This is a genomic window from Rhizobium sp. CF142 (genome assembly GCF_000281145.1).
Taxonomy (GTDB): Bacteria; Pseudomonadota; Alphaproteobacteria; order Rhizobiales; family Rhizobiaceae; genus Rhizobium.
Genome location: NZ_AJWE01000011.1, coordinates 1 through 111,500 on the forward strand (window position 1 = coordinate 1; position 111,500 = coordinate 111,500).

A 111,500-nucleotide genomic window follows, 5' to 3' on the forward strand; every position below is an offset into this window, starting at 1 on the left:
CAGCGGCTGCCGCCGAGGCGCCAGCGCTCGAACCGCCGGGGTTTTGCGTAATGTCCCAAGGATTGCGGCTCAGATGATGGAAGCTGGAAAGGCCCGACGAGAGCATGCCGTAGTCGGGGCAGGTCGTCTTGGCGAAGATGATTGCGCCGTCCTCCCGCAGACGAGCCGCCGCCGGGGCATCCGCTTCCGCGGGCTTCAGTTCGATCGCTTTCGTGCCGAGCGGCACCGGCTGGCCCTTGGTCGCGATCAGTTCTTTCAGCGTGACCGGGATGCCGTCCAGAGGACCGAGTGTTCCGCCCTTCATCCAGCGTTCGCTCGATGCCTTCGCCTGCTCGCGCGCCGCCTGCGGATCGTAGAGATAAAGCGCTGCGATCGAAGGTTCCCAGGCGTCGATATGCCTTTCGAGGGCAAGCCAGTATTCGAGCGGCGAGAGGCTTTTGTCAGTGAAGTGCTGCCGGAGCTCGCGAATGGTGAAATCGGTATCTAGCATGGTCTGGTCTTTCGGGCGTTTTGTCTTGGGAGGACATCAGCGGCTCGCTTCGCGCGGGTCGAAAAGGTCGCGCAGCCCGTCACCCAGCACATTGAAGCCGAAGACGGTGAGCGCGATCGCAAGGCCGGGCAGGATCGCCAGCCAGGGGGCCAGCGAAAGGAAGGTCTGGGCATCCGCCAGCATTCGCCCCCAGGTCGGTGCCGGCGGCGCCATGCCGAGACCGAGGAAGGAAAGGCCGGCCTCGGTAAGAATCGCCAAGCCGAGCTGGATCGCCGCATGCACGATGATCTGGCTGATGATGTTCGGCAGCACATGTCTGACCGAGATGGTGAAGCGGCTGTTGCCGATCGCCTGCGCCGCCAGCACATAATCGCGGCTCCAGGCTTGCAGGGAGGTGGCGAGCGTCACGCGGGCAAAGACGGGGACCATGAAGACCGCGATTGCCGTGATGGCGGTAAAGCGCCCTGGTCCCAGAAAGGCGCCGAGGATCATGGCCGAAAGGATCGGCGGCAGCGCAAAGACAACATCGCAGGCGCGCATCGTCAGCGTCTCGTAAGGGCCGCGGATCGCAGCCGCGGAAATGCCGGCGATCGAGCCGAGTGTGCCGCCGATGGCAACCGCACTGACGGCGATGGAGAGCGAATTCCAGCATCCGACCATCAGCATGGAGAGCACGTCGCGGCCGAACTGGTCCGTGCCGAGCAGACCGAAGGCCAGCGGCGGCTGCAGCTTGTGAATGATCTGCATCTTTGCTGGCGGCAGCGGCGTCCAGAAGAGCGATAGCAGAGCGATTGCGACCAGAAAGCCAACGATCACGGCTCCGGCGACCAGATTCTTTCGCCGGCTAAGCCTGAAGCTTCTGCGGCGCGGAATGATGGCGGAAGAGACGATGGGGGCCATCATGCCGCCTTTCGCATGCGCGGGTCGATCACGAGATAGGAGAGGTCGACGATGAAATTCATGACGATGACGAGACCGGCGAAGAATAGGACCACATCCTGCATCACGATGATATCGCGCTGTGACAGCGCCTGAAAGGCAAGCCGGCCAAGCCCCGGCAGGTTGAAGACGTTTTCGACCAGCACCGCGCCGGCGACGAGAAAGGTGAATTGCAGTCCGAGGATGGTCATGATCGGCACCAGCGCATTCGGCACGATATGCCGCCAGAGCACGGTGCTGCGCGACAATCCTTTGGCGACAGCCGTGCGGGCAAAATCCTCATGCATTGTGTCGAGCACGGCAGATCGTGTCACGCGCGTCAGCACTCCGGCCTGCGGCAGAGCCAGCGCTACGGCTGGCATCAGCAGCGCCTGCAATGCAGGCAGAAGCCCGGCGCCCCATCCCGGAAAACCGCCTGCCGGCATCAGCCCGAGCGTGGTGGAAAACAGGATGATGAGCAGCAGTGCCACCCAGAAGGCCGGCACCGCAATACTGACCTGCGAGAACACCGTGGCAACTGCATCGACGATGCCGCCGCGCCGCGCCGCAGCCAGCACGCCGAGTGGCAATGCGATCAGCACCGAGAGCACGATGGCGATCAGCGCGAGCGGCAGCGTCACGGCCAGCCGCTCGACGATCAGACCGGCGACCGGAACGCCATAGGTATAGGATTGGCCGAGATTGCCGGAGAAGACACCGGCAAGCCATTGGCCGTAACGAAACAGAAGCGGCTGGTCGAGGCCGAGCTCGTGGCGCAACGCCGCCAGTGTCTCCGGGCTCGCCGAGGTGCCGAGCATGATCGAGGCGGGATCGCCCGGCAGCAGATCCATGACGGCGAAGATCACCAGCGATACGACGAGAAGAGTGATGACGAGGCCGGTGAGGCGGCGGGAAAGCAGTGCGATCATAATGTCTTCATCACCCCGTCAGTCGCTGCCCGCACTCGGTTGTTCAATCTTCCCAGGAAACGTTGCGGAGAACGTTGGACGGGATCGGCTCGTTCTCCCACAGGCCCTTCAGCTTCTTGTCCCAGACGCCGAGCTTGGGCATGACGAAGAGGTAGAGCGCCGGCACGTCCTCGGCGAGAATCTTCTGCGCGTCGCCGTAGATCTTGGCCTGTGCGGCCGGATCGGTGGTCTCCTGCACCTTCTTCATGAGATCGTTGAAGGCCGGGTTCTTGTAGTTGAAGTAATAGGGATCGCGCGAATAGATATCGATGTCCATCGGCTCGGCATGAGCGACGATGGTCATGTCGTAGTCGCGGCTGGTCATCACATCCTTCACCCATTTCGCCGGGAATTCCGTGGGCTCGATATTCATCGTCACGCCGATCTCGGCAAACATCGCCTGCATCACCTGCGCGCTGCGTGGAGCATAGGCCATCTGCGGCGATTTGATCGTGAAGGTGAAACCGTTGGGATAACCGGCCTCCGCAAGCAGTGCCTTCGCCTTTTCGACATTGTAGGGCAATACGCCTGTCGCGTCCTGATAGCCCGGATCATTCGGCGTATAGTGGCTGCCGATCGCCGTGCCGAGGCCGGACCATGCACCGTCGATGACGGTCTGGCGGTCGATCGCCATCATCAGGGCCTGACGCACGCGTTTGTCGTCGAAAGGCTTGCGGGCATTGTTCATGCCGGCGACGACCTTGAGCTCTGTATTGCCGACCTTGGTCGTCAGACGCGCGTCGCCATCGAAGGCGCTCATCAGCTCCGGTGCAGCAAATTCCGGAAAGGCGTCGAGATCGCCGGATTTCAGGGCGGCCGCCTGCGCCTGCGGATCGTTGATGAAACGGAAGGTCACCTTGTCGAGCTTGGCGCTACCCTCCTTGTTCCAGTAGTCGGCATTCTTGACCATTTCCACGTGGTCGCCCTTGGTCCAGGTGGAGAATTTGAACGGGCCGGTACCGACAGGCGTCGTCTTGTCGTCCGCTGCAGACTTCGGTCCGACCATGACGGAGGCCGGCCAGCCGAGCCAGTAGATCAGGCTGCCGGTCGGGCTGGAAAGATGCAGCACCAGCGTTTCGGTGTCAGGCGTATCGATCGAGGCAATCGAGGCGAAGAAGCGCTTCTGCGGATTGACGGAATCCTTGCCGCGGGCGCGGTCGAGGGCAAACTTGGCAGCAGCCGAATCGAAGGCCTCGCCGTCGTGGAATTTGACGCCGCTCTGCAGCTTGAACGTATAGGTCAAGCCATCAGGGGAAATTTCCCAGCTCTTGGCGAGCTGCGGCTGCACCTTGCCGGTCTCGTCGATGCTAACCAGCCCTTCGAAGATGTTCTGCCAGGTCACCTGACCGATGGCGACAGGTGCGGCGATCGTCGGGTCGAGTCCAGCAGGCTCGACGCTCATGCCGAGATTGAGTGTAGTCTTGGCGGCTTCAGCGGGCGTCAGCGCCATCATCACGATGCCGGCGGAAAGCGCCACACCCATGGAAAGACGCCGCATGAGACGCGCCGACGGCGCGAGCGAAACCTTGATCATCCTGTTCCCCTGTTTGGTTCCGCTGCTTGGCGGATCCCTTTTGCGAGTAGAGTGACACTACGGCAGTGCACACACAATGACGATTTTGTGTGCTCAGCGTAGCCGAAAAAGCTACACCGCACTTCTTGCCTTGATGCAAGTCCGCGAGTTCTACTCTTTGCTGTCGGTTTTGCTGGTAGTTTGGCGGTTCGCTCGCTCACGCATGAAGCGTTCGATGAAATCGAGAAGCTTCGTTGCGGCAAAGGAAAGCTGTCGATCGGGCGCCACGCAGAGATCGACATGCGTGCGGATGCTGGTCTTGCCGGCAAGGGGAATGGCGCAGAGCTGCTCGGCCTCGATCTCGCGGCGAACGGTCAGCGCCGGCAGCAGCGTCACCGCCGCATTGCTCAACACCAGTTCCTTGAGCATCTCCAGCGAACTTGTCACGAAAACCGGATCGAGGCTGAGCCCTTCCTTCTCGAAGAGCGCGTCGAAGGCTTGGCGAAAACCAAAGGATTGATCGGGCAGAGCCAGCGCGTAATCGGCCAATTCCTTCAGGGGAATATCCGGACGCGCCGCTGCTGGATGGCTCGGCGAGGTGATGAGGTCGTATGCAATTTCCGAACGCAGCCGCACCTTGGTACCGGACATCGGCGGCGCAAACAGGGTCACCGCAATATCGGCTTCCGCGCTGTTGACGGCTTCGATTGCCGCCCGTGCGCTGGTGATCGTCACCGCAAAGCGCAGCTTGGGATATTTCAGGCTGAATTCGGCCAGCGCAGGCGCAAGCAGATTGGCGACGGTCGCCCCGTTCGCGTAAATGTTGACACGGCCGCGCTGCAGGCCCTTCAGGTCTTCGATCAGCTGCTGCACATGGTCGAGCTCGCGCAGCGTGCGGCCTGCGCGGGCTGCCAAGAGCTCGCCGGCAGCCGTCAGCTTCACACCGCGGGCACTGCGTTCGACCAGGGGCGCGCCGAAATGGTATTCGAGGTTCTCGATCTGCCGGCTGATCGCCGTCGGGGCGACATTCAGGTTTTCGGCCGCCTGGCGCATGGAGTTGGTTCGCACCAGCTCGTCGAAATACATCAGCGCCCGAATCTGCATTTACCCGTTCTCCGCCATCAGGCTCTTTCATCTAATCTAGGCAATCAGCGCCCGGCCGCATAGCGGTCGCGCCATGCCGGCAGCGCGTCCGGCACCGGAAGAGTCGTGGCCTCGTAGACGCCGCGGGCGATCGCCCGCGCCATGACGATCCCGGCGAGATGGCACAATTCCATCAGGCTTGCCATGTCGTTGCGCTTGTGTTTGCCGGTCGAAGCCGCAAAAATCGTATCGCCATCGAGCGGCAGGTGGGCGGGCAGCACCGCACGCGCCAGCCCGTCATGGGCGGCGATGGAAAGCCGGTGCGCTTCCGCCTTGATCAGCGATGCATCGGTGACGATGGCGCCGATCGTCGTGGCCGTTGTCTTCACGCCCTTCAGCCGCAGGCTGTGGTCCATCAGGCTGGGCAAGCCGAGCCCGCCGAATTCTGCATTCTGTTCGAAAGGGGCGGCCCAGAAATGCGGGCCTTCGCCAATTGTCGCCGTACCGACGGCATTGACGGCGACGATGGCCGCGATGCGATGCCCGGCGCTGCTGACCGCACTTGCCGAGCCGAGCCCGCCCTTGAAGGTCGCGGTCGTTGCCCCCGTGCCGGCACCAACAGTGCCGAGATCGAACGCCCCTTTGCGGGCGGCTTTCACGGCCTCATAGCCCATCTCGCGATAGGGCGAATGCACGCCCCAGTCCTTGTCGCCGCCATTCAGCAGATCCATCAGGATCGCCTGCGGCACGATCGGAATGCGAACCGGGCCGACCTGGAATCCACGTCCCATCTCCCGCAATCCCGCTTGCACGCCGCCCGCCGCGTCGAGACCGAAGGCCGATCCGCCCGACAGCACGAAGGCGTCGACGGCATCGACGACCATGGAAGGGTCGAGCAGCGCTGTGTCGCGTCCGCCCGGCGCACCGCCGAGCACGCTGCCGGAAGCGACTGCCGCTTCATCGAAGACAATGGCCGTGACGCCGGAACCAAGCGAGAGGTCGGTTGCGTGGCCGACGGAGACGCCTTCGATATCGGTGAGGAGGTTGAGAAGATCGGACAAGCGCTGGCTCCTGTCTTGAAGGGAAGCGCGCCGATAGGAAGTCAAATGCGTTTAAAAGACAAGACTGGCAAAAAACAAGACCGGCCCGTTTTGCCAGGCCGGTCGGAAATCCTCTGAGTATTAAAGCCGCGTTCTGCGTCAGGCATGAAGGGGCTTCGGGTGGCGGCGGGTCATCAGATCGTGAATGGCCAGCTTCACCTCGGCGGGCGAGCTGAAATGCTGCTCGTCGAGGTCATGGACATGGAATTTGACGGCGATGAATTTCAGCCGGTCTTCATCCGGAATGACGATCCCGACCGGGATGCCTGCATATTCGATAACTTCTTTTTTCATTACATAGAACTCCTGCCGCGCGGATGCGCTGGCTATGGCGAATTGACTTGTCTGTTACCGTTGAAAGGGGACGAACGTCACATTCGACAGTTCGGGCGGGAGAGGGCGCCCGGACGGTCATTGCCAAGCACAGATCGCCCAAGGACTCTGGCGAGAATTGCGAAATCGATCATGTCTCGTTCCTTGTTTTGGCGTTGCACTTGCGTGGTCCCGGTAGAGCCCGGGGCCGGTGAAAGACCATCTCTTTAGTCTACTAACTTAGTAGAGAATAGCCGATGGCCTATAAGAAACATATTCCGAAACGTGTCAAAATATCGGCGATCCGAAAAATTTAATTCCATCACATTTCGATTTGCAGGAAGAATTCTATCACGCCTTCGTGCAATCAATGTGACGGTTCGAGACGCCTCGAAATCGCCGAGGCAGACATAGGGAGCCGATCTGATTCCGGCAATGGGATGTTCCGTTAAAAATCGGCAAGCCGCGAAAAGACCGAATTCGTTAATGGCCGAAATCCCCGCCTACCAGCCTTCCCGAAGCAGCTTTTCCAGCATGTCGACGAAGAAATCGGCGCTTTGTTCGGTCAGGCAGAGCGGCGGCTTGATCTTCAACACGTTCAGGTGATCACCCGTCGGCTGCATGATGACGCCGAGTTCCAGCAGCCGGTCGCAGATCGCCGCCGTCTCCTCGGTCGCCGGCTCCAGCGTCACTCTGTCGCGCACGAATTCGAGGCCGAGATAGAGGCCCATGCCGTGCACGGCGCCCACAATCGGATAGCTGTCGATGAGTGCCGCCAGCCGCGCCTTCAGATGGTCGCCCACCTCCCGGGCGTTGTCCTGCAGGCGCTCCTCGGCCATGACATCGAGAACCGTCATGCCGGCAACGCAGCTGACCGGGCTGCCGCCGGCCGAGGAGAAGAAATAACCTTCCTTCTCCAGCGAAGCGGCGATCTCCTTCGTCGTGATGACGGCGCCGAGCGGATGGCCGTCACCCATGCCCTTGGCGATGGTGATGATATCGGGCACGACGCCTTGCTGCTCGAAACCCCAGAAATAATGGCCGAGCCGCCCGTAGCCCACCTGCACTTCGTCGGCGATGCAGAGGCCGCCGCGCTCCCGCACCTGCCGGTAGACCTCCGTCAGATAGCCGTCGGGCAGTGGAATGCCGCCGGCATTGCCATAGACCGATTCGGCAATGAAGCCGGCAAGCCCTTCGCCCTTGGCATCGATGGCCTCGAGCACCGGTGTGACGGTGCCGAGATATTCCGCCGTCGACTCAGGCCCGCGGAACTGGCCGCGATAGGTATTAGGCGAGACGACGGCGTGAACCCAGTCCGGCCTTGTCGTCAACGCCTGCGGATTGTCGGCGATAGAAGTGGAGACCGCGTCGCTTGCCACCGACCAGCCGTGATAGCCCTCCAGCAGGCAGACCATGTTGCGTCGGCCGCTATGCGCCCAGGCAAGCCGCAGCGCCAGATCGTTGGCTTCGGAGCCGCTGTTGACCAGGAATACGGCATCCATGCCGTCGGGCGCCAGCGATGTAAGGCTCTCGGAGAATTCTGCGACGGCGGCATAGTGGAAGCGCGAATTGGTGTTCAGCATCAGCCATTGCTGGCCGATCGCTTCCGCCATGCGCGGATGACCATGGCCTAGGATCGTGACATTGTTGACCATGTCGAGATAGGCGCGACCCTCGATATCGAAGAGATGCTCCTTCCAGCCGCGCTCGATCTGCGGCGGGTGCGCGTAATAATTCTTCTGCGGACTGGCGAAATGTGCCTGCCGCAGCTCGAGAAGCGCTGCCGTTTCGGGTTTTGGCGCATCGGCACCCGGCCCGAGCAGCACCGAAGGCGAGGGGCAGAGCGCGGACCACGCCTCGGTTTGTTGCGGTGTCGAAAAGAGTGGCGGCTCGAAGCCGGCGATGCCGCAAAGCTGCAGGCGCAATCCGCCGAGTGAGGACGTCTCGCCGGAGACCGTGCCGAGCCCCTGACCGGCGGCGACCTCACTGCCGTCCTCGACTGAAAGTTCGATGCCGTCGATATGCAGCTTCATATCGGCGCCTGTGAGGACCAGATGCTGGTCGTACCAGGTGATCCGACCGGCAAAGGGCGCGGCAACGACGCTGCCCGCCGCAAGGCAGATATCCGTATGCAGGGCATAGGTCGCCTGGGCTTTTGCATGGTGCAGGCCGGCGCGGGACAGGCGATATTCGCCGTAACGCGTCGCGGCAGCGCCCATTTCCGCTGCCGCGCGGGCAAGAAGCCGCCAGTCCATGTCGGTCGCCAGCCAGTTGCCATCAGAAAAAAGCGAGCTCTGCACCCCGAGATCGACATAGGCGATGGATGCGGGATCGATCTCCGGCAGGAGCCGCTGCCAGTCTGCCGTATTGACACCGGCAATATCGAGACCGGCCGCTTTCAGGATAGCCGCTTCCATCAGTTCGAACGGTACGGACATCGCCGTATCGAAGATGCGCCGTTCGCCCTCCAGATTTCCTCTGACATAGTCATTATCGGGATCGATCGCGATCTGCTGCTCGCTGCTAGCGACGAGGATGACGGCGCGCGTCACGATGAGCGGCCAGAGCGCCTTCAGCTCGTCATCCATCAACGGGTAAATCTCGTGATAGGCTTTCACCGCCGGCAGGATGTAAAAGGGATCGCCATCTGCCTGGTGCAGCAGCGAGGCGCAGGTCACGGCTAGGTCGCCGACCAGCCAGCCGCGGATGATGTCGCCGAAATCGATCACGCCGTCGGGAACGGGCCGCCCATGCACATCAGGGCGGCTGACGACATTATCACCGGTCACGTCGTGATGAACCGCCTGAAGCCGCAGCGACGGCGCAAGCGGCTGGATGCGGCGCACAGCCATGACCATCGTCTTGGCGATCCTGTCGCGCGCGGCGCTGTCGGTAATGGAGGAAAGCAGTTGCACGGCCACGGGTCCGGCGCGGCGCAGGTCCCATTGCAGGCTGCGGTCGAGCCCGGGATGGCTAAAATCGGCAAGCGCCTCAGCCAGTCGCGCGCAGAGCGCACCGAGCGCCGCGACCGAGGCGGGCGCCAGATAGGCGCGGTGGGTCAGGCCTTCGCCTTCGAGATATTCCAGCAAACGGACCTGGTAATCCTGCTCCCGCACGTTGACGGAAACGATCTCCTGCCCCTCGGTGGACGCCATCACGTTTGGAACACGCGGCGCATCCGCCTTGGCGCGTAAATGATGGATCGCCGCATTCTGCGCCTCGAGTTCCTCGGTCGCATAGGCGGCATGGCAGATCTTCAGCACATAGCGGCCGTCTTCCGTGTCGAGCCGGTAGTTGCGGTCCTGCTGGCTGCCGAGTTCGGACAGCGTGCCGGAAAGCCCGTAATGGGAAAGGAGGATATCCGCGGCTTCGGAATCAGTAACATCCGGGCGCGGCAGCGCCATGCGGTCCACAAGCGCTTCCTCGGTCATGGCACCCCTCCGCGGCATGATTCGACTGTCTATTAAAACAGATAATCAGGCACTTGCCGACAAGCAACGGAAGATTGCGCCAGCCGCGGATAGCGGGTTGTTTACCTCAACCCATGCGTTCGGAAGCGTAGCTTCCGGGGCTTGCAGGGAAGACGATGGTGCGGTTGCCGTTCAGGAAAACCCGGCGGTGGATGTGCGCATGGATGGCGCGCGCCAGCACCTGGCTTTCGACATCGCGACCGATCGAGACATAATCGTCAGCGCTCTGCGCATGGGTGATGCGCGCCGTGTCCTGCTCGATGATCGGGCCTTCGTCGAGATCGGCCGTCACGTAATGGGCCGTCGCACCGATCAGCTTCACGCCGCGCTCGTAAGCCTGCTTGTAAGGGTTGGCGCCTTTGAAGCTCGGCAGGAAGGAGTGGTGGATATTGATGATGCGCCCGGACATCTTCTTGCACATGGCATCGGAGAGAACCTGCATGTAGCGGGCAAGCACGATGAGTTCGGTGCCGGTCTGCTCGACGATATCGAGGATCTGCGCTTCAGCCTGCGGCTTGTTTTCCTTCGTTACCTTGATGTGGTGGAAGGGAATGTCGTGGTTGACCACGACCTTCTGGTATTCGAAATGGTTGGAGACGACGCCGACGATATCGATCGGCAAAGCGCCGATCTTCCAGCGGTAGAGCAGGTCGTTGAGACAGTGGCCGAAGCGCGAGACCATCAGAAGCACCTTCAGGCGCTCGCTGCCGTCGTGCACTTCGGCATCCATGCCAAACCGCTCGTAGATCGGCTTGAAGCCTTCCTTGATCTCGGCAAGGGATACACCCTCCTCGGAGATAAAGCTGACGCGCATGAAGAACTTGCCGGTATCGAGGTCGTCGAACTGCGAACTATCGATGATGTTGCAACCCTTTTCGGCGAGATAGGTGGAAATCGCCGCCACGACGCCGCGCGTCGACTTGCAGGTTACCGTCAATACGTAGTCCGTCATGTCCTCTTCCCTCTCTTAAGCCGCCGGGCCGTCCTTAGATCAAACCCCCGGCCGCGAACAGGCCGGCAAGCTTTCATTTCTGCAATAAATTGCAAGCCGAACCTTCATGCCTGCGGCATTTGCTTTCATGGTCGCAAGCTTATGACAGGCCGCGCGGGATTCCGTTCTGCCTGCGCCGTTCGAAATCCCGTCCTCGCCTTCTGATAGTTTGAGGTCAGATGGCCGGCCGGCTGGCGATCCGGACTTTTTTGCGCGGCGTGATGATTTCGTGAATGAGCGCTCCCACGATGGAAGAGAGCAGGAGGCAGAGGATCACGAAGATAACGGGTTGCTGAAGCGCGCCGATCGGAAAACGGTTGGCGATGATTCTGAGGAAAGCCAGCGTGAAGGCATGCGTGATGTAGATCTCGTAGGAGGCGTCGCCGAGATAGTTGAGCCAGCGGACAAAGGGAAGTTTCGAAAAGTCGATGGAAATGGCGCTATAGACGATGAAGATTGCCGGTATGCCCCAGCCATAATAACGGTCCTCGGGCCGCACCAGATCCTCGTTGATGAAGAGGAAGGCGATGCCGACAGCAAGCAAAACCCAGGCCCAGCGCTGTGGCAGCAGAAGCTTCTGGAGATAGAGCCAGCCGAGCGCCGCGCCGGCCAGGAATTCCAGGATGATGGGTTGGCCGTAGAATTTGGTGGCTGTCGTTTCCGGCAGCAGGTGGCAGACGATCAAAATGGCTGCAAAGGCGCCGAACAGGGCCGGCAGCCGATAGTCCTCGCGGATCGGCAATAGCAGCGCGAAGACGAAATAGAAGAACATCTCATAATTCAGCGTCCAGCCGGGCACGATGACGGGCGCGATCATCGTCGGGTCGACCGGATTGATCCACGGCAGGAACAGCATCGAAGCCATGAGATGCGGGAGATCGAAAGCGGTAGACTTGAGAAGCGACGGTGCGATAAGCGCGACAGCCGCCGAAAATAGCGTCGCCAGCCAGTAGAGCGGCACGATCCTCTTGACGCGCTTGCGGGCGAAATCGACCGGCGTCATGTTTCGTCCGCTTGTCGTCAGCCACATCACGAAGCCGCTGAGCACGAAGAAGATATCGACACCCGTTTCGCCATAGATGAACGAGGTCGCGTCGATGGCGGGATTGACCTTGGCAAGCTGTAGGATCGCGTGGAAATAGACGACCATCAGCGCTGCGATGGCACGCAGATATTGCAGCTGGACAAGCATCTGATGTCTTGCTCCCACAGGCTCTGCGGATCGCCCTTCAGGCAAGCCGCTTCGTCAACTCAGTACATTTGCCGGACGACCCTGCCGGATGCGTGGCGTGTCGCGGAAACGCATGAACCCGATGACAAGCCAGACGAGGCCGGCGATCTTCATCGAGAAGATTGCCGTTCCCCCGATCATCATATTCAGAAAAATGAAAAGAGAAAGTGAATGGGCGCAGCGCCTTTGTGCCGGGCTCGTGCCCGCGGGAAACAGGCAGACGAAGAGCCAGAAGGCGATGACGCCGAAGATCGTTGCGCCGTAGACGAGATAGACATAGCCGCTATCGGCGAATTCGGCGACTTTATCGACAGAAAGCCCGAGGATTGCCAGCGGATCGAGATCCATCAGTTTTTTCATCGTCAGATTGATGCGCCCGGTGAAATTGTCGCCGATCGCGGTGGGGTCCTTGATGTAGACAAGGAAGCCGGCGCAAACGATGAGCGGCATCAGCGCCAAATTGAAAGCCTTGGGGATTCTCGGAAAGACGAAATAGCCGCCGATACAGCAGATGCAGAAGATGAGCATCGTCCGGGTATCGTTGGTCGTGAGGATCAGCAGCGCTGTCGCAATGGCCAGCGACCGGTCGATCCGTGTCAGCCGATCCCACATCGAAATAAGGTAGATCGCGATGACGCCGCAGAAATTGGCAAGCGACACCTGCTCCAGGAAGATCGAGGACGAACGGTGATCGATGATGCCGAAGGAGAAGCGGCCGGGAAAGCCGAGTGCATTCTGGAACAGGCCGGTCGTGTTGAAGCTGAGAGGCTTCAGCCCGCGCGTATTGGCGAAATAGTCCGAGGGATGCACGATACTGACATAGAAGGGCACGCTGATGATCTCGAAGATCAGGAAAAGCAGCACCATGAAACAGGCCACGCGGAAGATCAGCTTCAGCGTCCGCTCGTTGCACCAGCCTCCAAGCCCCGTGAAGCAGAAGATGATCAGTACGTTGCGAAAATGGTCGATGAAGGCCATGCGGTTGATCGCGCTGACATAGACCGTCACGATCAGCGTGAAGAGCATGAACAGGAAGGCCGGAAGGTCTTCCTCATAGATCCCTTTGTGTAGGATATAGATGATTGCGCTGGCCATGATCAGGCCTTCGCTGGCCGCCACATGCGTCATCGAAAGCGGCATGACGTTGTGGTTTATGAAGGCCAGGATGCCATTGTAGAGAACCGAAAGCAGCCCGAGGATCAGGACAGGGTAATCGAGACGCGAAGCCGGGCTGGCCGCATCGGCAATCGTTTCGAATCTTGTGCTTGTCTCTCCGATTGCTGCCATCTCACTTCCTCGCGGACTTTACCGCTGCGCAGACGGGCGCATGTTTGGGAACCATTTGCTCAAGCAGACGCATTTGCGGGCGCTCGGGCGTGTCACGCGGCTGCACGTTGAAAGGTTCGTTGGCCGGCCACCATTCGCCAGCCGCCCAGTAAGAGAAGCCGATCCACGCATTGCTATTGTCGGACATGGTGGTGAGCATGGTCTTCAGGCCATCGAGGCAATCCGCATTTGCAGACGCGCCAAATTCACCGAGGAAGCCGCGTTTGCCGTTCTTCTTCAGCCAGGTGGTCACATTGATGATGGCATCGGTCGCAGCCTTTGCGCCCTCGCAAGTCTCGTGCGTGCCGGAGGAATCCGCGTCGAGATACTGATGGAATTCATAGGCGTAGAAGTCGAGCGGATCACGCACGCCGAGCATGACAGTTCCGTTCGCGCCGCCGATCACATCGGTTTCCCAGCTTGCAGCTCCGCTCCAGGCCGTACCGGGAACGAGGATGAGATTGCGCGCGCCGACCGCTCGAATGCCGCGGATCGCGGCGTTGGCGGCTTTCAGCCAGTCGGTCGCGGGAATGTCATGCGGCTCGTTCATCAGCCCGAAGAGCACGCCGTCCTGATTGGCAAATTCGACGGAAAGCCGAGCCCAGAAATCGGCAAAGGCTGCATTCGTTGCGGGCTGCTTGCCGACCTGATCCTTGTCGTAATAGCCGAAATTATGCGGATCGAGCAGCACGCTCATCTTGTGTTTGCGAACCAGCGCTACCGTATCCTTCAAGCGCTGTAATTCATCATCCTCGAGCCGCGTGCCGAGCGTCGGCTGCAGCCGTTCCCAGCGGAAGGGCAGGCGGATGATCGTCATGCCTTTCTTGGCGAAATAGCTGATCGTTTCTTCGGTCGGGTAGGTGTAGTTCGTGCCGTAGACGCCGCCGCGCTCGCCGTATTCGCCGCCGGAGAGATTGACGCCGTAATAGCAAAGTGGCGCGTCAGCGGCATGGGCGGTGGACGAAATGGCCATGACGGCGGCAACCAGCAGCCTGTGCAGCAGTCTTTTCCGTTTCATGGCTATCCTCGCGGGTCGCGGCAGGTCGCCACGTCGGCTTCAATGCCGGCATCTTAACGGTCCGTTAGCTAAGAATTTCTAAAGTCGCTCTGTCTCGGCCATCCTTTCCTGCCGGGCGGATGCGGTGTCTATGAATCAGTATGACGGGAACAGGGTGAGCCGCCTGCCTGCCTGGCGCAGTTATGAGTCGTCTCAGCCTGCGCCTGAAGGCACCCGTGCGCGCAGCCCGATCATCCGGCCGACCGATTTCGTTCCGCCTCCACCGGCTCCCGAGCCCGGCCCTCTTCCGGTTCGCCCGGAAGTGTCGGAAAGCCGGCCCGCCGCGCCGCCGCGCCACGATATTCCTGCCGTCCCCGAACCCCCGTCAGCGCCTGAACCCGTGGTCGAGCAGGCACCTGGTGTCGCCGGACCATTGCTGGATATCAGATCCGCAGTGGCTGCTGTCTGGAGCAGGCGCCTGATTATTGCCGGTCTTTGCCTCGTCGGTGCCGCTGCCGGCGCAGTGATCGCGCCTCGCATTCAGCAGAAATTCACCGCCGTTGCCGCCCTCTATTTCGATCCGCGTCAGATCGGTCTTGCTGACAGCGGCTCGCAGAACGCGGCCCCGTCACCGGAAATGATTTCGACGCTGATCGACAGCCAGGTTCAGCTGCTGACCTCGGGCAACGTATTGCGTCGCGTAGCCGACGCCATGAAGCTCGATCAGGATCCGGAATTTACCGGCGGCAGGACGGATGGCGCCGCTATCATCGGCGCTCTTCAGAAGGCCCTGCTGATCACGCGTGAGAATAATACCTATGTGGTCTCGCTTGCCGCGACGACGCACGATCCGGAAAAATCCGCAAAGCTCGCAAACCAGGTCGTCACCTCCTTCATGCAGGAGGAAAGCAGCGCATCGACCGGCCTTTATGAGACCACCTCCTCAGCACTCGGCGGTCGCCTCGACGATCTGCGCCAGAAGGTGCAGGAAGCAGAGCAGGCAGTCGAAACCTTCCGCGCCGACAACGACATGGCGGCGACCGAGGGCAATCTGATCTCCGATCAGCGCCTTTCGTCCCTGAATACGCTGCTCGTAACCGCCCAGGAAAAGACTATCCAGGCCAAGGCCCGCGCCGATGCCGCCGCAGATCTGCGGGTCGAAGATATCGTCGCCGGCAGCCAGACGGATGGCGCGACAGGCACATCGCCGCTCGTCAGCCTGCGGCAGCAATATTCCGCCCAGGCCGCTGTCGTCGGCAGCCTGCAGAGCCAGATGGGCTCGCGTCATCCGCGCCTTCAGGCCGCGCGCTCTTCGCTCGACAGCATCGGGACGGAAATCAGGGGCGAGTTGCAGCGGGTCGCGACCTCGGCAAGAGCCGAATATGAACAGGCCAAGAAGGCCGAAGACGATATCGCCAAGGAACTTGCGGTGCAGAAAGCCCTGCAGGCCACGACATCGGACAAGCAGGTGCAGCTGAACGAACTGCAGCGCAAGGCGACTGCCGCCCGTGAACTCTACGAATCAGTCCTGAAGCGTTCCGGCGAAACCAGCGAAGAGCAGAACCTGAGCCAAAGCAATATCCGCGTCGTTTCGCCCGCTGAAGTTCCTGTCAAGGCGGATGGGCCAAGCAAGAAAGTCATCTTGGTCGCAGGCATGATCGGTGGCTTGCTTGCCGGCTTTGCTGTCGGCGCCGGTTTTGCAATCCTCGCCGGCCTCTTCTCTCATCCCGTCATAAGGAGCTATTTCCGCAAGCCTGCTCGCGCTTCCGCTTGATGGCGACTTCCAATCTTCCTACATCCTGAACATGGGCACTGAACGAAAGACGCCCGTGAAAGAGGTTGTGATGCGGTTCGCTGCGGTTCTCCTGCTATCGCTTGTTGCCGGCGCTTCGGCTGCGCCCGCCTTTGCCATCGATTGGCAGAATTCCGGCAAGCAGGCCGTGCAACCGCTCTATCCCTACAAGGATCTTCCGGGCGTGAAGGCGCAGCCGGACAAGAAGGTGGAGGAGTCGTATGACTGCCACACCGAGACGGTGCAGATCCGCCGCCGCCACGACGAGATCTTCCGCTCCGGCGGCATGCCGACCCTGATGTATGTCTGCGAACGCGACGGTGTGATTTCCATGGACAGCCGCGTGCCGCTGCGCGGCCATTACCAGCCGGTACGGTGAAGGCCGGGGCAGGCTGACGCGATCATATTCGCGTCGCCTGAAGGCGGCAAACGCATGATCATCGCTCAATGACTTGACGGCAATTGCAGACGATCTTTCTGCCGCCTACGATTGTTACCTGGCAGCCTGAAATGCCAGTTGCGGTACTTCGCCACCAAGGATGCGGTCGGCAAAGGACAGATTGGAAAGGCCGTAGCGCTGATACAGCTCGTTATCCTGGTTGGCCCGAAACTCCGCCTGATCAGACGGCGAAGAGAAATATTTCCCTATCAGGAGCGGCAGGCGAACGGTTTTCAGATTTTTTTGCTGGAATACATGCCAGAACAGCGCATCGCCGACCGATCTGATCAGGGATCCGTCGCCAAAGTAGCTCGGATAGTATTTGCCGACCATTTTCGGGCTCCAGAGTGTGGCCGGACCGAAAGTACCGCGCTCACCGGTACCTGATCCAAGTCTCAGGCGTTCGCGTGGTTTCGGAGGCCAGTCCGGCGCAAATTCGGATGCGGTCAGTATCGGCGCTTTGAAAGGTTCATCCAGGTGGGAATTGTCAAAGCAGACCAGCCATTCACCTCCAACCATTCCGGCGGAAGAAGCGCAGGCCGCTCCCACCAGGAGTTCGACGGCATTTGTGGCCAGGCGGTCGTCCATATTGAGGTTCATCACGAACAGTGAATTACTCAACGCCACCGCGGCAGACCAGGCCTCATAGATCGAGAGCGGTTGAGAAAAGACGTAGCAGTCCGCGTCCAGCCATTCGGGCGGCATATCGCCATTGTCGAAAATATAGACGATGCGCACGCCGACACTTTGCTGGCGAAGGTTGATGTAGTGCGACTTCAGCAGTTCCAGCTTGTTGTTTTGACGGTGCCATACCGCACAGAACACGGTGACCAGCGCCGTCTCATTATCACTCTGCGTCCTTGCTTTAATAAAGTGCATGTCGGGCAATTCCTTTCGCGCAAGGTTCGCGCATGGCAGAGGCGGCATTGGTGTTAACCACGAAGGAGATGGCATGAGCCGGGCATTCGCGTCAATTGCCGTGGTTAGAAATCCTGGGGGCCGCCATCCGGTCATCTGAAATCGGCATTTTAACGTGTTCGTTGTGTCGCGAAGAACGCGCGGCGACGGGAAATAAGGAAATTGGATGCAGCAGAAGCGCGATCTGACCTCTGCCAGCCGAAGGGTCTCGGCAGGGTGCTGCGCGGTCCATCGAGAGGGGCGTCCATGCGTGTCCTGATAACCGGGGCGGGCGGCATCCTGGGTAGGCATGTTATCAGGCATTTCGCTCAGTTTGCGCCAAGCGCAGATGTGATCGCCAACAAGGCGGACCTGACGAATCTGGATGCGACCCGAGCGGCAATCGCTGCCCTGCAGCCGATCGATAAGGTCGTTCATCTGGCGGCCCTGGTGCCGGTGGCATCAGTTAAGGCAGACCCGGCCCGCGCCTATGCCGTGAATGTCGGCGGCACGATCAATCTTCTCTCGGCGCTCGAGGGACACCCGGCCACGTTCCTCTACTGCTCATCGAGCCATATCTACGCGCCGTCCCATCTGCCGATAACCGAGGACGCCGAAAAGGCGCCACCCTCTTTCTACGGACGGACAAAATGGATGGCCGAGAGCGTTGCGTCCGACATTTGCGAGGCATCCGACCGCACCTTTTGTGCGGCGCGTGTTTTCTCGATTCATGACCCAGCGCAAACCGGTTCGTTCCTTCGACCATCCATTGAGCGCCGGCTGGCAGAAGAGGACCTGAGCCAACCCTTCACGCTTCCGGGCGGTGACAGTGTCAGGGATTTTCTGCCGGCGGAAGATGCGGCAGAACTTGTCGTACGCCTTGCCCTTTCTTCCGCAACGGGGCCGGTCAATGTCGGCTCCGGGCGTGGCACAACCATTCGCGATTTCGTGCAGAGTTTCAGCCCCCGACCCCTCGATATCAGGGCGACCGGCGGCTCCGACACCCTCGTCGCCGATATCTCAAGGCTTAGACAATTACTAGGAGACTCTGATGTCTGAGACTGTTTCCATTGTCATTCCGACCTTTAACCGAGCCGGAATGTTGCCTGTCGCTATCGACAGCGCCTTGAACCAAACGAAAGCGTGCGAGGTTATCGTCGTCGACCACGGCTCCACCGACGATACGCCGAAAGTTGCCGAGGCTTATGGTGATCGCATCCTCTACATCCGCCGCGAGCGCGATTTCGGGCCGCATTTCTGCTGGCTGGAAGGCGCGCTGCACGCAAGCGGTGAATTCGTTCACCTGCAATATGACGACGACTGGATCGCGCCAACCTTCATCGAGGCGTGCCTTGCAGTCATCACGCCAGAAACCGGCTTCGCCTTCAGCGGCGCTGACGTGACGGATGGTCCTGGCCTGCCCACCAAGCTTCGCCAGTTCATGGACTGGCTGCCCGCAACCGGCACCTATCCGGTCGATGCCATCGAAAGACAGATTCTCGGCTCGCTGATCTCGCCCGGCGCGGCGCTCTACCGCAGACAGATCCTCATCGATGCACTTTATCCGGGTCGGTTGCCGCTTCAGATAAACGAATATCGCGGCGTCGGCCCGGATGCCTTCGTCTCGCTGCTTTCAATGCTGCGCTATCCAGCGGTCGGCTACGTCCGTGAACCGCTTGCCTTCTTCCGCTTTCATGAGGGGTCGATCACCATCGACGCCTTCGCATCCGGCGAGAAGACCGCGCGGCTGCGCGCCGCTTATGCAGAAGTAACCCGCCACTATCTCGAAATGAAAGTGATGCGCGCTGTGCGTATCAGGGAGGCATCGTAATGACTGTAGGGCGTCCAATCCGTTTAGTTACTCAAGATCGTCCAATCCGTCTTGCGGAGGAGACCATCGAGCAGAGCGAACTCGAGGCGCTCTCCGAGTGGATGCTCGCAGGCAACCGCCTGACCAAGGCCGAGCAGACGCTCGCCTTCGAGCAGGAATTCGCTCTCTGGATGAACTGCCGCCACGCGGTTTATGTCAACTCCGGATCGTCGGCGAACCTGTTGATGATCGCCGCGCTCAAGGAGGCAGGCCGCCTGCGCAATAATAAGGCGATCGCTGCCGGCGTCAGCTGGGTCACCACGGTTTCACCGCTGCTTCAGCTCGGCTTCGATGTGCGCCTCTGCGATTGCGATTCGAAGTCGCTGGGCATCGACCTCAACCATCTGGAAGACCTTTGCCGCACGGATCCGCCGGCACTGCTGATCATCGTCCACGTTCTCGGCCACGCCGGCGACATGGACGCCATCAGGGACATCTGCCAGCGCTACGACGTCATCCTGCTGGAGGATTCCTGCGAGGCGCTCGGCTCGACCTACAAGGGTCGCAAGCTCGGCACGATCGGCGCAGCCGGTAGTTTCTCGTTCTACTACGGCCACCATATCTCGACGATCGAAGGCGGCATGGTCGTCACCGACGATGCCGACCTGCATCAGCTGATGCTGTCCCTGCGTTCGCACGGCTGGAGCCGCGATCTCAAGCCGGAACTGCGCCAGTCGCTGGCTGAAGAGAACGGTGTCGACGAGTTCAAGAACCTCTACACCTTCTACCATGCCGGCTATAACCTGCGTTCGACGGACCTTCAGGCATTCCTCGGCCGGTCGCAGCTCAAGAAGCTCGATCAGATCGTCGAACGCCGCCGCATCAATTTCGACCTCTACCGCAAGGCATTGCCGGACTTCTTCTCGCAGTCGGGTGATACGGAGGTTCTGTCATCCTTCGCTTACGGCACCTTCATCGAAAACCGGCTGGAAACCTACAAGCACATCAATGCGCTCGACATCGAATGCCGGCCGTTGATCTGCGGCAATATCGCGCGCCATCCCTTCTGGCTTCGCGACCATCCGCGGCTTGCCCTTCCGAACGCCGACAAGGTGCATGACTACGGCATCTATCTGCCGAACCACCACAATCTGAATGAAGCCGACATTGCGCGCGTGGCCGACGCCTTCGCCTCTGTTGCCCGCCCCTGCTAAGAGCGAAGACATATGACGAATACGGCTCCAAAGCGCGCTCTGATCACAGGCGTAACCGGACAGGACGGCTCCTATCTCGTGGAACTCCTGTTGTCCAAGGGTTACCAGGTCCACGGCATCAAGCGCAGGTCGTCGAGTTTCAACTCGGCGCGCATCGACCACCTCTACGAAGACGTGCATGAGGTCAATCGCCGCTTCACGCTACACTATGGCGACATGACCGATTCCACCAACCTGATTCGCCTGATTCAGGAGGTGCAGCCGGACGAAATCTATAACCTGGCCGCCCAGTCTCACGTCCACGTGAGTTTCGAGACGCCGGAATATACGGCTAACGCCGATGGCATGGGCACGCTGCGCATCCTCGAAGCGCTGCGCATCCTGCGCATGGACAAGACGCGTTTCTATCAGGCCTCGACCTCCGAGCTCTACGGCAAGGTGGTGGAGACGCCCCAGAAGGAAACGACCCCCTTCTATCCGCGTTCACCCTATGGTGTCGCCAAGCTCTATGCCTACTGGATCACGGTCAACTACCGTGAATCCTATGGCATGCACGCCTCGAACGGCATTCTCTTCAACCACGAAAGCCCGCGTCGCGGCGAAACCTTCGTCACGCGCAAGATCACCCGCGCCGCGGCGGCCATTGCCGCCGGCGACCAGGATCGCCTCTATCTCGGCAACCTGGATTCAATGCGCGACTGGGGCCATGCCCGTGACTATGTCGAAGGCATGTGGCGCATGCTGCAGCAGGATAAGCCGGGCGATTACGTGCTGGCGACGGGCCGTACCGTCAGCGTGCGCGAGTTCGTGGACACGGCTTTCCGGGTCGCTGGCATCGATATAGAATGGCGTGGCCAGGGCGTGGACGAGCGTGGCTACATCAGTGGCACCGATCGCTGCCTGATCGAAGTCGATCCGCGCTATTTCCGTCCGACGGAGGTCGATCTTCTGCTGGGCGATCCGACCAAGGCCGAGAAGGAGCTTGGGTGGCGCGCCACGACGACGCTTGAGGAAATGATCGTCGAAATGGTCAACTCCGATATCAAGGAACATGCTGCAAACTCGGTTCATCAGCGAGACAAGGACTGACGGATGAACCCTGTTTTTCAGATTGAGGGAAAACGGATCTGGGTCGCCGGCCATCGCGGCATGGTCGGCTCGGCTTTGGTCCGAAATCTCTCGGGGCTGGATTGCGAAGTGCTGACCACACCTCGCAGTGAGGTCGATCTCACCGATCAGGCCGCGACGCGACGTTGGATGATGGACAACAAGCCGGATGCCGTCATCGTGGCTGCAGCACGGGTGGGCGGCATTGCCGCCAACAGCGCCTCGCCGGTTGCCTTTCTCTATGACAACCTCATGATCGAGGCGAATATCATCGAAGCTGCCGCTCGCGCAGACGTGAGCAAGCTTCTTCTCCTCGGTTCCACCTGCATCTACCCGCGCGACGCCGAACAGCCGATCCGCGAGGAATCTCTGCTCACCGGTCCGCTTGAAAAGACCAATGAGTGGTACGCCATCGCCAAGATTGCCGGCATCAAGCTTTGCCAGGCCTATCGCCAGGAGCAGGGTCGCGATTTCATATCGGCCCAGCCGACCAATCTTTACGGTCCCGGCGATAACTACGACCTGGAAACGAGCCACGTCCTGCCGGCCCTGATCCGCAAGGCCCATGAGGCCAAGGTGAACGGTGCGGAATCACTGACGATCTGGGGCAGCGGTACCCCATTGCGGGAATTCCTGCATGTGGATGACCTTGCCGACGCCGTCATCTTCCTGCTGCGCAATTACTCCGGTCCGGTGCCGATCAATATCGGTTCTGGTGAGGAATTGTCGATTGCCGAGCTTGCCCGTCTCGTGAGCAAGACGATCGGTTTCGATGGTTCGCTCACCTTCGACACCACGCGGCCGGATGGGACGCCGCGCAAGCTTGCCGATCTTCGCCGTCTGCGTGAGCTCGGCTGGAACAACGCCCGTCCACTGACGACCGGTCTCAAGCAAACCTATCAAAGTTTCCTGAATACGCGCGACAATTGAGTGGTGCGGAAACAGCGAACTGACGCAGGCCTGGACCAAAAGAACCAGTCGAGTTGACTAGGACAACACCCGGGAAAGCTTAACACCATGAAAATATGCCTCCTGATAACAACGTATAGGCGCGATATCCAGCTGGTGCGTCTGCTTTCCCAAATCATGGATCTGCGGAGCAAATATACCGGCCCCGTCATCTTCGAGACAGCGGTGACGGACTCCGAACTCGATAACGCCGCCAGATACATTCTCGAGCCGCTTTGTGATCTCTATGTAACCAACAAGGGGTCCGGCTTCGACGACAACCTGTTTCACTTTTACGCCGACCATGCTCGGAACTACGACTTCATCTTCAGCATAGGCGATGGCGACGTTTTCAGCTGCGGTCAAGTGAATCCGCTCGATCTGCTGGAACTCGCTGCCAGGCAGGAGCACGATGCCGTCCTGTTCAATCATTGCGAATACAGATCGGCGGACATACTCGCGACCGAGCTGACATATACGCTGTCGCCGCCATTCTATACCAATCCCAAGCTGATGGACGAGCCGGAAGTGTTTCGCCGGCACTTCCTCGGCCACGTTCCCCGGCATGTCGGCCTTCTGTACCGGAGCAGCGTCATCATCGAAAATCTCGGGAAGCTTGCTGCTTTCCGAAACACGCTGCATCTCTATGCCGTGCCTTTCCTGCTGGCGCTCGAGAAGAACAGGGCGATGTTCTTCGACTATCCCTTGAATTACTTCGCCGCGGACATGACCCACGACGGCGCCCGGGAGGATTGGACGAACGTATTCATGGGCCTGTATCGCTTCCTTCTTGCCGCGAAAGCGATCCTGTCGCCGGCAAGTTTCGCAATCACGAAGCAGGGTTTCATGGCCAACTATCTCAATGACCGTTCCTGGCTGCGCGGATCTCTGTCCCGCAGTGTTCCGAGCGAGGCGCAAATATTGCGAGAGTTGGATGGGGCGCTCGAAAGCTTCCCACAAGCTTAAATCTCTAGAAACATTTTGCTGTCCTACGCCTCAAAGCTGAAGACTTTGGCGTGGTTTAGCAAAGCCAATGATCAAGGATTCCCAATGTTGAAATGTTGTTCTCTGTGTCATGGGCAGATTTTGAACAAATTTCTGGATTTGGGGCGCCAGCCCCTCGCGAACAAATATCCAAAGCCGAGTGGTTTTCAGGAGGAGAAATTCTTCCCGCTCGAGGTGTTCTTTTGCGAGACCTGCAAGAATGTTCAGCTCGGCGAGATGGTCCCCCGATCCCTCATGTTCGAGGATTACTATTACCTGAGTTCGGTCAATGGCGGCCTGGTCCGCCATTTCGAAGCCCTCGCCGAGGAGCTGAAGGATGCGAAATTCGTCGTCGATGTGGGCTCCAACGATGGCGTGTTGCTGCGTCCACTCAAAGGTCTCGGAGTTAGGGCACTGGGGGTCGAGCCTTCGGTCAATGTCTCCAAGCTCGCCAATGACGAGGGGCTGGAAACGCTCTGCGCCTTCTTCGAGGAAACCTCGGCGCGACAGGTGCTGGACAGCCACGGCCCGGCGGATGTGATCGTCGCCAGCAGCGTCTTCACGCATCTCGACGCACCGGACCAGTTCATCCGCGCAGCCGACATCCTGCTGGCCGAAGACGGCAAGCTGGTCATCGAAGTCGAGTATATCCTCAACATGATCAGTCAGGTGCAGTTCGAGCGATTCTACCTCGACCGCATCTTCTACTACTCGATCTCGTCGATGAAGGAGCTGTTCGCCAAGCACGGCATGGTCATCACCGGGGTTGAGCCTGTTGCCCAGCACGGCGGCTCCCTTCGGTTCACATTGATGCGCGACGCGGCCGGCACCGAGGCCCCGGAGTTGGCGGAGATGATTGCGACCGAGCTGAAGGTGCTGAACACCACGGCACTGACAGATTTTGGCCAGCGCTGCCGCGATCTGACCGACAAGCTGGTCGCTGGCCTGAAGCGCTGGCGGGAAGAGGGCATCAAGGTGGCAGGCTACGGCGCGCCTGCCCGGCTTTCGACCATCACCAACTTTGGTGGCATCGACAGCGAACTGCTGCCGTTCACGATTGATGACAGCCCGCTGAAACAGGGGCGCACCTCGCCCGGCGCGCATATTCCGGTTGTGGCTGCTTCTGAACTTGAGACCTATCAGCCCGAAGTGCTGGTGGTCTTCGCCTACGAATACATCGACGACATTCGGAAAAAGACCGGCAATTCGTACAACTACTACATGCCAATTCCGCTTGTTGAACTCAAAGCTTCCTGATCACTGGAATGGGGAAAGAAGTGTCGAAAGAAATTCAACGTATTGTCGAGCGCCTTGGTACCAATGCCCATCGGTTTTCCGGAAAGACTGTCCTGCTGGCAGGGGGTGCGGGTTTCCTTGGGAAGCACTTCCTCAAGGTGTTTCAGAAGCTGAATAGCGATGTGCTGGACAAGCCTTGTTCGGTTATCTCGGTGGACAATTACATCACCGGCTCCAAGAACCTCGATGAAAGCATCGTGCGCGATCCCAACATCATGCAGGTCTGGGCCGATGTGACCCATCCGCTGCCCGTGCGCGAAGATATCGACTTCATCATCCAGGCTGCGGGCATCGCCTCACCTGTTTACTACATGCGTTATCCGCTCGAGACGATCGAGAGCGCGGTGCATGGCACCCGTAACCTCCTGGATCTGGCTTCACGCAACAAGGGCCTCGAGGGCTTCCTGTTCTTCAGCTCTTCCGAGATCTATGGCGATCCCGACCCGCGTGCGGTGCCGATCAAGGAAGACTATCACGGCAACGTTTCGACCGTTGGGCCGCGCGCCTGCTACGACGAATCCAAACGCCTGGGCGAGACGCTCTGCGCGATCTTTAACGAGCACCACGGCGTGCCGACAAAGATCGTGCGCCCGTTCAACGTCTTTGGTCCTGGCATGGGCCACAACGACCGCCGCGTGATCCCGATGTTCACCTATCAGGCGCTTAATGGCCGTACGATCCCGGTCCATGGCACCGGCCTGCAAACGCGCACCTTCTGCTACATCACCGACGCCATCTACGGCTTCCTGATGACGCTGCTCGCGGGCAAGCCCGGCGAGGCCTACAACATCGGCAACCCGGACAACGAAATCTCGATGATCAAGCTGGCGGAGATGTATCCCAAGCTGCTGCCGGGCGCCTCCTTCACCCGCATCGACTATCCGGACACCTATCCGGCGGGAGAACCCAACCGTCGTTGCCCGGATATCACCAAGGCGCGGGAAACCTTTGGTTATACCTCCGAGGTGGATGTCGAAGACGGTCTGGCGCGCTTCATCGAATGGGCTCGCCATCAGCAGAGCTATATCGACTTCGAGCCCGAAGCGGTGCTCAAAAAGGTCGGATAACGATAAGTGGTGACACTGGGTCTCATCGGGCGGGGTGCCTGGGCGCGTATCATTGGCGCTACCCTGGACAGCCTGCCCGAAGTGCGCTGGGTGCCGCTGACCGGCCCGGGCTCTTCCGTTGATGGTGTCATCATCGCCAACAGGAGCAAGGATCACGTGTCCTCGGCCATCCCCTTCGTAGAGGCGGGGGTGCCGTGCTTTATTGAAAAACCTCTGGCCACATGCCTCAAGGACTTCTTGCGCCTCAAGGCGGCGGCTGGTGCAGCGGGTGGCCACGTCTTTGCGGGCCACCTGCACCGGTTCAATCCGGCCGCGGAGGCCTTTTGTGCGGCCTTGCCAGAGATCGGTCCGATCCAATCGGCAACTGCGCTCTGCGCCAATGGCAAACCGCGCGACGATACGTCCGTGATCTGGGATTGGTTGCCACATCCGCTCTCGCTGGCAGCACGGATCTTCGGCACTCCGGCAGCGCGCGCGACGGCCCGGTCGCTTGAAGGCGGAGCGCGCTCGCTTCACGTGGCTGCTCAGCTGTCTTACCAAGGGCGACCTTTCGACCTTGAAGCCAGCTGGCTATCGCCTGATCCAGCTTTTCGGATTACGGCCACGGGCACCAAGGGACGCCTCACCTTCGATGACAAAGCCGCGCAGAAAGTCACGTTCATCCGTGACGGAAACAGTGTCGCCCTTACCTATGATCCAGAGCTGCCTCTAACCCGCGAACTGCACGCCTTTGTCGAGTTGATCCGTGGCGTGCGCGACAACCCATCCCCGCTTGACGGGGCAGAGGAAGTGCTGCGCAGCCTGGATGCCATCGAACGCTCCGCAGCAGCAGAGGGCGCCCCGGTCGCGATCAATTGGCCGGATTGAGGTGTCCGTAGATCTGCGCGAGGATTTCCTGAACGCGCGCGTCCAAATGGCCGGCTACCATGGCCGCCTCGTGACGCGCGAGCACACCGGCTTCGCCCTGCATGCGGAAATGTGCATTCGCTGCCTCTACAATGGCCTGCGGGGCTTCCACATCCCTCGGCTCGAAGTAGAACAGATGCTCCTGCAAAGGGGCCAGGGCTGGAAGGTCTCTCAGGCTGGCCGGCAGGATCGGCACCCCCCCGGTGATCAGCGCATCAAAAACGCGGATCGGCAGATCGTCGCGGGTCGGGATGATCCAATGGCTCATGTGGGCCGCCCATTCGTCCAACCGGTCTAACTCTGTACGGTCATGATACGTCCGCCCCACCGGACCGACGTGCTTGAAATGCAAGTTCAGCGTCTGCAGCAGCGCATTGCGCTCGGGGAATTGCGGATAGAGGATATGCCGTCCAAGGGGCTCCGGATCGCGTGTCGCGGCGAGGAGGCGATCGCGATGTTCGCTCAGATAGGCGCGCGACCACTGGATGACCGCTGCACTGACGGGGCGTCCCATTGCCTTGGTCACCTGCGCGTAAGTTTCATTGTGGTGTGGATGGCACGGCACGTAAAAGTCGGACAGAGCCGCAAAATTCAGGGACGCCGCGACGTCATGATGATTGTCGAAATCCCAGATACAGACATGGGCACGCGGCTCGTTGACAAACATGCCCACATACTTCTGCCCAGCCTGAACGATATCATTGTTGTTCAATATGTAGATAGTGTCGGGCTCGAACCGTTCGATGGCCTTCAGGTTCACCAACGAGATCTGGTCGGTCTTCTCGGCCTTGCTGAAGATCCCCTCGCTCAACCGAACCCGCGTTTGCGGGCGCAGTTTCATGCCCTCAGAAAAGGCCTTTCGGCGGACTTCCTTCTGCACGTTCAACTGTTCAATCTGCTCGCTTACGGATGTCATGTCAGGTTGGTTTCGCTCTAGCTTATCTGGAAATTTTTTTAACACTTTATGGTTAAATGTTCCTAAATTGTCGGTGAATTCGGCCGGCCAGCGGGACGCTTTTCTCTCCGAGGGGGTGGGCTTTTACCCGCTCCCCTGAAAAGTCCGCGGTTGACGTTAGCCTGTTCCTCGAACGAGGAGACAGACAATACGGAAGAGCCGATTCAGCGAAGAGCAAATCATAGTTATCCAGAAAGAACACCAGGCCGGGATGGGAGCCAAGGATCTGTGTCGCAAGCATGGCATCAGCGACCGTACGTTCATCATGTCATTGGTCAAGGGGAGATCATGGACCCCTTACACGGATGGTCCGGTTCTTCCCGGCTGGTCGCCCAAGGTGACTTTGGAAGAAGGCGTTCGCGATCTGCTTCAGCGCTCTGGTCGGTGAGTTGGAAGCAAATGATGACGATTCCGAGCGACAGTGACGTTCACCAGGATTGAAGCGCTCAAAGAATCCGGTCGATCTTATGCTGGATATGCAGATTCGGCATCAAACCAGCCGTATGCGCGGCGCGATAAGCATTGCGCGCAGCATCGAACGTCACGCCCCACATGATGGCGCTAAGAAGAAACGCGATGATGTAAACTTGAATGCGCATGAGCCTATCAGAGTGCGGCATATCGGCATTTATGTGGCAGTGCCAAGCATAATTATTGTCAGTGAATAAAGACCCAGAAAACGAACACCACAACGGTCGGCACAGATAACAGGAAGAACCTGTATCTGCTTGATCTCATTAAGGATCAATGGGAATGGTGCCCAGAAGAGGACTCGAACCTCCACACCCTTTCGGGTACCAGCACCTGAAGCTGGCGCGTCTACCAATTCCGCCATCTGGGCGACGGAGAGCCATGTACGGGGGTCGCTCTTTGCTGTCAACAGGGTTTTTGAAGTTTTCCTGACAGTCTGTGAAAAAGCTTCACGAAGTCGTGGTCGCACCCCACGGCCCTGTGGATGGCACGGCCTGTTTCTCCACCCTATATAAGGGGATATTGGAAAGGAACGCGCCATGTTCGACCTTCGCCCCGCTCTTCTTGCCGGTTTGCTTGCCGCAGTGCCGTTGGCCGGGGCCAATGCCGCCTCGCCGTCGCTTGGGCCTATCAACACGCAGTCGACGATCTGCGATTATCGTGGCTGCTTCGGCTTCGGTCCGCAGCAGTGGCATCGCCCGGCCTACGTACAGCCGAACTATCGCCCGCCGAATGCCGCCGGTCCGAAATATTATCAGCCGCCAGGCACTTTGCCGCCGCGGCTGACCTACGATCCGCCGCAGCCACCACGCGTGCAGCCTTCGGCAGACAATCAGGCCCGCCATCAGCAATGGTGCAGGAACGAATACCGGTCCTACAATCCGCGCACCGATCGCTTCCTGACCTATGAAGGCATCTACAAGACCTGCAACTCGCCCTATAATTGAGCCTCAGCTCTCCAGCGAAGCGCGGTCGGTATGGCCGAGGTCGCGGTCGGGCTCGATGATATCGCGCACGCGCTGCTTGAGTTCCTTCGGCCCCGGAAAACCGCCGTCGCGTTTGCGCTCCCAGATCAGATCGCCATTGACGCGGATTTCGAAATTGCCGCCGGTGCCGGGAATGAGAGCCACCTCGCCAAGGCTGTCCGTAAACGTCTGTAGCAGTTCCTGGGCCATCCAGGCGGCGCGCAGCAGCCAATTACACTGGGTGCAGTAGAGGATAGTGACGCGGGCTTTTTCGGTCATGGGAGGCTCCTTTTTTCAAGGGATCTAGAGACTCGCGAGAGGCCTCGCAATCCGCTGACGCCGAATCAGCGAAGAGAAAGTTCGGATTCAGTCTTTTTTGATAATTTTCCGTTAGCTATTCCGGATTGGTGTCTTCGCAGAATGGCTGAAGCGCCCTGGTTCTTGTTTTGCGTAACGGTGCTCATGCGTTCCACGGCTATCCCAACGATCCTTCTTGCCTGCCTCGCTCTGGCGGGCTGCTCGTCGGCTTCCGGTCCGGAAAGTCTTTCAGCCGGCGTTACTTCGAAGCCTTCGAAGGAAATCACGGCTTCCGTTACCCCGCCGCCGGCATCTGTGCCGCAGGCCACAGTCGCTGCAGCTGAAACGGACGACGCAATGCCGCAGGCAAGCCTTGCCTGGGAAGCGCCTGTGCCGGAGTCCCGCGCCTTCTCGGCGGTGACGCCTTCAGCCGTCTCGCAGCCCGGAATGCCGGTTCCGAGCGAACGCCCTGTCGAATTCGCCATGGCGGCAGCACCTGCCATCGAACCGCCGACGCGTGGCCGCTCGCGCGTCTATGGCTACGGTTTCCGCGATGCCAAGCCGATCAACTTCGGCAAGATCTCGCCACGCAAGCTCGCCGTCCACGGCGTCGACGTCTCCCGCTGGCAAGGGGACATCGATTGGGAGACGCTGAGGACCCGCGGCGCGAACTTCGCCTTCATCAAGGCGACGGATGGCGGCGACCATCTCGATCCGATGTTCAAGACCAATTGGCGGCGTGCCAAGGAAGCCGGCATCAAGCGCGGCGCCTATCATTTCTTCTACTGGTGCCGCACGGCCGGCGAGCAGGCCGACTGGTTCATCCGCAACGTCCCGCGTGATCCCGATGCACTGCCGCCGGTCATCGATGTGGAATGGAACGGCGAATCGAGCTGCAAGGTGAAGCTCTCCCGCGCCCGTGTGCTGGAAAAAATGCAGGTCTTCATGGAGAAGATCGAGCGGCACTACGGCAAGCGCCCAATCATCTACACGGCCCCGGATTTCTACGCCGACAATCTCGAAGGCGCATTCCAGAACTATCACTTCTGGCTGCGCGCGGTCGCGGAACATCCTTCGAAGGTCTATCCGGACCGCAAGTGGCTCTTCTGGCAATATTCCGGCTCCGGCCTCTCGCACGGCGTCGAAGGCCGCATCGACCTCAACGTCTTCAGGGGCAGCGAGGACGAATGGCACCGCTGGGTGGCCGGGCTTTAAAAGCAAAAGGCTGGCGCAATGGCCAGCCTCTCGTTCATATTTTGGGCTGAATCCGGATAGTCAGCTTACTCGTCGCCCATCTTGAGCGCGGCAATAAACGCTTCCTGCGGGATTTCCACCTTGCCGAACTGGCGCATGCGCTTCTTGCCGGCCTTCTGCTTGTCGAGCAGCTTGCGCTTGCGGGTGGCGTCGCCGCCGTAGCATTTCGCGGTCACGTCCTTGCGCAGTGCCGAGATCGTCTCGCGGGCAATCACGTTGCCGCCGATCGCCGCCTGGATCGGGATCTTGAACATGTGCTTCGGGATCAGCTCCTTGAGCTTCTCGCACATGTCGCGGCCGCGCTTTTCGGCGGCCGTCCGGTGCACCATCATCGACAGCGCGTCGACCGGCTCGCCGTTGACGAGGATCGACATCTTCACGAGGTTGCCCTCGCGGTGGTCGGTGAGCGTGTAGTCGAAGGAGGCATAGCCTTTCGAGATCGACTTCAGCCGGTCGTAGAAATCGAAAACGACTTCGTTGAGCGGCAGGTCGTAGGTCAGCATCGCTCGTGTGCCGACATAGGTGAGTTCGATCTGGATGCCGCGTCGGTCCTGGCAGAGCTTCAGGATGCCGCCGAGATAATCGTCCGGCGTCAGGATTGTCGCGCGGATCCACGGCTCGTGGATTTCCGAGATCTTGACGACGTCGGGCATGTCGGCCGGGTTGTGCAGCTCGCGCTCCGTGCCGTCGGTCATGTACATCTTGTAGACAACGGACGGTGCGGTGGCGATGAGGTCGAGGTCGAACTCGCGCTCCAGCCGTTCCTGGATGATTTCGAGATGCAGCAGGCCAAGGAAGCCGCAACGGAAACCGAAGCCGAGGGCGGCCGACGATTCCATTTCGAAGGAGAAGGAAGCGTCGTTGAGGCGAAGCTTGCCCATCGCGGCGCGCAGATCCTCGAAATCGGCCGCGTCGACCGGGAAGAGACCGCAGAACACCACCGGCTGCGCCGGCTTGAAGCCCGGCAGCGCTTCAGCCGTCGGCCGCTTGTCCTCGGTGATCGTATCGCCGACGCGCGTATCGGCCACTTCCTTGATCGAAGCGGTAATGAAGCCGATCTCACCTGGGCCAAGGCTTTCGACATTGACCATCTTCGGTGTCAGCACACCGACGCGCTCCACCTGGTATTTCGCATCCGTGCCCATCATCCGCACCGTCTGGCCCTTGGTCAGCACGCCGTCGATGACGCGCACCAGAACCATGACGCCGAGGTAGGTGTCGTACCAGCTGTCGACGAGCAGCGCCTTCAGCGGCGCCTTCTCGCCGCCGGCGCTCTTCGGCGCGGGCAGCTTATGAACGATTGCTTCGAGCACGTCGGGAATGCCAAGACCGGTCTTTGCCGAAATCAGCACGGCCTCGGAAGCATCAATGCCGATCACTTCTTCGATCTGTTCCTTGATGCGATCCGGTTCAGCGGCCGGCAGGTCGATCTTGTTAAGGACAGTGACGATCTCATGGTTGTTGTCGATCGCCTGGTAAACGTTGGCGAGCGTCTGCGCCTCGACGCCCTGCGAGGCGTCGACGACAAGCAGCGAACCTTCGCAGGCCGAAAGCGAACGGGAGACTTCATAGGCGAAGTCGACGTGGCCGGGTGTGTCGATGAGGTTGAGAATGTATTTCTCGCCGTTATTCGCCTGGTAGTGCAGGCGCACGGTCTGTGCCTTGATGGTGATGCCGCGCTCGCGCTCGATATCCATGTTGTCGAGCACCTGCTCGGACATTTCGCGCTCGGCAAGGCCGCCCGTCGTCTGGATCAGGCGGTCGGCCAGCGTCGATTTGCCGTGGTCGATGTGGGCCACGATCGAGAAGTTGCGGATATGGGATAGCGGAGTCGTCGGATTAGTGCTCATGCGCGCCATATAGCAGCGCACACATCGCCCGCAAAGCGGTAATTATACCGGGGTTTACCCTATTTTGCAGAGTGTCGAGCCGGGGTTCAGACCGGCCACGTCTCCAGCCGCCAAGCTGAATCCCAGAACATCCATTCATACTGGGAGGCGCGCACGAATGCGTCCATCATCTGCTGGCGCTCCACAGCAGACGCGGAACGCGCGGCAATATCCGTCAGCGCGATCACTTCGCGGGCGCCAGCGGCGAACTGCGGGTCGCCATAGGTATTGATCCAGGCCTGGAACACATTGCCCTCGATCGCCGGCCTGCTCTTGATGCCTTCGCCGACATGCCAGTAGATCCAGAAGCAGGGCAGGATGGCGGAGAGAGCGACGGCATAGGAACTGTGATAGGCCGTCGCCAGCAGGAAATTCGTATAGGCAAAGCAGGATGGTGAGGGTTCGGCGGCCGTCACATCCCCGCTCGAAATCCCGAACTGCGTCAGGAAACCGGCATGCAGGCCTTGCTCGACGGTGATCGCTTTCTGAGCCGACCCGAGAAAGCGCAGCACCTGTGCATTATCGGGCGCCTTGGCCGCGACGATGGCAAGGCAGCGGGCATAATGTTTCAGGTAGATTGCATCCTGCAGGATGTAGTGGCGGAAAACCTCCGGCGGCAGCGTTCCATCAGAGAGACGTTCCAGCAGTGGCAATCGCTCGATCTCGGCCATGATTGGCTTGATCTGGTCCCACGCGGCGGCTGTAAAGCTTTCCGCCGTCTCAGTGCCTTGCGCAATACCGTCCATCTTGCTCTCCGCTCTTGAATGTCGCTGCCATATATCGACGCCGCCATGGTGAAAGCAAGGCTGCTCGCGAGGACTTGATTCCATCATTAGATCATGTATTTCTCTTATAGTGGAATCGTGGATTAAAAAATGGAACACGAATTCGAGCAAGCAATCGGCATCCGTATTCGCAGGCTGCGGGTGGAAAAGGGGCTGACACTGGATGATCTCGCCACTGCTTCCGGCGTGAGCCGCGCGATGATCTCCCGCATCGAGCGCGCGGAAGCGAGCCCGACAGCCTCGCTGTTGGCGAGGGTCTGCGCCGCGCTCGGCCTGTCGCTTTCAGAGTTTTTTGCCGATGAAGGGCAGGAAGCATCGCCGCTCTTGCGTCGTCAGGACCAGCAGATCTGGCGCGATCCGGAAACCGGCTATATGCGCCGCGCCGTCTCGCCGCCGGGCACAGCCTCGGATGTCGATATCGTCGATGTCGAATTTCCGGCTGGCGCGCGGGTCAGCTTCCCGCCGCACGCCGCCAGCCGCGGCATGACACAGCATGTCTGGCTCTTCGACGGCGAGCTGGAAATGACCGTCGGCGAGACCGTCCATCGCCTCAAACCCGGCGACTGTCTCTTCATGCCGGTCGGCGACGGCCATGTCTTTCACAATCCGGGTCACGCGCCGGCACGCTATTGCGTCGTGCTGAACCGCGGCGACTACTAAATCACATGCTCATTTACCAGGGGACCATCATGCCGACCATTCGCCTTCTCTCCGCCGCCGAGGCACACGCGGCGATTCCCGACCTCTGCGAGGTGCTTGCCGATTGCGTCAATGGCGGTGCCTCGGTTGGCTTCATGCAGCCCTATACATCCGCAGATGCCGAACCCTACTGGCGTGGTGTCGCCGAAGCCGCGGCCGATGGCGCCACCCTGCTCTTTGGCGCTGAAGTGGATGGCAAAATTGTCGGCACCGTGCAGGTCGGCGCTGCGCAGATGCCGAACCAGCCGCACCGCGGCGATCTGAAGAAGCTGCTTGTTCACCGCTCCGCTCGCGGCCATGGCCTGGCGCGTCTGCTGATGGACATGGCCGAACGCGAAGCGGCCCGTCGCGGCAAAACGATTCTCGTCCTCGATACGGCAACCGGCAGCGATGCTGAAGCCATCTACCCGCGTCTCGGCTGGGAGCGCGTCGGCGTCATTCCTGATTATGCTCTCTGGCCTGAAGGCGGCCTGTGCGCCACCACCTTCTTTTACAAGCGCGTGGCCTGATCGCGGTGCGTAAAGGCGTCTATCGCGTCGGCCAGTCTTGAAGCCGGCGTCCAATGCAGGGCCTTCCAGCCGAAATCCTTGGCCGCCAGGATATTCTCCTCGACATCATCGATGAAGCCGATGTCATCAGGGGCTGCGCCGACTTCTTGCGTCGCAAGCCGGAAGAAATCGCTCAAAGGCTTTCGCGTGCCAAGTGCGGCCGAGTAGAACATGCCGTCGAAAAGCGCGCCGAGCCCCAGCACGTCACGCAGGTAAGCAGCGCGCTGGTGCTCCTGGTTAGTGGCGAGGTAAAGAAGTGTGCCTTTGTCCTTCAGGCGGGCGAGATCGTCGAGCAACTGCCGGTCGAGGCGAGAGTCGTTTTCGAACCAGTAGTCGAGCAGGGTCTGGGCGTTAAGATGCGGTGCGATCCGGCCGAGAACCTCCGTCAGGCGGGGCTCTATCGGCTCCTGGCCGGTGACGATACCGACCCAGTAAGGCTTGAAGAATTCCTGTTGAAGCAACGGCGCAGACAGGCCGAGGTCGCGCTCGAGATAAGTGAAGAGCGGCAGACCGTCCGCTGGCCGTCCGTGAACCAGCACGCCATCGACATCGACCATCAGGATTTTCATTGGGCTTAATCTCTTGAGGAAAAGGGACGCATTCTGAAATCGGCTTGAACGTGGCGTCATCTGCAGCGGTGATCAAGGCGTGTTCAGCGCTTTTTTCTTTAGACGGGCCTGTGTAAGGCTTGAGTCTGACAGACTGATTTGCGGAGGACACTCGTGCGCGTCATCTATTCCGAAGACCACAAGCTGCGTGATGCGAAGACGGAGCTGCACGACGGCCAGCTCGTGACGCCCTTCGAGGCACCGTTCCGGGCGGAATGGATTCTCGCCGCAGTGAGGGAGGCTGGTTTTACGGATGTTGCTGCTCCAGGGGCGCATGACCTTGAAACGGCGCGCAAGGTGCATGACCCGGCCTATTTGGAATTCCTGGCGACGGTCTGGGATCGCTGGGTGGCGGCGGGATATAAGGGCGAGGCAATCGCCAATTCCTTCCCCATCCGCCGCAGCAGCCAGCGCATACCGGAAAACATCGTCGGCGCGATCGGCCATTACGCCAATGCCGCCGACACGTCCATCACCAAGGGCTCCTATGAAGCAGCCGTTGCCTCCATGCGCTGTGCGATGACAGGCGCGGACTGGCTGAATACCGGCAACCGTTTCGCCTTCGCGCTCTGCCGCCCGCCGGGCCACCATGCCGGCATCGATCTCTTCGGCGGCTATTGCTTCATCAACAATTCCGGCGTCGCGGCCCAGCGTCTGCTGGATCATGGCGCCAAGAAGGTCGCCGTACTTGATGTCGATTTCCATCACGGCAATGGCACGCAGGATCTCTTCTATCGTCGCAGTGATGTCTTCACCGCCTCGCTGCATGGCGATCCCATCCACGCCTTTCCCTATTTCCTCGGTCATGCCGATGAAGTGGGCGAAGGGCAGGGCGAGGGTGCCAACCGCAATTACCCGATGGCGCCCGGCACCAGTTTCGATGTCTGGTCGGCAGCCCTTGCCGATGCGCTTTCCCGCATCAAGGCCTTTGGTGCGGAAGCCATCGTCGTGGCGCTCGGCGTCGATACGTTTGAGCGCGATCCGATCTCTTTCTTCAGGCTGAAATCGGAGGACTTCATTCGCATGGGCGAAATGATCTCAGCCGCCGGCCTGCCGGTCGTCACCTGCATGGAGGGCGGCTACGGTGTGCCGGAGATCGGCCTCAATGTCGCCAATGTGCTCAAGGGTCTGGAAGCCTGATCTCCTCCTGATGATTGACGAGACCGTTCCATCCGATATTCCGACGCCCCGCATGCTGAGTTGGGCACGCAACTCGACCATCTATCGCCTCGAGCGGCGCATGATGACGGAAAAGCAGCTCTTTGACGCCATCACCCGCAAGGCGAAGGAGAAATTCGAGGACATCAGCGCGGCACAGCTCAAGGCCGTCGCCGATTTCGCCGTCAAGTTTGCCTATGACAACAAGGCGATCGACGATACCGCCTATGCTGAAATCAGCACGCGTTCCGCCGTGCGCAGCGGCAAGTCGAAACGCGCCATCGCTCAGAAGCTTGCAGTCAAGGGCGTCTCCAGCGACAAGGTGGAGGTTGCACTGCAAGAGGCTGACGATCTCTATGCCGCAGCGATATTCGCCCGCAAACGCGCCTTCGGCCCGTTCCGCCGCGTCGAGCTTGATGAAAAACGAAAGGCAAAGGAGCTCTCTGCCTTCGCCCGCAACGGCTTCAGCTTCGAGATCGGCAGGAAGGTCTTCGGCATGAGTTTCGAAGACGCCGAAGAGGTGATCCTCTCAGGCCGCCTCTGATATCGCATCAAGCCTTTTGCTGCCCCGATCAGAAGTTTGAATTTGTCGCTCATGCGCTGCTCTCATATGAAGAGCGCGCAATCGGAGATATCAATGGAAGAAAGAACGAGCGCCGGAACGGGCACGCTGACGGCGAAGACGCCTGCTGCATTTGGCGGCGTGGCCGCCGGCGGGCTGATGTGTCTGATGTCCATGTCCTCGATCCAGTTCGGTGCGGCACTGTCTTCCTCCGCCATCGCCACCTATGGGCCGGTCGGCGCCACTTGGCTGCGCCTCGCCTTCGCTGCCATCTTTCTGGCAATCGCCGTGCGCCCGCGCATGTCAAGCTACAGCCGCGCACAATGGACAAGTGCCCTGGTCCTCGGCACGACCACGGCGCTGATGACGATGAGTTTTTTCTCGTCGATCGAGCGTATTCCGCTCGGTCTCGCCGTCGCGATCGATTTTCTCGGACCGCTTTCCGTCGCGACCATCGGCTACGGATTGAGCCGGCGCCTTATCTGGCCGCTCATTGCCGCGTTCGGCGTTCTGGCTCTTGCTCACGACGGTGAAGGCTGGGTTGGAGATCCCCTCGGTGTTCTCTTTGCATTTGGTGCGGGAACCGGCTGGGCGATCTATATCGTGCTCACGAAGAAGATCGGCGCAAGCTTCAAGGGTCTTGAAGGACTTTCCATGTCGCTCATGGTTGCCGCGGTGGTCGCAACGCCCTTCGGTTTTGCCGGCGCCGTGCCGAAGCTCGATGCCGACGGCCTGATTGAAATGGCGGGCCTCGCCGTTCTGGTGCCGCTGCTGCCCTACACACTGGAGCTGATCGCGCTGCGGCGGATGCCGACGGCCTCCTTCGGCATCCTCATGAGCCTGGAACCCGCCATTGCAGCCCTCGCAGGCTTCGTCATTCTGGCACAGCCCATGACGCTTCTGCAGATGGCCGGAACGGCCTTGGTCGTCGCCGCAAGCGCTGGCGCGACCTTTTCGGCAAGGCAGTAAAGCGTCAGCCCATCTTCTTTGCGGGATCGTCAAGCCCCGGATTGTAGAAGAGCGAAAGCGTCAGGCTCTTTGCGATTCGTTCCGCCGTCGCCATGAACCAGTCCTTGGCTTCCGGGGTCGGCGCCACATCGTCGAGCGTTTGCGAAAACAGCGAAAGCCATTTCGGGAAAAGCTCCGGCGTCATGTTTGCGACACCGAGATGCGCCTGCACCGGTTTGCCGCCATAGGCGCCGCTGCGGAAGGCGACGGACGACCAGAAGCTCTTCATCTTCTGCATATGTTCGGGCCAGCGGCCGGAAAGCCGTGCATCAAAGACTGGTCCGAGCTCGGGATGCCTGAGCACCCGCCCATAGAAAGACTCCACCAGCTTCGAAATGAAGGCCTCGTCCACGCCGATCTCCTTCATCTCGGCCTCTGCCTTTTCACGGATCGCGGCGACATGCGCGGCCCGTCCCTGTATCTCACTATTCATCTTTAACCCCGGTGCCGCTTGCAGCTAACAGCCTCCATATAGGTTGACGCGCTGCCTCAGCAAAGCGCGATTGGCTAATCGCGGCATTCTATCAATCCTGCCGGGCTTTGATCTTGACCCACGCGGCTTGCCTCTTTAAATTTAGAATAATTCTAAATTATTGGAGACTACCTATGTTGGCCCGTTTTTTCAGATCACCGAAACGTTCCTTCCGCTCCCTCTCTGAGCAGGAAATCCTGGCGCTCGCTATTGCCTCGGAAGAAGATGATGCACGCATCTATCTCGCTTACGCCGAGCATTTGCGACAGGAGTTCCCGGCCTCTGCCAAGGTGTTCGAAGACATGGCCGAGGTGGAGGACACGCACCGCAAGTCGCTGATCGAGATTCACCGCCAGCGCTTTGGTGAACGCATCCCGCTGATCCGCCGCGAGCATGTCGAGGGCTTTTACGAGCGCAAACCGGACTGGCTGCGCGCCAACCTCTCTCTCGATGCGATCAGGCAGGAAGCCGAGGCGATGGAGGAGCAGGCCTACCGCTTCTATGTCGAGGCGATCAAACAGACCTCCGATGCCTCCACCCGTCAGTTGCTTGGCGATCTCGCGCTTGCCGAACAGGGCCATGAAGACATCGCCCGCATGCTGGGCGACAAGCACACGCCTGACGATGTGAAGAAAGAAGAGGATGAGACGGCGCGCCGTCAGTTCGTCCTGACCTATGTGCAGCCGGGCCTTGCCGGTCTCATGGATGGTTCGGTCTCGACGCTGGCGCCGATATTCGCTGCCGCCTTTGCCACGCAGGATACCTGGCAGACCTTCCTCGTTGGCCTGTCGGCCTCGGTCGGCGCCGGCATTTCGATGGGCTTCACGGAAGCCGCCCATGACGACGGCAAGATCTCCGGCCGCGGCTCGCCGATCAAGCGCGGACTTGCCTGCGGTATCATGACGGCGCTCGGCGGTCTCGGCCACGCACTGCCCTACCTCATTCCGCAATTCTGGACTGCGACCATCACCGCTGCCGTCATCGTCTTCTTCGAGCTCTGGGCGATCGCCTTCATCCAGAACAAGTATATGGAGACCCCATTCCTGCGCGCAGCCTTCCAGGTCGTCGTCGGCGGCAGCCTCGTCCTCGCCGCCGGCATTCTGATTGGGAATGGGTGAGCTGCGGTCGGGCGCAGCCCGAGCAATCGATCCAGTGGATCGATTGCAGCGACGAACGCCCTGAGCCACGCGAAGGGCCGGGCGCCGGCAGCGTAACACTCGACATGAAGAATCGGTCGGGCGCAGCCCGAGCAATCGATCCGGTGGATCGATTGCAGCGACGAACGCCCGAAGCCATGCGAAGGGCCGGACACCGGCAGCGCCACCCTCGACATGAAAAATCGGTCGACGCAGCCGAGCATTCGATCCGGCGAATCGATTGCAGCGACGAACGCCCTGAGCCAAAGCGAAGGGCAGGGGCACCGGTGCAGCAAATTCCGAATGCTGAAAATGAAAAAGCCGGCTTGCGCCGGCTCTTTCACAGTCCCCCCTTTGAAACTTTTTATTTGAGAGCGCCGACCAGAACGTCGCGGCCATTCTCAATGGTAACCCAGCGGCCGGCATTGAAGCTCGACTGGCGCTTGATGAAGCTATAGGGCGTCGCAAACCAGGGCTTGACGTCGGAAGCCAGGTTGTCGAGCACGAAATCGCCTTCGGCAGTGCGCAGCGTCAGCACGGCATGACCTTCACCATCAGGCTTGCGTACGACTGTCATCAGCAGATCGGCAGGCGAGAAGCCGCGCTGGATCAGGATACGGCGCTTCAGAAGCGCGAAGTCCTCGCAGTCGCCAGCCGTGGTCGGATAGGCCCAGACCTCGTCCTTGCCGTAGATTTCCTTGTCGGTCATCGGCGTGATGGTGCGGTTGACGGTCGCGTTGATTGAACGGACCGTCGCCCACTTTCCACCGGTCATGGCGACCGGGCCGGTATTGCGGTTGGCACCGCATTCGCTGCGGTGTGTCTGACAGAAGTCGTAGTGACCGACCGGCTGCGATGTCGCATTGCCGGTCACCATGGAGGCATTTTTGCTAGGAGCCGGAATAGCGGCCGGCGCCATTGCAAACACGGCCATCATGGCCACGAGGAAACCCTTGATCCGCACGCCCTACTTCCCTGCATCGCCCTTCATTTATTAACAAACAGTTAACGGAGAGGGCCGAAAGGAGTCAATCGTTACTTCTTGGGAGGGCCTTGCAACTCGTAGACATGGTTAAAATGCGACATAACCTTAGGGATAGCTGAGCATGACTTGCTCAACCAAAGTCCTCTATTCGGGCAGTTGCATATTCTTTGGTGGACGACTGGCTTCAGTCTATCGGATGAGGCCTTTGACGGCGCTGCGCAGCCGCTCGATGTCCTGGGGGCGCGACAGCCTGTGGTCGCCGTCGCGGATGAAGGTCAGCACCACGTCGTCGGCAGGAAGATGTTCCACGAGTTTCATCGCATGCAGATAGGGCACGTCAGCGTCTTTCATGCCCTGCAGGATATGGATCGGGCAGCCTGTTTCGATAATGCCGGTCAGCACCCGGTTCTGGCGGCCGTCCTCGATGAGGGCGCGCGTATAGATGTTGGGCTCCGGACTATACTGCGAGCGTTCCTCGAAATAGCCGTGCTCCTCCAGCGAGGCGCGTTCCTTCTTCTTGAGGTTCGGCTCGATCAGATCGGAGGTGAAATCCGGCGCCGGAGCGATCAAAACCATGCCTTCGAGCTTCGGACCGACGCCTTTTGCAAGCTGCTGCGCCACTCTGAGTGCGATCCAGCCGCCCATCGAAGAGCCGATGAGGATCATCCGTTCGGGGGCGGTATCTCCGATCACCGCGAGCGCCTCTTCCAGCCAGCGCGAGATCGTGCCGTCGGTGAAGGTGCCGCCGGAAAGCCCGTGGCCGGAATAGTCGAGGCGGATGCAGGCGGCACCCAGCTCCTCCGCCAGCCGGTCGATTTCGACGGCCTTGCTGCCGCTCATGTCGGATCGGTAGCCGGATAGCCAAACGAGGGCGGGAAGGTCGGCGCCGACCCGCGCCGGCCGCAGCAGCATGGCGATCTGCCGCGCGTCCTCGCCTTCACCGACTGTCAGGAACTTCGGCTGAAGAATGAGCATCTCATCGGACATCGGGCAGAACTCCTATTATTTTGGCCTATAAAACAGATTCTTGACAGGCTGACAGCAGGTGATTTTTCCGCTATAGGGTGTTATTGAATCCGTTGCAGTGATGGCGTGACCCGTTTGTGCCCCCTTTCGAACTGGGACACGAAGCTGCAACGTTCCGAACAACGCGAGGAGAATACGACCATTCGCAGACCCTTTAAAACCGACGCGCCCGTAAAGGATGGACCGCGTTCGAACCGTGAAATCCGCATTCCCAAAGTTCAGCTGATTGGGGCGAACGGTGAGAATCTGGGCGTCGTGCCTACCGACCAGGCCTTGAGAATGGCGGAAGAAGCCGGCCTCGACCTTGTCGAAATTTCTCCCAATGTCGAGCCGCCGGTGTGCAAGATCCTTGATCTGGGCAAGCTGAAATATGCCAACCAGAAGAAGGCCGCCGAGGCGCGCAAGAAGCAGAAGATTGTTGAAGTCAAAGAAATCAAGATGCGCCCGAACATCGACACCCATGATTATGAGGTGAAGATGAAGGCGATGGGTCGCTTCTTCGACGAAGGTGACAAGGTGAAGGTAACGCTGAAGTTCCGCGGCCGCGAAATGGCCCACCAGGAACTCGGCATGAAGCTTCTCCAGCAGGTCAAGGCCGACACGCTCGAGATTGCCAAGGTGGAAGCCGAGCCGAAGCTCGAAGGCCGCCAGATGATGATGGTGCTGGCGCCGAAGTAATCGGTGCCGCATCCCTTTCGCTCAAAGCCGTCCGACAGGGCGGCTTTTGTGTTTTCCGGGGCGGCAAAAATCATCATCCGCCCCGTTGCACTTTCATGACGCTGCGGTTATAAGCGCGCGTCCGAACTGACCGGCAGGGCATGCCGTGGCAGTTTCGAATGCTTGCGGGCAGGTTTCGTCACTGGCCCCGCAGATCAACAACAAACGCTCCCACGCCTTTGGCGAAGACCGTAACAGGACTTTCGCAGAAGGGCTTCTTTTATGAAGCGGGTGAGGAGCTCTCAGAACGGAGTAGCAAAATGCCCAAGATGAAGACGAAGTCCTCTGCCAAGAAGCGGTTCAAGATCACCGCCACCGGCAAGGTCAAGGCGGCTGCCGCTGGTAAGCGCCATGGCATGATCAAGCGCTCGAACAAGTTCATTCGCGACGCACGTGGCACGATGGTTCTGGCAGAACCCGATGGCCGCAAGGTTGTGAAGAACTATCTGCCGAACGGTCTCTGAGACTATTCCGGTAACGCGTTAGATTAAGGAGATCATGAAATGGCACGTGTAAAAAGAGGCGTCACCGCCCACGCCAAGCACAAGAAGGTTCTGAAGCAGGCCAAGGGTTTCTACGGCCGCCGCAAGAACACCATCCGTACCGCCAAGGCTGCCGTCGATCGCGCCAAGCAGTACGCATACCGCGACCGCAAGGTTAACAAGCGCAACTTCCGCGCCCTCTGGATCCAGCGTATCAACGCTGCCGTCCGCGAATTCGGCCTGACCTACGGCCGCTTCATCGACGGTCTGAACAAGGCTGGCATCGAAGTCGACCGTAAGGTCCTCTCCGACATGGCAATCCACGAGCCGGAAGCATTCGGCGCCCTGGTTGCTGCCGCCAAGAAGGCCCTTGAGTATCTCAAGGAAACCGGCACGGCCAACGAGTTTGAAGGCGCGGTTCGTTAACCAGCGCTTCCCAAGCTTGACGCTATTTTGAATTTTGGGAAACCCGCGCTGGTTTGGGCTAGCGCGGGTTTTTCTTTCTCTATAGTGCTGGCGCCGGCCGCCCGGCCCGCCATTTCGAACGCCGCCTGATCTGGACGGAAAGAAGACAATGTCAGATATCGACCAGCTTAAATCCTCTCTGCTTGCCGAAATTGCCGCCGCCAATGATGAGACTGCGCTCGAAACCGTTCGTGTTTCCGCGCTCGGCAAGAAGGGCTCGATTTCTGAGCTCCTGAAGACGCTCGGCGCCATGACGCCGGAAGAGCGACAGACCCGCGGCGCAGCAATTAATGCACTGAAGAACGAAGTAACCGACGCCCTTGCCGACCGCAAATCGGTGCTGAAGGAGGCTGCGATCAACGCCCGCCTGAAGGCTGAAACGGTTGATGTCAGCCTGCCGGTCCGTTCGTCCCCCGCCGAGCGCGGCCGCATCCATCCGATCAGCCAGATCGTCGACGAGATCACCGCAATCTTCGGCGACATGGGATTCTCGATTGCTGAAGGCCCCGATATCGAGACCGACTACTACAATTTCACGGCTCTGAATTTCCCCGAGGGTCATCCGGCCCGCGAGATGCACGACACCTTCTTCTTCAATCCGGACGAGAAGGGCGAGCGCAAGGTTCTGCGCACGCATACCTCTCCGGTGCAGATTCGCACCATGGAATCGCAGAAGCCGCCGATCCGTATCATCATTCCCGGCAAGACCTACCGCCAGGATTCCGATGCCACGCATTCACCGATGTTCCATCAGGTCGAAGGTCTCGTCATCGACAAGAAGGCCAATGTCGCCAATATCCGCTGGGTGCTCGAGGAATTCTGCAAGACCTTCTTCGAGGTGGACAGCGTGACGATGCGTTTCCGTCCGTCCTTCTTCCCCTTCACCGAGCCCTCCTTCGAGGTCGATATCCAGTGCGACCGCTCCGGCCCGATCGTCAAGTTCGGCGAGGGCACGGACTGGATGGAAATCCTCGGCTGCGGCATGGTCCACCCGAACGTGCTGCGCTATGGAGGCCTCGATCCGGATGAATATCAGGGCTTTGCCTGGGGCATGGGCCTCGACCGCATCGCCATGTTGAAATACGGCATGCCGGACCTGCGAGACTTCTTCAATGCCGACGTTCGCTGGATGAACCATTACGGCTTCCGCCCGCTCGACATGCCGACGCTGTTCGGCGGCCTGAGCGTTTAAGGGAGGATTGGACCTATGAAATTCACGCTTTCCTGGCTGAAGGATCATCTGGAAACGGATGCCACGCTCGATGAAATCTGCACCTGCCTGACTGAGATCGGGCTGGAAGTGGAAGATGTAGACGACAAGGCGGCCTTCAAGCCTTTCGTCATCGCCAAGGTTCTCTCGGCTGAAAAGCATCCGCAGGCAGACCGCCTGAAGGTGCTGATGGTCGATATCGGTGAGGGCGCTCCGGTACAGGTCGTCTGTGGCGCGCCGAATGCGCGTGCGGGCCTCGTCGGCGCCTTTGCCGCTCCCGGCACCTATGTTCCCGGCATCGACGTGACACTGTCGGTCGGCAATATCCGCGGTGTCGAAAGTCGCGGCATGATGTGCTCGGAAAAGGAACTGCAGATCTCCGACAATCACGACGGCATCATCGACCTTCCGGAAGATGCGCCCGTGGGCACGAGCTACGCCGCATATTCGCATCTCGACGATCCGGTCATCGAGATCAACCTGACGCCGAACCGTCCGGACTGCACCTCGATCTATGGCATCGCCCGCGATCTTGCAGCCTCCGGCCTCGGCACGCTGAAGACGCGACCTGCGCCGTCCTTCGCCGTCGAAGGCGAAACGCCGGTCAAACTGGCGCTCGATCTCGATGATGCGAAGCTCTGCCCGGGCTTCGGCCTACGGCTCGTGCGCGGTGTGAAGAATGGTCCGAGCCCGCGCTGGCTGCAGCAGCGGCTGCTCGCCATCGGCCTGCGCCCGATCAATGCGCTCGTCGATATCACCAACTACATGACCTTCGACCAGGGCCGGCCGATGCACGTCTTCGACGCTGCCAAGGTCAAGGGCAACCTGACTGTGCGTCGCGCCAGGGAAGGCGAAACCGTGCTGGCGCTCGACCAGCGCGAATATAAGCTCGGCCCGAACAATGTCGTCATCGCCGACGAGAACGGTATTGAATCGATCGGCGGCATCATGGGCGGCGAACATTCCGGCTGTGATGAAAACACCGTTGACGTGCTGATCGAATCCGCTCTCTGGGATCCGATGAACATCGCCAAGTCTGGCCGCGCGCTCGGCATTATCACCGATGCGCGCTACCGTTTCGAACGCGGCGTCGATCCGGAATACATGGTTCCCGGCCTTGAGCGCACGACGGAACTGGTGCTGGAACTTTGCGGCGGCGCCCCGGCAAAGGCCGAGATTGTCGGCTACACGGGTTACGCGCCCAAGATCGTCGACTTCCCCTACTCGGAGGTCAAGCGGTTGACCGGCCTCGAAGTCTCGACGGACGAAAGCAACACAATCCTGACCCGTCTCGGCTTCAAGGTCTCCGGTTCCGGTGAACGCGTCTCCGTGGCCGTTCCCTCCTGGCGTCCTGACGTGGACGGCAAGGCCGATCTCGTCGAAGAGGTCATGCGAATCCACGGCGTCGACAACATCAAGCCGGCGCCGCTCGAAAGTCATGCTGCGGTCAACGGTCGCATCCTGACGACGCTGCAGATCCGCACCCGCTCCGCCAAGCGCGCGCTCGCCTCGCGCGGCATGCTGGAAGCTGTCACCTGGTCCTTCATCCCGGAAGATCAGGCAAAGCTTTTCGGCGGCGGTTCTCCGGCCCTCAAGCTCGCCAACCCCATTGCCGCCGAAATGTCGGACATGCGCCCCTCGCTGCTGCCGGGCCTGCTGACCGCTGCCCAGCGCAATGCCGACAAGGGCTATGGCGATGTGGCGATCTTCGAAGTGTCGGGCACCTACGAAAACGACACGCCGGAAGGCCAGCGGCGCGTCGCCGGCGGCATCCGCCGCGGCACGGCCTCGCTTTCCGGCGCCGGCCGCATGTGGTCGAACGCGGCAAAAGGCGGCGGCAAGCCGGTTGATGTCTTCGATGCCAAGGCCGATGCGCTTGCCGTTATCGAAGCCTGCGGCCTGCCGACAGGCAATATCCAGATCGAGCAGGGCGGTCCCGAATGGTATCACCCCGGCCGTTCCGGCACGATCAAGATGGGTCCGAAGGTGATCCTCGGCTATTTCGGCGAGTTCCATCCGACCACGCTTGAAAAGCTTGACATTTCCGGCGCTCTCTGCGGCTTCGAAGTCTATCTCGATGCCATGGCCGAGCCGAAGAAGAAGGCGACCCGCACCAAGCCGGCGCTCGAACTTTCGCCCTTCCAGGCCGTCAAGCGCGACTTCGCTTTCGTCGTCGACAAGACGGTGGAAGCCGGCGCCATCATCAAGGCGGCCACCGGCGTCGATCGCAAGCTGATCACCGGCGTCAACGTCTTCGATATTTTCGAAGGTGCCTCGGTCGGCGAGGGCAAGAAGTCTGTTGCGATCGAGGTCCAGATCCAGCCGGCTGAGCGCACGCTGACGGATGAGGATTTTGAAGCGCTGACGCAGAAGATCGTCGCCAGCGTCGCCAAATTCACCGGCGGCGTCCTGAGAAGCTGATCCGGCTAACAGACAGTTTGAGAAGACCGGCGGCGCAAGCTGCCGGTCTTTCTATAGGTGAAGATGATAGAGCTTGCTGACGATCGTCCAGCGGCCGTCGACCTTCAGCAGCGAGAGATAATCGGTGAAGCGCATGCCGGCAAAATCATCGGTCACCTTCACGGTTGCAGCGTCGCCGGAAATATCGATGCTGCCGATATCCATATAAGGCTGGGTGCCGGGCGGCGCGCCCCCTTCCTCAAGGATCGCGGCGATGAATTCGTCGCGCGAGAGCCATTCCACCGCATTCTGATAGTGCCCGATGATCGAGCTTTTCGGGTGAAAGGCTTTCTTCAGGGCTGCTTCATTGGCGAAGGCCATGCCCTCGACATAGAGATGAACCGTTGCTTCGATTGCCTGCCTGTCGGCCATATCGACACCTCGCCTCACATTCTGAAGGAAATGATAGCGGGGTCGTCGCCGAAGGCAAGGCTGGAAGAAGGAGAGTAGCCGACGCCGGCCGCTCTCCTTGCCGGTATGAGGACAAGTATCAGGCTGCGCGAGACGCTTTCTGGTTTGCGGCAGTCGTTGCAAGCTTCCTCAGAAGCTGGTCGGTCTTGCCTTCTTCCTGCAGCGTCTGATCGAGAAGCGTGACAGCTTCCTTGAAGCCCAGAGTCTGCGCCCAGGTCTTCAGTGTCCCGTAGCGGGCGATTTCGTAGTGTTCGACGGCCTGGGCCGAGGAGATCAGGCCTGCATCGATCGCGGCAGTGCCTTTGAACTCTTCGATGATTTCCTCGCCTTCGGCAATGATGCCCTGGATCGCCTCACAAGTCTTGCCCTGGGCGCGCTTGCCGATGATTTCGAAGACCTGCTGCAGCCGCTCGACATGACCTTCGGTTTCCTCGCGATGCTTCTCGAAACCCACCTTCAGTTCCTGCGACTGGGCAGCACGCGCCATCTTCGGCAGGGCGCGCAATATCTGCCGTTCGGCGAAATAGATATCCTTGAGCGTATCGTAAAACAGATCTTCCAGCGTCTTTTCCTTGGCCATTGTTCCGTTCCTTCGTTGGGGGATTTACGCCCTTTCGGCGACATCAATAGAAGCGAATACCGCGCTAATTGTTCCCGGCGCATTTCGGGTGGAACGGCTCCATTTTCCGGGCAATGATGTCGGGAGCAATCGGGAGGGACTGCGCATGAAGAAACCGGGATCGATGAACGGACTGGAGGATCTCGGCCGGGTGCGGCTGTCTCGGAACTTCTTCTTCCGCGATTTCCTCCACTCAGAGATCGCCGACTTCTATCGTATCCCGAACATCCCCGACGATCCCGATCTTGCCGTGGAGACGGGCCGGCGTCTCTGCGAGGAATTGCTGGAGCCTCTGGAAGCGACGTTCGGGCGCCTTCACATCCGCTCCGGCTACCGCTCGCCCGCGGTCAACCGCTTCGGCAATGAGAACAAGCTGAACTGCTCGACCAATGCCGCCACCGCCGCCCATCACATCTGGGACATGCGCGACTTCGACGGCTGCATGGGAGCGGCCGTCTGCATCGCCGTTCCCTGGGTGGTCGATCGTTATAGTGACGAAAGCGATTGGCAGAGGCTCGCCTGGTGGATCCATGACCACCTGCCCTATGCCTCGCTCTGCTTCTTCCCGAAACTATGGGCCTTCAATATCCAGTGGCATGAGCGGCCGAAGCGGGTGATCCAGAGCTATGTGCGCCCACGCGGCATCCTGACCAAGCCGGGCATGGCCAATTGGGAAGGTGATCATTCCGAATGGTATGAGGGCTTTCCGCAACTCAAAAATTGATGCGGTAGCGGATGTGGCCGTCACTCCTCACGTATGTATCGTAGAGCGCGCGTGCCGTCTTGTTCTGCTCGCTCGTATGCCAGTAGAGCCGCGACCATCCGTTCTTCTTGCAGAGGGCCACGAGGTCGTCCATCAGCGCCCGGCCGACACCCTTGCCGCGCACATTTTCTGATACGAACAGGTCTTCGAGATAGCAGTCCCTACCGCGGATCCATGTGCCTTCATGTGTCAGGCAGAGTGTAAAGCCCACGACTTCGCCGTCGAGTTCCGCCACCCGCATGAAGATTGCCGACGCCGGATCGAAGACCCGGCGCCAGGTGGAATCGGTAATATCGGCATCGACGGTGACCTCGTAGAAATCGAGATAGTCCGCCCAGAGCGCACGCCAGCTTGCTTCGTCCTCAGGCCTTGCATCGCGGATCGTCACGGTCATGCCATCACCTCGTTTCAGGCACCGGCCTCGTCGAGCAGCGCCATTGCCTCGTCGGAGAGCTTGAGCGTTGCCGATTTCACCAGGCTTTCAAGCTGCGAAAGGCTGGTAGCACTGGCGATCGGCGCCGTCACGCCCTTCTTGCGCAACAGCCAGGCGAGAGAGATTTCTGCCGGCTTGGCGCCCGTCTCAGCCGAAACCTTGTCGAGTGCCGCGAGGATGCGCATACCCTTGTCGTTGAGATACTGGGCAACGCGGCCTTCGCGGGCGCGGCCCTCCGTATCCGCCTTGCTGCGGTACTTGCCCGACAGGAAGCCGGCTGCGAGGCTGAAATAGGTGATGACGCCGATATCTTCCTTCACGCAGAGATCGGCAAGCGGGCCTTCAAAGCTCGAACGCTCATAGAGGTTATATTCCGGCTGCAGCGCCTGATAGCGTGGCAGGCCTGCCTTGTCGGCGGCGTCGAATGAAGCCTGCAGCAGGCTCGCATCATAGTTCGAGCAGCCGAAGGAGCGGATCTTGCCCTGTTCGAGAAGCTTGGCATAGGCGCCAAGCGATTCCTCATGCGGCGTGTCGGCATCCGGCCAATGCGAGAGATAAAGGTCGATATAGTCGGTCTGCAGTCGGCGCAGCGAGTCTTCGACTGCCTTCAAGATGTAGGCGGCTTTCAGAGTCTTGCCCTGGCCCATGTCCGAGCCGACCTTTGTGATGATCACGGCCTTGTCGCGGGAAACCTTTCCCTTCTTCAGCCACTTGCCGATGATCTCTTCAGAGTCGCCGCCCTTATTGCCTGGCACCCAGGCGGAATAGACGTCTGCCGTGTCGATCGTGTTGAGACCCGCATCGAAGAAGCCGTCCAGAATATCGAAGGACGTTTTCTCGTCGGCCGTCCAGCCGAAGACATTGCCGCCGAAGACGATCGGCGAGATCGAAAGACCTGTTTTTCCAAGCCGGCGCATTTCCATGGCGCTCTCCCAAAATATTGAAGTGATTGAAATCGGAGGAAACGGCAGAACGCCGTTCCCAACTAACCTAGCGCGGAGTGCCCTCGAAGGAAACCAAACTTCTGTGATCGGCCGTCGCGCCATTGCGCCGCGCGGGAGGGCTGAATAAGGTGCGCCCGATCGATTTCAGGAGGACAACCCATGCTGCGTTTCGGTATAATTTCAACGGCCAAGATCGGCCGCGACAATGTCGTTCCCGCCATTCAGGACGCCGAAAACTGCGTCATCACCGCTGTCGCCAGCCGCGATCTTGCCCGCGCCCGTGAGATGGCCGACCGCTTCTCCGTGCCACATGCCTTTGGCTCCTACGAGGAAATGCTGGCCTCCGACGTGATCGATGCCGTCTATATTCCGCTGCCGACCTCCCAGCATGTCGAATGGTCGATCAAGGCTGCCGATGCCGGCAAGCACGTGCTCTGCGAAAAGCCGATTGCGCTCAAGGCCTCCGAGATCGACGATCTCATCGCCGCCCGCAACCGCAACAAGGTCATCATTAGCGAAGCCTTCATGGTCACCTATTCGCCGGTCTGGCGGAAGGTTCGCTCGCTTCTCCAGGATGGCGCGATCGGCGACCTTCGCCACGTGCAGGGTGCCTTCACCTATTACAACCGCGACCCCGGCAACATGCGCAATATTCCCGAACTCGGTGGCGGCGGCCTGCCTGACATCGGCGTCTATCCCGTCATCAGCACCCGCTTCTCCACCGGCAAAGAGCCGTCCTGGGTCCAGGCGATCACCGAGCGTGATGCCGAGTTCGGCACCGATATCTATTCCAGCGTGAAGGCCGATTTCGGTGACTTCGAGCTGAGCTTCTATATTTCCACCCAGATGGCCGGCCGCCAGATCATGGTCTTCCACGGCACCGACGGCTATATCGAGGTGAAGTCGCCCTTCAACGCCAATCGCTGGGGCCCTGAGGAGATCGAAGTGACCAATCGTGGTCATAACGAATCCCAGATCATCCGCTTCCAGGACAGCCGCCAGTACAGGTGCCAGGCGGAAGCTTTTGCCCGCGCTGCTGCAGGCGAAAAGGAAGAGATCGTCACGCTGGAAGATTCCAAGCTCAATCAGAAGGTCGTCGACGCCATCTACCGCGCCAGTGAGCAGGATGGTTGGGAAGCTGTTTAATCCTACTCGGCTTTGCCGCGGAAGACGAAGCGGGAATAGCCGAAGAAGCTCAAGAACATCGACGCTGCAGTCGCGAGCACCATCGCGACAAGCGGCTGCAGCGCCGGTAATGACAGAAGCAGCGCCGAATAGAGCCCATAATTGACGAGGGCGGCCGTCACGCCGACCGAGCCATAGCGGAAGCCTTCTGCCGCCAGCGACCGGCCTGACCGGTCGAACGTGAAAGTCCGGTTGAAGGCCCATGTCGTCGCCATCGCGAGCGCAATGGCAAACAGCCGGGCAATGAAGGGACCGAGTGGCGTCAGGTGCAGAAGCAGCGCAAGCACGCCCGCATCGACGATAAAGCCCAGCCCACCGGCAATCGCGAAACGAAGAAGCTTCTTCATGCGGCATCCGCTTTCTTGCCATCGAGCGTTATGGCTGATGTTTTATCCTTTACCGAAACCGGTGCTGCAAGGCTCATATAATGGATGCGCAACTGCTCAGCCCGCGCCCGCGCAACGGAATCGAGGATCACGCCAGCAGTAAACAGCATGATGGAGATCATCGCCAGTGCCGTCGAAAGCACCCAGGTCGGCATGCGGCTGACGAGACCGGTCGCAAAATATTCCGCCAGCACCGGCCCCATGAAGCCAAGACTTGCCAGCATGAAGAAGGCGCTGATCGTGCCAAAGAAAGCGAAGGGCCGCGTTTCCTTCATCAGCATGGCAAACATCCAGAGGATCTTGCCGCCGTCGCGGAAGGTCGAGAGTTTCGAATGCGAGCCTTCCGGGCGCCTGCCGTAATGCAGTTCCAGTTCACTGACAGGCAATTTCAGCCGCGATGCATGTACCGACATTTCCGTCTCGATCTCGAAGCCGCCGGAAACCGCGGGGAAACTCTTGACGAAACGGCGTGAGAAGGCCCGGTAGCCGGAGAAGATATCGGTGAAGTCAGGCCCGAAGATCGCGCGATAGAGGATGTTGAACAGTCGGTTGCCGAGGGCATGTCCGTGCCGGCCGGCATCGTCGTGCACGCCGCGCCGTGTGCCGACCACCATATCGGCCCGTTCCGTCAGCAACGTCCGCACCAGCTCTTCGGCATCCTCGGGCGCATAGGTCCCGTCACCGTCGGCGATGATGTAGATGTCGGCATCGATATCGGCGAACATCCGCCGCACCACATGGCCCTTGCCTTGGCGCCGCTCGCGCACGACATGCGCGCCGGCGAGCATGGCATGCAGCGCCGTGCCATCGGTGGAATTATTGTCGTAGACATGGATATGCGCATCGGGCAGTGCCGCCCGGAACCCCCTGACGACAGCCCCGATCGTCGCCGCTTCGTTGTAGCAGGGAAGCAGAACGGCAATATCAGGACTTTCGCTGAGCGATCGCGCCATTGGGTTACACTCGTTACAAAGAAACCGCGGCGAATTTACGCCATGCAGCGTTAACAAGCCCCTATAAGAAACGAAAGCTGTCACGTCCTGTGGTTTACACTTTCTTGACAAGCCAAGGCTAAGGTTTGCCCATCCCGCAACGACCTGGCTATCATGATGAACGCAGTGCAGCCGATCGCCAAGGCGCAATCCGCATCAGCCAGGACTGGATTCGTCGGCAGTATCCGGCAGATGCTGACGCGTCTCCTGCCATCCGCCCTCATCTACACCGTTATCCTGATCGGCATTGTCACCGTCATCAAATATGCCGGGGGGCCGGTCGATTATGTCGGCCCTGATAATGACGACGGCATGCGCCTCGTAGAGGTCAGAGATTTCCTGAACGGGCAGGGCTGGTTCGATCTGATGCAGTATCGGCTCGGCCTCGGCGAAGGCACGCTCATGCACTGGTCGCGGCTGATCGACCTGCCGATCGCTGCGCTCATCCGCTTCTTCGGCCTCTTCCTCGGCCATGATGCTACGGAAGCTGCCGCACTCGTGGTCTGGCCCCTGTCGCTCGTTTTTCCTGCCATGCTTGCCATGGGCCTTGCCGGCCGTCGTGTCGGCGGCCTTGCCGGCATGCACCTGTCTTTCTGCTTTGCCGGCATGGCGATCTATACCGGCAATCGCTTCGCGCCAGGCGCCATCGATCATCACAATGCCCAGCTCGCGCTTGTCGCAACCATGGTGGCGATGCTCTTCGATGAAAAACAGCGCGCCTGGAACTACGTCATTGCTGGCGCGTCAGCCGCCCTGGCGATCGCGATCGGCGCGGAAACCACGCCCTTCGTTGCCATCTATTGCCTGGTGGTGGCGCTTCTCTGGGTCTGGGAAGGTGAGCCGTTTGCCGCGGCCATTAAGGCTTTCGGCCTCAGCCTCGCTGTTGCGATCAGCATCCTCTTCTTTGCGACGGTGCCGCCGCAGCACTATTCGGCGGTAACGTGCGACAATCTCTCGCTCGGTTTCTACAGCTTGGCGACCATCGGCGGCGGGCTGCTGCTCGCTTCCGCGGTCTTTGCCAGCCGTCTCGCCCGCGGCTTGCGTTTCGCCGTGATTGCGGCGGTCGGCACCGCCGTCTTCGGTTCGGCTATGGTCATTGCGCCTGAGTGCCTGCGCAATCCGCTTGCCGATCTCGATCCCATGCTGGTCGAGCTCTGGCTGCGCAATGTCTCGGAAGCGCAATCCATTCTCGCGCTCAGCCGGACAGATCCCTTTTCCATCGGCGCATTCTATGCGCCTGGCCTGCTCGCGATCGCCGTCTGCATTTTCCGCTCCGTGCAGGGCGATCGCGCGCAGGTCCATCTCGTCTTTCTGGCGCTTTTGAGCGTTAGCTGGGCCGTCGCACTGGTCCAGGTCCGGGGAGCCGTCTTCTCAAACCTCTTGTCCATCCTGCCGCTTGCCTTGCTGATCATCGACGTGCGCCGCATGTCGAACGGCGACAGCGAAAATGCCGCAGCTGCCCTTGTCTATATCGTGACGGTTCTCGCAAGCGTGCCGGCGGTATGGGCCGTCGGCGGCGCGCTCGTCGAGATGCAGGTCAACAAGACGAAGAATACGGAGGAGGCAGAGAGCCCTTCATGTTCCTCCAGGCAGGCGCTGGCGCCGCTTCGCGGCCTGGCTGCCGGTCTCGTCTCGGCGCCGTCGGAAATGGGTGTGCCGATCCTGCGCTACACCGCCAACCGTGTTTTATCGGCGCCCTATCATCGCAACCAGGGCGGCATGCTGACCGAGATGCATATCGGTTTGGCCGAGCCACAGGAGGCGGAGGCATTTCTGAAGGGAGCGGGCGTCACTGTGCTTGCCTTCTGCCCGGATGATCTGCAGACAAGTGAAATCGCCAGATTGAAGCCCGACGGGCTTTATGCGCAGCTGGGCAAGGGCAATATTCCTGCGTATTTCGACCCGCTGCCGAAAGCTGCCGATAGCGGCGTCCAGTTCTTCCGTTACCGGCCAGCGTCAGACTGATGTCCTGTCTTTCAGGAGTGGACGAGCACAGCCCGCAGGCGATCGGTGGTAAAGAGGCCGCCGAGATAAAGCAGCAGGCCGGCATTGTAACCGATGATCGTGTAGAAAAGCGCCAGGAATGAAACCGCACCGCCCGAGACAATCGCGGCGATGGCAAAGGTTGCGGCGATCAGCATGGCGACGATTGCAATGACGCCGGCTGAGCGCATAAGGCCAGCGGTGAGGCCCAGGGTGGTTGCTGTCAGGATGATCATGTCGTCACCTCTTCTTCAGGTCGTTTGCGAGGAGCCTAGGGGCCCTCCGCTAACAAAAGTTTATTGGCCACCCTTAATGAAAGCTGCAATTGCAGCCATGGTTACGGATGCGTTCACCTGACGGCATTTCCTCCGGCTTGCGCCGGGTATGCGTTTCGATATAAGTCAACTCTGTTACAGGCTGAAAAGTTCCGTTACTTTCTCATTTACGTAAACGGAACTCCCCCGCAACAGCAACGACGTAGAACGAAGCAGCATCACGCTGACGATTCGATCGGCGCCTGATCGACTGGTTGTTCGGAAAGAGGGCGAGCCGATACCTATAATGGTTGAGCATAGCGACGATGAAAGAAGCGATCGCTCCCGCGCCTTCCATCGGCGGGGAATACTCACTGTCACCAGCATGCTCATTTTTCGGGTCGGTGTTCGCCACTCCCTACGAACGTGAATGATACTAAGATTTTTTTTGGAGTAGCGATATCCCTATTTCTTGGGTCTCCCACCGATTTTTGAATAAAAATTCGCCCTTCTCCTACCCCGACCTTTCCGTTTAGGGGCGATCAAAATAGAAAGGGGGGATGAGCAATGTCTTTGACGGCGATTCGCCTACCAACCTTGCGGAATATTCGGTCTCGGAGCTCTCCGGTTCCATCAAGCGGACCGTCGAGACAGCCTTCGATCAGGTGCGTGTGCGCGGCGAGATTTCGGGTTACCGCGGCCCGCATTCCTCGGGCCACGCTTACTTCTCGCTGAAGGACGACCGCGCTCGTATCGATGCAGTCATCTGGAAAGGCACTTTTTCCCGCCTGAAGTTCCGCCCGGAAGAGGGCATGGAAGTGATTGCGACCGGCAAGGTCACGACCTTCCCCGGCTCATCCAAATACCAGATCGTCATCGAGACGCTGGAGCCTGCCGGCGCCGGCGCATTGATGGCGCTGATCGAGGAGCGTAAGCGTAGGTTGGGCGCCGAGGGCCTTTTCGATCCCTCACGCAAGAAGCGCCTGCCTTTCATGCCTGAGGTAATCGGCGTCGTGACCTCGCCGACGGGTGCCGTCATCCGCGATATCCTGCATCGCATCTCCGATCGTTTCCCCGTCCATGTCATCGTCTGGCCGGTCAAGGTGCAGGGCGAAGGCTCCGGCGAGGAGGTGGCAAACGCTATCAACGGCTTCAACGCGCTGGAGCCTGGCGGCGATATTCGGCGCCCAGATGTGCTGATCGTCGCCCGCGGCGGCGGCAGTCTCGAAGATCTCTGGAGCTTCAACGACGAAATCGTCGTGCGGGCCGCAGCCGATAGCCGGATTCCGTTGATCTCCGCTGTCGGCCACGAGACCGATTGGACACTGATCGATTACGCTGCCGATGTCCGTGCCCCGACACCGACCGGTGCTGCTGAAATGGCCGTGCCCGTCAAGGCCGAGCTTGAGGCCCAGGTCGCTGGTCTCACTGCCCGCCTGCAGGGCTGCATGAGCCGCCAGATGGATCAGCGCCGCCAGTCCGTCCGTGCTCTGATGCGCGCCCTGCCGTCGCTTGATCAGCTTCTGGCGCTGCCCCGCCGCCGCTTCGATGAGGCGGCCACTGGCCTTGGCCGCGGGCTGGAGCTCAACACCATCAACAAGCGCCGCGGCTTCGAGCGTGTCGCCTCGCATCTGCGGCCGGACGTGCTGTCCAACCGCATCACAGAGCGTCGGCAGCTTCTGAACGAACGCATGGCCCGGGCCGAACGCACCGTCGAGCGCCTGCTCGACCGCTCGAAGTCCCGCATCGAACGTGCGGAGGCGATCCTCGCCTCGCTTCCGGCCCGGCTGAAGACACAGACCGACCGCGGGCGTGAGCGCCTCGGCAATCTCTCGCGTCATGCCGATACTGCAATCCGTCATCAGCTGACGCGCGCCCGCGCCGAGCTTTCCGCGCAGGACCGCGTTCTTCAGTCTCTCTCCTACAAGAATGTGCTGAAACGAGGTTATGCCGTCATCCGCGATGAGGACAACAGGCCGGTCTCGCAGGCGTCAGCACTCTCCGCCGGCATGGGCATAGCCATTGAGTTCGCCGACGGCCGCGTCGGCGCCATGACGACGGAAGGCGGCGCCGCGCCATCAGGGGCCAGAAAGCGCACGGTCAAGGCCGGCGAGCCACCGAAACAGGGAAGCCTGTTCTAGCAATGCACATTCTGCTGGTTCTCGCCCATCCGCTGCCGGAGAGCTTTGCCGCTTCTGTGGCGCGGACCGCGCGCGAGGCCCTCGAAGCCTCCGGCCATACTGTCGATCTTCTGGATCTCTATGCGGAGGATTTTGACCCGCGGCTGTCCAAGGCAGAGCGGGGCGGCTATTTTGATGTGCCCTACGATACGTCCGCCGTCGCCGGTATCGTTGCGCGACTGAAAGCGGCTGATGGTCTCATTCTGGTTTTTCCGCAGTGGTGGTTCAACTTCCCGGCCATATTGAAGGGCTTCATCGATCGCGTCTTTGCGCCGGGCGTCGCCTTCACCCATGATGCTGCCGGCGGCCGTATCGTGCCGCAGCTGACCAATATCAAGCTGCTCTACGCGCTGACGACAACTGGTTCGCCCTGGTGGCTGGTGCATCTCTACATGGGCAATCCTGTCCGCCGCCTGCTGAAGCGCGGCATCGCCAATTTCTGCGCCAAGCGGTTGAAGTTCCGGATGTTCAGCCTGCACGACATGGACCGCGCGACAGATGCCAAGCGCAAGGCGTATCTGGAGCGCGTCTGCAAGGCGCTCGCCGCCGTCTGACTATTCGAAATCCGACAGGAACTTTTTGAGCAACCGGTCAAGCTCGGCTTTGTCGTCGGCCGTCAGGTTGCGCGTCAGCCTTTGCTGGTTGGCGACATGTGCGCCAACGGCTTCTTCCACTGTTGCCAAACCCTTCTCGGTCAGCGCAATCAGCACGCTGCGGCGGTCTTCGGGGTTAAACAGGCGCTCCACGAAGCCGGCCTTTTCCAGCTGATCGATCCGGTTCGTCATCGTGCCGGAGCTGACCATCGTCATGCCGAGCAGCTCTCCGGGCGAAAGCCGGTAGGGCGCACCGGAGCGGCGAAGCGTGGCCAGCACATCGAAGGCGGAGGAGGAGAGGCCGTGCTTGAGCAGAACCGCTTCCACTTCGCGGCCGATATGCGTCGTCAGCCGCTTCAGCCGGCCGAAGATGCCCATGGGTTCGACATCCAGCTCCGGCCGCTCGCGCCGCCACTGAGCCAGGATTCTGTCGACGTGATCTGATTTCTCCTTGTCCATACAGCATCGATATCAGCAGGTATCTTGACGTCAAGATAAAACGCGCTATCCTGAATTTATCTTGAAGTAGAGATTCTTGAAATGAAGACAAATTCACGTTATGCCGCCGATGTGTTGATGACTGCGATTGCGCCCGCCATCTGGGGCAGCACCTATTTCGTCACGACATCATTCCTGCCGCAGGGCTACCCGCTGACATCAGCGATGCTACGGGCGCTGCCGGCAGGGCTGCTTCTGCTGCTGATTGTCCGGAAACTGCCGACGGGCATCTGGTGGGGCCGCGCCTTCATTCTCGGCGCACTGAACTTCTCGTTCTTTTGGGCGATGCTCTTCGTTTCGGCCTATCGCCTGCCGGGCGGCGTGGCCGCAACGGTCGGCGCCGTGCAGCCGCTGATCGTCATTGCCCTCTCGCGTCTCTTTCTCGGCAAGCCGATCTGCTTCATCGCCGTTATTGCCGGCCTGATCGGAATGGTAGGTGTGGCACTTCTGGTGCTGACACCGAAGGCGGCGCTTGATCCCGTTGGTGTTACCGCAGGTCTCGCCGGCGCGGTCTCCATGGCCTTCGGCACGGTGCTGAGCCGGCATTGGCAGCCGCCAGTTTCCAGCCTCACCTTTACGTCCTGGCAATTGACCGCAGGCGGCATTCTGCTCGCGCCCGTGGCCTCTTTCCTGGAACCAGCGCTTCCTGTGCCGACGACAGCCAATATCCTCGGCATTGCCTATCTTGGCCTCATCGGTGCTGCCTTCACCTATCTGCTGTGGTTCCGCGGCCTCTCGCGCATAGAGCCATCGGCCGCAGCGTCGCTCGGCTTCCTGAGCCCCGTTGTCGCCACCCTGCTCGGTTGGCTGGCTCTCGGCCAGAGCCTGACGCCGACGCAGCTTTCGGGCTTTGCCATGGTGCTGGTCAGCGTCTGGCTCAGCCAGCGCAGCCTGATGCCGAAGGCGGGCGCTGTTACGCCCACTCGCCCTGTCGCATCACCGGCACCCGCGAGCCATCAGGCTTGATGCCGTCAATATCGACCTTGTCGGAGCCGATCATCCAGTCGATATGGATCAGGCTGGAATTGCCACCCTGCGCCTTGATCTGCTCCTGGCTCAGCGAAGCGCCGTCGAGGAAGCATTTCGAATAGCACTGGCCGAGTGCGATATGGCAGGAGGCATTCTCGTCGAACAGCGTGTTGTAGAAGAGGATGCCGCTTGCCGAGATCGGCGAGGAATGCGGCACCAGCGCTACTTCACCCAGCCGGCGCGCGCCTTCATCCGTATCGAGTACCTTGTTCAACACTTCCTCGCCGCGCGAGGCTTTGGCCTCGATGATACGGCCGCCTTCGAAGCGAACCCGGATATTGTCGATCAGCGTGCCCTGATGTGAGAGCGGCTTGGTGCTGGACACATGGCCTTCCACGCGCAGCGCATGCGGCGTGGTGAAGACTTCTTCGGTCGGGATATTCGGATTGCAGGTAATGCCGTTCTTCGCCGTCGAGGCGCCGCCATGCCATTCATGGCCGTCTGCGAGGCCGACGGTCAGATCCGTGCCCGGCCCGGTGAAATGCAGCGAGGCGAAACGTTCGCCGTTCAGCCAGGACGAGCGCTTGCGCAGATTGGCATTGTGCTCGGACCAGGCGGCAATCGGATCAGGCACATCGACACGCGACGCCGCAAAGATCGCCCTGGCGAGTTTGGCAACCGCGATCGCTTCCGGATCGTCGGGGAAGACGACCTTCGCCCAGGAAGGGTTGGGGTAGGAGACGATGTTCCAGTTGATGTCGAAGTTGGAGATCTTCTCCAGTGCTGGCTTGTAGGCCGTGGAATTGGCACGATTGGCGCGGCCGACCTTGCGGGGATCCTGCTCCGAGAGCAACATCGGATTGTCGCCGGCGATAGCCAGGCGCGCTGCACCCTTTTCGTAGGCTTTCGCCATGCCGTCATAAAGCCAGCCGGAAGCCCGGTCGAAGCTTTCGTCGCTGCCATACTGGTAGCGGGCAAGCGTCGTCTCCTCGTCGGAATAGAAGGTCGAAACCAGGCCTGCGCCCGAGAGATAGGCGTGTTTGGTGATCAGTCGCACCAGCGGCAGCGCCACGACGGGTGCGGTAATGACGAGATCCTGCCCTTGCTGAAGCTGCAGGCCCACTTTGATGGCGACTTCCGCAAGTTTCTCGAGTTTGCCGGGATCGACGGAGCTGTGGCTCTGGGGCATGAACGTCATGGGTCAACCTGCCTTCTGATATCTGCGACGGGAGGTGAAAGACTTAGACCCCTTTACGGCGAAAATGAAGCCGCCGCATCCGATTTGAAGGCGGCCGGAAGCATGTCCGGCCGCTTGCGCTTGCGCCTCAAGCGGCGGCGGGCAGCCTGAGCAGGATCGAGTTATGCTTCTCGAGGAATTCCATCAGGCGCTGCGGATAGTCTTCGCCAACGGCGCGCCGGACGCTTGCCCGCTCGGACAGCGCCTTGCGCCAGCGCTTGACCCGCTCGAGCCCTTCGAAGATGGGGCTGTCGCCGAGCGTATCGAACAGATCGAAGTACCGAAAGATCGGCCCAAAGACCGCGTCGACGAGGCTGAAGCTGGCCCCGGCGAAATAGGGGCCGTCCGCCAGGACATCTTCGATCGTCGCGAATTTGGCGACAATCGCCTTTTGCTTGGCCTCCAGCGGCGCTGTATCCTGGGCAGTCTCATAGCCCCAGAGATCGGAAAGCACGGAGGAACCGAATTCCATCCATCCGCGATGGCGGGCGCGGGTCAGCGCGTCGGTGGGATGGAGGGCCGCACCGGCCTGCGTTTCCTCCAGGTATTCGCAGATGACGCTGCTTTCGAATAACACCTCTTCTCGGCCATCGTCCTCTTGTATCCGGAGCAGCGGCACCTTGCCGAGGGGTGAGATTTTCAGGAACCAATCCGGCTTGTCGGCAAGATCGATGTTGATCCGCTCGAATGGCACGCCCTTTTCGAGGAGCGCGATCGCAGCGCGTTGCACGTAGGGGCAGAGATGATGGCTGATGAGGGTAAGCTTGCTCATGAAAGTCTCCGGGGGTTTGCAAGGGATCGTTGGCTTCATATGTATGCAAATGCATCTAATATCGCTTGTGTCGAGTTTCAAGATAAATGTATTTGCATTTATGTCTGAGAATATGCCAAAGCCGCATGAAGCCGTCGTCTCTGCCTGGACGCGCCTCATGCGCGCCCGCGAGCGGCTGCTGGGCTTGATCGAAGCCGATTTGAAGACTGCCGGCATGCCACCGCTTGCCTGGTATGACGTGCTCTGGGAATTGGCGCGCTCGCAATCAGGCAGGCTGCGTCCCTATGAGCTCGAGGAGCGGACACTGCTGGCGCAGTACAATCTTTCCCGTTTGATCGATCGGCTGGAAAAAGAGGGCCTGGTCGGTCGCGAGGTCTTCGCACAGGATGGTCGCGGCCGCTGGGTGGTGATCACCGATGCCGGCCGGCAGCTTCGGGAGCGCATGTGGACCGTCTACGGCAAAGCGATCGAAACTCATATCGGCTGCAAGCTTGCCGAAGGCGAGGCGAAGACGATTGCCGGCCTGCTGGACCGCTTCCTCTGATCAGGCGATGAGCGGCGCGGCTGCGGCCTTCAGTGCCTTCAACGCTTCCTTCGGATCGAGCCGCACCTGCAGCCCGCGCTGCCCGCCATTGATATAGACGAGCGGTTCGGCAAGGGCGGCTTCCTCGATCGCCGTCGGCACGATCTTTTTCTGCCCGAACGGGCTAATGCCGCCGACATGGTACCCCGTCAGCCGCTCGGCGTCGGCCGGCTTCATCATATTGGCCGATTTGCCATGAAAGGCGCTCGCGAGCTTCTTCATGCTGACCTCGCGGTCAGAGGGCACGACCACACAGACCGGCTTTCCGTCCACCTCAGCCATCAGGGTCTTCAACACGCGATGCGGCTCCTCGCCCAGCGCTTCGGCCGCCTGCAGCCCGACGCGCTCGGCGTTTGGATCATAGTCATAGGTATGAACCGTAAAGGTGACGCCGGCCTGCGTGAGAACCTGGGTGGCGCGGGTGGTCTTGGACATGGCTCAGCCCTCGAATGTCCGCGCGTAAATCTCCGGCTTGAAGCCGATCAGCAGTCTGCCGCCGCTTTCCAGGACCGGCCGCTTGATCATCGATGGTTGGTCGAGCATCAGGGCGATCGCCTTTTCGCGGTCGAGATTTTCGCGCGCGGCGTCAGGCAGGTTGCGGAAGGTCGTGCCGGCGCGGTTCAGCACCGTCTCCCAGCCTGCCTCGTCGATCCAGCGTTCCAGGTGCGCCCGGTCGATGCCGACGGCCTTGTAATCGTGAAAGTCGTAGGCAACGCCGTGTTCGTCCAGCCAGCTACGGGCCTTCTTCATCGTGTCGCAGTTCTTGATACCGTAGATGGTGATGGCCATGCCGGTTCGATCTCCCTGTTTCCCAGGGGAGATATCACGCTGGATGAAAGCTGCAAACGCCGTCTGGCCTTTATCCCTCGAGCTCTTCGATGAGTGCTGGCAGGTCGGCCACGGTCTCGATGACGTAGTCGGCGCCGGCAGCAATCAGCTTCTCGCCGATCCGCTTGTGCAACTCGGCTCGCGCCTCCGGCGAAAGTGCATCCACCTCTTCAGGCGTCAGACCCGCCTCGTTGCCGGAGAGCGTCACGCCAACGGTAACGCAGCCTGCGGCGGCACCCTCGGCAATGCCGGGTTCGGTATCATCGACCTTCAGGACTGCAGAGGCCGGATAGACCATCAGGTCGAGGAAGCATTTGTAGATGCCGATCGGCGTCGGCCGGCCAAGCGGCAGATCATCGGCACAGATCAGATTGTCGGGCGCATAACCCTGTTCGGCGGCAAGCGGCAGCACGCGCTCCATGATCGAGCGCGTATAGCCTGTGGTGGAGCCGATCTTCATCTGCCGCTCGCGCAGATATTCGATCGTCTTGATCGCGCCGGGCACCAGCGCGCAATAATCGGTCACGACAGCTTCGTTCAGCGGCACGAAGAGTTCGTAGACGCGGTCGATGGCCGTCTCGTCCGGAAGTGTGCCTTGTGCCGCCTGCCAGCGGGCGGCGATATGCGGTTCGGCCAGCATCGCTGCGATATGTGCGCGCTTCGGAAGCCCCATCGGCTTGCGCGCGTCGGCGATCGTCACCTCCACGCCGAATTTGCCGAAGGTTTCCACGAAGGCGCCCATCGGTGCGAAGGATCCAAAATCGACGACCGTGCCGGCCCAGTCGAAGACCACTGCCTTGAATTGCGTCATGCTGCGCTCCCGTAGAGATCCTCGATGGTTTCCTCGCCGATGCCAAAGGCGGTCGAAGCACCGCAGCCTGCAGTTACCACGACAATGCGCAGCGCATCAGAAGGCTTGTCGGTGAACCGCCAGCGGTCTGGAGCGGAGGCATAGGTGCCGATCCAGCGCTCGGTAATGAAGCGGCCCGGCAGGTTGAGCACGGCATCCATTTCGTCGAGGGTCAGCCGGTCGACCCGCTCCAGTCCAAAGGGATCGGGCGTTTCGGAGTAGTGGTGGCTGTCGCCGACGATCAGCGATCCGTCTTCCGACTGCGTCACGATCAGGTGGATGCCGTTTTCCCGCTCCGGCTTGAATTCGCGGTCAAGCCGCGCCTTCAGGGCAGTCGCCTCAGGCAATTCGGCATAACCGAGATAACGTCCGAGCCCGAGATCAGACATGACGGCAGTCCCGAGCGAAACCCGCTGGGCCGGCACGACACGCATCATCTGCAGCTTGCAGCGTGTGACGTTATAGGCTGCAATGCGATCCGCAAACAGGCTCTTGAAATCGTCGCCGGAGCAAACAACCACGGTCTCCGCCTCGATCAGACCGGTTGACGTCTCTAGCCGCGGCGGTTCGACGGCATTCACTGCTGTGGAGCGGCGGAACTCGATGCCATATTTGACTTCGAGATAGCGGGCGAGCAGCGGAATGGCCGTGCGGGATTCGACCCGCAGTTCGTGGGGGCTGTAGAGTGTGAAGCGCCCCGCTTCCGGTCGCAGTGCCGGCACAAGCCGCCGCGCCTCCTCGATCGTCAGTCTTTCGCAGCCATCGCCCATCTCTGTGCGCAGGAAGGCGTCGATCACGGCTTCGGATTCGTCGAGCCTTGCGGCAAGGAGCAGCCCGCGCTGCAGGACGTCGATGCCGGCGTCGTCAACGATCTCGGCCCAGATATCGCGGGCCTGGCGTGCCTTATTCCAGCAATCGCCGGCCTGTTGGCCGGTCACCGTCACAAAGCCGAAATTGCGCACCGAGGCACCATTTGCCTGTGCATCGCGGTCGATAACGACGACCCGTTTGCCGCGCTTTGCCGCCGCCAGCGCATGCGCCAGCCCGACAATTCCCGCGCCGACGATCGCAATGTCGTAATGCGGCATGAAAGCTCCTTCGCAACATGTCTGCAACGGCTTGGCGGATTTTCTTGAAGCCTGTGTGACAGTTGCGCGGAGCCTTACATCCGCGTGTGGAAAAGAACGCCGGTTCAGTCTTCCAGCGTGCCGGCCTTTCGCGTTGCCTTGCTCGGCTTGTCGGCGGCAATCTTCATCAGGTCGCCGCGCCGGCGCACCAGCCGGTCGGAAGTGCGGGTCAGCAGCAGTCCGTCCTGCGGCGCCCGGATGTCGATATCGCCCTCGGCAAAACCGGGCCGGGTGACGATAGTCGCCAGAAGCTCTCCTTCCGAAACACGCTCGCCGATATTGCGGTGGAAGAGCACGGTACCGCCCTGCGGCGCACGCAGGATCTCGACATTGTCGAGCGGTACGGCTGGTCCGGAGAAGGTCTTGTCTCCGGCTGTCCCGCCGTTGACGACACCGCGCCCGATCAGGAATTGCAGCAGGCCTTCGGCGTCTTTCACGGCCATATCGGGATAGACGTCACGGCGGCCGCGCAGTTCCACGGTCACGGAAAGCTTGCCCGGAAGCTTGGCCTTGCGCTCGCCGGGCACCTCATATTTCCAGGCAAAACCGACTGCTTCTTCGAAGGCGGAGCTTTCGCCATCGGAAAGCAGCACCGCCTCCATGTCGAGCGCGTTGGCGAGGTCCGCTGCCTCCGGCCAGAAGGCCTCGTCTATATAGGCATATTGCAGCGATTCATCATCGCAATGCAGATCGAGCACCAGATCGGCTCCGAGCGCCATATGAATCAGCCCTCGCTTCAATCGATCCGTAGCCGGATAACCATCAAGACCATCAATCAACTCCTCCCGGTCGCGAACCGAGATCAGCGGGAAGTCCCGATTGAAATTGGTCCGCGATCCCAGATCGAACCGGCCCTGCAGCTCGCCGAAATGCGATTGCGCCGCCCCGATCGGATTTGCCTGCGGCACGAGCGTGATATCGCCGGCGATCCGTCCTTCGCTTTCCGCTTGCCTGAGTTGAAGGCAGAGAAAATGCGCCAGCGCCGTTCCCGGCAGTTCATTGGAATGCAATGCGGCCTGGATATAGACCTTGGGCGCCGCCGGATCGCTTCCCTTGAAACGCATGACCGGCAACCGCCATTCGATGCCGGGCGTATCGCCGGGGATGATGATCTCTGAAACGTCCACTGTCTTGCTCCGCATGTGCATATTGAGTGGGGAGTTTTATGCGAATCCCCACCCGCGGTGCAAGCGCAGCTCAGCCGAGCAGAGGCCATCGGTTGACGACGCGATGCTCACTCTTCCCGTAGATGCTGTGGATTAGCAAGAACTCCTGGACGGTCCACCGCACGGGCTGGCCAAGTTTTTCAGGCAGAACGGTCTTGCGATCGTAAAGGAGGGTCATATGCGGCGTCAGATGTCCACCGGCGTTATAAGGGAGTCCAGCCTCGTAGAGACCTTCCTGGATTTGGTTGCGAAGATCTAGCAGCGTTTCGTTTTCTCGCCTGCCGCAGATGACGAAGGCTTGTGGTTGGCCAGGATGCTTGAAGCTCATGACCTCGTCGAGCACAATTTCAAACGGCTGCGCACGCACTGTCGCGGCGATCTGTTCAGCGCCAAACACGATATCATCCGGTAGCCGACGATAGGCGCCGATGCCGTTCAGCGTGACATGAAGCACCGCGTTGGGCCGTGAAGGCCCCGTCAGAGAATGTCTATTGCGATAGACCTGCGCGATGTCCAGCGCCTCGGATGCTGCCTCGATGGTTGGGCGAAGTGCAAAGAAGATCCTGTGGTGGAATCCGCCGACGAGATGGGATTTCTTGTGCGGATCTGCGTTATTCGGATCGAGTGGAAAATGAGGCATTTGAACTACGGACTACATCGCCCGCCTCCTTGTTACTCAAGGAGGAGCCTATCAGAGTTGTCTCAACAGTCAAGAACATAACAAGAACAAATGGCTTCTTAGTCGAATTCAAACAGAAACGGCTGCCCGAAGGCAGCCGTTTGCCGATATCAGAATAAGCGCAGAACGCGTTCTTTACGCGGCGTTCTTCATGGCCTCTGCCGCCTTCTTGGAAGACTTGGCGCGGGCTGCCTTCGGGGGCGCAAGGCGAAGAACATCGTCTGCCAGCAAGCGGGCATTGTCCTGCGCCTTGTCGAGATTGCTGACACGGGCGGGGTCCATCGTATAGAGGCTGCCGCCGGAAACGAACATGTCGCGATAGGCGGCGCGCTCGATCAGCGCCGTATCGATGACATTGACCTGCTGCTTGGCGAGCAGACCCTTGACGGCGAGTAGTGCCCGAGTGGTGATGATCGAACTGATGCGCGTCAGCACGACCGAATGCGGGATGCGGATATCATGCTGGGCAGCAAGCTGCTTCATGATTTCAAGCACCTGCGCGCCGCCGACAGCATCCATGGCGCAGCCCTGCACCGGAACCATCACATGATCGGAAAAGCCGATGGCCTTCGCCATCAGCGGGCTCAGACCGGCCGGCAAGTCGATGATGATATAACCGCCGCGCTTCTTGAGGTCCTTGATCTGTTGTTCGATCGTATCTTCGCTGACACCGGAGATGAGGGCGAATTCGGCTGCATCACCCGTCAGACGGTGCCAGCGGCTGGCCCACTGCTGGGGATCGGCATCCAGAACGGAAACGCGATGGCCACGGCGAGCCAGTTCTGTGGCAAGAACGAGAGCGACCGTCGTCTTGCCGGCCCCTCCTTTCGTATTCGCAAATGTAATGATTGGCATCGATTACCTCGGGTTGATGAGTTGGCGGCAGTCATCCCTGGGAGAGACGCGTCTCGGGCTTTAAGGAACAGCGGCTTTCACAGTGATGAGATGAAAAGGTCAAACAGCAACCTTGCGTGGCGCTGTTTAGCCATGCTGTCCGAGGTTGATTTTCTGGGTACAAGAAGTCGGCAGTGGCCAAATTGGCCGATGTACTGAATAATCACCGTCAGCGATGGTGAAGTCCGTCGTCCGTCAGTAGTGTGGCCCTCGCGCCGGTTGCAATGCGGCGCGACATTCGCGGATTGAACGACGCCGCTTCAAGCGATCGCAGCTCGGCTTCCGAACGGATTACGGCAAGCGTCGCCGGCGACCTGCCGGGCGTCAGTCGCGCGATATGGACAGCCCCGCGAGAAGCGGAGCGTATGCGGCGAGCCTGCGGGATACGAACTCCGTGAAGAGCTGCACGCGCTTCGTCTTGCGTGTCTCCCCCTGTGTGAGAAGCCAGAGCGTTCCATGCATGTGCAGGTTGGTGCCCGGCACCCTCACCAGTAGGGGGTCGGCATCTCCTACGAAGCACGGCAGCGTCGTCATCCCGAGCCCTTGCCGTACTGCAACGATCTGCGCCTCGCCGTCCGTGGTCCTGAACGGAACCCCCGTGGTACGAACCTCACCCTCGCTGGCCCAATCCGGGATGCCATGATTGCTTATGACGATCCACCGGATGGGATCAGGCGCACCCGCACGCCACGCGGCAAGTCGATCGCGAGACATGTAGACGCCGCTGAACAGCTCCGGTCCCTTCAGACCGTGAAGATTGAGCGGCAGGGTTTTGCGGTCGTAAACGACACGGATCGCGACATCGGCCTCTCGGTTGGTCAGATTTGCCAGCTCGCCGGACGACACGATCTCCATCTCGATGTCCGGATGCAGAAGCGCGAAATCGGCGAGGTCCGGCATGAGCAGATGTGTCGCAAGGGTCGGAGCCAACGTCACCCGCAGAAGCCCGCGCACGCTCTGGTCGCGACCGGAGACGCGCGTTTCCAGCTGGTGCGACGACGCTTCCATCTGGTTCGCGAGCTCGAGGACCTCCTCGCCCGCAGCCGTCAGGCGGTAGCCCGAAGGCAGCTTTTCGAACATCTGCGCCCCGAGGCGTTCCTCGAGCTGTGCGATGCGTCGCAGCACGGTCGAGTGGTACACCCCGAGGCCTTCGGCGGCAGCCCGCACTGAGCCTCCGCGCGCCACGGCAAGAAAGTAGCGAATGTCATCCCAGTCGATCATGGTGCAATCCAGCACCGCCTGGGTGCGCCTTCCAAAGCCCGTATCCAACGCATCGTACAGCAGTACGGGCAGCCATCATAGCTTATGTCGACGAGTACAGCCCAATTCCGAACGGCAGACACCGATCGCCGCAGCTGGCGTCAGTGGTCCAGCCGGATCGATTTTGCACCACCGATGTGCGCGCTTCCGCACTCAACGCCTGACTCCGGCGGACCTATGTTGAGGTCCTCGGGGGCGTCCCCGAACGACTAAAGGCGGAGCCTGTAAGGAGAAATCATGGGAAAGCTAGACGGTAAAGTTGCAGTCATCACGGGTGGATCGAGCGGTATGGCGCTGGCGAGCGCCAAGCGGTTCGCTGAGGAAGGCGCATATGTTTTCATCACGGGCCGGAGACAGGAGGCGCTGGACGAGGCCGTCAAGCTGATTGGCCGGAACGTGACCGGCATACGCGGCGACGCGTCCAATCTCGACGACCTCGACCGCCTGTTCGATACAGTCAAGCGGGAAAAGGGCAGGATCGACGTCCTGTATGCTAGCGCCGGCACGGGCGAAGCCGTCCCACTGGGCGAGATTACCGAGCAGCATTTCGATGCGACCTTCGGCCTGAATACGCGCGGCACGCTGTTCACGGTGCAAAAGGCGTTGCCGCTGTTCAACGATGGCGGATCGATCTTCATGACCGGATCAGTTGCTTCGGTGAAAGGTTTTCCTGGTTACAGCGTGTATGCGGCGAGCAAGGCGGCGTTGCACGCATTCGCACGCGGGTGGCTCAACGAGCTGAAGGGTAGGAATATCCGGGTGAACGTGCTGCATCCGGGGCCGATCGCCACACCGATGCAGGACCAAGTCCTCACCGAGGAGGCGAAGCAGATGTTCGAATCGCTGATCCCGCGGGGAAAAATGGGTCGTCCTGAGGAAATTGCGGCGGTCGCGCTGTTTCTTGCTTCAGACGATTCGAGCTTCGTGAATGGGTTGGAGTTATCTGTCGACGGCGGCTTCTCGGCCATCTGAATTCGCGCCGGATCGCCGGAAGTGGCTGATCCACAGGAACTGGCGTGTCCATGGTGGAACGACTTCCGCGCTGAACGGTCGGCCCGGCCGCGCGGAAGTCGTTCACGACGGAACCTCTACGCAAAGGTCGCCACACAGCGGAACGGATAACCCAGCGCCGTTGAAGGCCGGGGAACCAATACCAACACGGATCGGAAAAGCATTATGAGCTACGCAATTGTAGGATTCGGCAAGATAGGCCAGGCCCTCGCCCGGGCCTTCGCCCGTAAAAACATCGAGGTGGCCGTCACGAGCCGCCGGCCATCCGAGGCGTTGGCGCCGCAGGCTCGAGCGATTGGACCCACGGTCGTCGCCAAGTTGCTTCGGGATGCACTCGAGGCCGACACGATCATCTTGGCGGTCCCGTTCGGGGAACATCGCGAGGTTGCCAAGGCCCTGCCGAGCTGGAAAGGCAAGACAGTTATCGACGCGACGAACGCGTTCCCAGTCCCTGAAGAGCTGGACGGCCTCCCGTCCTCCGCCTTCGTAGCGAAGTCGTTCACCGGCGCCAAGCTCGTCAAAGGGTTCAATCACCTGATTGCGGCCACCCTGGCTGCCGATCCGATCGTCGAGGGCGGCCACCGGGTGGTCTTTCTGTCGAGCGACGACGAGGACGCAATCGCTCCCGTGGCGACCCTGGCCAAACAACTCGGGTTCGCACCCATCACGCTGGGAAAGCTCAACGAGGGTGGCGCGCTGGTGCACGCACGCGGCCGCACTTGGGGCCAGCTCATCTTCCAGGATTTGTTCAAGAAGGAGCAGTAATCGATCTACGACCGTGTGATCGACGCCGAGAACTGGTCGTGCGCGCTTACTTCTTCGAGCAGCGCGCGACCGAATATTTGAAGGCCACAAACTCGCGAAGGTTGGGGCGGGCCTAACGGCGTATGAGCGCCGCTCGAAGAGCTGGGAGACGCCTGACAGAGCTGCAGGTCGCCTAGAATCTATCGACTGCTATCGATGGTCCAGGATTCGCTCGAGTGTCCTCTGCTATCCGATACTAATCCACGGTACTTCCCGTCACTCCCACCCGATTGTTCTAAATCAAGGTAAGTCATTGATATATCTATGTTTTTTTATTCGTTGTCGCGCAAGAAGCCGACCCGTGGGCCGGCAAAAGGTTACGGTCTTGATTTCAAACGGAAAAATAGCACGAAATTTTTGTGCGGTTTCGGCATCTATCGAAGTCGATCGCCTTTCCGGACCCACTTTGGGCAACTCAGGTGGTTTCACAGCGAACGAAGAAAGTACCGTCACCCCTTTGCGGAACGGCCTGTGCCTAGGCATCGTTTTGCTCGACTGCCCCTTCGAGACGGCTGACCGGCCAAAGACGCCCCATCCACCGAGCGGGCGTCTCCGCTGCTAATACATGTCAGCTTGCCGGATTGCGCGCGGTGACGATCCACGCCGCACCGTCGATCATCACCGACCGCTCGCCGGGGAGGTCCGCGAAGGCGGCACGAACCGCGGCCGAGGCGCGGGCGCGGATGTCGTCGGGCTGATCAGCGAGCGCGCGCGACAGCGGGCCGACCTCGACCGCCATCTGCACCGCGTCGTCGATCGCCGCGTCCCGCGTCGCCCCCTCGCCGAACGGGACGGAAGCATCGAAGGGCGCGATAACGATATCGGTGAAGCCGGCCGCCGTCAGGATGCGCGCCACCCGCCCCCGGTCGCTGAACGAGAACGGGCCGGGCGCTTCGGGATCGGGCGGCGCGGTCGGCGGGACGATGCCCTTGATTGCGCCCATCGGCAGGCGCATCCAATCGTTCTCGGCCACGCCGCGCCAGCAGACGAAAGCGACCCGCCCACCCGGCTGAAGCGCGCGGCGCATATGCGCGAACGCCCCTATCGGATCGTCGAAGAACATCACCCCGAAACGCGAGAACAGAATGTCGAACGCGCCCTCGGGCAGCTCGGCGCTGCTGGCGTCGGCCACTCGGAACAGGGCCGTCGTATCCAGTGGCGCAAGCGCGCGCGCCCGGCCGATCAGCGGTTCGGATATATCCACGCCCAGCACTTGGCCCCCTGGGCCGACGGGGGCGGCCAGTGCCAGACTGGACGCCCCCGCGCCGCAGCCGACGTCCAGCACGCGTTCGTCCGCGGCGGGCGCGGCGGCTTCGATTGCGGCCTGGCCGAACACCGCCATCATGGCGTCGAGCCGGGCCTGGTGGGCGACCCAGCGCTCCCCGCTTTGGTCATTCCAGTCGGCGACGTGATCGCCAGTTTGCTCTGCCATGATACATCCTTATTGTTTTGTGCCTAGCTAAGCGTCCACGACTCTTTTCATTGTGGCCCTTTGCATTGCTCGCGGCGTCAGACGATTTGAAAAAGCTATCATCTTGTTCGACAGGCCTGCGATCACCATGGCCTTTCCTTGCAACAACGCCCGAATACCGCTCGCGGCGACCGGACGAGGCTTCATGGTGAGGAGGCGCAGCAAGGCCGATGTGGTTGCGCCGGCCGCCTCATCGAAGCCCGTCGCGGTGTGCCCTGGGCAAAGAGTGGTAACAACCACACCATACGGGCGGAGTTCGTTGTGCAGGGCCTCGCCAAGGGCGAGTACATATGCCTTGGTCGCCGCATAGGCCGCGTAGCTGGGAACGGCTTGGAAGGCCATGAGGCTGGCGACGAGAAGTATATGTCCAGATCGCCGCTTGGCCATATCGTGGCCGAAGAGATAGGTCAGCTCCGTGAGCGTCGTGATGTTGAGCTGGATCATGTTCGCAGTGCGCTCGATCGGCGTGTCCAGTAAAGCGCCGTGCAAGCCGTATCCGGCGTTGTTCAGTAAGATGTCGACCGTCACCGACTTCGCATCGAGATTACTTTTCAAGCGGCCGGCCGCGCCAGGTGAGGCAAGATCGCTCACCTCGACCAGCACATCCACCCCGTATTTGCGGCGGAGATCAGAGGCAAGCCTCTCCATCGACTCCTGCCGTCGAGCCGACAACACGAGATTGACTTTCTGCGCGGCCAGTATTTCTGCAAATTCAAGGCCGAGTCCACTCGACGCCCCGGTGATCAGAGCCCATTTTCCGGCGAAGCTGTTCGTTGTTTTTTTCGACATTGTTCTCTTCCTCAACTCTTTGATCAGCGAATTGGGCTCGGCAACATTTTCAATCGGAACACCCGCCTATCCCTTCAAGCGGCGGCGACTTCGCGAACCTGTTCGGCCGCAGCATCCAGAAGGGCCTGTGCCAGGCCGACCCGCGTAGCGGGTGTAATGTCGTGAGCATCGGCGAAGAGCGTCAGCGTGTCGGCCCAAAAGTCGCCATTTCCCAAGTCAGGCCGTGCAAAAGCCGGGGACGGCGACCTTCTGGAACAGGTGCGGGGTGGCTACGACGGATGGCGGATAGGCCGAAACCTTCGCGACGAATTCGGGACGTGCAAAGGCATCGCGGAGCGTCTCAGTGGATTCCCAAACCACATAGTTCAGGAAGATCGGGCTATCGCCGATCGCTCGGTGCAGTTGGGTGGAGATGAAGCCCGGCTGCTTCTTCAGGGTTTCGCCAGCCGCCATAAAGGCGTCCAAGAAGCCCGCTTCGTCGCCGGAACCGACCGTGAATATGTTGATGAGCACGATTGGTGCGGCCGAGATGCCAAGTTGGCGCTCAAGCGGGAACTTATCGTCTAGCGGCTTGAATTTCTTTAGGACTTCCATGGTAGTACTCCCGTCTATTTTGAGATCGAAACTGGCGTAATCGATGCTGCTTGCTGTCAAGCCAGCATCGACTGTTGGGCGGATATGCCCGCAGTCGCGCCTTGCCATATTGCCGTGGTGACGGAGGGCATACCGGGATTGGCGAGGTCGCCGGCGGCGTAGATGCCGGGCATACTGGTTTCGCGGCGCTCGTCGACTTTGAGGGCGATGCCTGTTGGCGTATTAACCGTCGCGAGGCCCAATGATTCATGCAGGCTTGCGGACGGCTTGGTGCGCGGATGCGCGAACAGGATATCGACCGCAACATCGGGAGCAGCATCGAGCTTGACGGTGGCATTATGGTCGCCGTGACGAGCGATCCCGGTGATCCGGCCATCGGCGACCGGTACGTGGCGGCCCGCCAGATCAGCCCGGATATCGGGTGCAATGTCGTGACCATCGGCGAAGACCGTCAACCTGTCGGTCCAATCGTGGAACAGTCTGACCTGATTCATTGACTGCGGGCCGGACCAAACGAGGCCCCAATGCTGGCCAGCGACTTCAAAGCCATCGCAATAGGGGCAGGGCACGATGGATGTGCCCCAGCTTTCGGCAAAGCCCGGAACATCAGGCATCTGGTCGACAACGCCATAGCTCAGGATCAGGCGGCGCGCGCCAAAGGTTTCGCCATCGCCGGTGAGGACGGAGAAGTTGTCGATGGCGCCGGAGATGCTGTCGGCTCGGGCATTGATCAACCTGATCGTGGGATAACGCGCCAGTTGCTGACGGGCCTCGGTCAGGATGTCTAGCGGTGGTTTGTGATCGTGGCCGAGCACACCATGCGAGTGGCCGGCGAAGCGATTGCGCCGCAGGTCAGTATCCAGAACGGTGACCTTGCGGCGGGCACGGCCGAGCTGCAGGGCGGCGGCGAGGCCGGCAAAGCTACCGCCGACAATAATCACGTCATTCATGGTGATGGGCTCCGTGTTGCGGATAGAGGGGGTTAAGCTGGGTTGGGCCGTAGCTTGGGGGTGCGGAAGGCAATGGCGGAAAGCGCGGCCAGCTTCAGCAGCGCTCGTCGTTGCATGGCACCCCCGTTCTTTTGAATTCATTCTTTGGCTTGCATATTTCCGATACTGAATGGTATCGTAACGCAGGAATTACGATACTGTCAAGGATCACAACTGTCGTGAGCGAAACTAGCCAGACCCGACCCGGCCGGCCCGCCAACGCGGCGCTTGGCCAAACGATCATCGACGCCGCGGGCGAACTCTTTGCGGAATTAGGTTTTCAAGCGACGACATTGGACAAGGTTGCCCAGCGAGCAAAGATATCCAAGCTCAGCATCTATCGACACTTCGAGAACAAGGAGGCGCTGTTTGGCGCAGCGTTTGCGGCCCGCTGCCATCAGTTGATACCACAGGCCCTTTTTGAAGGCGTCGAGGGTTCGGCCGAAGATCAGCTCATGGCGGTGGGATCATCGCTGCTTCGCACGCTATTGCGCCCGGACGTCCGCAATGTCGAAGCCATGGTCATGGCCGACAAGACGGATCAAAAGTCGTTGAGCAAGCTCCATTACGAAGCCGGCTCCGCCCACATCATCGCCCAAATCGAGGCCCTGTTGCGTCGTTTGCACGCGAAGGCGGTTCTGAACGTGCCCGATCCTCTCCGGTCCGCCCGCTTGTTTGCCGCGCTTTTCAAAGGATCCGATCTCCTGATTATCGCACGCTTCGATGAGGCGAGAGCAGCGGACGACAATGAAATCGAATCCTATTGCCGGTCGGCCGTCGCCATGTTCACCGCCGCGCACGGCGGCAACGACCATGCGGGCGGATAATGTCGCACTGTGGCCTCGCAGCTCGCAGAGGGTAAAAGGTCCGCTTGCGACGTGACAATCAGTGGACTGCCGGACTCTCGATCGCCTGCCTGAGCTGGCGTACGTCGCGCACCGGTGGTGCGCCAAACTGCCGAAGATATTCTCGACTGAATTGCGAGGCGCTTTCATAACCTACTGCGAAGGCTACATCTGAAGCGGTTCGCTCACCGGAGAGCATCAGTTGTCGCGCCTCCTGCAAGCGGATTTGCTTCTGATACTGGATCGGGCTGAGCCCGGTCAGCGCCACGAAGTGGCGATGCAGGCTGGCGCGGCTCATGCCGCTTGCTTCGCACAAAGCCTCGATCCGCAACCGGCTGTTGTGGTTGTCGCGGATCCATTCGACCGCACGCCGGATCCGGCCAAGCGCTCCCTCGGGCCGGGCGATATGGCGCAATAGGCGCCCCTGCGGTCCCTGCAAGAGACGATAGAGCAACTCGCGTTCAGCCATTGGGGCCAGGACTGGCATGTCGCTCGGCGTGTCGAGCAGCGCAAGAAGGCGCAGCAACGTGTCGCGAAGCGGGGGCGTCATTGGGTTGATCGCGATACCGCTGCCCGGCGCATCGGCGTCGCGTATCGGCGGCATGGTGGACGCAATCTGCGCAAGCAGTGCCGGATCGAGGACAAGTGAGACTGCGACATACGGCCGGCCGTGACCTGCATCATGGATTTGGCCGCTCAGCGGCAAGTCCAGAGCGCTGACGAGATATTGCTCAGCATCGTAGCGGATCAGATTGTCGTGAATCGCCACGTCCTTCGAGCCTTGCAGGATGAAGCAGATCATCGAGCGGTAGAGGCAGGGCGACGTGCCGGAGGTCGTTTGACCGACGCCGATCTCGAGGCGGGGGATCGGCGTCACGGTCATCCCAGATCGCGCATGACGCAGGGCGAGGTCGAGATGTGGCTGAAGATGGTCGGTCATGTCCCCTATATTGCATCGTTTGTCCTCCAAGGCAAAGCTCCTGAGACAATTAGGCAATAAGTTGAGAGTATCGGGCGAGCGTACGACGCATGCGGGAACTATCTGGCTGGTATCGGACCGGCACCGCAGCGGCGGCGCCTCCGGCTGGATCATCTCGACGAAGGGCCGCCCATGACCGACACTAGCCTCACCCTCATCAGCCACCAGCTCTGCCCGTTCGTCCAGCGCGCCGCGATCACCCTTCTGGAAAAAGGGGTCCCGTTCGAACGGATCAACGTCGATCTGTCTGACAGGCCTGACTGGTTCCTGGCGCTGTCGCCGACCGGCAAGGTGCCGGTGCTCAATGTGCGCCAGCCCGACGGAGAGGATGCGGTCCTCTTCGAGAGCATGGTGATCTGCGAATATCTGAACGAAACGCAGGACGGTGCCTCGATGTACCCGCAGGATCCGCTCGCCCGCGCCCGGCACCGCGCATGGATCGAGTTCGCGACCCAGACCCTGACCGACGGCTGGCAGTTCCTCCACGCCGTCGACGCTCCGACCGCCGACGCCCGGCGCACCGCGTTCCGCGACAAGCTGCACAAGCTGGAGGCGGAGCTGGGCGCAGGGCCGTATTTCGCCGGTACCGATTTCGGCATGGTCGACGCGGTCTATGCCCCGCTCTTCCGCTATTTCGGGATCATCAATCCGGCGGTGTCGCAGGCGGTCTTCGAGGGCCTGCCACGCGTCTCAGCGTGGCGCGCAGCGCTGGCGGCGCGGCCGAGCGTCCAGAACGCCGTGGTGCCCGATTATGCCGACCGCTTCCGCAACCACCTGCGCCAGAACGGGGCACTTGCCGCTGCCTGACGCCAAGCGCGGGACCGTGCCCGGTAATTATTCTCCAACACAGGACAAAACGCACTGTGCGAGCAGCCACGGCTGGAACGGCGGGAGCATTCAGACCGCCCATGCGTCCCTCCGGAGCGCGCGGCCGGTCAACTGCCCGGAGGCCACCGACTTCATCGAGGTGACCCTGCGCGGCTCGATGATCCAGGCGTCCGAAGGGTCGCTGGCGATGCCGGCATTCGGCGCGTCCCTAACCGATACCGAGGTGGCGCGATCACCAACTACGTGCTCGTGCACATCGGCAACAAGCGGCCCGAGCGTCACGCCGGCCAAGATCGCGAAAGCGCACACGCCAGTCAGTGACATCACCGTCCGTGTCGCTGTCACTTCTCTGAAGCTGCATTGATGGCCTCACTTTGGCGCCCGCCGTTGACCCCGACATCAATAAACAAATCGACATGACGTAGCGTGGACCAACGCGCGTCTTGGCCATTCACGAACAGCGCCTGCGCCGGTGTTGATCGGAAAATTGTTGAGATAATCGGGTAAGAAGTTGAGCGTATCCGGCGTGCTCGCAGACTGAAGGGTGCCTATTTGCCAGATACCCGACGGGACTTGGCCGCGACCATGGCCGGCCCTGTGGGTCGTAGCAAGAACTTCAAGCACAAGGACACACACATGACGCGACTCAGTGGAAAGCGCACCCTCATCACCGGCGGTACTACGGGGATCGGCCTCGGAGCCGCCAAACAGTTCCTGAACGAGGGTGCGCGCGTCGTCGTAACGGGCAACAATCCTGATACAATCGCGCAGGCCAAGTCGGTCCTCGGCTCCGAGGTTGCCGTCATCAAGGCCGACAGCGCGAGCGTCGAAGAGCAGCGGGCACTCGCCGCCGCAGTGAAAGAGCATTACGGCCAGCTGGACGTCGCCTTCCTCAACGCCGGCATCTCGATCTGGCAACCAATCGAATCGTGGACCACGGAGGTGTTCGACCGCATCTTCGCGATCAATGTGAAGGGGCCGTACTTCCTGATTCAGGCGCTGTTGCCCGTCTTCGCCAATCCGGCGTCGGTCGTACTCAACACCTCGATCAACGCGCATGTCGGCGCCGCCACCTCGTCGGTCTATGGGGCGACCAAGGCGGCCTTCCTCAACCTGTCGAAGACGCTGTCCGCCGAACTCCTACAGCGCGGCATCCGGTTCAACGCGGTCAGCCCCGGCCCGATCGACACGCCGCTCTACGACAAGCTCGGCGTTCCCGATGCTTATCGCGAGCAGATCAACAAGGACATCATCGCAGGGATCCCGGCCGGCCGCTTCGGCAACGCTGCGGAAGTCGCCAAGGCGGTTGTTTATCTCGCATCCGACGAATCGGCGTGGACTGTCGGTAGCGAGATCGTGGTCGACGGCGGCCGCATGCTGAACATGTGAACGAGCCGGTTGCAACTGCAACCGCCAAGGCCGGCACCGGCGGAAAGCAGCGATCCTGCCAACCGCGGTGCCGGTGCTTTCCCAACGTCCGATCCCAGGTTTTTGAACATACGGAGTGGCCGTCATGGCGACGATGGTCGCGACGCGAGAGTATATTGCAACCCTGCCGAGACTCACCGTCGTACCGGAATGCCGGGGCTGATATGACGATTTCATGACTTTGACTCCGGCGGCGGACGGCGTCCGGTTCGAACCGGGCACGATCGCCGGGGCGGCGGGAGGTGGTACATTCCTGCCGACGCCCCCGCCAACGCGGCGCTGCTCCACCTCTATGGCGGCCGCTACGTCCTTGGCTCGGCGTCGGCACATCGCAACTTCGTCAGCCATCTGGCGCACCAAACGCGCGTGTCGGCCTTCATCCCCGACTATGCGCTTGCGCCCGAGGCGCCGTTTCCCGCCGGCTTCGATCAGGCCGTCGCCATCATCGAGGCACTTTAAAAATCACTCCCACTCGATCGTGCCGGGCGGCTTGCTCGTCACATCATAAACGACACGGTTGATGCCGCGCACTTCATTGATGATGCGGGTCGCGGCGCGGCCGAGGAATTCCATGTCGTAATGGTAGAAATCCGCGGTCATGCCGTCGACCGAGGTGACGGCGCGCAGCGCACAGACGAATTCATAGGTGCGGCCGTCGCCCATGACGCCGACGGTCTGGACGGGCAGCAGCACGGCAAAAGCCTGCCAGATCGCATCATAGAGGCCAGCCTTGCGGATCTCGTCGAGATAGATCGCATCGGCTTCGCGCAAAATCTCGAGCTTCTCACGCGTGATGCCGCCGGGGCAGCGGATGGCAAGGCCCGGACCCGGGAACGGGTGGCGGCCGATGAAGCTGTCGGGCAGGCCGAGTTCCTTGCCGAGCGCGCGGACTTCATCCTTGAAGAGTTCGCGCAGCGGCTCGACGAGCTGCATCTTCATGCGCTCCGGCAGGCCGCCGACATTGTGGTGCGACTTGATGGTGACCGAGGGGCCGCCGGTGAAGGAAACGGACTCGATGACGTCAGGATAGAGTGTGCCCTGGCCTAGGAAATCGGCGCCGCCGAGCTTCTTCGCCTCGTCCTCGAATGTCTCGATGAACAGGCGTCCGATGATTTTGCGCTTGGTTTCCGGGTCGGAAACGCCTTCGAGCTCGCCGATGAAGTGGTCGGAGGCATCGACGTGGATCAGGTGCAGGTTGTAATGCTCGCGGAACATGGCGACGACGCCTGCTGCCTCGTCCTTGCGCATCAGGCCATGGTCGACGAGGATACAGGTCAGCTGGTCACCAACAGCCTCGTGAATGAGCAGAGCCGCAACTGAGGAGTCGACACCGCCCGAAAGGGCGCAGATGACGCGCTTGTCGCCAACCTGCTTGCGAATGTCCTCGACCGCCTTCTGACGGTACGCCGACATGGTCCAGTCGCCCTGGATGCCGGCGATGTTGTGGATGAAGTTCGCGATCAGCTTGGCGCCATCGGGCGTATGCACGACCTCAGGATGGAACTGCACGCCGTAATACTTGCGCTTCTCGTCGGCGATGAAGGCGTAAGGAGCGTTGGACGATGTCGCCACGACTTTGAAACCGTCGGGCAGCTTCGTCACGCGGTCGCCATGGCTCATCCAGACCTGATGGCGCGAGCCCTTGGACCAGAGGTCTTCGAAGAGGACGCAGTCCTCGTCGACCTCCAGGAAGGCGCGGCCGAATTCGCGGTGATGGCCGCTTTCCACCAAGCCGCCGAGCTGCATGCACATCGTCTGCTGGCCGTAGCAGATGCCGAACACCGGAAGGCCGCTGTCGAAGATGATCTGCGGTGCCCTCGGCGATCCTTCATCGACCGTCGAAGCCGGGCTGCCGGACAGGATCACGGCTTTCGGCTGGAGGCGCTTGAAGCCTTCTTCGGCGGACTGGAAGGGAACGATCTCGCAATAGACGCCGGCTTCACGCACGCGTCGTGCGATGAGCTGGGTCACCTGGCTGCCGAAATCGACGATGAGAACGCTGTCGGGATGTGCTGTCTGGGTCATGGCGAGCCTTTAATGAAAAGCGCCTCTTCTTGCAATGCGGGAATTCGGCCGCAGCCGGGTTTTATTGTCCCGATTGTCCCTGTTTTCAGCTCCTGAAGCGTGTCGCGATCTTTCAGATTCGCTGTCATGCTTCAGGCTTTTGTTTTCGCATGTCGTTGTCGCAAAACCGTTACACACTTTTGCGCGACATGCTTTAGAACCAGAAAACGCCGTCCTCCAGGGCGGTGAAAAGGCTGTCCACGGCATAGGAAAGCTTGCGGTCGACGATATGCAGATATTCGGTCCAGCCGGAAATATGCTGCAGCTCGACGGCACCGTCGGAAATGCCGCGAAGGCCGATCAGCGGCAGTTTGTAGCCCTGGCAGGCGCGCAGCACCGCATAGGTTTCCATGTCGACCATGTCGGCTGCGATATTGGCATAGGCGGCACCGGAAACGACATTGCCGCCGGTCGAAAGGGTGGCTTCGGGGATGCCGGGAATGCGCAGCGGCAGGTCGAGGTCCGCCGGCAGGTCGAGGAAGGGAGTCTTGCCCTTTTCGAAGCCGAGCGGCGAGGCATCCATGTCACGGTAGGAAACGGAGGTGACCTGATAGACTTCGGTCTGCTGCAGGCGTGCCGAACCGGCCGAGCCGAGCGAAACCACGAGATCGGGCAGGTCGTCGGATGCGTCGAGACGGGAGAGCGACTTGGTGATCGCGATTGCTGCCTCGACCGGGCCGACGCCGGTCATCAGCGGTTCGATGCGCGAGCGCAGGAACGGGCCGTATTCGGCCTCCGCGGCCATGACGAACAGGATGGACTTGCCTGCGACCGACTTCAGTTCGAATTTCATCCCGTAATTCCCTCTCTTCCGCGAATGACCATCATCGTACCGGTCATGGACGCGATGAGCTTGGCAGGCCCGTCGCTGATCGCATAACCTCGCCCATCGGCGACGATGATGTTGGAGCCGGGCTTGGTGATCTCGCCCCTGAAGAGGAAGCGTTCGCCACGCCCCGGCGACATGAGGTTGACCTTGAACTCGATTGTGAGGATCGAGGCTTCGGCATCGATAACACTGTAGGCCGCAAAACCGCAGGCCGAATCGAGAGCTGCGGAAATGATGCCCGCGTGCAAAATGCCGTGCTGCTGTGTCAGTTTGACGTCGAAGGGAAGCTCGATCTCCACCATGCCGTGCTCGACACGCGTCAACTCCGCGCCAATGGTGTTCATGGCCGCCTGGCGGGAAAAACTCTGGCGGATCCGCTCGCGGAAATCGCCCCTGTCGGTGTCGTTCATCATGGTTCCTCTTGCGATCGCGAAAGTGGCATGGCCGGCCGGATTCGACAAGGTTTCAATCCGGCTCACGACGGTTTTGTCTTTCGATACAAGTTTTCGATCACCCGGCGCCGAGCCGTGTTGCTTGCGGGAACGAGGAATTATTCGCCTCGCAAAGCAACCAGCTACTTCGCGTCCGGGGCTTCTTTGACGATGTCGCTGATCAATGTCCGTAACCAGCGATGTGCGGGATCGTTGCGGTAGCGGACATGCCAGGCCATCTCGACCGGGAATGTGCCGAGATCGACAGGCGTCGGCAGGACTTTCAGACGAGGGTCTGCGGCGAGGCGCTGGCAGATCCTGTTCGGCAGCGTCGCGCAATAGTCCGTCACTGCAATCATTTCCGGCACCGCCAGAAAATGGGTAACGGAGACTGCAACCTCGCGCTTGATCCCTTGTTGTTCCAGTGCTGTAAACAGGCCGAGGCGCAGCCGTCCGGGCGGAAGTACGTTGACGTGCCGCATATGCTCATACTGCTCGCGGGAAATGCTGTCTCCGATCTCAGGGTGATCGGCGCGTACCACGCAGGCAAGGCCTTCGTCCATCAGATGCTGCACGACCAGATTGTCAGGCGGATCGATGATGCGGCCGAACACCATTGCCGTGGTGCCGGACATCACACCTGTCTCGCCGAGATCGGTGCCGAAGGGCGTGAGGCGAAGCCGGATGCCCGGCGCCACCTCGCGAAGCCGCGCGACGATCGCCGGCACCAGCACGAACTCCACATAGCTGTTCGGCGCAATCGTCATCAGCCGCTCGGCCTGCGTCGGATCGAAATCCTGCTGGCCGAGGATGGCCTGATCGATCTTTGCCAATGCCGCAGCAATGACCGGCGCCAGCTCTAGCGCCATCGGCGTCGGCTGGATGCCGTAGCGCTCACGGATGAAGAGCTGGTCCTGCATCATCTCGCGCAGACGGGCCAATGTATTGGAGAGCGCCGGCTGCGTAATGCCCAGCCGATCGGCGGCGCGGGTGACGCTGCGCTCCTCCATTAGCGTGATGAAGACCGGTAGCAGATTGAGGTCATATCGCATGGCTTATAATGTCACATGAATATCTGAAATCATAGAAATAAACTTCTGGAATATATCGCCCCGGAGCATGATTAGGCCATCCAAAAGGACGCCAACCACGGCAAACGGAGATGACAATGAGCAAGGCAAAAGTACTTCTGATCGGCTCCAACGCTACCCGCATCGAAATCCAGGGCGGCCGCACGGGAGCCACCGGCCAGTATCTCAACGAGACTGTCGTGCCGGCACTGGCAATCGTCGAGGCTGGCTACGAAATCGTTCTGGCAACGCCTGACGGCACCAAGCCCCATATCGACGAGGCCTCGGACACGCCGGATCATTTTGGCGGCGACAAGGCTGCCTACGAACGCGCCAAGACCTTCTATGCAAATGACCCTGCAATGAATGAGGTTCGCACCCTGCGTTCCATCGTTGAGGAGGGTCTCGACAATTACGCCGGTGTCTTCGTGCCGGGCGGTCAGGCGCCGGTAGTCGATCTGATGCAGGATCCGGATATGGGTGAAATCCTGCGTCATTTCCACGAGCGCTCCAAGCCGACCGCACTTCTCTGCCACGGCCCGATAGCTGTCGCAGCCGCTATGCCGCATGCCCGCGAGTTCCGTGCCGCCCTGATTGCCGGAGTGCCTGCCAAGGCCGCGGAATGGGCCAAAGACTGGCAGTACGCCGGATACAAGATGACTGTCTTTTCCAACAGCGAAGAAAAGGTCGTCGAGGACTACATCCTGCACGCCAAGCTCTATTTCAACGTGGTCGACGCGCTGCAGACCGCCGGCGGCCAGGTCATCACGACAGCGACCGACTTCGAGCCGCATGTGGTTGAAGACCGTGAACTCATAACCGGCCAGAATCCGCGCTCGGACCGTGCGCTCGCAGGAAAATTCGTGGCAGCGCTCGATCGTTCGCTGGCCATGGCATGATTTGAAGAGATCCGTGGGGTGCGACCATTCCGTATCCCGCGGGAACCCAATCTGAAGAAGGAAAGCAATCATGTCCAATCCCGTAAAGATCATGGCGATCCTGACCGCCCGACCGGGCAAGGCCGATGAGTTGAAGGCGCTTCTCGCCGGCATGATCGGCCCCAGCAGGGCAGAACCCGGTAATATGCGCTGGGATATCTGGCAGGATCAGGCCAATGCTGACATCTTCATCTTGGATGAGCTCTACGCGGACAACGCCGCCGTGGCCGCCCATCGCGAGACGCCGCATTTCCGGGATTATTTCGCTGTCATCAACGACCTCGCCGAACGCCGGGCCTTGGTGCTCGATCCCGTACAGATTGCCTGACAGGTCGATGAACGTTCACAACTATCTCGAGGACTAAACAATGGCACTCAAAGACATTCTCCCGGGCAAGCTCGGCTTCGGCGCCGCTCCGCTCGGCAACATGTTCCGTGATATTCCGGAGCACGAAGCATTGGCAACCGTGGAAGCCGCCTGGAACGATGGTATCCGCTATTTCGACAACGCGCCCTTCTATGGCGCAGGACTTGCCGAGCTCCGCATGGGCGAGGCGCTCGTCGGTAAACCCAGAGATCAATATGCGATCAGCACCAAGGTTGGGCGTGTGATCCTCGATGAGATCGAAGACGTCAGCACCCGCGATCTCGGCGAGAAGGGCGAAGTCTTCAAATACGGCCGCCCCAACAAGATCGTCAACGACTACTCGGAAGATGCGACCCTGCGCTCGATCGAGGACAGCCTGAAACGCTTGAAGACCGACCGTATCGAAATCGCCTGGGTCCACGATGTGGCGCAGGATTTTTACGGTGACGAATGGCTGGCTATCTTCGAAAGCGCGCGCAAGGGGGCCTTCAAGGCCCTGGATCGACTGCGCGACGAAGAGGTCATCAAGGCCTGGGGTCTTGGCGTCAATCGCGTGGAACCGATCGAACTGCTGCTGGCTCTGCAAGAGCCGCGGCCGGATGGTTTTCTGCTGGCCGGCCGCTACACGCTGCTCGATCATGATCGGGCGCTGCAGCGCGTGATGCCGATGGTTGCCGAACGTGGTCTCGGCATCGTCGTCGGCGGCCCATACAGTTCGGGCGCTTTGGTCGGCGGTCCGAACTTCGAATATGCGCCCGCCACGCCCGCGATCCTCGATAAGGTCGCGCGTATCAAGTCAATCGCCGATCGTTATGGCATCAGCATGAAGGCGGCGGGGCTGCAATTCTCGCTCGCTAATCCCGCAGTCGCCGCCGTCATCCCCGGCGCAAGCAGGCCGGACCGCATAGCCGAAGATCGGGCCGCACTCGACGAGGTGGTTCCAGGTGATTTCTGGCGGGAACTGCGCAAGGCGGATCTCGTAAACGCCGAAGCTCCGCTTCCCGTATGATCACATTGGTCGGCGCGGCTCATCTCAGCATGGTGAGCCGCGTCGCGTCCGTCTTGGGATCATCCTAAAACCTCTTCTGAATAAGGCTCCGCAGGATTATGATCAATCAAACCTGAGGGCGAGCCGATGAAGAGATTTTCTCAATCTATGAGTGATTACGAGGCGTGGCTGGCGCACGAGCTGCAGGACGAGCTCGTACAGGAGGGTATCGACGAGAAACATCGTAAGATGGGCGAGGAAGCATTCTCCTTCTTGCGCGCTACCTACTGGCGCTGGGCGGAGATCATCTACGCCGTCAGGCCGGAGCTTGCCGACATGCCGCAAGTTCTGTCGATCGGCGATACGCATCTGGAGAATTTCGGGACCTGGCGGGATATGGAGGGGCGGCTCGTCTGGGGCGCCAATGATTTCGACGACGCGGCGATCATGCCCTACGCGCTGGATCTCGTGCGGCTGGTGGCAAGCGCCATTCTGGCTCAGCCGGACGCCGGGATTTCCGGCAAGGCGATCGCCGAGCTCATTCTCGCCGGATATGTGCGCGGCCTTGAGCATGCGAACCCCATCGTGCTGGAGCGCGATCATCCATGGCTGCGCGACAAGCTGCTGCTCTCGGAGGATGAGCGAAAGGATTTCTGGAAGAAATGGGACAAGCATAAACCCGGCGAAAAGACGGCTCCCGGCCGTTTTGTTGATGCGCTGCGGAATGCCCTGCCGAGGGGCGCAGGAAGCTTTACGCCCTTACCCGTGAAGAAGAAAGGAACGGGCAGCCTCGGGCGGCCACGTTTCGTCGCCTATGTTGGGGAATGGCACGGTGGCCCTGTCTTGCGTGAAGCCAAGGCGCTTGTGCCTTCTGCATGGTCGCTGGCAAGATCGGGAGATCACGTCATCAGAACCGGTGTCATCGCCGCCGGGCGGATGCGCAGCCCAGATCCTCATTTCGCAGTGTCGGGCCGCATTCTTGTTCGCCGGCTTTCTCCGAACAGCCGCAAGATCGAGATCGAGACCGATGCGAAGACGCTCCTGGACGGCGCCATGCTGGAACTGATGGGATTCGAGATCGCCAACTGCCATTCAGATGACGCGGCAAGTGCTGCGGCAATTCGCAATGACCTGCACTCCCGCGGCGAGGACTGGCTCTATGAGGCGGCGCGGGCAGCCGCCGAAGTCACTGAAAAGGAATGGAAAGACTACCGCACGAGCGCCGGCTGAGCGATCCGCACGATATGCTGGTCCCAGGCGACATCGCTGTGAGCGGACAGGAAATCGCCGTCATAGGAGGAAACGGCAAAGCCGCCGGGAGCAGGCGCAATGCCTGCGGCATCGCGAACGCTGTCCTCACGCAGCACCTTGCCCGTTTTCGCATCGATGGTGACGGACGCGCCGCCGATCGGTGAGGTGACACCGACCAGACCTTCCTTTTGGTTGACTGCGATCGCCCCGACATAATTGGCAAGTCGTCGGGTCGTCTCCTCGGGCAAATCGATGAAAACAAGATCCTCGCCCTTGGCGAAATGGCCGACGAGCGGCGGCAGGTCCTTCCGATGGCCTTCATATTGGCAGGCGAACCAGATGCGGCCGCTGGCATCGACATCGACATGGCGCGTGGAGACCGATGACCATTGCGGCGGCAGGGTATGTTTTTCGATCAGCGCGCCGCTTGCCGCATCGATGAGCGCCAGCGACGGCTGCATATTGCCGAGATTGAGCTTGGTGCGGCCGAAATCCGGATGTGTCTCGATGCCGCCATTGGCAACAACAAGCATGCGGCCGTCATCGGAAACCGTCATGTCATGCGGGCCGACGCCATAGGTCTCATATTCGCCGATACGGACAAAGCGGTTCGTCGCATCATAGAGGCCGATCATGCCCCTACCATTGTCGAAGTCGTTCTCGCTGGCATAGAGCAGCCGGCCGTCCGGGGAAAAAGCGCCGTGGCCGTAGAAATGCCGGCCCTCCGGCGAGGTGATGACGACGGGTTCGCCCTTGTTCCAGGGGTCGAAGATCATGGCGAAGGTGCCAGGCCGGCGGGCGAAGGCGACGGTGCGCCCGGTTGCGCCGCTATGGGCCATGCCATGGGCGCGGGCGGGCAGCGCCACCTGATCGACGATCTCCCCGCGCTCGGTGACCGTCGCCACGGCAAAGGAGCCGTTGGCGGCGCGGATACCGGAGGCGTACACAGCATCGGCGCGGGTGAGCGCCAGCAGCGCTTCAGGTTTCAGCGCGGCCAGAAAGCCGATACCGGCGGCCTTGATGAAGCCGCGTCGGTCGATGGCGGCGCTGCGCCACATCGGCTCAGTCTCCGTCCGAGAAGGAGAAGCCGGCCGAAAGGCCGATTGCCGCTCCATACTGATCGCTGATCGTGGTGATGAGGTCGCGGCTTTCGGTCAGCAGCGTATCGAGCTTGGCCTTCTCCGCATCGCTGACCGCGACTTCGATATCAGGGCTCAGCTTCGAGACGCCGTCGATGATCGTCTTCAGCTTGGTGTCGATTGAATCGGCAACCGCCTTCTTCTCCGGCGGCAGCAGTTCGGCCATGCCGGCCTTCTGCCAGAGCGTACGGATACCCTCGAGATTGGCGGCCATCGATTTCCAGGTGTTCTTCGAACGCCAGTAGATCGCCATGCGCGGGCGGGCGGGCGTATCCTTGCCCTTGTAGAACTGCTCCAGCCGCTGGTCGCGGACACTCTCAGCGCCGTGGACGAGAATGCCGAGAAGGGCAGTGACGGCTTCCTTGTTGTCCATGAAATCGTCGCTCTGCGGGCCGGGATGTTTCCAGCTCGCCTGCACACCGTCAGGCTTCTCCCAGGCGGCGACCACCTCACCGGCTTCACGCTGGATATTGCCGGCGACCGCCTGACCGTAGAGGCAGCGGAAGCCGCCCTTCTGATTGATCAGGTCGTCGGAGCCGGTGCCGTAGAGTACGTATTCGAGTGCTGTCAGGCCCTGGAGCGCGACACTCTTGCCGGCAATGGCATCGACAGTCGCGTCCTTCGGATCGGCCTTGGCGATCAGCGCCTGCACCTGCTTGAGGCCGACACCCTTTCGGTCCGGGTAGAAGAGGATGTGTTCGAAGAGATTGTCCTGGATGACCGGGCCGGTCTGCACGATTTCGATCGTCGACCAGTAGCGGATCACATCGTCGAATGCTGACTTGGCGCGATCGAGCGTCTGCTGCGTACCGGAGGCACAGAGATCGTTCATGGCTGTCGTCAGGCGCGCGGATGATTGCTGCATATTGCGATAGCCGGGGCGGATGACCTCGTCGACAGCGCGCTGCATGACGGAAGGCACTACATCCTCGTTGAGGCCCGAAGCGGGCGGTGCGGCGCTCTGGGCGGCAGCCGATGTGGCAAGGCCGGTCAAAGCGAGGCAAAGCAGGGTGTGCCAGGGGCGCATTAGAGTGACTCCAGGAATGTAATCAGGGCCTCTCTATCGTCTTTTGACAGCGAGGAGAATGCGTTACGGGCTTTTTCAGCTTCGCCGCCATGCCAGAGAATTGCCTCGGTGAGATTTCTGGCGCGGCCGTCATGCAGGAAGAAGCTGTGTCCGCTCACAGTCCGGGTCAGTCCTATACCCCATAGCGGCGGCGTACGCCATTCACGTCCGCTGGCCAGTCCTACTTGCTGTCCGTCGGCAAGGCCGTCGCCCATATCGTGCAGCAGGAAATCGGAATAGGGCCAGATAAGCTGGAAGGATTGGGCCGTCTCAGTGCTATCCCGACGCGTGACGAACTTCGGGATATGGCAGGAAATGCAGCCCGATTCGTAGAAAAGCTGCTTTCCGCGCAGCGTCTCAGTAAAACTCGCCTTGCGGCGCGCCGGCGCTGCGAGATTTTCCGAATAGAAGGTGACGAGGTCGAGTACCGGGCCAGGCGCCTCCTCATTCCCGAGCCGCTTCTGTACCCCGGTTGGCATGGCGAGGCACTTTGTCTCAGCCTTGGTGCAGTCGCCATGGGCATCAGGCGCATCCGGCGTCGAGATGCCGATATCGGTGGAGAAGGCATCCGCACTCTGGTCGCGCACTGTGGCATTTTGCGCTTTCCAGCCGAAACGGCCGAGTGCGATCTGGCCGGTGCGATGATCGCGCGCGATCGCCGCCTTGCCGGAGATGCCGTCATGGTCGAGATCATCAGGATCGGCATGAGCCAGAATATCGGCCTCGGGAATCGCCTGGATCAGCCCAAGCCCGATCATTGCAGGTGCAACGCGCGCCGAGATGGTCGTGCGCGGATCGAGCGGGCCGTAGGCGAGGTCTTTGACGGAATAGCTGGGCCTGCGCAGGCTCACCGTTTCACCGCCGGCAAGCGTGATCGTCTCTTCGGTGTAGGTGACCGCGACCTTGCCCTCGGCGGCAAGTCCGGGCACTGCGAGATCCTGAAGCTGGTGGCCGTAAACCGGATCGGGGAAATTGACGACATCGGCGGCGGCGATCGCCTTTTCCTCCTCCGGCGTCTTCGCCGCGCGCGAGACCCGCAGGACCATCGAAGTCGCACTCGGGCCGCCCTCCGGCGGCTTGCCGCGCCCGTCATTGGCGTGGCAGCTCATGCAGGAGCGGGCGTTGAAGAGAGGGCCAAGGCCATCGGAGGCCTGCGTCGAGGATGGCGCGGAAACCCAGAGCTTGCGGAAGAGCGCGTTTCCGAGCCGGAAATTCTGCTCGTCCTCGAAGGGGATATTGGCCGAGATATGCGAGAAACTGTCTTCGGTAACCGGATCGATGGAGGTCGCTGCACCGGCCTGCATGGCCTCGTAAGCCTCGGCCTTGCTGAAGTCGCTGGTCGGCCTGGTAATATCGGCGACGCGCTTCAGGTCCGCATCGGAAAGATCGGATCGTCTGGTCGGAAGATCGAAAGCGCCGGCCATGGCGACGGGAAGCCCGGCAAGCAAAGCGCAGAAAGCTGCGCTGACAAGAAGACGGCGGGCCTGACTATGCGACATTTCAAGGGTTCGGGCCGCTCCGCTATCCGAGCGGCCCGCCTTTTTGCTTATTTGAAGACAGCGTTAGGATTATCCAGGCTGTCAGAACCTTCAAGCTCGACGGTGCCGAGGTCAAGTGCGGCAATAACGCGCTGGACCGACTTCGTCTGATCGATGAGACCGTCTATCGCGGCCTGAACGACGGCGTTGCCTTCCTTGTTGCCCTCGCCGATCATCTGGTCGTACTTCTCGACCGTCTCGCCGCGCTTGGCCATGGCGTGCATGGCATCCAGCGTCGTGTTGAGCTTGCCGGTCATCTCGGCATCCAGAGCCTTGTCCTTGGCGGCAACGAGGTCGTGCAGCGACGGGCCGGTCATCTTGGTGCCGTCGACGCGGGTATATTCGCCCGAATAGGCAGCAGCGATGCCGATCGCGTCATTCAGATGCGAGTTGTAGGTGTTGTCTGAGAAGCAATCGTGCTCTTCTTCCGGATCGTGCAGCAGCAGGCCGAGCTTCATGCGCTCGCCGGCGAGCTCGCCGTAGGAGAGCGAACCCATGCCCGTCAGGATGGCGACGAGGCCGGCCTTCGGATCGGCTTCGACATGCTTCGTGGCTTCGCCGCCAGGTGCCCAGTCGTCGGTCATTTCCTGCAGGTCGGAAACGAGCAGCGTGGAAGCCGACTTCAGATATTCGGCGCGGCGGTCGCAATTGCCGTGCGTGCAGTTCTTCAGATCGTAATCGGTGGCGGGACGTTCGCCGGCGCCCGGTCCCGTGCCATGCAGATCCTGGCCCCAGAGCAGGAATTCGATGGCGTGGTAGCCGGTCGCGACATTGGCTTCGATACCGCCGGCTTCGGCCAGCGTGCCGGAGAGGAATTCCGGCGTCAGCTTGGAAGCGTCGACATCCTTGCCGTCGATCTTGATCGTCTTGTTGGCGATGACGTTTGCGACATAGAGGGAGTTCTCGTCACTTTCCGTGCCATAGGAGGGATCGACATAGTCGATCAGGCCTTCATCGAGCGGCCAAGCGTTGACCTTGCCTTCCCAGTCGTCGACAACAGGGTTGCCGAAACGGTAGACCTCGGTCTGCTGATAGGGAACGCGCGCCTTGATCCAGGCATCCCTGGCGGCCTTCAGCGTCGCATCATCAGGCGACTTCAGAAACGCGTCGATGGCTGCGTCGAGCGCCTTGGCTGTTGTCAGCGAGTCTTCATACTTGGCATGCGCGACCTCGGCGTAATGTTTCACGACAGCGGCTGCGTCGGTTGCCGCATGCGCGGGAAGGGCGAGCAGGGCGGCGGGGGCAATCGCCAGCGCAGCTGCTCGGAATGTGCGGTTGAGCTTCATAATCCTCTCCTGTGACGGATTTCCGTCTGAATCCGGCATTCGTCTCTTCGCCCAAAAGCAAACTGGTGTCAAACACTCTAGTTTGGAATGGTTTTAAGGATGGATTTCCGTAAGCGGCCTGTCTATTTGAAAAGCATTTGCTTGAAAATTCAGCACGACGCGCGCTATTAATCGCGCACTCTGCTTAATCCTTCATCTGACCCGCCTCAACACCTCATCCGACCGGCCTTCATGCGTCATCACATCAGGCATTTCATTCATCGCCACGAGCCGAAGGGCGCGTTCCATGCACATCTGAAGTCCGGAATTGGTGCCGTCATCGGCATGGTTTCGGTCGGCACCCTTGCTGTTACGACGGGCATTCCGCTGCTGATTGCGCCCTTTGGCGCAACGGCGGTGCTGATCTTTGGGCAGCCCAAGAGCCCGCTCGCCCAGCCGGCAAATGTCATTGGCGGTTACGTTCTTGCTGCGGCGGTCGGCGCCGCAGCCGCTTTCTTCTTTCCGGGCCTCTGGTGGGTCGCGGCAATCGCCGTCGGTATCGCAATCGCCGGCATGCTGGCGCTGAGGGTCACGCATCCGCCGGCAGGCGCCGTGCCGCTTGTTGCTCTCGGATCGCATCTCAGCGGATTGACGCTTTTTGCAGTCGTCTTGTTCGGCGGCGTCCTGCTGGTCGCGATCGCCGTCGTGCACCACTTCATCCCACCGCGGCATCAATATCCGCTGCGGGCGCCGTCGCCGTAAGGCTCAGCCTTTTCTTTTGAGGCGGCAGAAGAAGAAGCCGTCCGTATCCGTCGAGGCCGGCGTCAGCGTGATCGTCTTGCCGTCGGAAGAGCGTGGGCGCGTTCCATCCTTGCCGAACAGGCTGGCCCAGGCGGGCAGGGCGCTGACGATCTCGAAGTCGCTGTTGTCGGTGGCAAAGCGCCGCACCTGTTCTTCGTTCTCCTGCGGCAGCACCGAGCAAGTAACGTAGATCAGTTCGCCGCCGGGGCGCACGAAGCTGCTCGCCTGCGTCAGCGCGTCCTGCTGCTGGGCGGTGCGCTCGTCGAGGTTCTTGGCCGTCAGCCGCCATTTCGTATCCGGGCGCCGGCGCCACGTGCCCGTGCCGGTGCAGGGCGCATCGACCAGCACCTTGTCGCAGCGGTCGCGCAGGCTGGACAGGCCTCTGACATCGTCATGGACCTGGACATTGCGTGTGCCGGCGCGCTTCAGCCGCTCGATAATCGGCGCAAGCCGCTTGCGGTCGGCATCATAGGCGTGGACCTGGCCCTTGTTGTGCATGGCGGCCGCCATGGCGAGCGTCTTGCCGCCGCCGCCGGCGCAATAATCCAGCACCTGCTCGCCGTCCTTCGGTAACACGAGGTCGGCAACGATCTGCGATCCCTCGTCCTGAACTTCGAACCAGCCTTTCTGGAACGAAAGCTCGGCCGTCACATTGGGCAAACGTGAGGCACCTTCGCCGGCGGCAATCCGGATGCCGTAGCGTGCGATCTTCGCCTCATTCGCGCCCGCGCGTTCCAGCGCCTTGACGGCCCTTTCGCGGGTGGCCTTCAGGATATTGGCGCGCAGATCAAGCGTCGGGCGTCCGGCAAGCGCCTGCGCCTCGGAAAGCCAGTCGCCGCCGAAAGCCTGTTCGAAGGAGGATTGCACCCATTCTGGAATATCGCCCTGAACATGCGGGGCAGCGTCGGAAAGAGAGCGGCTCGTAAAGGCCGCGAGTGCGTCGGCCGAAAGCGGCGTCGGCGCGAACTTGTCGTCGGCAAGTTCGGCGGCCAGCGTTTCCGGCGTAAAACCCCATTGGCGGAACATGACGGCATGGGCAATGGCAACGGCACTGTCGTCGTCCATCAGATAGGCATGGGACAGTCGCATGCGCAACGCATCGTAGACGATGTTGCCGATCGCCGCCCTGTCGCCGGAACCGGCGAAACGGTGAGCGAGGCCCCAGTCCTTCAGCGCATCGGCGACAGGCCTTTTACGGGCATCGATATCAGCCAGAACCGAAATCGCCCCTTCGAGGCGGCCGCCCAAACGCATTCAAACTTCTCCTGTTGCCTTGGCTAGTGAACGATCCGCGCGGAAAGAGCCTCAGCAAGCCTGATGGCGGGGGCAGATTGTTTACAAGTCTCAACCGCGTGGTTACCCGCGATTGACGGCAAGAGCAAGCGCCGCATCCGGCGCAGGGATTTTGCGGAGGACGTAGCCTCAGCTCATGACTTCGTAGCAAACCTTCGCAGTACCTGTAGAGACCATGCCGATATTCTGGGCAGCAGCGCGTGACAGGTCGAGTACGCGACCGCGGATGAACGGACCACGATCATTGATGCGAACGACGACGCTGCGGCCGTTGTTGCGGTTGGTGACCTTCACCTTGGTGCCGAATGCCAGAGAGCGATGTGCGGCAGTATAGATGGCCGGGTTCATGCGTTCCCCGGAAGCAGTTTTGGAGCGAAGTGCGTACCACGAAGCACCGCCACATCCGTTAGCAGCAAATCCTTCGGCCGGGAGGATGAAAGAGCAGGCTGCAATGGCTGCGGTAGTGATTAGAGAACGGCAGATTTTCTTCAAAACGGATTGTCCCTCAACTGTTGAACTTGCGCCTTTACAGGCGGTGGGGCTTCAATCCGGGGAAAAGTGGCGAAAAAGTGCCGACCGCGATCACGGAACGTTACAGTCTGTAACATTTGTGATTCCGGTAACATTGCGGTAGCAGGACACCGCTTTGACGAATTGTGGAAAAAACCTAATGAAATCAGCTAAAATCCGAACGATTTTTTCGGGAAAGCGGTAAACATTTGATGGCCGTTAGAAATCACAAAAAATTTTTGCTCACATCGCCATATTTGCTGCCACATTTGCGCAAATTTAGAGGCCGTTAACCATAATACGGAGCGAAATTCAGTTCGATAAAATAAGAAAGTAGGAAATTTCTACTCTTTACGGGTTATAGCCCTCTCACCCGAATGGGAGGGTGCCGTCAGCCCCGCCATCCGTCATTTTGCCAGAGCTGGGCAAGCGACATCGGATAGTTCGGGAAGGCGAAACGGAAGCCCGTAGCCTTCAGTTTGGCATTGGAAACCCGCTTGTTCTCTCCATAAAAGGAGCGAGCCATGGGTGTCATCTCGGCCGTCTCGAAAGGTTGCTCTGGTGGCGGTGCGACGCCCATCAGGCGGGCGGCTTCGACGATGACATCCTGCGGCGGGCCGGGCTGGTCGTCGGTGACATTATAGATGCCACCGAGCGCATGCTCCGACAAAAAGCGGGTGGAAGCGCCGATGTCCTCCACGCGGATGCGGTTGAAGACCTGGTCCTTCTTGATGATCCGGCGCGCCGTGCCACGATCCAGATTGACGAAGGCGTTGCGTCCCGGTCCGTAAATGCCGGAAAGACGCAATATCGCGGCCGGTAAGTCGCGGGCACGGCCGAGCGCAAGCCAGGCGTCCTCAGCGTCCAGCCGTTCCTTGGAGCGGCCGGAGACCGGCACACAAGGGGTCTCCTCGGTCACCCAGGAGCCTTTGTGATCGCCATAGACGCCGACCGTGGAGAGATAGCCGATCCATTGCAGGTCAGGCAGAAGCACCGTGCTGTCCTTGCCGAGCAATGCAAGCAGCGGATCGGCATCGCGCGGAGCGATCGACTGCACGAGATGCGTGACGCCGGCCATTGCCGCACGCAGATCGTCGCTCAAGCTCTCGCCGTCGAAGATGAAGGCTTCGATCCCGGTTCTCCGTAGCTCTTCGGCTTTCTCTTCTGAACGGGTCGTGCCGGAGATGCGCATGCCGCTGTCGCCAAAAGCTCTGGCGATCGCCGTACCGGAATAACCGCAGCCAAAGATCATCACATGCATCAGCTTACCCCCGCCAGTCGCCATTCGTTGAGGACCTCTTCGTCCGACTCATTTTCCCTTTGTGCGGCAAAGGCTTCGAATTCACCAGCCTCCATGAGCCGCGACAGTGCCCAAACCGCCATGCCGCGCACGACAGGCGAGGCATCCGCGGCGAGCGCACGACATCGCTCGATCAGGCTACGCTCGCCGGAATTACCGGCAGCGATCAGCACGTTACGAATGAAGCGGTCACGCCCGATGCGCTTGACCGGCGAACCGCTGAAGAACGTGCGGAAGGTCGGGTCGTCGAGCGTCAAAAGGAAGACGATCGAAGGTTCCTTCAGATCCTCACGCGCTTTCAGCTTCATTTCCGACGCTTCGTTTGCGAACTTGTTCCAGGGGCATGCGGCGAGACAATCGTCGCAGCCGTAAATGCGGTTGCCCATCAGCGGCCTGAACTCGGGATCGATCGGCCCCTTGTGCTCGATCGTCAGATACGAGATGCAGCGGCGCGCATCGATCTGGTAGGGCGCAGGAAAGGCAGCTGTCGGGCAGGCATCGTGGCAGGCGCGGCAGGAGCCGCAATGATCGGTCTCCGAGGCATCTATATTGAGATCGGCAGTCGTGAACATAGAGCCGAGGAAAAGCCAGGAGCCGTGCTCGCGGCTGACGAGATTGGTGTGTTTGCCCTGCCAGCCGAGACCGGCCGCCGCGGCCAGCGGCTTTTCCATGACGGGTGCGGTATCGACGAAGACCTTTACGTCCGCGCCGGCCTTGGCTGCGAAGCGCGTGGCGATCTCCTTCAGTCGGCCCTTCATGACGTCATGATAGTCGCGGTTGCGGGCGTAGACGGAGATTGCCGCCTTATCTTTCTTGCCGAGAATGCCACGCGGATCCTCGTCCGGCCCATAATTGAGGCCGAAGACGGCAACAGAGCGCACATCGCTCCAGAGCGTGCGCGGATCGCCGCGGCGCTCGCGCGTCTCCGCCATCCACTCCATCGTCCCGTGCCGGCCCTCATCGATGAATTGGCCGAGCCGCTCCTTTGCCTCGGGAATGGCGTCAGGACGGGTGATGCGACAGAGATCGAAGCCGAGAGCGCCCGCTTCCCCCTTCAGGAAGGCGGTCAAATTGTCGCGGCGATTCCGCTCCTTGATATCCTCGATTTTCGCTTCGGGCATCGAAAGCCCTCGTCAGAAATCCAGATCGGCGTAATGGGAAACCGGCGTCAGTCCGCGCACACGCTCGGTGAGCATCGGGCGGAAGGAGGGGCGCGATTTCAGCCGCTGGTACCAGTCCTTGGCGAGCGGCGATTCCGACCAGTCGATCTCGCCGAGATAATCGAGGATGGAAATGGAGGCTGCGGCGGCAAGGTCGGCATAGCTCATCCGGTCGCCGGCAAGCCATTGGCGCGAGCCGGCTAGCCAGGTGAGATAACGCATGTGCTGGCGGATATTGGCGCGTGCCGTGCGCAACATCTTGGAATCCGGGGCGCCGCCGCCCTGGTCGGCCGTCATTTGCAGCTTGTAGACGCGCTCGCGCGCCAGCGGCTTGGTGACGTCGTTTTCCATCTTTTGCATGAACCATTCCGTCAGACGGCGGATTTCCGCGCGCTGGAACGGATCTTCGGCGAGCAGCCGGCGGTCGCGTTTCAGCACGCCATGCGTCTCGTCGAGATATTCCGAAATGACCGTCGCGCCGCAGAGCGCGCGCATGCTGTCGTCCACATAGACGGGCAGCGTGCCAGCCGGGTTGAGCGCCAGGAAGTCGCGGCGTTTCTCCCAGGTCTGTTCTTCGATCAGCTCTGCCTGATAGCCGTATTCCGCCAGAATGAGCCTGACGAAGCGAGACGCGGACGACATGGGATGATGGTAAAGCGTGGGCATCGATACTCGAACTTTTGATTGTGGTGCATGGACTCAAGGGCGCGCCACTTATACCGCCCTAGTCATGACTCATTAGTTGAAGCTATAGGAGTTTGGCCCCGCCAATACAAGCGAATCGGGCCGCACCCGCCTGACAACGGACAAAACATGGCTGTCTGAATGATCGCAATTCCTCGCTCGCCTTTTCTTTTCCCCGCTCTGGCGCATGGCGATTGTGCAGTGCAATATAAAGCCATCTACTATTCCAGTCTGACCGAACCCCAAACCGGAGACATTTTATGGACTACATAAGCTCTATAATCCTGGGCATTATAGAAGGGATCACGGAATTCCTGCCGATTTCGAGTACCGGCCACCTCATCATTGCGGAGCAGTGGCTCGGGGCGCGCTCGGACACATTCAATATCGTCATTCAGGCAGGTGCCATCCTCGCCGTCACGATCATCTACTGGCGCCGCCTGCTTGATCTTCTGCTCGGCTGGCGCGATCCGCAGAACCGGGATTATGCCCTCAAGCTGATCGTTGCCTTTCTGATCACGGCAGTGCTCGGCCTTCTCGTCAAGAGAATGGGCTACGAGCTGCCTGAGACCGCCACGCCGGTTGCCTGGGCGCTGATCATCGGCGGTATCTGGATGATCTTTGCCGAATGGGCTGCCGCCCGCCGCCCGCCGAGCACTCACATCACCTGGCTCGTTGCCATCCTTGTCGGTATCGCCCAGGTTGTTGCCGGCGTCTTCCCCGGAACGTCCCGCTCTGGCGCGACGATCTTCGTCGCAATGCTGGCCGGCACGGCTAACCGCGCCGCGGCAACTGAATTCGCCTTCCTCGTCGGCATTCCGACCATGTATGCGGCAAGCGCCTTTTCACTGCTGAAAACCTTCAAGGATGGCGGTGCGGCAAACGAGGACTGGACCGCGCTCGGCATTGCCTTCGTCGTTTCCACGATTGTCGCCTTCATCGCCGTCAAGTGGCTGCTGGCCTATATCAGGAGTAACCGTTTCACGGTGTTTGCGATCTATCGCATCATTCTGGGTGTTGTGCTGCTCGGCATGGCGATGGCCGGCATGATCAGCTGAGTCACCGGACACGCGAGTGAGCGATATGTATCGCTCGCGCCGAGAGAAAAAATGAAGCCGGTTCGAAAGGACCGGCTTTTCTGTTAGTGGGTGATGGAGGCCGTTGAGCAGGGATCGACGCCGTAAGCCGGCGAGCAGCTGCCCTTCACCGCTGCGACGGAGCCCGGCGCAATGAAGGAGCCTGCGAGGATTACCAGTGCCGCACACGCAAAAAGAAGCGCGATTGACTTACCCATCAGAAATAGCCTTTCACAGTGATTACCGCACGCCTGCGAGGCGCCCTGAGTCTGTCTGGAGACGCGCGGGGGTGTTTAGTCAGTGGAGTAGCAAATAGCAATAAATGTTCCTGCTAAATTTGGTGTTAATTCCACTAAATTTCCTATGCGTCTTTTATGCAACGTCACACAATATGAGATGCAGTGTAACACGCCAGGCTTGCGCCGGATTGGCGCCCCGCGAAAATGAAAAACGCCGCCCGCGAAAGCTCGCGAACGGCGTTTGAATTGTCTTCTATCGATTGATCAGGCAGCCTTGCCGGAGCCGGTATACTGGCCGTGCGGACGATACTGCACGAGGTAGGAGTCGAGCACCGAAGTCGCCATCGTCGGCGTGATGCCGAGGCCCTTCAGTGTGCGGCCCTCGGCTTCGGCTGCCTTCGAAACGACGTTGTCGTGCTTCAGAAGCTTGACTTGGTCCGGCGTGATCGGCGGCGCGATGAACGGCATGAGCGAGGCGATGCTGCCGATCAGCGATGCGATGCTGAAAGGCAGGGAAACGAGCCGATTCTTGCGTACCGTCACCTTGAGTATGGTTTCGAGACATTCGCGGAAGGTCAGGACCTCAGGACCGCCGAGCTCATAGATCTTGCCGCCTTCGACCTTGCCGTCGACGGCACGGGCAACGGCCTCGGCGACATCCTCGACATACACGGGCTGGAACTTCGTCTTGCCGCCGCCGACGAGCGGAAGGACCGGGAAAGTACGCGCCATATCGGCGAACTTGTTGAAGAAGCTATCCTCCGGGCCGAAGACGATCGACGGACGAAAGATGATCGCATCCGGCTTGATCGACAGGATGGCAGCTTCCGCGCGGCCTTTGGTACGGCCGTAGTTGGAGTTCGAACCGGCGTTCGCGCCGATGGCGGAAATGTGTGTCAGCGTAGCACCGACGCTGCGGGCCGCCTCGGCCACTGCGCGGCCGCCAAATTCCTGCACAGCGTCGAAGGTGTTGCGGCCGCTCTCGAAGAGGATGCCGACACAATTGATGACGTGATCGGCGCCTTCGACGGCGCGGTCGATCGAGTTGCGGTAGCGCAGGTTGGCCTGGACCAAAGAGATCTGGCCGACATTGCCGAGCGGCTGCAGGAAGCCGGCAAGGTCGGGGCGGCGCACGGCAACGCGGATGCGATAGCCGCGCTTGGCCAGCACACGCACGACATGTCTGCCGATGAAGCCGGACCCTCCGAACACGGTAACGAGCGGCGGCAGGTTGGCAAGGGTCATGGCAGGCTCCTCGAAAGGCTTTGGAATGCTGTGATTGTTTTCGTCTTAGCCGAATACCGACGCGACGAAAAGGGCCATCGCGCCGCAGTTCTTACCCGTTCGAAACTGGCTCAGACGCCTTCGACCACGACCATTTCCGCATCAGCCACTTCATGGCGGATTTTTGCGGCAGCCTGGTATTCCGGCGAATTATAGCAGTCGACGGCATGCTGCATCGAGGGAAATTCGATAACGACATTGCGGGCGCGTGCTTTGCCTTCGAGTTCGGTGATCGCGCCGCCACGGGCGAGGAAGTTCGCACCATACTTCTCGAAGGCGGGCTTTGCGGTTGCGACGTAATCCTTGTAGCGCTCGAGGTCGCGCACATCGACGCGAGCAATCCAGTATCCCTTGGGCATTTTTATCTCCCCTTCAGCGGATGTGTCAGCGGTTCGCCGGCCAGAGCGCGGCAACCATTTCATTGAGGATTGCGCGGGCCGCTTCCCGCGGCTCCGGCGCCTTGACGATCGGCCGGGCGACGACGAGATGGGTGGAGCCGGCCTTCAACGCATCCGAAGGCGTCATAACCCGCTTCTGATCGCCCTTCTCGGAGCCTGTCGGGCGGATGCCCGGGGTGACGATCGCCATGTCAGGTCCGACAATCTCGCGGACGCTGCCTGACTCCTCGGCAGAGCAGACGATACCGCCCATCCCGGCAATGCGCGCCTGTTCAGCACGCCGCGCGACCAGTGTTTTCGGATCGTACTGATAGCCGGCCTCGACGAGGTCCTCGGCATCCATGGAGGTCAGCACCGTAACGCCTAGCAGGCAGAGGCCGGAGCCCTTGGCCGCCTCGACAGCGGCCTTCATTGCTTTCGGATAGGCGTGCAGCGTCAGCATCGACATGCCCATCTTGGCGATGTTCTCGACACCTGACGCGACCGTATTGTCGATGTCGAGCAGTTTCATGTCGAGGAAGATCTTCTTGCCGCTGGCGGCGAGATCGCGGGCAAATTCCAGCCCGCCGGCAAAGACGAGCTGGTAGCCGATCTTGTAGAAGAGAATGTCGTCGCCGAGCGTGGAAACCAATCTTTCCGCTTCGCCAATCGTTGGAACATCAAGTCCGACGATCAACCGCTCGCGTGCGTCCATCTCAATTCATCCCCGCCAGTCTTCAATGGGTGTCCAGTCGCATGATAAGCGCCGATCCGCAAGGCCGAAAGCATAGAGATTGCCACCACCGCCTGGCTGGTCGCGATCACGCGCAATCGGCGCGCCCATCAGATGGCACTTGAGCAGCGTTCCGACGCCGCCGTGGCCGACAAAGGCGATCGGCGCATTCGCCTCATGCGAGGATAGGATGGTCTCGACGGCGGAGACGATGCGGGCCTGCGCATCGGCGGCCCGCTCCCAGCCCCTGAAGCTCTCCTGTGGATGGGCAAAGAACCAGTTGGCTGCCTCCTCGAACTTGTCGGGCGGCAGGAAGCCGGTGGCCGAGCGGTCGTTCTCGTGCGTGCCATGCACGATTTCGATTTTCACGCCTGAGGCCGCAGCAAGGATTTCCGCCGTCTCGATCGCCTTTGTCTCGTCGCTGGAGACGATGCGGGCCAGCCGCTTCGCCCAGTCGCTCGAAGCAGCCTTGCGGGCGCGCTCGGCGCCGATCTCTGAAAGACCCCACTTGGGAACGGGAACCTGCGGGTCGATCTTGACCTGAGGGTGAGTGATATAAAGTCCAAACATTTATCCGCGCCGATAGATCCAGAGTTGAGCTGGAGGAATATTGCGCACGATGAAATCAAAATGATGAATGCTGTAACGATCGGCATTGGCGACGATCGGCGAAACTGCGCCATAAGAAATCTGCACCATCGGCCGACCAGCCGGCATGCGGTCGAGCAGGCTTTCCAAGAGCGCGATGCGCGCTTGCATGGGGAAGTTCAGGAGCGGTATGCCCGAAATAACGGAATCGAATTTCTGATCCTTGAGCGAGCCGAGCGTTTTGTCGAGATCGAAGGCATCGCCGTTGATGAAGCTCACGCCGGGGTAAAGCCGCATGAGGTGTTCGTAGAAGTCCGTCGAATATTCGATGGCGACGAGCTTTTCCGGCTTCACGCCATGCGCAAGGATCGCCTTGGTGATAGCGCCGGTGCCGGGACCGAGTTCGAGCACGGGCAGGTCCGAATGCGGATTTGCGACGCTTGCCATCTTGCGGGCAGTGATCGAGGAAGTCGGAACGATGGAGCCTACGGTCTTCGGCCCCTGCATCATGCCCTTGAAGAAGCGGATCTCCTCGTCAAACTTCCTGCCGAGCCGTTCCTTGAGCCGCAATGCCATGCCGTCCTCCCATGCCTGCCGGTCAACTTTCCCTTAATTGCAGGAGGGTGAAGCAAAAACAAGAGGCGATGTCGCGATCAGGAAAGTTTCAACCGCAAAAGCGACGCGCGTTTAAACGCGCATCGGCATCAGCACGTAGAGCGCGTCATCGCCGGCAGTGTCACGCACGAGTGTCGGCGAACCCGCATCGGCCAAAAGGAAGATCGCCTCGTCGCCGGAAAGCTGCGCGGTGATGTCGAGCAGGTACTTGGCATTAAAGCCGATTTCCATTGGGTCCGTGTCGTAGCCGACGGCAACTTCTTCTGTCGCGCTGCCGGAATCCGGATTGTTGACAGTGAGCAGAAGCTGACCATCGGAGAGCGCGAGCTTCACAGCGCGGCCGCGCTCGGATGAAATGGTCGAGACGCGATCGACGGCCTGGGCAAAGCTCGTGCAGTCGACGCGCATTTCCTTGTCGTTATTGGTCGGGATGACGCGCTGGTAGTCCGGGAAGGTGCCGTCGATCAGCTTCGAGGTCATGACGATGGAACTGAGGGTGACCCGGATCTTGGCATCGGAAACTTCAACGGTGACGATCGCGTCAGGCGTATCGACCAGCTTCTGCAGCTCACCTACCGTCTTGCGCGGAATGATGATGCCAGGCATGCCTTCCGAGCCGGAGGGGGCATCGACATCGGCGCGGGCCAGACGGTGGCCATCGGTCGCAACGGCGCGCAGCTTCAGGTCGCCGCCGCTCTCGATGGTGTGGAAGAAGATGCCGTTCAGATAGTAGCGGGTTTCCTCGGTCGAAATCGCAAACTGTGTGCGGTCGATCAGCATCTTCAGATCGCTTGCCTTCAGCTTGAAGGAATGCGTGAACGTGCCGGCGGTCAGATCCGGGAAGTCGGATTCCGGCAGGCACTGCAGCGAGAACTTCGAACGGCCGGACTGAACGGTCATCGAGCCGCCATCCTGAGAGCTGGCAAGCAGCACTTCCGCGCCATCGGGAAGCTTGCGGACGATATCGTAAAGAAGATGGGCGGGAACGGTGGTGGCGCCGGCCTGCTCGACATTGGCAGGCGTCGCTTCGGTGATTTCCAGATCGAGGTCGGTCGCCTTCATGTCGAGGCTCTGCCCATCGGCCTTCAACAGCACGTTTGACAGGATCGGGATCGTGTTGCGGCGTTCGACCACGCGGTGCACGTGGTTCAGCGACTTCAAAAGGTTTGACCGCTCAATAGTAATACGCATGGGATGCTACCGCTTTCGACCTTTATTGTCCGGGCGCCCGGAAGCGCCGCGTCACTGCTTTCCCCTTTGGGAGAGGGGAGTGGACGGGCAAAATGGCAGAACTTTGCCGACGATTGCAAGAGGCATGGCTGCCCGCAAGCCTGCAAATGCCGTTTTGCAGTGCAATGCTCACAGAAATTGCGGCCCTTGTCGAAGCCACACCGCTCGCCCATAAAGGCAAGAGGCCGGCGGAATGAAAGCGAATGACATGACGGAAGAGACAACAGCGGAAACCGGCGCCCGGCGCGGCTTTCGCCTGCACAATATCGCGGTGCCTGCGCGACCGCTCGAACCGGCTCTCTATCTCGTCGCAACGCCGATCGGCAATCTCGGCGATATCACGCTGCGGGCGCTGGAAACGCTTGCCGGTGCGGATGTCCTGGCCTGCGAGGATACACGCGTTACCCGCGTCCTGCTCGATCGCTACGGCATTCAGAACCGCCCCTTTGCCTATCATGAACATAACGCCGATGAAGCCGGGCCGCGGCTCCTGCAGGCGCTCGAAGCCGGCAAGTCTGTGGCGCTCGTTTCCGATGCAGGCACGCCGCTCGTCTCCGACCCAGGCTATCGCCTAGCTCAGCAGGCGATCGAAGCAGGTTACCGCGTTATCCCCATTCCCGGCGCTTCCGCGCCGCTTGCGGCTCTGGTCGGCTCAGGGCTGCCGAACGATGCTTTTCTCTTTGCCGGTTTCCTGCCGACCAAGGACAAAGCCCGTCGCGACCGTCTCGCAGAATTCGCAAACGCACCGGCCACACTGATCTTCTTTGAATCACCCCATCGCATCGGCGCAACGCTGCTGGCGGCTGCCGATGTGCTCGGCGCTGAACGCGAGGCGTCGGTCTGCCGCGAGCTGACCAAGACCTATGAGGAATTCCGCCGCGGCACGCTCTCCGAGCTCGCCACCTATTATGAAGAGCATGACAATGTGAAGGGTGAGATCGTTCTCGTCATCGGCCCGCCGAAGGACGAGCCGGCAACCGCGGCGGATGTCGACGCCATTCTCGCCGATCTCTCAAAATCGCTGCCAACCGCCGGGGCCGCGACCGAGGCTGCCCGCTTGACCGGCCTGCCGCGCAAGGTGCTCTACCAGAAGCTTCTCGACATGAAGGCTGCGAATGGCTGACGGCGAAGCCACGCTCCGCAGGAGAAAGGCGCTGCGCCGCGGCGCGGCGGCAGAATATATCGCCGCCATTTTCCTGATGCTGAAAGGCTATCGCATTCTCGTCATGCGCTACAAAACGAAGCTCGGCGAGATCGATATTATCGCTCGCAAGGGAGACCTGGCCGTCTTTGTCGAGGTCAAGGCGCGCGCTGACGAAACGGGCGCGGTGGATGCTGTGTCCTACGCCTCACAAAAACGCATCCGGGCTGCGAGTGATCTCTGGCTCGCCCGCCAGCGGGACTATGCCCGGCTCTCACAGCGCTATGATATCGTTGCGATATTGCCGGGAAAACTGCCTCGTCATTTCCCGGATGCTTTCTAGGAGGTCGCTAAATTCCGCAGGCGCCTGAAACTGACGAACAAGCTTTCGTTAAAGTTTTAGCGTCTGCTTGAACGGCCTTTTACGACTCTTTTGTTATCCAAGGCTGAGCTAGGGGTAGCAAACTGGGGGTAATTCATGGCCTTGAAGATGATGCTTGCAACCGCGGTCGCCATGGCTGCGCGGTCCGTGCCTTACGCCGCGTTGAAGCCATCAGGCAAATCGTTCGTTGCACAGGCAAGCGACGGCATGGTGCTGAAGTCGACGCCGATCAATCCGGACTGGATCATCAGCGGCAATCCGCAGGCGCGCACGGCAGAACATTCCCGCGGCCATGACGAAGCATCGCTGACGGCGATCTGGGATTGCACATCAGGCGAATTCCGCTGGCGTTTCGGCTGGGACGAGACGGTCATGATCCTCGAAGGCGAGGTACACGTCACCACCGAAGATGGCCTGGAACGCACGCTGCAGGTGGGCGATGTCGCTTTCTTTGCTGGCGGCACCTGGGCGAACTGGCGAGTCGACAATTACGTCCGCAAGGTCGCCTTCCTGCGTAAGCCTTTCCCGAAGCCGCTCGCCATTGCCTATCGCCTGCGCAACCTCTTGCGGAGCGGCGGTGGCACCGGCATCGCGGCCTGAAAATTGCGCCAGCGGAGGCGTGCGAAGCCATTGATTGCCGTTGCGTTTGACACCTGACCGACCTACATCTGGGCGGCATCAGCTCAAGGGACGGAAATGGCCAAGATCAAGAACGTAGCGGTCCAGATGGACCATGTCTCCGGCATCAATATTGCGGGCGATTCCACCTTCGCCATGAGTCTTGAGGCTCAGGCGCGTGGCTACAAGCTCTTCCATTATACACCCGATCGCCTGAGCTTCCGCGATGACAGGCTCTATGCCGCCGTCGAGCCGATGGTGCTGCGCGACGTCAAGGGCGAACACTATGAACTCGGCGCGCCTGAGCGCATCGACCTGTCGACCATGGATGTTGTCCTGCTGCGCCAGGACCCGCCGTTCGACATGTCCTACATCACCTCGACGCATCTTCTGGAGCGCATCCATCCGAAGACGCTCGTCGTCAATGATCCGGCCTGGGTGCGCAACTCACCGGAAAAGATTTTCGTCACCGAATTTTCCGACCTGATGCCGAAGACGCTGATCACCAAGGATCCGGGCGAGATCCGCCGCTTCCGCGACGAGATGGGCGACATCATCCTGAAGCCGCTCTATGGCAATGGCGGCGCCGGCGTCTTCCATTCCACCAAGGACGATCGCAACCTGTCCTCGCTGCTCGAAATGTTCGGCCAGCTCTTCCGCGAGCCTTTCATCGCTCAGCAGTACCTGCCTGACGTGCGCAAGGGCGACAAGCGCATCATCCTCGTCGACGGCGAATTTGCCGGCGCCATCAATCGCGTCCCGGCCGAGCATGACAGTCGCTCCAACATGCATGTCGGCGGCCGCGCCGAGCCGACAGAACTGACGGCGCGCGAAAAGGAAATCTGCGAACGCATCGGCCCGGCTCTGCGCGAACGCGGTTTCCTGCTCGTCGGTATCGATGTGATCGGCGATTATATGACCGAGATCAACGTGACCTCGCCGACAGGCATCCGCGAAGTGAAGAAGTTCGGCGGCGCCGATATCGCAAGCCTGTTGTGGGATGCGATCGAGCGCAAGCGTGGCTAAAGCGGTTCCGGCAAGGGCGCGCAGCGATCTTGCGTCTGGAATCATGTGAAAACAAAGAGATAGAGCCTTTTCGTGTTTCGAAGAAAAACGGAAATGCTGCAAGTGTTCCGCCTTTGATCGCCTTCGTTCCGGCTTTACAACCCGCTGCAATTTGATTGCAGCGGATAGCTGAATTCGTTCGCTTATCGTTCTTGTTTTATTCCAGATTCCATGCCAGATTGTGACCGCCTTCATAAGTTGGGGTTCAGGGTCACGGGGCAGGGGCATGGTCGCGCGCGTCAGCACGGTTGCATTTCAGGGCATTGAAGGTGTGCCGGTCGAGGTCCAGGTCATGGTCGCTCCCGGTAAAATGGGAATCCAGATCGTCGGGCTTCCTGACAAGGCGGTGGCGGAAAGTCGCGAGCGGGTGCAGGCGGCTTTGCACGCTTCCGGCCTGGCGCTGCCATCCAAGCGCGTGACGGTCAACCTTGCGCCCGCCGATCTTCCCAAAGAAGGCAGTCATTTCGATCTCCCCATCGCACTTGGCCTGATGGCTGCACTTGGCGCCATCCCGGCGGATGCCTTGTCCGACTATGTCGTCGTCGGCGAACTCAATCTCGACGGTACGATTGCCGCCATCGCCGGCGCTCTGCCGGCGGCAATCGGTGCCAACGCGAGCGGAAAAGGCCTGATCTGCCCGGCCGAGAGTGGCTCGGAAGCCGCATGGGCAGGTTCCGGGGTTGACATTCTGGCGCCGCGCAGCCTGATCGCGCTCGCCAATCATTTCCGCGGCACACAGATCCTCTCACGCCCGGAACCGTCCATTCGTCCCAGCGCCGCCAACCTTCCCGATCTCGCCGAGATCAAGGGACAGGAAAGCGCCAAGCGGGCGCTGGAAGTGGCTGCTGCCGGCGGCCACAATCTTTTGATGGTCGGGCCGCCCGGCTCCGGCAAGTCGATGCTGGCTTCGAGACTGCCCTCCATCCTGCCGCCGCTCTCGGCCGCCGAATTGCTGGAAGTCTCAATGATCCATTCCATCGCCGGCCAGCTGTCCGGCGGCAAGCTTTCCGACCGCAGGCCCTACCGCACGCCGCACCATTCGGCGACGATGGCCGCCCTCATCGGTGGCGGCCTGCGTGCCAGGCCGGGCGAGGCTTCGCTTGCCCATCACGGCGTGCTGTTCCTCGACGAGTTTCCGGAATTCGCGCCGCAAGTACTCGATGCCTTGCGTCAGCCGCTGGAAAGTGGCGAATGCGTCATCGCGCGCGCCAATCACCGCGTCTCCTATCCGGCGCGGATCCAGCTCATTGCGGCCATGAACCCGTGCCGCTGCGGCATGGCGGGAGAGCCCGGCCACACCTGTGCCCGAGGGCCGCGCTGCATGACGGATTATCAGGCTCGTATCTCCGGCCCGCTAATGGACCGCATCGATATCCGCATCGACGTGCCAGCCGTTTCCGCCGCCGACTTGATCCGGCCGACAGTAGCCGAAGCGAGTACCGACGTTGCCCGGCGCGTTGCGCGTGCCCGCGACATCCAGCGCGAACGCTACGCCGCTGCAGGCGCTGCGGGTATTTCCACCAATGCCGGATGCTCGACGGCAATGATCGAGAAGTTCGCAGAGCCGGATGCCGCAGGATTGCAGCTGTTGCGAGATGCCGCGGACAAGATGAAGTTTTCGGCGCGCGGATACCACCGCGTCCTCAAGGTCGCCCGTACGCTTGCCGATCTCGACGGCAAGGAAATGGTCGGACGCATTCACCTCGCGGAGGCGATTTCCTACCGTGTTGCCGGCGCGCGGCTGACGGCGGCGGCGTGAGGTTGGGTGACTAGTGAGCAGTGATTAGTGAATAGCGGCTCATGATGGGGGATTGGCCGGTGAAGGCGAGTTGCAACACGCCCCCGAAGAATAGCTTCATTCACTATTCACTATTCACTATTCACTATTCACTATTCACTATTCACTAATTTCCCCTCAGCTCCCAAGACCTTCAAACAATGCCGTCGAAAGATACCGTTCCGCGAAGGACGGAATGATGACGACAATGTTCTTGCCGGCGTTTTCCGGACGGCGGCCAACCTCGATCGCGGCCGTCAATGCTGCACCCGAGGAGATGCCGACCGGCACACCTTCGAGCTTGGCGACGAGCCGCGCCTGCTGAAATGCGTCGTCATTGCTGACGGTGACGACCTCGTCATAGATGCTGGTATCGAGGATCTTTGGGGCGAAGCCGGCTCCGATGCCCTGGATCTTGTGCGGTCCGGGCGTGCCGCCGGAAAGCACGGGCGAGTCGGTCGGCTCGACGGCCACGACCCGGATATCCGGCTTGCGGCTCTTCAGCACCTGGCCGACGCCGGTAATCGTGCCGCCGGTGCCGATGCCGGCAACGAAAATATCGACCGTGCCATCGGTATCGTTCCAGATTTCCTCGGCGGTCGTCTTGCGATGGATCTCCGGATTGGCCGGGTTTTCGAACTGCTGCGGGATGACGGCGTCGGTAAGCGAAGCGGCTAGTTCCTCCGCCTTGGCGATCGCCCCCTTCATGCCCTTCGGTCCTTCGGTCAGCACCAGCTCAGCGCCGAGCAGCGCCAGCATCTTGCGGCGCTCGACGGACATGGTTTCCGGCATCGTAAGGATCAGCCGGTAACCTTTGGCGGCGGCGGCGAAAGCGAGCGCGATACCGGTATTGCCCGAGGTCGGCTCGATCAGCACGGTCTTGCCGGGTGAGATCTTGCCCTGCGTTTCCAGGCTCTCGATCATGGCAACGCCGATGCGGTCCTTCACCGAGGCGATCGGGTTGAAGAATTCCAGCTTGGCAAGGATGTTGGCCACCACGCCCTTTTCCTTGGCGAGTTTGTCGAGGCGAACGAGCGGCGTATCGCCGATTGTGTCCGTTATCGAGGAATAGATGCGGCCGCGGCCCGGTTTGTGCGACATGGTGCTCTCCCTTTGAAATCCATTCTGAAATCTGTGGAGAGAATAGGGTCAAAGTGGTGATGAGACCAGAGTGGCTTCACCCGCCGGCCGCTTGAGCTGGAGAAAAAATCCTTTGAGAACCGTTCGTTGCCGAATGTTTATTTCAGGCGGCGCGCGTGGCGATGAAGGCTGCCGTGCCCGCCAGGATGCTGGCGGCGACGCGGTTCAGCGCCTGCAATGCACGCGGTTGCTTCAGCATCGTGCGGGCGCGCGACGCCAGCATCATGTAGGGAATGAGCACGATCATCAGCACAATGAAAGTGACGGCAAGCAGCATGAGATACTCGCGCATGCCGATGCTGCCGAGATCGATCAAGGTCGGCACCAGCGCCACGTAGAACAGCATGGTCTTCGGATTGCCGAGTGTCACAAGCAGGCCGGACAGGAAGGACATGCAGGCACTGCTGGATTTCTTCGCGGCGATATCCTGCGGCAGCAGGCCGGCAGTCCAGAGCTTCCAGGCGATGTAGCCGAGATAGAGCGCGCCAGCGATCTTGATGACGAGGAAGATCTCAGTGAAAGTCTGCGCCACGAAGGCAAGGCCGAGGATGACGGCGGTGAGATAGGTCATGTCACCGAGCACGAGGCCGAGACCCATGAAGAAGGTCTCGCGGAAGTTCGAGCCGAGTGCACGTGCCACGATCGCCGTGATCCCCGGACCGGGAATGGCGGCGGCGATGAACAGGGCTCCGGCATAGGCGATAAGGACGGTAAGGCTCATCTTCGTATCCACTGTCTTGCGCAGCCTCTCTATAGGCGCGCAAGGCAGGCCTCATCAATCGCCTGGCGCTGATCTGTCCATAACCATAAAGAATAGGTCGGCTGAACCATGATCTACTTGGAAAGCGATCCGGCCTTGCTATTTTCCCCTTGCAAGCGGCCGCAGACACGGCCCGCCGCGGCTTTCCAAGGCTGTCGGCGCAGAAGGTTTTCATCACCAAGGAGAGAATGCATGTCGACTACCCCAGCCGAAGCCCGCAGACGTTCACCGCTCAAGACTCCTTCCGACCTGCCGACTAACGCGATCACCGATATTTCGGCCGCGTTGACCGCGCTGCTCGCCGATGTGTTTGCGCTTTATGTGAAGACCAAGAACTTCCATTGGCACATGTCCGGCCCGCATTTTCGCGATTACCACCTGCTGCTCGATGAGCAGGCGGAACAGATCTTCGATATGACGGACGAGGTTGCCGAACGCGCCCGCAAGATCGGTGGCACGACGCTGCGCTCGATCGGCCAGATCGCCCGCCAGCAGCGCATTCCGGATAATGATGCTGACTACGTCACCCCCGAGGATATGCTCTCCGAGCTGCGCGAAGACAACCTTCATCTCGTCTCGATCCTGCGCGAAGTGCACGAAGTCTGCGACGAGCATAACGATGTCGCGACAGCAAGCCTGATCGAGAACTGGATCGACCAGAGCGAACGCCGTACCTGGTTCCTGTTTGAAACGACGCGCCAAGCGAAGTAACAGGTCAGCCGAAGTAACGACTCAGCGTCCGGCCGCCGGCAGGCGAATAAGTCTCGCCGGCGACCAGCCCAGATTCATGCCGGCGGCGGCAAGCAGAATAACTGCCGCCCCGGCAATCTGCATCGGCTGCAGTGCGTGGCCGAAAGCGAAACGGTCGACCAGGATGGCGGCAACCGGATAGATGAACGACAAAGCGCCGGTCAGATGCGTCGGCAGCTTCTGGATCGCGCCATAAAGCAGCACATACATGAGACCGGTGTGGACGACGCCGACGGCGATCAGGATCATCCAGGAACTGCTATCGGCGGGAAGGTTCGAAAAATCGGTCATCGGCGCCAGCATGACGATGCCTGTGGAAACCTGAATCAACGCGATCAGATGCGGCGGCGTGCCTTTCAGCCATTTGGCGGCAAGCGCGGCAAGCGCATAAAAGAAGGCGGCACCCAGCGCCATCAGGATGCCGAGGCCGTAGCTGCCGGAGACCGCATTGGTATTTGGTTTCGCCTCGACGATAACAGCCATGCCGGCAAAGGAAAGACCGAGCCAGAAGAGCTTGGTGCCTGTGATCTTCTCCCCCAGAAAGAGTGCGCCGAGCGCAAGCAGCATGAAAGGCTGGGTGTTGTAGACTGTTGTCGCGATCGAGATCGAGGCGTGCGAATAGGAGGCGAACAGCAGCAACCAGTTGGAGACGATGGCTATGCCGCCGAAGACAGCG

At 60.5% G+C, this 111,500-nt stretch carries 118 protein-coding genes, 1 tRNA gene and 2 pseudogenes (1 of these 121 running past the window's edge); 50 read left to right on the forward strand and 71 right to left on the reverse strand.

Going from position 1 to position 111,500, the window contains the following annotated elements; all coding sequences use genetic code 11:
• From PMI11_RS03140 to PMI11_RS03195, 12 genes are all read right to left on the reverse strand, one after another.
• The coding region (locus PMI11_RS03140) for an amidase family protein (protein ID WP_007813214.1) at positions 1-490 on the reverse strand (490 nt) is incomplete at its 3' end.
• 36 nt (positions 491-526) lie between these two features.
• Positions 527-1,390 (reverse strand): ABC transporter permease, encoded by an 864-nt coding sequence (locus PMI11_RS03145; RefSeq protein ID WP_007813215.1) that lies wholly within the window; start codon positions 1,388-1,390, stop codon positions 527-529.
• A complete protein-coding gene (locus PMI11_RS03150) occupies positions 1,390-2,337 on the reverse strand; it encodes an ABC transporter permease (protein WP_007813222.1) in 948 nt (315 codons plus the stop codon). The genes PMI11_RS03145 and PMI11_RS03150 overlap by 1 nt, the downstream gene beginning before the upstream one ends.
• A 43-nt stretch (positions 2,338-2,380) precedes the next feature.
• Positions 2,381-3,910: an ABC transporter substrate-binding protein gene (locus PMI11_RS03155; RefSeq protein WP_007813224.1), complete on the reverse strand. Its 1,530-nt coding sequence runs from the start codon at positions 3,908-3,910 to the stop codon at positions 2,381-2,383.
• 150 nt (positions 3,911-4,060) lie between these two features.
• The gene (locus tag PMI11_RS03160; RefSeq protein WP_007813226.1) at positions 4,061-4,993 is read right to left on the reverse strand and encodes a LysR family transcriptional regulator; all 933 of its coding nucleotides are present in this window, start codon (positions 4,991-4,993) and stop codon (positions 4,061-4,063) included.
• A gap of 44 nt (positions 4,994-5,037) precedes the next feature.
• Complete coding sequence (locus PMI11_RS03165) at positions 5,038-6,033, reverse strand: P1 family peptidase (protein WP_007813228.1); 996 nt, start codon at positions 6,031-6,033, stop codon at positions 5,038-5,040.
• A 138-nt stretch (positions 6,034-6,171) separates the two neighbouring features.
• The gene (locus PMI11_RS03170) at positions 6,172-6,366 is read right to left on the reverse strand and encodes a hypothetical protein (protein WP_007813230.1); all 195 of its coding nucleotides are present in this window, start codon (positions 6,364-6,366) and stop codon (positions 6,172-6,174) included.
• A 521-nt stretch (positions 6,367-6,887) separates the two neighbouring features.
• Positions 6,888-9,815 (reverse strand): aminotransferase, encoded by a 2,928-nt coding sequence (locus PMI11_RS03175; RefSeq protein ID WP_007813232.1) that lies wholly within the window; start codon positions 9,813-9,815, stop codon positions 6,888-6,890.
• Between the two features lie 106 nt (positions 9,816-9,921).
• Entirely contained in the window at positions 9,922-10,806 is an 885-nt protein-coding gene (gene purU / locus PMI11_RS03180) for a formyltetrahydrofolate deformylase (RefSeq protein WP_007813234.1), read from the reverse strand.
• A gap of 214 nt (positions 10,807-11,020) precedes the next feature.
• Entirely contained in the window at positions 11,021-12,037 is a 1,017-nt protein-coding gene (locus PMI11_RS03185; protein WP_007813236.1) for an acyltransferase family protein, read from the reverse strand.
• A 54-nt stretch (positions 12,038-12,091) separates the two neighbouring features.
• Entirely contained in the window at positions 12,092-13,363 is a 1,272-nt protein-coding gene (locus PMI11_RS03190) for a hypothetical protein (protein WP_007813238.1), read from the reverse strand.
• A gap of 1 nt (position 13,364) precedes the next feature.
• Positions 13,365-14,420, reverse strand: coding sequence for a glycoside hydrolase family 5 protein (locus PMI11_RS03195; RefSeq protein ID WP_007813241.1), 1,056 nt, complete (start codon positions 14,418-14,420; stop codon positions 13,365-13,367).
• A gap of 130 nt (positions 14,421-14,550) precedes the next feature.
• Here PMI11_RS03195 and PMI11_RS03200 point away from each other — a divergent pair, with 130 nt between their 5' ends.
• The gene (locus tag PMI11_RS03200) at positions 14,551-16,173 is read left to right on the forward strand and encodes a GumC family protein (RefSeq protein WP_007813242.1); all 1,623 of its coding nucleotides are present in this window, start codon (positions 14,551-14,553) and stop codon (positions 16,171-16,173) included.
• A gap of 70 nt (positions 16,174-16,243) precedes the next feature.
• Positions 16,244-16,570, forward strand: a complete 327-nt coding sequence (locus PMI11_RS03205; protein WP_007813245.1) for a hypothetical protein — start codon at positions 16,244-16,246, stop codon at positions 16,568-16,570.
• A gap of 114 nt (positions 16,571-16,684) precedes the next feature.
• On the opposite strand, the gene PMI11_RS03210 is transcribed toward PMI11_RS03205, so the two are convergent.
• Positions 16,685-17,509 carry a hypothetical protein gene (locus PMI11_RS03210; protein WP_007813247.1) on the reverse strand — a complete coding sequence of 275 codons (825 nt, stop codon included), beginning with the start codon at positions 17,507-17,509 and terminating at the stop codon, positions 16,685-16,687.
• Positions 17,510-17,794: 285 nt separating this feature from the next.
• On the opposite strand from PMI11_RS03210, the gene PMI11_RS03215 reads away from it, so the two are divergent.
• The 9 genes from PMI11_RS03215 (at position 17,795) to PMI11_RS03255 (ending at position 26,820) form a co-directional block, all read left to right on the forward strand.
• On the forward strand, positions 17,795-18,586 hold the full coding sequence (locus PMI11_RS03215; protein WP_007813248.1) for an NAD-dependent epimerase/dehydratase family protein: 792 nt from the start codon (positions 17,795-17,797) through the stop codon (positions 18,584-18,586).
• Positions 18,579-19,358, forward strand: a complete 780-nt coding sequence (locus tag PMI11_RS03220; protein WP_007813250.1) for a glycosyltransferase family 2 protein — start codon at positions 18,579-18,581, stop codon at positions 19,356-19,358. Before PMI11_RS03215 ends, PMI11_RS03220 begins: the two co-directional genes overlap by 8 nt.
• Positions 19,358-20,551, forward strand: coding sequence for a DegT/DnrJ/EryC1/StrS family aminotransferase (locus PMI11_RS03225; RefSeq protein WP_007813252.1), 1,194 nt, complete (start codon positions 19,358-19,360; stop codon positions 20,549-20,551). The genes PMI11_RS03220 and PMI11_RS03225 overlap by 1 nt, the downstream gene beginning before the upstream one ends.
• Before the next feature lie 12 nt (positions 20,552-20,563).
• Positions 20,564-21,640, forward strand: coding sequence for a GDP-mannose 4,6-dehydratase (gmd, locus tag PMI11_RS03230; RefSeq protein WP_007813255.1), 1,077 nt, complete (start codon positions 20,564-20,566; stop codon positions 21,638-21,640).
• Positions 21,641-21,643: 3 nt separating this feature from the next.
• Positions 21,644-22,588 (forward strand): GDP-L-fucose synthase family protein, encoded by a 945-nt coding sequence (locus PMI11_RS03235; RefSeq protein ID WP_007813257.1) that lies wholly within the window; start codon positions 21,644-21,646, stop codon positions 22,586-22,588.
• 135 nt (positions 22,589-22,723) lie between these two features.
• Entirely contained in the window at positions 22,724-23,572 is an 849-nt protein-coding gene (locus PMI11_RS03240) for a hypothetical protein (protein WP_157179588.1), read from the forward strand.
• Positions 23,573-23,587: 15 nt separating this feature from the next.
• A complete protein-coding gene (locus tag PMI11_RS03245; RefSeq protein ID WP_202803141.1) occupies positions 23,588-24,847 on the forward strand; it encodes a class I SAM-dependent methyltransferase in 1,260 nt (419 codons plus the stop codon).
• Positions 24,848-24,867: 20 nt separating this feature from the next.
• The gene (locus PMI11_RS03250) at positions 24,868-25,953 is read left to right on the forward strand and encodes an NAD-dependent epimerase/dehydratase family protein (protein ID WP_193385591.1); all 1,086 of its coding nucleotides are present in this window, start codon (positions 24,868-24,870) and stop codon (positions 25,951-25,953) included.
• Between the two features lie 6 nt (positions 25,954-25,959).
• Positions 25,960-26,820: a Gfo/Idh/MocA family protein gene (locus PMI11_RS03255; protein ID WP_007813265.1), complete on the forward strand. Its 861-nt coding sequence runs from the start codon at positions 25,960-25,962 to the stop codon at positions 26,818-26,820.
• Here PMI11_RS03255 and PMI11_RS03260 read toward each other — a convergent pair.
• A complete protein-coding gene (locus PMI11_RS03260; RefSeq protein WP_007813267.1) occupies positions 26,804-27,775 on the reverse strand; it encodes a hypothetical protein in 972 nt (323 codons plus the stop codon). The genes PMI11_RS03255 and PMI11_RS03260 overlap by 17 nt on opposite strands.
• Positions 27,776-27,962: 187 nt before the next feature.
• Here PMI11_RS03260 and PMI11_RS37200 point away from each other — a divergent pair.
• Positions 27,963-28,076 (forward strand): annotated as a pseudogene (locus PMI11_RS37200) (transposase); the annotation flags it as partial.
• Positions 28,077-28,260: 184 nt separating this feature from the next.
• Here PMI11_RS37200 and PMI11_RS37655 read toward each other — a convergent pair.
• Together PMI11_RS37655 and PMI11_RS03265 are read right to left on the reverse strand one after the other, a co-directional pair.
• A complete protein-coding gene (locus PMI11_RS37655; RefSeq protein WP_162831968.1) occupies positions 28,261-28,413 on the reverse strand; it encodes a hypothetical protein in 153 nt (50 codons plus the stop codon).
• A gap of 155 nt (positions 28,414-28,568) precedes the next feature.
• Positions 28,569-28,655, reverse strand: a tRNA-Leu gene (locus tag PMI11_RS03265).
• Positions 28,656-28,824: 169 nt separating this feature from the next.
• Here PMI11_RS03265 and PMI11_RS03270 point away from each other — a divergent pair.
• Positions 28,825-29,232: a BA14K family protein gene (locus tag PMI11_RS03270; RefSeq protein ID WP_007813271.1), complete on the forward strand. Its 408-nt coding sequence runs from the start codon at positions 28,825-28,827 to the stop codon at positions 29,230-29,232.
• Between the two features lie 3 nt (positions 29,233-29,235).
• On the opposite strand, the gene PMI11_RS03275 is transcribed toward PMI11_RS03270, so the two are convergent.
• Positions 29,236-29,529, reverse strand: a complete 294-nt coding sequence (locus PMI11_RS03275) for a SelT/SelW/SelH family protein (protein WP_007813273.1) — start codon at positions 29,527-29,529, stop codon at positions 29,236-29,238.
• A 183-nt stretch (positions 29,530-29,712) separates the two neighbouring features.
• Between PMI11_RS03275 and PMI11_RS03280 the strand changes: the two genes are divergently transcribed.
• Positions 29,713-30,762 carry a glycoside hydrolase family 25 protein gene (locus PMI11_RS03280; RefSeq protein WP_037070610.1) on the forward strand — a complete coding sequence of 350 codons (1,050 nt, stop codon included), beginning with the start codon at positions 29,713-29,715 and terminating at the stop codon, positions 30,760-30,762.
• Positions 30,763-30,827: 65 nt separating this feature from the next.
• On the opposite strand, the gene lepA is transcribed toward PMI11_RS03280, so the two are convergent.
• On the reverse strand, positions 30,828-32,660 hold the full coding sequence (gene lepA / locus PMI11_RS03285; protein ID WP_007813275.1) for a translation elongation factor 4: 1,833 nt from the start codon (positions 32,658-32,660) through the stop codon (positions 30,828-30,830).
• A gap of 77 nt (positions 32,661-32,737) precedes the next feature.
• Positions 32,738-33,436 carry a thiaminase II gene (tenA, locus tag PMI11_RS03290; RefSeq protein WP_007813276.1) on the reverse strand — a complete coding sequence of 233 codons (699 nt, stop codon included), beginning with the start codon at positions 33,434-33,436 and terminating at the stop codon, positions 32,738-32,740.
• 129 nt (positions 33,437-33,565) lie between these two features.
• Between tenA and PMI11_RS03295 the strand changes: the two genes are divergently transcribed.
• Together PMI11_RS03295 and PMI11_RS03300 are read left to right on the forward strand one after the other, a co-directional pair.
• Entirely contained in the window at positions 33,566-34,135 is a 570-nt protein-coding gene (locus PMI11_RS03295; protein ID WP_007813279.1) for a helix-turn-helix domain-containing protein, read from the forward strand.
• 29 nt (positions 34,136-34,164) lie between these two features.
• Positions 34,165-34,683, forward strand: a complete 519-nt coding sequence (locus tag PMI11_RS03300; RefSeq protein WP_007813281.1) for a GNAT family N-acetyltransferase — start codon at positions 34,165-34,167, stop codon at positions 34,681-34,683.
• Here PMI11_RS03300 and PMI11_RS03305 read toward each other — a convergent pair.
• Complete coding sequence (locus PMI11_RS03305) at positions 34,665-35,291, reverse strand: HAD-IA family hydrolase (protein ID WP_007813284.1); 627 nt, start codon at positions 35,289-35,291, stop codon at positions 34,665-34,667. The two genes, PMI11_RS03300 and PMI11_RS03305, sit on opposite strands and share 19 nt — an antisense overlap.
• 153 nt (positions 35,292-35,444) lie before the next feature.
• On the opposite strand from PMI11_RS03305, the gene PMI11_RS03310 reads away from it, so the two are divergent.
• The 3 genes from PMI11_RS03310 (at position 35,445) to PMI11_RS03320 (ending at position 38,019) form a co-directional block, all read left to right on the forward strand.
• Positions 35,445-36,470, forward strand: coding sequence for a histone deacetylase family protein (locus PMI11_RS03310; RefSeq protein WP_007813285.1), 1,026 nt, complete (start codon positions 35,445-35,447; stop codon positions 36,468-36,470).
• A 10-nt stretch (positions 36,471-36,480) separates the two neighbouring features.
• Positions 36,481-37,032: a recombination regulator RecX gene (gene recX, locus PMI11_RS03315; protein ID WP_037070611.1), complete on the forward strand. Its 552-nt coding sequence runs from the start codon at positions 36,481-36,483 to the stop codon at positions 37,030-37,032.
• Positions 37,033-37,125: 93 nt separating this feature from the next.
• Positions 37,126-38,019: an EamA family transporter gene (locus PMI11_RS03320; protein WP_007813289.1), complete on the forward strand. Its 894-nt coding sequence runs from the start codon at positions 37,126-37,128 to the stop codon at positions 38,017-38,019.
• A 4-nt stretch (positions 38,020-38,023) separates the two neighbouring features.
• On the opposite strand, the gene PMI11_RS03325 is transcribed toward PMI11_RS03320, so the two are convergent.
• Positions 38,024-38,491: a group III truncated hemoglobin gene (locus PMI11_RS03325; RefSeq protein WP_037070612.1), complete on the reverse strand. Its 468-nt coding sequence runs from the start codon at positions 38,489-38,491 to the stop codon at positions 38,024-38,026.
• 173 nt (positions 38,492-38,664) lie between these two features.
• Between PMI11_RS03325 and mbfA the strand changes: the two genes are divergently transcribed.
• A complete protein-coding gene (mbfA, locus tag PMI11_RS03330; RefSeq protein ID WP_007813292.1) occupies positions 38,665-39,648 on the forward strand; it encodes an iron exporter MbfA in 984 nt (327 codons plus the stop codon).
• 382 nt (positions 39,649-40,030) lie between these two features.
• On the opposite strand, the gene PMI11_RS03335 is transcribed toward mbfA, so the two are convergent.
• Entirely contained in the window at positions 40,031-40,630 is a 600-nt protein-coding gene (locus PMI11_RS03335) for a transglutaminase-like cysteine peptidase (protein ID WP_007813297.1), read from the reverse strand.
• Positions 40,631-40,840: 210 nt separating this feature from the next.
• Entirely contained in the window at positions 40,841-41,638 is a 798-nt protein-coding gene (locus PMI11_RS03340) for an alpha/beta hydrolase (protein ID WP_007813299.1), read from the reverse strand.
• Between the two features lie 180 nt (positions 41,639-41,818).
• On the opposite strand from PMI11_RS03340, the gene infC reads away from it, so the two are divergent.
• From infC to pheT, 5 genes are all read left to right on the forward strand, one after another.
• Positions 41,819-42,355: a translation initiation factor IF-3 gene (gene infC / locus PMI11_RS03345; RefSeq protein ID WP_037101391.1), complete on the forward strand. Its 537-nt coding sequence runs from the start codon at positions 41,819-41,821 to the stop codon at positions 42,353-42,355.
• A gap of 299 nt (positions 42,356-42,654) precedes the next feature.
• Positions 42,655-42,858 carry a 50S ribosomal protein L35 gene (rpmI, locus tag PMI11_RS03350; protein ID WP_007813308.1) on the forward strand — a complete coding sequence of 68 codons (204 nt, stop codon included), beginning with the start codon at positions 42,655-42,657 and terminating at the stop codon, positions 42,856-42,858.
• Positions 42,859-42,897: 39 nt separating this feature from the next.
• On the forward strand, positions 42,898-43,302 hold the full coding sequence (gene rplT / locus PMI11_RS03355; RefSeq protein ID WP_007813309.1) for a 50S ribosomal protein L20: 405 nt from the start codon (positions 42,898-42,900) through the stop codon (positions 43,300-43,302).
• A 148-nt stretch (positions 43,303-43,450) separates the two neighbouring features.
• Positions 43,451-44,533: a phenylalanine--tRNA ligase subunit alpha gene (pheS, locus tag PMI11_RS03360; protein ID WP_007813310.1), complete on the forward strand. Its 1,083-nt coding sequence runs from the start codon at positions 43,451-43,453 to the stop codon at positions 44,531-44,533.
• A 15-nt stretch (positions 44,534-44,548) separates the two neighbouring features.
• Positions 44,549-46,972 (forward strand): phenylalanine--tRNA ligase subunit beta, encoded by a 2,424-nt coding sequence (gene pheT, locus PMI11_RS03365; RefSeq protein ID WP_007813311.1) that lies wholly within the window; start codon positions 44,549-44,551, stop codon positions 46,970-46,972.
• A 51-nt stretch (positions 46,973-47,023) separates the two neighbouring features.
• On the opposite strand, the gene PMI11_RS03370 is transcribed toward pheT, so the two are convergent.
• Positions 47,024-47,383, reverse strand: coding sequence for a nuclear transport factor 2 family protein (locus PMI11_RS03370; RefSeq protein ID WP_007813312.1), 360 nt, complete (start codon positions 47,381-47,383; stop codon positions 47,024-47,026).
• A 118-nt stretch (positions 47,384-47,501) separates the two neighbouring features.
• Entirely contained in the window at positions 47,502-48,002 is a 501-nt protein-coding gene (locus PMI11_RS03375; RefSeq protein ID WP_007813313.1) for a YciE/YciF ferroxidase family protein, read from the reverse strand.
• A 145-nt stretch (positions 48,003-48,147) separates the two neighbouring features.
• On the opposite strand from PMI11_RS03375, the gene PMI11_RS03380 reads away from it, so the two are divergent.
• The gene (locus tag PMI11_RS03380; RefSeq protein ID WP_007813314.1) at positions 48,148-48,765 is read left to right on the forward strand and encodes a hypothetical protein; all 618 of its coding nucleotides are present in this window, start codon (positions 48,148-48,150) and stop codon (positions 48,763-48,765) included.
• Here PMI11_RS03380 and PMI11_RS03385 read toward each other — a convergent pair.
• Both PMI11_RS03385 and PMI11_RS03390 read right to left on the reverse strand, forming a co-directional pair.
• Entirely contained in the window at positions 48,755-49,198 is a 444-nt protein-coding gene (locus PMI11_RS03385) for a GNAT family N-acetyltransferase (RefSeq protein WP_007813315.1), read from the reverse strand. The genes PMI11_RS03380 and PMI11_RS03385 overlap by 11 nt on opposite strands.
• A gap of 14 nt (positions 49,199-49,212) precedes the next feature.
• On the reverse strand, positions 49,213-50,160 hold the full coding sequence (locus PMI11_RS03390) for an aldo/keto reductase (RefSeq protein ID WP_007813316.1): 948 nt from the start codon (positions 50,158-50,160) through the stop codon (positions 49,213-49,215).
• Positions 50,161-50,340: 180 nt separating this feature from the next.
• On the opposite strand from PMI11_RS03390, the gene PMI11_RS03395 reads away from it, so the two are divergent.
• Positions 50,341-51,327 (forward strand): Gfo/Idh/MocA family protein, encoded by a 987-nt coding sequence (locus PMI11_RS03395; RefSeq protein WP_007813317.1) that lies wholly within the window; start codon positions 50,341-50,343, stop codon positions 51,325-51,327.
• 2 nt (positions 51,328-51,329) lie between these two features.
• Here the strand turns inward: PMI11_RS03395 and PMI11_RS03400 are convergent, their stop codons facing one another.
• A complete protein-coding gene (locus PMI11_RS03400) occupies positions 51,330-51,713 on the reverse strand; it encodes a GtrA family protein (protein ID WP_007813318.1) in 384 nt (127 codons plus the stop codon).
• On the reverse strand, positions 51,710-52,705 hold the full coding sequence (locus tag PMI11_RS03405) for a glycosyltransferase (RefSeq protein ID WP_007813319.1): 996 nt from the start codon (positions 52,703-52,705) through the stop codon (positions 51,710-51,712). The genes PMI11_RS03400 and PMI11_RS03405 overlap by 4 nt, the downstream gene beginning before the upstream one ends.
• A 156-nt stretch (positions 52,706-52,861) precedes the next feature.
• Between PMI11_RS03405 and PMI11_RS03410 the strand changes: the two genes are divergently transcribed.
• Complete coding sequence (locus tag PMI11_RS03410) at positions 52,862-54,709, forward strand: hypothetical protein (protein ID WP_037070625.1); 1,848 nt, start codon at positions 52,862-52,864, stop codon at positions 54,707-54,709.
• Between the two features lie 11 nt (positions 54,710-54,720).
• Here PMI11_RS03410 and PMI11_RS03415 read toward each other — a convergent pair whose 3' ends face one another.
• Positions 54,721-54,963, reverse strand: a complete 243-nt coding sequence (locus PMI11_RS03415; protein WP_007813321.1) for a hypothetical protein — start codon at positions 54,961-54,963, stop codon at positions 54,721-54,723.
• A 578-nt stretch (positions 54,964-55,541) separates the two neighbouring features.
• Between PMI11_RS03415 and xseA the strand changes: the two genes are divergently transcribed.
• On the forward strand, positions 55,542-57,122 hold the full coding sequence (gene xseA, locus PMI11_RS03420) for an exodeoxyribonuclease VII large subunit (RefSeq protein ID WP_007813322.1): 1,581 nt from the start codon (positions 55,542-55,544) through the stop codon (positions 57,120-57,122).
• Positions 57,123-57,124: 2 nt separating this feature from the next.
• On the forward strand, positions 57,125-57,715 hold the full coding sequence (locus tag PMI11_RS03425; protein WP_007813324.1) for an NAD(P)H-dependent oxidoreductase: 591 nt from the start codon (positions 57,125-57,127) through the stop codon (positions 57,713-57,715).
• Here the strand turns inward: PMI11_RS03425 and PMI11_RS03430 are convergent, their stop codons facing one another.
• A complete protein-coding gene (locus PMI11_RS03430) occupies positions 57,716-58,213 on the reverse strand; it encodes a MarR family winged helix-turn-helix transcriptional regulator (protein ID WP_007813326.1) in 498 nt (165 codons plus the stop codon).
• Between the two features lie 81 nt (positions 58,214-58,294).
• On the opposite strand from PMI11_RS03430, the gene PMI11_RS03435 reads away from it, so the two are divergent.
• Positions 58,295-59,218: an EamA family transporter gene (locus PMI11_RS03435; RefSeq protein WP_007813327.1), complete on the forward strand. Its 924-nt coding sequence runs from the start codon at positions 58,295-58,297 to the stop codon at positions 59,216-59,218.
• On the opposite strand, the gene PMI11_RS03440 is transcribed toward PMI11_RS03435, so the two are convergent.
• Entirely contained in the window at positions 59,166-60,419 is a 1,254-nt protein-coding gene (locus PMI11_RS03440) for an aminopeptidase (protein ID WP_007813329.1), read from the reverse strand. The genes PMI11_RS03435 and PMI11_RS03440 overlap by 53 nt on opposite strands.
• A gap of 127 nt (positions 60,420-60,546) precedes the next feature.
• Entirely contained in the window at positions 60,547-61,230 is a 684-nt protein-coding gene (locus PMI11_RS03445) for a glutathione S-transferase family protein (protein WP_007813344.1), read from the reverse strand.
• A gap of 100 nt (positions 61,231-61,330) precedes the next feature.
• Between PMI11_RS03445 and PMI11_RS03450 the strand changes: the two genes are divergently transcribed.
• Complete coding sequence (locus PMI11_RS03450) at positions 61,331-61,774, forward strand: MarR family winged helix-turn-helix transcriptional regulator (RefSeq protein ID WP_007813346.1); 444 nt, start codon at positions 61,331-61,333, stop codon at positions 61,772-61,774.
• Here the strand turns inward: PMI11_RS03450 and ybaK are convergent, their stop codons facing one another.
• The 8 genes from ybaK to PMI11_RS03490 all read right to left on the reverse strand — a co-directional run bounded on the left by ybaK (position 61,775) and on the right by PMI11_RS03490 (position 68,578).
• Entirely contained in the window at positions 61,775-62,248 is a 474-nt protein-coding gene (ybaK, locus tag PMI11_RS03455; RefSeq protein ID WP_007813348.1) for a Cys-tRNA(Pro) deacylase, read from the reverse strand. It abuts the gene before it with no gap.
• Positions 62,249-62,251: 3 nt separating this feature from the next.
• Positions 62,252-62,602, reverse strand: a complete 351-nt coding sequence (locus PMI11_RS03460) for an ArsC family reductase (RefSeq protein ID WP_007813350.1) — start codon at positions 62,600-62,602, stop codon at positions 62,252-62,254.
• Between the two features lie 70 nt (positions 62,603-62,672).
• Positions 62,673-63,452: a phosphonoacetaldehyde hydrolase gene (gene phnX / locus PMI11_RS03465; RefSeq protein WP_007813353.1), complete on the reverse strand. Its 780-nt coding sequence runs from the start codon at positions 63,450-63,452 to the stop codon at positions 62,673-62,675.
• On the reverse strand, positions 63,449-64,579 hold the full coding sequence (locus tag PMI11_RS03470; RefSeq protein WP_007813355.1) for a TIGR03364 family FAD-dependent oxidoreductase: 1,131 nt from the start codon (positions 64,577-64,579) through the stop codon (positions 63,449-63,451). The genes phnX and PMI11_RS03470 overlap by 4 nt, the downstream gene beginning before the upstream one ends.
• Positions 64,580-64,683: 104 nt before the next feature.
• A complete protein-coding gene (locus PMI11_RS03475; protein WP_007813356.1) occupies positions 64,684-65,745 on the reverse strand; it encodes a succinylglutamate desuccinylase/aspartoacylase domain-containing protein in 1,062 nt (353 codons plus the stop codon).
• A gap of 70 nt (positions 65,746-65,815) precedes the next feature.
• Entirely contained in the window at positions 65,816-66,424 is a 609-nt protein-coding gene (locus tag PMI11_RS03480) for a 2'-5' RNA ligase family protein (protein WP_007813358.1), read from the reverse strand.
• Positions 66,425-66,598: 174 nt separating this feature from the next.
• Positions 66,599-67,318, reverse strand: coding sequence for a ParA family protein (locus tag PMI11_RS03485; RefSeq protein ID WP_007813359.1), 720 nt, complete (start codon positions 67,316-67,318; stop codon positions 66,599-66,601).
• 363 nt (positions 67,319-67,681) lie between these two features.
• Positions 67,682-68,578 (reverse strand): LysR family transcriptional regulator, encoded by an 897-nt coding sequence (locus PMI11_RS03490; RefSeq protein ID WP_007813362.1) that lies wholly within the window; start codon positions 68,576-68,578, stop codon positions 67,682-67,684.
• Positions 68,579-68,854: 276 nt separating this feature from the next.
• Here PMI11_RS03490 and PMI11_RS03495 point away from each other — a divergent pair, with 276 nt between their 5' ends.
• Entirely contained in the window at positions 68,855-69,589 is a 735-nt protein-coding gene (locus PMI11_RS03495) for an SDR family NAD(P)-dependent oxidoreductase (RefSeq protein WP_007813363.1), read from the forward strand.
• Positions 69,590-69,787: 198 nt separating this feature from the next.
• Positions 69,788-70,393 (forward strand): annotated as a pseudogene (locus tag PMI11_RS03500) (NAD(P)-binding domain-containing protein); the annotation flags it as partial.
• 607 nt (positions 70,394-71,000) lie between these two features.
• Here PMI11_RS03500 and PMI11_RS03505 read toward each other — a convergent pair.
• From PMI11_RS03505 to PMI11_RS03520, 5 genes are all read right to left on the reverse strand, one after another.
• Complete coding sequence (locus PMI11_RS03505) at positions 71,001-71,864, reverse strand: class I SAM-dependent methyltransferase (protein ID WP_007813365.1); 864 nt, start codon at positions 71,862-71,864, stop codon at positions 71,001-71,003.
• A gap of 27 nt (positions 71,865-71,891) precedes the next feature.
• A complete protein-coding gene (locus PMI11_RS03510; RefSeq protein ID WP_007813366.1) occupies positions 71,892-72,692 on the reverse strand; it encodes an SDR family NAD(P)-dependent oxidoreductase in 801 nt (266 codons plus the stop codon).
• Between the two features lie 74 nt (positions 72,693-72,766).
• On the reverse strand, positions 72,767-72,907 hold the full coding sequence (locus tag PMI11_RS37210) for a hypothetical protein (RefSeq protein WP_157179590.1): 141 nt from the start codon (positions 72,905-72,907) through the stop codon (positions 72,767-72,769).
• Between the two features lies 1 nt (position 72,908).
• Entirely contained in the window at positions 72,909-73,286 is a 378-nt protein-coding gene (locus tag PMI11_RS03515; RefSeq protein WP_007813369.1) for an antibiotic biosynthesis monooxygenase family protein, read from the reverse strand.
• A 56-nt stretch (positions 73,287-73,342) separates the two neighbouring features.
• Positions 73,343-74,236, reverse strand: coding sequence for an NAD(P)/FAD-dependent oxidoreductase (locus PMI11_RS03520; RefSeq protein ID WP_007813371.1), 894 nt, complete (start codon positions 74,234-74,236; stop codon positions 73,343-73,345).
• A gap of 218 nt (positions 74,237-74,454) precedes the next feature.
• Between PMI11_RS03520 and PMI11_RS03525 the strand changes: the two genes are divergently transcribed.
• Positions 74,455-75,102 (forward strand): TetR/AcrR family transcriptional regulator, encoded by a 648-nt coding sequence (locus PMI11_RS03525; protein WP_007813374.1) that lies wholly within the window; start codon positions 74,455-74,457, stop codon positions 75,100-75,102.
• Between the two features lie 58 nt (positions 75,103-75,160).
• Here the strand turns inward: PMI11_RS03525 and PMI11_RS03530 are convergent, their stop codons facing one another.
• Complete coding sequence (locus PMI11_RS03530) at positions 75,161-76,060, reverse strand: AraC family transcriptional regulator (RefSeq protein WP_037070613.1); 900 nt, start codon at positions 76,058-76,060, stop codon at positions 75,161-75,163.
• 171 nt (positions 76,061-76,231) lie between these two features.
• On the opposite strand from PMI11_RS03530, the gene PMI11_RS03535 reads away from it, so the two are divergent.
• Positions 76,232-76,906, forward strand: coding sequence for a glutathione S-transferase family protein (locus PMI11_RS03535; RefSeq protein ID WP_007813378.1), 675 nt, complete (start codon positions 76,232-76,234; stop codon positions 76,904-76,906).
• Positions 76,907-76,996: 90 nt separating this feature from the next.
• Here PMI11_RS03535 and PMI11_RS03540 read toward each other — a convergent pair whose 3' ends face one another.
• Positions 76,997-77,254, reverse strand: coding sequence for a hypothetical protein (locus PMI11_RS03540; protein ID WP_157179591.1), 258 nt, complete (start codon positions 77,252-77,254; stop codon positions 76,997-76,999).
• Positions 77,255-77,563: 309 nt separating this feature from the next.
• Here PMI11_RS03540 and PMI11_RS03545 point away from each other — a divergent pair, with 309 nt between their 5' ends.
• Positions 77,564-78,316: an SDR family oxidoreductase gene (locus PMI11_RS03545; protein ID WP_007813381.1), complete on the forward strand. Its 753-nt coding sequence runs from the start codon at positions 77,564-77,566 to the stop codon at positions 78,314-78,316.
• Positions 78,317-78,634: 318 nt separating this feature from the next.
• Positions 78,635-78,814 carry an alpha/beta hydrolase fold domain-containing protein gene (locus tag PMI11_RS36270; protein ID WP_244430531.1) on the forward strand — a complete coding sequence of 60 codons (180 nt, stop codon included), beginning with the start codon at positions 78,635-78,637 and terminating at the stop codon, positions 78,812-78,814.
• Between the two features lie 3 nt (positions 78,815-78,817).
• On the opposite strand, the gene guaA is transcribed toward PMI11_RS36270, so the two are convergent.
• From guaA to PMI11_RS03565, 4 genes are all read right to left on the reverse strand, one after another.
• Positions 78,818-80,380, reverse strand: coding sequence for a glutamine-hydrolyzing GMP synthase (guaA, locus tag PMI11_RS03550; protein WP_007813383.1), 1,563 nt, complete (start codon positions 80,378-80,380; stop codon positions 78,818-78,820).
• Between the two features lie 193 nt (positions 80,381-80,573).
• Positions 80,574-81,212 carry a 5'-methylthioadenosine/S-adenosylhomocysteine nucleosidase gene (locus tag PMI11_RS03555; RefSeq protein ID WP_007813385.1) on the reverse strand — a complete coding sequence of 213 codons (639 nt, stop codon included), beginning with the start codon at positions 81,210-81,212 and terminating at the stop codon, positions 80,574-80,576.
• Entirely contained in the window at positions 81,209-81,658 is a 450-nt protein-coding gene (locus tag PMI11_RS03560) for a PaaI family thioesterase (protein WP_007813388.1), read from the reverse strand. Before PMI11_RS03560 ends, PMI11_RS03555 begins: the two co-directional genes overlap by 4 nt.
• Positions 81,659-81,822: 164 nt before the next feature.
• Entirely contained in the window at positions 81,823-82,731 is a 909-nt protein-coding gene (locus PMI11_RS03565) for a LysR substrate-binding domain-containing protein (RefSeq protein WP_007813390.1), read from the reverse strand.
• A 116-nt stretch (positions 82,732-82,847) separates the two neighbouring features.
• Between PMI11_RS03565 and PMI11_RS03570 the strand changes: the two genes are divergently transcribed.
• The 4 genes from PMI11_RS03570 to PMI11_RS03585 all read left to right on the forward strand — a co-directional run bounded on the left by PMI11_RS03570 (position 82,848) and on the right by PMI11_RS03585 (position 86,272).
• Positions 82,848-83,648, forward strand: coding sequence for a type 1 glutamine amidotransferase domain-containing protein (locus PMI11_RS03570; protein ID WP_007813392.1), 801 nt, complete (start codon positions 82,848-82,850; stop codon positions 83,646-83,648).
• 67 nt (positions 83,649-83,715) lie between these two features.
• Positions 83,716-84,015, forward strand: coding sequence for a putative quinol monooxygenase (locus tag PMI11_RS03575; RefSeq protein WP_202803142.1), 300 nt, complete (start codon positions 83,716-83,718; stop codon positions 84,013-84,015).
• Positions 84,016-84,055: 40 nt separating this feature from the next.
• Positions 84,056-85,063, forward strand: coding sequence for an aldo/keto reductase (locus PMI11_RS03580; RefSeq protein WP_007813394.1), 1,008 nt, complete (start codon positions 84,056-84,058; stop codon positions 85,061-85,063).
• Between the two features lie 126 nt (positions 85,064-85,189).
• Entirely contained in the window at positions 85,190-86,272 is a 1,083-nt protein-coding gene (locus tag PMI11_RS03585) for a DUF2252 family protein (protein WP_007813396.1), read from the forward strand.
• Here the strand turns inward: PMI11_RS03585 and PMI11_RS03590 are convergent.
• Genes PMI11_RS03590 through PMI11_RS03605 form a run of 4 tightly spaced genes read right to left on the reverse strand, consistent with a single transcriptional unit; the run spans position 86,251 to position 91,322 of the window.
• Positions 86,251-87,351 (reverse strand): DUF1513 domain-containing protein, encoded by a 1,101-nt coding sequence (locus PMI11_RS03590; protein ID WP_007813404.1) that lies wholly within the window; start codon positions 87,349-87,351, stop codon positions 86,251-86,253. The genes PMI11_RS03585 and PMI11_RS03590 overlap by 22 nt on opposite strands.
• A gap of 4 nt (positions 87,352-87,355) precedes the next feature.
• Entirely contained in the window at positions 87,356-88,459 is a 1,104-nt protein-coding gene (locus tag PMI11_RS03595) for an imelysin family protein (protein ID WP_007813406.1), read from the reverse strand.
• Positions 88,459-89,997 carry a di-heme oxidoreductase family protein gene (locus PMI11_RS03600; protein ID WP_007813410.1) on the reverse strand — a complete coding sequence of 513 codons (1,539 nt, stop codon included), beginning with the start codon at positions 89,995-89,997 and terminating at the stop codon, positions 88,459-88,461. The genes PMI11_RS03595 and PMI11_RS03600 overlap by 1 nt, the downstream gene beginning before the upstream one ends.
• 47 nt (positions 89,998-90,044) lie before the next feature.
• Positions 90,045-91,322: an imelysin family protein gene (locus tag PMI11_RS03605; protein WP_007813413.1), complete on the reverse strand. Its 1,278-nt coding sequence runs from the start codon at positions 91,320-91,322 to the stop codon at positions 90,045-90,047.
• Positions 91,323-91,553: 231 nt separating this feature from the next.
• Here PMI11_RS03605 and PMI11_RS03610 point away from each other — a divergent pair, with 231 nt between their 5' ends.
• Positions 91,554-92,063 carry an HPP family protein gene (locus tag PMI11_RS03610; RefSeq protein ID WP_007813415.1) on the forward strand — a complete coding sequence of 170 codons (510 nt, stop codon included), beginning with the start codon at positions 91,554-91,556 and terminating at the stop codon, positions 92,061-92,063.
• 3 nt (positions 92,064-92,066) lie between these two features.
• Here PMI11_RS03610 and PMI11_RS03615 read toward each other — a convergent pair whose 3' ends face one another.
• The 5 genes from PMI11_RS03615 to PMI11_RS03635 all read right to left on the reverse strand — a co-directional run bounded on the left by PMI11_RS03615 (position 92,067) and on the right by PMI11_RS03635 (position 97,031).
• Positions 92,067-93,356 (reverse strand): RsmB/NOP family class I SAM-dependent RNA methyltransferase, encoded by a 1,290-nt coding sequence (locus PMI11_RS03615; RefSeq protein WP_007813418.1) that lies wholly within the window; start codon positions 93,354-93,356, stop codon positions 92,067-92,069.
• A 168-nt stretch (positions 93,357-93,524) separates the two neighbouring features.
• The gene (locus tag PMI11_RS03620) at positions 93,525-93,887 is read right to left on the reverse strand and encodes a septal ring lytic transglycosylase RlpA family protein (protein ID WP_037070615.1); all 363 of its coding nucleotides are present in this window, start codon (positions 93,885-93,887) and stop codon (positions 93,525-93,527) included.
• 409 nt (positions 93,888-94,296) lie between these two features.
• The gene (locus PMI11_RS03625) at positions 94,297-95,166 is read right to left on the reverse strand and encodes an SDR family oxidoreductase (protein WP_037070627.1); all 870 of its coding nucleotides are present in this window, start codon (positions 95,164-95,166) and stop codon (positions 94,297-94,299) included.
• A complete protein-coding gene (gene queG, locus PMI11_RS03630; protein WP_007813444.1) occupies positions 95,166-96,326 on the reverse strand; it encodes a tRNA epoxyqueuosine(34) reductase QueG in 1,161 nt (386 codons plus the stop codon). Before queG ends, PMI11_RS03625 begins: the two co-directional genes overlap by 1 nt.
• 12 nt (positions 96,327-96,338) lie before the next feature.
• Complete coding sequence (locus tag PMI11_RS03635; RefSeq protein WP_007813447.1) at positions 96,339-97,031, reverse strand: glutathione S-transferase family protein; 693 nt, start codon at positions 97,029-97,031, stop codon at positions 96,339-96,341.
• A gap of 278 nt (positions 97,032-97,309) precedes the next feature.
• Here PMI11_RS03635 and PMI11_RS03640 point away from each other — a divergent pair, with 278 nt between their 5' ends.
• A complete protein-coding gene (locus tag PMI11_RS03640; RefSeq protein WP_007813448.1) occupies positions 97,310-98,107 on the forward strand; it encodes an undecaprenyl-diphosphate phosphatase in 798 nt (265 codons plus the stop codon).
• Between the two features lie 83 nt (positions 98,108-98,190).
• Here the strand turns inward: PMI11_RS03640 and PMI11_RS37660 are convergent, their stop codons facing one another.
• The 7 genes from PMI11_RS37660 to dnaN form a co-directional block, all read right to left on the reverse strand.
• Entirely contained in the window at positions 98,191-98,343 is a 153-nt protein-coding gene (locus PMI11_RS37660; RefSeq protein WP_007813451.1) for a hypothetical protein, read from the reverse strand.
• 285 nt (positions 98,344-98,628) lie between these two features.
• The gene (locus PMI11_RS03650; RefSeq protein ID WP_007813453.1) at positions 98,629-99,609 is read right to left on the reverse strand and encodes a complex I NDUFA9 subunit family protein; all 981 of its coding nucleotides are present in this window, start codon (positions 99,607-99,609) and stop codon (positions 98,629-98,631) included.
• A gap of 110 nt (positions 99,610-99,719) precedes the next feature.
• Positions 99,720-100,007 carry a DUF1330 domain-containing protein gene (locus PMI11_RS03655; protein ID WP_007813455.1) on the reverse strand — a complete coding sequence of 96 codons (288 nt, stop codon included), beginning with the start codon at positions 100,005-100,007 and terminating at the stop codon, positions 99,720-99,722.
• Between the two features lie 25 nt (positions 100,008-100,032).
• Positions 100,033-100,740: an orotidine-5'-phosphate decarboxylase gene (pyrF, locus tag PMI11_RS03660; RefSeq protein ID WP_007813456.1), complete on the reverse strand. Its 708-nt coding sequence runs from the start codon at positions 100,738-100,740 to the stop codon at positions 100,033-100,035.
• Positions 100,741-100,746: 6 nt separating this feature from the next.
• On the reverse strand, positions 100,747-101,328 hold the full coding sequence (locus PMI11_RS03665) for a histidine phosphatase family protein (protein WP_007813464.1): 582 nt from the start codon (positions 101,326-101,328) through the stop codon (positions 100,747-100,749).
• Positions 101,329-101,922, reverse strand: a complete 594-nt coding sequence (pmtA, locus tag PMI11_RS03670; RefSeq protein ID WP_007813466.1) for a phospholipid N-methyltransferase PmtA — start codon at positions 101,920-101,922, stop codon at positions 101,329-101,331. It abuts the gene before it with no gap.
• Positions 101,923-102,033: 111 nt separating this feature from the next.
• Complete coding sequence (gene dnaN / locus PMI11_RS03675; RefSeq protein WP_007813468.1) at positions 102,034-103,152, reverse strand: DNA polymerase III subunit beta; 1,119 nt, start codon at positions 103,150-103,152, stop codon at positions 102,034-102,036.
• Between the two features lie 247 nt (positions 103,153-103,399).
• On the opposite strand from dnaN, the gene rsmI reads away from it, so the two are divergent.
• From rsmI to PMI11_RS03700, 5 genes are all read left to right on the forward strand, one after another.
• Positions 103,400-104,314 (forward strand): 16S rRNA (cytidine(1402)-2'-O)-methyltransferase, encoded by a 915-nt coding sequence (gene rsmI / locus PMI11_RS03680; protein ID WP_037070629.1) that lies wholly within the window; start codon positions 103,400-103,402, stop codon positions 104,312-104,314.
• On the forward strand, positions 104,307-104,675 hold the full coding sequence (locus tag PMI11_RS03685) for a YraN family protein (protein WP_007813471.1): 369 nt from the start codon (positions 104,307-104,309) through the stop codon (positions 104,673-104,675). The genes rsmI and PMI11_RS03685 overlap by 8 nt, the downstream gene beginning before the upstream one ends.
• Before the next feature lie 135 nt (positions 104,676-104,810).
• On the forward strand, positions 104,811-105,314 hold the full coding sequence (locus tag PMI11_RS03690) for a cupin domain-containing protein (RefSeq protein WP_007813472.1): 504 nt from the start codon (positions 104,811-104,813) through the stop codon (positions 105,312-105,314).
• A 96-nt stretch (positions 105,315-105,410) separates the two neighbouring features.
• Positions 105,411-106,358, forward strand: a complete 948-nt coding sequence (gene gshB, locus PMI11_RS03695) for a glutathione synthase (RefSeq protein WP_007813473.1) — start codon at positions 105,411-105,413, stop codon at positions 106,356-106,358.
• A gap of 265 nt (positions 106,359-106,623) precedes the next feature.
• Positions 106,624-108,156 carry a YifB family Mg chelatase-like AAA ATPase gene (locus PMI11_RS03700; RefSeq protein WP_007813474.1) on the forward strand — a complete coding sequence of 511 codons (1,533 nt, stop codon included), beginning with the start codon at positions 106,624-106,626 and terminating at the stop codon, positions 108,154-108,156.
• Positions 108,157-108,312: 156 nt separating this feature from the next.
• Here PMI11_RS03700 and cysK read toward each other — a convergent pair whose 3' ends face one another.
• Entirely contained in the window at positions 108,313-109,275 is a 963-nt protein-coding gene (gene cysK, locus PMI11_RS03705) for a cysteine synthase A (RefSeq protein ID WP_007813475.1), read from the reverse strand.
• A 142-nt stretch (positions 109,276-109,417) separates the two neighbouring features.
• Positions 109,418-110,035: a LysE family translocator gene (locus PMI11_RS03710; RefSeq protein ID WP_007813477.1), complete on the reverse strand. Its 618-nt coding sequence runs from the start codon at positions 110,033-110,035 to the stop codon at positions 109,418-109,420.
• A 231-nt stretch (positions 110,036-110,266) separates the two neighbouring features.
• Between PMI11_RS03710 and PMI11_RS03715 the strand changes: the two genes are divergently transcribed.
• Positions 110,267-110,785, forward strand: coding sequence for a Dps family protein (locus PMI11_RS03715; protein ID WP_007813479.1), 519 nt, complete (start codon positions 110,267-110,269; stop codon positions 110,783-110,785).
• 21 nt (positions 110,786-110,806) lie between these two features.
• Here PMI11_RS03715 and PMI11_RS03720 read toward each other — a convergent pair whose 3' ends face one another.
• A protein-coding gene (locus PMI11_RS03720; protein WP_037070616.1) for a DMT family transporter crosses the window boundary here: on the reverse strand, positions 110,807-111,500 show its 3' portion. It continues 221 nt past the right edge of the window; the window shows 694 of its 915 coding nt (coding positions 222-915); the start codon falls outside the window, past its right edge; the stop codon is at positions 110,807-110,809.

Coding starts and splice junctions, on each gene's coding strand:
- PMI11_RS03160 (WP_007813226.1), bottom strand. CDS start 4,993: ATGCAGATTCGGGCGCTGATGTATTTCGACGAGCTGGTGCGAACCAAC.
- lepA (WP_007813275.1), bottom strand. CDS start 32,660: ATGGCGCGCATGAGCACTAATCCGACGACTCCGCTATCCCATATCCGC.
- PMI11_RS03375 (WP_007813313.1), bottom strand. CDS start 48,002: ATGGCCAAGGAAAAGACGCTGGAAGATCTGTTTTACGATACGCTCAAG.
- xseA (WP_007813322.1), top strand. CDS start 55,542: ATGAGCAATGTCTTTGACGGCGATTCGCCTACCAACCTTGCGGAATAT.
- PMI11_RS03605 (WP_007813413.1), bottom strand. CDS start 91,322: ATGAAGCTCAACCGCACATTCCGAGCAGCTGCGCTGGCGATTGCCCCC.
- PMI11_RS03590 (WP_007813404.1), bottom strand. CDS start 87,351: ATGTGGCGCAGCGCCGCCATCGACCGACGCGGCTTCATCAAGGCCGCC.
- mbfA (WP_007813292.1), top strand. CDS start 38,665: ATGTTGGCCCGTTTTTTCAGATCACCGAAACGTTCCTTCCGCTCCCTC.
- rsmI (WP_037070629.1), top strand. CDS start 103,400: ATGACGGAAGAGACAACAGCGGAAACCGGCGCCCGGCGCGGCTTTCGC.
- PMI11_RS03600 (WP_007813410.1), bottom strand. CDS start 89,997: ATGTCGCATAGTCAGGCCCGCCGTCTTCTTGTCAGCGCAGCTTTCTGC.
- PMI11_RS03320 (WP_007813289.1), top strand. CDS start 37,126: ATGGAAGAAAGAACGAGCGCCGGAACGGGCACGCTGACGGCGAAGACG.
- PMI11_RS03530 (WP_037070613.1), bottom strand. CDS start 76,060: ATGACCGACCATCTTCAGCCACATCTCGACCTCGCCCTGCGTCATGCG.
- PMI11_RS03150 (WP_007813222.1), bottom strand. CDS start 2,337: ATGATCGCACTGCTTTCCCGCCGCCTCACCGGCCTCGTCATCACTCTT.
- PMI11_RS03655 (WP_007813455.1), bottom strand. CDS start 100,007: ATGCCCAAGGGATACTGGATTGCTCGCGTCGATGTGCGCGACCTCGAG.
- PMI11_RS03595 (WP_007813406.1), bottom strand. CDS start 88,459: ATGCGCCCCTGGCACACCCTGCTTTGCCTCGCTTTGACCGGCCTTGCC.
- gmd (WP_007813255.1), top strand. CDS start 20,564: ATGACGAATACGGCTCCAAAGCGCGCTCTGATCACAGGCGTAACCGGA.
- rplT (WP_007813309.1), top strand. CDS start 42,898: ATGGCACGTGTAAAAAGAGGCGTCACCGCCCACGCCAAGCACAAGAAG.
- recX (WP_037070611.1), top strand. CDS start 36,481: ATGATTGACGAGACCGTTCCATCCGATATTCCGACGCCCCGCATGCTG.
- PMI11_RS03700 (WP_007813474.1), top strand. CDS start 106,624: ATGGTCGCGCGCGTCAGCACGGTTGCATTTCAGGGCATTGAAGGTGTG.
- queG (WP_007813444.1), bottom strand. CDS start 96,326: ATGCCCGAAGCGAAAATCGAGGATATCAAGGAGCGGAATCGCCGCGAC.
- PMI11_RS03555 (WP_007813385.1), bottom strand. CDS start 81,212: ATGAAATTCGAACTGAAGTCGGTCGCAGGCAAGTCCATCCTGTTCGTC.
- PMI11_RS03380 (WP_007813314.1), top strand. CDS start 48,148: ATGAAGAAACCGGGATCGATGAACGGACTGGAGGATCTCGGCCGGGTG.
- cysK (WP_007813475.1), bottom strand. CDS start 109,275: ATGTCGCACAAACCGGGCCGCGGCCGCATCTATTCCTCGATAACGGAC.
- PMI11_RS03505 (WP_007813365.1), bottom strand. CDS start 71,864: ATGGCAGAGCAAACTGGCGATCACGTCGCCGACTGGAATGACCAAAGC.
- PMI11_RS03515 (WP_007813369.1), bottom strand. CDS start 73,286: ATGGAAGTCCTAAAGAAATTCAAGCCGCTAGACGATAAGTTCCCGCTT.
- PMI11_RS03430 (WP_007813326.1), bottom strand. CDS start 58,213: ATGGACAAGGAGAAATCAGATCACGTCGACAGAATCCTGGCTCAGTGG.
- PMI11_RS03685 (WP_007813471.1), top strand. CDS start 104,307: ATGGCTGACGGCGAAGCCACGCTCCGCAGGAGAAAGGCGCTGCGCCGC.
- PMI11_RS03485 (WP_007813359.1), bottom strand. CDS start 67,318: ATGCCAATCATTACATTTGCGAATACGAAAGGAGGGGCCGGCAAGACG.
- PMI11_RS03490 (WP_007813362.1), bottom strand. CDS start 68,578: ATGATCGACTGGGATGACATTCGCTACTTTCTTGCCGTGGCGCGCGGA.
- dnaN (WP_007813468.1), bottom strand. CDS start 103,152: ATGCGTATTACTATTGAGCGGTCAAACCTTTTGAAGTCGCTGAACCAC.
- PMI11_RS03715 (WP_007813479.1), top strand. CDS start 110,267: ATGTCGACTACCCCAGCCGAAGCCCGCAGACGTTCACCGCTCAAGACT.
- pheT (WP_007813311.1), top strand. CDS start 44,549: ATGAAATTCACGCTTTCCTGGCTGAAGGATCATCTGGAAACGGATGCC.
- PMI11_RS03190 (WP_007813238.1), bottom strand. CDS start 13,363: ATGGCAGCAATCGGAGAGACAAGCACAAGATTCGAAACGATTGCCGAT.
- PMI11_RS03270 (WP_007813271.1), top strand. CDS start 28,825: ATGTTCGACCTTCGCCCCGCTCTTCTTGCCGGTTTGCTTGCCGCAGTG.
- PMI11_RS03480 (WP_007813358.1), bottom strand. CDS start 66,424: ATGCCTCATTTTCCACTCGATCCGAATAACGCAGATCCGCACAAGAAA.
- PMI11_RS03215 (WP_007813248.1), top strand. CDS start 17,795: ATGCGTGTCCTGATAACCGGGGCGGGCGGCATCCTGGGTAGGCATGTT.
- PMI11_RS03585 (WP_007813396.1), top strand. CDS start 85,190: ATGAAGAGATTTTCTCAATCTATGAGTGATTACGAGGCGTGGCTGGCG.
- PMI11_RS37660 (WP_007813451.1), bottom strand. CDS start 98,343: ATGGGTAAGTCAATCGCGCTTCTTTTTGCGTGTGCGGCACTGGTAATC.
- PMI11_RS03545 (WP_007813381.1), top strand. CDS start 77,564: ATGACGCGACTCAGTGGAAAGCGCACCCTCATCACCGGCGGTACTACG.
- PMI11_RS03535 (WP_007813378.1), top strand. CDS start 76,232: ATGACCGACACTAGCCTCACCCTCATCAGCCACCAGCTCTGCCCGTTC.
- PMI11_RS03185 (WP_007813236.1), bottom strand. CDS start 12,037: ATGCTTGTCCAGCTGCAATATCTGCGTGCCATCGCAGCGCTGATGGTC.
- PMI11_RS03580 (WP_007813394.1), top strand. CDS start 84,056: ATGGCACTCAAAGACATTCTCCCGGGCAAGCTCGGCTTCGGCGCCGCT.
- PMI11_RS03495 (WP_007813363.1), top strand. CDS start 68,855: ATGGGAAAGCTAGACGGTAAAGTTGCAGTCATCACGGGTGGATCGAGC.
- PMI11_RS03195 (WP_007813241.1), bottom strand. CDS start 14,420: ATGAAACGGAAAAGACTGCTGCACAGGCTGCTGGTTGCCGCCGTCATG.
- PMI11_RS03470 (WP_007813355.1), bottom strand. CDS start 64,579: ATGCCGCATTACGACATTGCGATCGTCGGCGCGGGAATTGTCGGGCTG.
- PMI11_RS03625 (WP_037070627.1), bottom strand. CDS start 95,166: ATGCATGTGATGATCTTTGGCTGCGGTTATTCCGGTACGGCGATCGCC.
- PMI11_RS03425 (WP_007813324.1), top strand. CDS start 57,125: ATGCACATTCTGCTGGTTCTCGCCCATCCGCTGCCGGAGAGCTTTGCC.
- PMI11_RS03220 (WP_007813250.1), top strand. CDS start 18,579: ATGTCTGAGACTGTTTCCATTGTCATTCCGACCTTTAACCGAGCCGGA.
- PMI11_RS03370 (WP_007813312.1), bottom strand. CDS start 47,383: ATGGCCGACAGGCAGGCAATCGAAGCAACGGTTCATCTCTATGTCGAG.
- PMI11_RS03640 (WP_007813448.1), top strand. CDS start 97,310: ATGGACTACATAAGCTCTATAATCCTGGGCATTATAGAAGGGATCACG.
- PMI11_RS03305 (WP_007813284.1), bottom strand. CDS start 35,291: ATGAAAATCCTGATGGTCGATGTCGATGGCGTGCTGGTTCACGGACGG.
- PMI11_RS03325 (WP_037070612.1), bottom strand. CDS start 38,491: ATGAATAGTGAGATACAGGGACGGGCCGCGCATGTCGCCGCGATCCGT.
- gshB (WP_007813473.1), top strand. CDS start 105,411: ATGGCCAAGATCAAGAACGTAGCGGTCCAGATGGACCATGTCTCCGGC.
- PMI11_RS03280 (WP_037070610.1), top strand. CDS start 29,713: ATGCGTTCCACGGCTATCCCAACGATCCTTCTTGCCTGCCTCGCTCTG.
- rpmI (WP_007813308.1), top strand. CDS start 42,655: ATGCCCAAGATGAAGACGAAGTCCTCTGCCAAGAAGCGGTTCAAGATC.
- PMI11_RS03440 (WP_007813329.1), bottom strand. CDS start 60,419: ATGACGTTCATGCCCCAGAGCCACAGCTCCGTCGATCCCGGCAAACTC.
- PMI11_RS03450 (WP_007813346.1), top strand. CDS start 61,331: ATGTCTGAGAATATGCCAAAGCCGCATGAAGCCGTCGTCTCTGCCTGG.
- PMI11_RS03690 (WP_007813472.1), top strand. CDS start 104,811: ATGGCCTTGAAGATGATGCTTGCAACCGCGGTCGCCATGGCTGCGCGG.
- PMI11_RS03205 (WP_007813245.1), top strand. CDS start 16,244: ATGCGGTTCGCTGCGGTTCTCCTGCTATCGCTTGTTGCCGGCGCTTCG.
- PMI11_RS03435 (WP_007813327.1), top strand. CDS start 58,295: ATGAAGACAAATTCACGTTATGCCGCCGATGTGTTGATGACTGCGATT.
- PMI11_RS03610 (WP_007813415.1), top strand. CDS start 91,554: ATGCGTCATCACATCAGGCATTTCATTCATCGCCACGAGCCGAAGGGC.
- PMI11_RS03570 (WP_007813392.1), top strand. CDS start 82,848: ATGAGCAAGGCAAAAGTACTTCTGATCGGCTCCAACGCTACCCGCATC.
- PMI11_RS03665 (WP_007813464.1), bottom strand. CDS start 101,328: ATGTTTGGACTTTATATCACTCACCCTCAGGTCAAGATCGACCCGCAG.
- purU (WP_007813234.1), bottom strand. CDS start 10,806: ATGACGGACTACGTATTGACGGTAACCTGCAAGTCGACGCGCGGCGTC.
- PMI11_RS03650 (WP_007813453.1), bottom strand. CDS start 99,609: ATGACCCTTGCCAACCTGCCGCCGCTCGTTACCGTGTTCGGAGGGTCC.
- PMI11_RS03295 (WP_007813279.1), top strand. CDS start 33,566: ATGGAACACGAATTCGAGCAAGCAATCGGCATCCGTATTCGCAGGCTG.
- PMI11_RS03520 (WP_007813371.1), bottom strand. CDS start 74,236: ATGAATGACGTGATTATTGTCGGCGGTAGCTTTGCCGGCCTCGCCGCC.
- pyrF (WP_007813456.1), bottom strand. CDS start 100,740: ATGGACGCACGCGAGCGGTTGATCGTCGGACTTGATGTTCCAACGATT.
- PMI11_RS03615 (WP_007813418.1), bottom strand. CDS start 93,356: ATGCGTTTGGGCGGCCGCCTCGAAGGGGCGATTTCGGTTCTGGCTGAT.
- PMI11_RS03155 (WP_007813224.1), bottom strand. CDS start 3,910: ATGATCAAGGTTTCGCTCGCGCCGTCGGCGCGTCTCATGCGGCGTCTT.
- PMI11_RS37655 (WP_162831968.1), bottom strand. CDS start 28,413: ATGCGCATTCAAGTTTACATCATCGCGTTTCTTCTTAGCGCCATCATG.
- PMI11_RS03560 (WP_007813388.1), bottom strand. CDS start 81,658: ATGAACGACACCGACAGGGGCGATTTCCGCGAGCGGATCCGCCAGAGT.
- PMI11_RS03225 (WP_007813252.1), top strand. CDS start 19,358: ATGACTGTAGGGCGTCCAATCCGTTTAGTTACTCAAGATCGTCCAATC.
- PMI11_RS03635 (WP_007813447.1), bottom strand. CDS start 97,031: ATGCCCACGCTTTACCATCATCCCATGTCGTCCGCGTCTCGCTTCGTC.
- PMI11_RS03445 (WP_007813344.1), bottom strand. CDS start 61,230: ATGAGCAAGCTTACCCTCATCAGCCATCATCTCTGCCCCTACGTGCAA.
- PMI11_RS03145 (WP_007813215.1), bottom strand. CDS start 1,390: ATGGCCCCCATCGTCTCTTCCGCCATCATTCCGCGCCGCAGAAGCTTC.
- PMI11_RS03410 (WP_037070625.1), top strand. CDS start 52,862: ATGAACGCAGTGCAGCCGATCGCCAAGGCGCAATCCGCATCAGCCAGG.
- PMI11_RS03415 (WP_007813321.1), bottom strand. CDS start 54,963: ATGATCATCCTGACAGCAACCACCCTGGGCCTCACCGCTGGCCTTATG.
- PMI11_RS03235 (WP_007813257.1), top strand. CDS start 21,644: ATGAACCCTGTTTTTCAGATTGAGGGAAAACGGATCTGGGTCGCCGGC.
- PMI11_RS03385 (WP_007813315.1), bottom strand. CDS start 49,198: ATGACCGTGACGATCCGCGATGCAAGGCCTGAGGACGAAGCAAGCTGG.
- PMI11_RS03710 (WP_007813477.1), bottom strand. CDS start 110,035: ATGAGCCTTACCGTCCTTATCGCCTATGCCGGAGCCCTGTTCATCGCC.
- PMI11_RS03565 (WP_007813390.1), bottom strand. CDS start 82,731: ATGCGATATGACCTCAATCTGCTACCGGTCTTCATCACGCTAATGGAG.
- PMI11_RS03390 (WP_007813316.1), bottom strand. CDS start 50,160: ATGGAAATGCGCCGGCTTGGAAAAACAGGTCTTTCGATCTCGCCGATC.
- guaA (WP_007813383.1), bottom strand. CDS start 80,380: ATGACCCAGACAGCACATCCCGACAGCGTTCTCATCGTCGATTTCGGC.
- PMI11_RS03170 (WP_007813230.1), bottom strand. CDS start 6,366: ATGAAAAAAGAAGTTATCGAATATGCAGGCATCCCGGTCGGGATCGTC.
- pmtA (WP_007813466.1), bottom strand. CDS start 101,922: ATGGCATTGCGGCTCAAGGAACGGCTCGGCAGGAAGTTTGACGAGGAG.
- PMI11_RS03175 (WP_007813232.1), bottom strand. CDS start 9,815: ATGACCGAGGAAGCGCTTGTGGACCGCATGGCGCTGCCGCGCCCGGAT.
- PMI11_RS03400 (WP_007813318.1), bottom strand. CDS start 51,713: ATGAAGAAGCTTCTTCGTTTCGCGATTGCCGGTGGGCTGGGCTTTATC.
- PMI11_RS03510 (WP_007813366.1), bottom strand. CDS start 72,692: ATGTCGAAAAAAACAACGAACAGCTTCGCCGGAAAATGGGCTCTGATC.
- PMI11_RS03460 (WP_007813350.1), bottom strand. CDS start 62,602: ATGGCCATCACCATCTACGGTATCAAGAACTGCGACACGATGAAGAAG.
- ybaK (WP_007813348.1), bottom strand. CDS start 62,248: ATGTCCAAGACCACCCGCGCCACCCAGGTTCTCACGCAGGCCGGCGTC.
- tenA (WP_007813276.1), bottom strand. CDS start 33,436: ATGGACGGTATTGCGCAAGGCACTGAGACGGCGGAAAGCTTTACAGCC.
- phnX (WP_007813353.1), bottom strand. CDS start 63,452: ATGACGCAATTCAAGGCAGTGGTCTTCGACTGGGCCGGCACGGTCGTC.
- PMI11_RS03260 (WP_007813267.1), bottom strand. CDS start 27,775: ATGACATCCGTAAGCGAGCAGATTGAACAGTTGAACGTGCAGAAGGAA.
- pheS (WP_007813310.1), top strand. CDS start 43,451: ATGTCAGATATCGACCAGCTTAAATCCTCTCTGCTTGCCGAAATTGCC.
- PMI11_RS03405 (WP_007813319.1), bottom strand. CDS start 52,705: ATGGCGCGATCGCTCAGCGAAAGTCCTGATATTGCCGTTCTGCTTCCC.
- PMI11_RS03300 (WP_007813281.1), top strand. CDS start 34,165: ATGCCGACCATTCGCCTTCTCTCCGCCGCCGAGGCACACGCGGCGATT.
- PMI11_RS03395 (WP_007813317.1), top strand. CDS start 50,341: ATGCTGCGTTTCGGTATAATTTCAACGGCCAAGATCGGCCGCGACAAT.
- PMI11_RS03340 (WP_007813299.1), bottom strand. CDS start 41,638: ATGTCCGATGAGATGCTCATTCTTCAGCCGAAGTTCCTGACAGTCGGT.
- PMI11_RS03210 (WP_007813247.1), bottom strand. CDS start 17,509: ATGCACTTTATTAAAGCAAGGACGCAGAGTGATAATGAGACGGCGCTG.
- PMI11_RS03275 (WP_007813273.1), bottom strand. CDS start 29,529: ATGACCGAAAAAGCCCGCGTCACTATCCTCTACTGCACCCAGTGTAAT.
- PMI11_RS03200 (WP_007813242.1), top strand. CDS start 14,551: ATGAATCAGTATGACGGGAACAGGGTGAGCCGCCTGCCTGCCTGGCGC.